Annotated in this window: 106 protein-coding genes (1 of these 106 running past the window's edge); 49 read left to right on the forward strand and 57 right to left on the reverse strand. The window is 63.2% G+C overall.

Features of this window, described 5'->3' with window-relative positions:
- Positions 1 to 174: 174 nt before the first annotated feature.
- The 6 genes from G522_RS0114045 to ettA form a co-directional block, all read right to left on the reverse strand.
- On the reverse strand, positions 175 to 1650 hold the full coding sequence (locus G522_RS0114045) for a methyl-accepting chemotaxis protein (RefSeq protein ID WP_026791594.1): 1476 nt from the start codon (positions 1648 to 1650) through the stop codon (positions 175 to 177).
- A gap of 339 nt (positions 1651 to 1989) precedes the next feature.
- The gene (locus G522_RS0114050; RefSeq protein WP_036839383.1) at positions 1990 to 3072 is read right to left on the reverse strand and encodes a DUF2336 domain-containing protein; all 1083 of its coding nucleotides are present in this window, start codon (positions 3070 to 3072) and stop codon (positions 1990 to 1992) included.
- Positions 3073 to 3198: 126 nt separating this feature from the next.
- The gene (locus G522_RS0114055) at positions 3199 to 3888 is read right to left on the reverse strand and encodes an SDR family NAD(P)-dependent oxidoreductase (RefSeq protein ID WP_026791596.1); all 690 of its coding nucleotides are present in this window, start codon (positions 3886 to 3888) and stop codon (positions 3199 to 3201) included.
- 207 nt (positions 3889 to 4095) lie between these two features.
- Positions 4096 to 4380 carry a hypothetical protein gene (locus tag G522_RS26865; RefSeq protein WP_051228628.1) on the reverse strand — a complete coding sequence of 95 codons (285 nt, stop codon included), beginning with the start codon at positions 4378 to 4380 and terminating at the stop codon, positions 4096 to 4098.
- A 3-nt stretch (positions 4381 to 4383) separates the two neighbouring features.
- Entirely contained in the window at positions 4384 to 5148 is a 765-nt protein-coding gene (tam, locus tag G522_RS0114065; protein WP_026791597.1) for a trans-aconitate 2-methyltransferase, read from the reverse strand.
- Positions 5149 to 5204: 56 nt separating this feature from the next.
- Positions 5205 to 6860: an energy-dependent translational throttle protein EttA gene (ettA, locus tag G522_RS0114070; RefSeq protein ID WP_026791598.1), complete on the reverse strand. Its 1656-nt coding sequence runs from the start codon at positions 6858 to 6860 to the stop codon at positions 5205 to 5207.
- A gap of 309 nt (positions 6861 to 7169) precedes the next feature.
- On the opposite strand from ettA, the gene G522_RS0114075 reads away from it, so the two are divergent.
- From G522_RS0114075 to G522_RS0114090, 4 genes are all read left to right on the forward strand, one after another.
- Positions 7170 to 8171 (forward strand): sensor histidine kinase, encoded by a 1002-nt coding sequence (locus G522_RS0114075; RefSeq protein ID WP_026791599.1) that lies wholly within the window; start codon positions 7170 to 7172, stop codon positions 8169 to 8171.
- Positions 8172 to 8547: 376 nt separating this feature from the next.
- Positions 8548 to 8757 (forward strand): cold-shock protein, encoded by a 210-nt coding sequence (locus G522_RS0114080; protein ID WP_026791600.1) that lies wholly within the window; start codon positions 8548 to 8550, stop codon positions 8755 to 8757.
- Positions 8758 to 8870: 113 nt separating this feature from the next.
- Positions 8871 to 9095, forward strand: coding sequence for a hypothetical protein (locus G522_RS0114085; RefSeq protein ID WP_026791601.1), 225 nt, complete (start codon positions 8871 to 8873; stop codon positions 9093 to 9095).
- A 30-nt stretch (positions 9096 to 9125) separates the two neighbouring features.
- Complete coding sequence (locus G522_RS0114090; RefSeq protein ID WP_026791602.1) at positions 9126 to 9509, forward strand: DUF6481 family protein; 384 nt, start codon at positions 9126 to 9128, stop codon at positions 9507 to 9509.
- Positions 9510 to 9737: 228 nt separating this feature from the next.
- Here the strand turns inward: G522_RS0114090 and G522_RS26870 are convergent, their stop codons facing one another.
- The 7 genes from G522_RS26870 to G522_RS0114125 form a co-directional block, all read right to left on the reverse strand.
- Positions 9738 to 10370, reverse strand: coding sequence for an acyloxyacyl hydrolase (locus G522_RS26870; RefSeq protein WP_051228629.1), 633 nt, complete (start codon positions 10368 to 10370; stop codon positions 9738 to 9740).
- Positions 10371 to 10472: 102 nt separating this feature from the next.
- Positions 10473 to 11291 carry a DUF3313 domain-containing protein gene (locus G522_RS0114100; RefSeq protein ID WP_036839385.1) on the reverse strand — a complete coding sequence of 273 codons (819 nt, stop codon included), beginning with the start codon at positions 11289 to 11291 and terminating at the stop codon, positions 10473 to 10475.
- Between the two features lie 119 nt (positions 11292 to 11410).
- Entirely contained in the window at positions 11411 to 11698 is a 288-nt protein-coding gene (locus G522_RS0114105; protein ID WP_026791604.1) for a hypothetical protein, read from the reverse strand.
- The gene (locus G522_RS0114110; protein WP_051228630.1) at positions 11695 to 14814 is read right to left on the reverse strand and encodes an efflux RND transporter permease subunit; all 3120 of its coding nucleotides are present in this window, start codon (positions 14812 to 14814) and stop codon (positions 11695 to 11697) included. Before G522_RS0114110 ends, G522_RS0114105 begins: the two co-directional genes overlap by 4 nt.
- The gene (locus G522_RS0114115; RefSeq protein ID WP_026791606.1) at positions 14811 to 15893 is read right to left on the reverse strand and encodes an efflux RND transporter periplasmic adaptor subunit; all 1083 of its coding nucleotides are present in this window, start codon (positions 15891 to 15893) and stop codon (positions 14811 to 14813) included. The genes G522_RS0114110 and G522_RS0114115 overlap by 4 nt, the downstream gene beginning before the upstream one ends.
- Positions 15894 to 15907: 14 nt before the next feature.
- Complete coding sequence (locus G522_RS29005) at positions 15908 to 16507, reverse strand: TetR/AcrR family transcriptional regulator (RefSeq protein ID WP_084633183.1); 600 nt, start codon at positions 16505 to 16507, stop codon at positions 15908 to 15910.
- A gap of 103 nt (positions 16508 to 16610) precedes the next feature.
- The gene (locus tag G522_RS0114125; protein ID WP_026791607.1) at positions 16611 to 17306 is read right to left on the reverse strand and encodes a GntR family transcriptional regulator; all 696 of its coding nucleotides are present in this window, start codon (positions 17304 to 17306) and stop codon (positions 16611 to 16613) included.
- Between the two features lie 296 nt (positions 17307 to 17602).
- On the opposite strand from G522_RS0114125, the gene G522_RS0114130 reads away from it, so the two are divergent.
- The 5 genes from G522_RS0114130 to G522_RS0114150 all read left to right on the forward strand — a co-directional run bounded on the left by G522_RS0114130 (position 17603) and on the right by G522_RS0114150 (position 22790).
- Positions 17603 to 18586: an ABC transporter ATP-binding protein gene (locus G522_RS0114130; RefSeq protein WP_026791608.1), complete on the forward strand. Its 984-nt coding sequence runs from the start codon at positions 17603 to 17605 to the stop codon at positions 18584 to 18586.
- A 161-nt stretch (positions 18587 to 18747) separates the two neighbouring features.
- Positions 18748 to 20043: an ABC transporter substrate-binding protein gene (locus tag G522_RS0114135; protein WP_026791609.1), complete on the forward strand. Its 1296-nt coding sequence runs from the start codon at positions 18748 to 18750 to the stop codon at positions 20041 to 20043.
- Positions 20044 to 20246: 203 nt separating this feature from the next.
- Entirely contained in the window at positions 20247 to 21149 is a 903-nt protein-coding gene (locus G522_RS0114140; RefSeq protein ID WP_051228632.1) for an ABC transporter permease, read from the forward strand.
- A 2-nt stretch (positions 21150 to 21151) separates the two neighbouring features.
- Entirely contained in the window at positions 21152 to 22054 is a 903-nt protein-coding gene (locus G522_RS0114145) for an ABC transporter permease (RefSeq protein ID WP_026791611.1), read from the forward strand.
- A 4-nt stretch (positions 22055 to 22058) separates the two neighbouring features.
- On the forward strand, positions 22059 to 22790 hold the full coding sequence (locus G522_RS0114150) for an aspartate/glutamate racemase family protein (RefSeq protein ID WP_026791612.1): 732 nt from the start codon (positions 22059 to 22061) through the stop codon (positions 22788 to 22790).
- Here G522_RS0114150 and G522_RS0114155 read toward each other — a convergent pair.
- Positions 22757 to 23932 (reverse strand): adenosylhomocysteinase, encoded by a 1176-nt coding sequence (locus G522_RS0114155; RefSeq protein WP_026791613.1) that lies wholly within the window; start codon positions 23930 to 23932, stop codon positions 22757 to 22759. The two genes, G522_RS0114150 and G522_RS0114155, sit on opposite strands and share 34 nt — an antisense overlap.
- Positions 23933 to 24088: 156 nt before the next feature.
- Between G522_RS0114155 and G522_RS26880 the strand changes: the two genes are divergently transcribed.
- Both G522_RS26880 and G522_RS0114165 read left to right on the forward strand, forming a co-directional pair.
- Positions 24089 to 25111 carry a LacI family DNA-binding transcriptional regulator gene (locus G522_RS26880; RefSeq protein WP_036839388.1) on the forward strand — a complete coding sequence of 341 codons (1023 nt, stop codon included), beginning with the start codon at positions 24089 to 24091 and terminating at the stop codon, positions 25109 to 25111.
- Positions 25112 to 25690: 579 nt separating this feature from the next.
- Entirely contained in the window at positions 25691 to 26482 is a 792-nt protein-coding gene (locus tag G522_RS0114165) for a phosphatase PAP2 family protein (protein WP_169453525.1), read from the forward strand.
- 50 nt (positions 26483 to 26532) lie between these two features.
- Here the strand turns inward: G522_RS0114165 and G522_RS0114170 are convergent, their stop codons facing one another.
- Positions 26533 to 27867 carry a globin-coupled sensor protein gene (locus G522_RS0114170; RefSeq protein ID WP_026791615.1) on the reverse strand — a complete coding sequence of 445 codons (1335 nt, stop codon included), beginning with the start codon at positions 27865 to 27867 and terminating at the stop codon, positions 26533 to 26535.
- Between the two features lie 407 nt (positions 27868 to 28274).
- On the opposite strand from G522_RS0114170, the gene G522_RS26885 reads away from it, so the two are divergent.
- Positions 28275 to 28796: a DUF2478 domain-containing protein gene (locus G522_RS26885; RefSeq protein WP_051228634.1), complete on the forward strand. Its 522-nt coding sequence runs from the start codon at positions 28275 to 28277 to the stop codon at positions 28794 to 28796.
- 32 nt (positions 28797 to 28828) lie between these two features.
- On the opposite strand, the gene G522_RS0114185 is transcribed toward G522_RS26885, so the two are convergent.
- Positions 28829 to 29731, reverse strand: coding sequence for an SDR family oxidoreductase (locus G522_RS0114185; protein ID WP_026791617.1), 903 nt, complete (start codon positions 29729 to 29731; stop codon positions 28829 to 28831).
- Positions 29732 to 30188: 457 nt separating this feature from the next.
- On the opposite strand from G522_RS0114185, the gene G522_RS29010 reads away from it, so the two are divergent.
- Positions 30189 to 30734 (forward strand): hypothetical protein, encoded by a 546-nt coding sequence (locus tag G522_RS29010; protein ID WP_156886938.1) that lies wholly within the window; start codon positions 30189 to 30191, stop codon positions 30732 to 30734.
- Between the two features lie 194 nt (positions 30735 to 30928).
- On the opposite strand, the gene G522_RS29015 is transcribed toward G522_RS29010, so the two are convergent.
- From G522_RS29015 to G522_RS0114210, 4 genes are all read right to left on the reverse strand, one after another.
- Positions 30929 to 34450: an efflux RND transporter permease subunit gene (locus tag G522_RS29015; protein WP_084633185.1), complete on the reverse strand. Its 3522-nt coding sequence runs from the start codon at positions 34448 to 34450 to the stop codon at positions 30929 to 30931.
- Positions 34447 to 35652, reverse strand: coding sequence for an efflux RND transporter periplasmic adaptor subunit (locus G522_RS0114200; protein WP_051228635.1), 1206 nt, complete (start codon positions 35650 to 35652; stop codon positions 34447 to 34449). Before G522_RS0114200 ends, G522_RS29015 begins: the two co-directional genes overlap by 4 nt.
- A gap of 75 nt (positions 35653 to 35727) precedes the next feature.
- Positions 35728 to 36372: a TetR/AcrR family transcriptional regulator gene (locus tag G522_RS26905; RefSeq protein ID WP_051228636.1), complete on the reverse strand. Its 645-nt coding sequence runs from the start codon at positions 36370 to 36372 to the stop codon at positions 35728 to 35730.
- An 872-nt stretch (positions 36373 to 37244) separates the two neighbouring features.
- Positions 37245 to 37646: an ester cyclase gene (locus tag G522_RS0114210; protein WP_026791620.1), complete on the reverse strand. Its 402-nt coding sequence runs from the start codon at positions 37644 to 37646 to the stop codon at positions 37245 to 37247.
- A gap of 83 nt (positions 37647 to 37729) precedes the next feature.
- Here G522_RS0114210 and G522_RS29020 point away from each other — a divergent pair, with 83 nt between their 5' ends.
- Complete coding sequence (locus G522_RS29020; protein WP_051228637.1) at positions 37730 to 38647, forward strand: LysR family transcriptional regulator; 918 nt, start codon at positions 37730 to 37732, stop codon at positions 38645 to 38647.
- A 97-nt stretch (positions 38648 to 38744) separates the two neighbouring features.
- Here the strand turns inward: G522_RS29020 and G522_RS0114220 are convergent, their stop codons facing one another.
- From G522_RS0114220 to G522_RS0114235, 4 genes are all read right to left on the reverse strand, one after another.
- Entirely contained in the window at positions 38745 to 40052 is a 1308-nt protein-coding gene (locus tag G522_RS0114220; protein WP_051228638.1) for a histidine-type phosphatase, read from the reverse strand.
- A gap of 60 nt (positions 40053 to 40112) precedes the next feature.
- Positions 40113 to 41519, reverse strand: coding sequence for an MFS transporter (locus tag G522_RS0114225; RefSeq protein ID WP_210162923.1), 1407 nt, complete (start codon positions 41517 to 41519; stop codon positions 40113 to 40115).
- A 124-nt stretch (positions 41520 to 41643) separates the two neighbouring features.
- A complete protein-coding gene (locus tag G522_RS0114230) occupies positions 41644 to 42468 on the reverse strand; it encodes an inositol monophosphatase family protein (protein WP_026791623.1) in 825 nt (274 codons plus the stop codon).
- Positions 42469 to 42711: 243 nt separating this feature from the next.
- Positions 42712 to 43764, reverse strand: a complete 1053-nt coding sequence (locus tag G522_RS0114235) for a LacI family DNA-binding transcriptional regulator (protein WP_026791624.1) — start codon at positions 43762 to 43764, stop codon at positions 42712 to 42714.
- A gap of 221 nt (positions 43765 to 43985) precedes the next feature.
- On the opposite strand from G522_RS0114235, the gene G522_RS0114245 reads away from it, so the two are divergent.
- The 3 genes from G522_RS0114245 (at position 43986) to G522_RS0114255 (ending at position 49002) form a co-directional block, all read left to right on the forward strand.
- Positions 43986 to 45293, forward strand: a complete 1308-nt coding sequence (locus tag G522_RS0114245) for a tetratricopeptide repeat protein (protein ID WP_169453526.1) — start codon at positions 43986 to 43988, stop codon at positions 45291 to 45293.
- A gap of 149 nt (positions 45294 to 45442) precedes the next feature.
- A complete protein-coding gene (locus G522_RS0114250) occupies positions 45443 to 47257 on the forward strand; it encodes an adenine deaminase C-terminal domain-containing protein (protein ID WP_026791627.1) in 1815 nt (604 codons plus the stop codon).
- Between the two features lie 104 nt (positions 47258 to 47361).
- The gene (locus G522_RS0114255; RefSeq protein ID WP_026791628.1) at positions 47362 to 49002 is read left to right on the forward strand and encodes a Na+/H+ antiporter; all 1641 of its coding nucleotides are present in this window, start codon (positions 47362 to 47364) and stop codon (positions 49000 to 49002) included.
- Between the two features lie 90 nt (positions 49003 to 49092).
- On the opposite strand, the gene groL is transcribed toward G522_RS0114255, so the two are convergent.
- On the reverse strand, positions 49093 to 50718 hold the full coding sequence (gene groL / locus G522_RS0114260) for a chaperonin GroEL (protein WP_026791629.1): 1626 nt from the start codon (positions 50716 to 50718) through the stop codon (positions 49093 to 49095).
- A 34-nt stretch (positions 50719 to 50752) separates the two neighbouring features.
- The gene (gene groES, locus G522_RS0114265; RefSeq protein ID WP_026791630.1) at positions 50753 to 51070 is read right to left on the reverse strand and encodes a co-chaperone GroES; all 318 of its coding nucleotides are present in this window, start codon (positions 51068 to 51070) and stop codon (positions 50753 to 50755) included.
- 233 nt (positions 51071 to 51303) lie between these two features.
- On the opposite strand from groES, the gene G522_RS0114275 reads away from it, so the two are divergent.
- Positions 51304 to 51576, forward strand: a complete 273-nt coding sequence (locus G522_RS0114275) for an usg protein (protein WP_026791631.1) — start codon at positions 51304 to 51306, stop codon at positions 51574 to 51576.
- Between the two features lie 86 nt (positions 51577 to 51662).
- Complete coding sequence (locus tag G522_RS0114280) at positions 51663 to 52724, forward strand: alginate lyase family protein (RefSeq protein ID WP_026791632.1); 1062 nt, start codon at positions 51663 to 51665, stop codon at positions 52722 to 52724.
- A gap of 4 nt (positions 52725 to 52728) precedes the next feature.
- Here G522_RS0114280 and ftrA read toward each other — a convergent pair whose 3' ends face one another.
- Positions 52729 to 53742 (reverse strand): transcriptional regulator FtrA, encoded by a 1014-nt coding sequence (gene ftrA / locus G522_RS0114285; RefSeq protein ID WP_210162924.1) that lies wholly within the window; start codon positions 53740 to 53742, stop codon positions 52729 to 52731.
- 68 nt (positions 53743 to 53810) lie between these two features.
- Between ftrA and G522_RS0114290 the strand changes: the two genes are divergently transcribed.
- On the forward strand, positions 53811 to 54209 hold the full coding sequence (locus tag G522_RS0114290) for a rhodanese-like domain-containing protein (protein WP_026791634.1): 399 nt from the start codon (positions 53811 to 53813) through the stop codon (positions 54207 to 54209).
- Here the strand turns inward: G522_RS0114290 and rtcR are convergent.
- The gene (rtcR, locus tag G522_RS0114295) at positions 54206 to 55804 is read right to left on the reverse strand and encodes an RNA repair transcriptional activator RtcR (protein ID WP_026791635.1); all 1599 of its coding nucleotides are present in this window, start codon (positions 55802 to 55804) and stop codon (positions 54206 to 54208) included. The genes G522_RS0114290 and rtcR overlap by 4 nt on opposite strands.
- Positions 55805 to 56026: 222 nt before the next feature.
- Here rtcR and G522_RS0114300 point away from each other — a divergent pair, with 222 nt between their 5' ends.
- Together G522_RS0114300 and G522_RS0114305 are read left to right on the forward strand one after the other, a co-directional pair.
- Complete coding sequence (locus G522_RS0114300) at positions 56027 to 57577, forward strand: vWA domain-containing protein (RefSeq protein WP_026791636.1); 1551 nt, start codon at positions 56027 to 56029, stop codon at positions 57575 to 57577.
- 732 nt (positions 57578 to 58309) lie between these two features.
- Positions 58310 to 59698, forward strand: coding sequence for an RtcB family protein (locus G522_RS0114305; RefSeq protein WP_245586665.1), 1389 nt, complete (start codon positions 58310 to 58312; stop codon positions 59696 to 59698).
- Positions 59699 to 59747: 49 nt separating this feature from the next.
- On the opposite strand, the gene G522_RS30640 is transcribed toward G522_RS0114305, so the two are convergent.
- The 5 genes from G522_RS30640 to G522_RS26920 all read right to left on the reverse strand — a co-directional run bounded on the left by G522_RS30640 (position 59748) and on the right by G522_RS26920 (position 62789).
- Entirely contained in the window at positions 59748 to 59870 is a 123-nt protein-coding gene (locus G522_RS30640; RefSeq protein ID WP_281168474.1) for a hypothetical protein, read from the reverse strand.
- Positions 59871 to 59892: 22 nt separating this feature from the next.
- Positions 59893 to 60933 (reverse strand): L,D-transpeptidase family protein, encoded by a 1041-nt coding sequence (locus G522_RS26915; RefSeq protein ID WP_245586666.1) that lies wholly within the window; start codon positions 60931 to 60933, stop codon positions 59893 to 59895.
- A 101-nt stretch (positions 60934 to 61034) separates the two neighbouring features.
- Positions 61035 to 61331, reverse strand: coding sequence for a HigA family addiction module antitoxin (locus tag G522_RS0114320; RefSeq protein ID WP_026791638.1), 297 nt, complete (start codon positions 61329 to 61331; stop codon positions 61035 to 61037).
- Positions 61332 to 61443: 112 nt separating this feature from the next.
- On the reverse strand, positions 61444 to 61833 hold the full coding sequence (locus G522_RS0114325) for a type II toxin-antitoxin system HicB family antitoxin (RefSeq protein WP_026791639.1): 390 nt from the start codon (positions 61831 to 61833) through the stop codon (positions 61444 to 61446).
- 317 nt (positions 61834 to 62150) lie between these two features.
- On the reverse strand, positions 62151 to 62789 hold the full coding sequence (locus G522_RS26920) for a TetR/AcrR family transcriptional regulator (protein ID WP_051228640.1): 639 nt from the start codon (positions 62787 to 62789) through the stop codon (positions 62151 to 62153).
- An 85-nt stretch (positions 62790 to 62874) separates the two neighbouring features.
- On the opposite strand from G522_RS26920, the gene gap reads away from it, so the two are divergent.
- Positions 62875 to 63876: a type I glyceraldehyde-3-phosphate dehydrogenase gene (gap, locus tag G522_RS0114335; RefSeq protein ID WP_026791640.1), complete on the forward strand. Its 1002-nt coding sequence runs from the start codon at positions 62875 to 62877 to the stop codon at positions 63874 to 63876.
- A 55-nt stretch (positions 63877 to 63931) separates the two neighbouring features.
- Here the strand turns inward: gap and G522_RS0114340 are convergent, their stop codons facing one another.
- Both G522_RS0114340 and G522_RS0114345 read right to left on the reverse strand, forming a co-directional pair.
- Complete coding sequence (locus tag G522_RS0114340) at positions 63932 to 64624, reverse strand: glyoxalase superfamily protein (RefSeq protein WP_036839398.1); 693 nt, start codon at positions 64622 to 64624, stop codon at positions 63932 to 63934.
- 328 nt (positions 64625 to 64952) lie between these two features.
- Positions 64953 to 65603 carry a TetR/AcrR family transcriptional regulator gene (locus tag G522_RS0114345; protein WP_026791642.1) on the reverse strand — a complete coding sequence of 217 codons (651 nt, stop codon included), beginning with the start codon at positions 65601 to 65603 and terminating at the stop codon, positions 64953 to 64955.
- Positions 65604 to 65905: 302 nt separating this feature from the next.
- Here G522_RS0114345 and G522_RS26925 point away from each other — a divergent pair, with 302 nt between their 5' ends.
- Positions 65906 to 67225 carry an HlyD family secretion protein gene (locus tag G522_RS26925; RefSeq protein WP_051228642.1) on the forward strand — a complete coding sequence of 440 codons (1320 nt, stop codon included), beginning with the start codon at positions 65906 to 65908 and terminating at the stop codon, positions 67223 to 67225.
- A 204-nt stretch (positions 67226 to 67429) separates the two neighbouring features.
- Complete coding sequence (locus G522_RS0114355; protein ID WP_026791643.1) at positions 67430 to 69001, forward strand: DHA2 family efflux MFS transporter permease subunit; 1572 nt, start codon at positions 67430 to 67432, stop codon at positions 68999 to 69001.
- Between the two features lie 67 nt (positions 69002 to 69068).
- Here the strand turns inward: G522_RS0114355 and G522_RS29025 are convergent, their stop codons facing one another.
- Positions 69069 to 69920 carry a helix-turn-helix transcriptional regulator gene (locus G522_RS29025; protein WP_026791644.1) on the reverse strand — a complete coding sequence of 284 codons (852 nt, stop codon included), beginning with the start codon at positions 69918 to 69920 and terminating at the stop codon, positions 69069 to 69071.
- 446 nt (positions 69921 to 70366) lie between these two features.
- Between G522_RS29025 and G522_RS26935 the strand changes: the two genes are divergently transcribed.
- A complete protein-coding gene (locus tag G522_RS26935; RefSeq protein WP_245586667.1) occupies positions 70367 to 71077 on the forward strand; it encodes a class I SAM-dependent methyltransferase in 711 nt (236 codons plus the stop codon).
- A gap of 289 nt (positions 71078 to 71366) precedes the next feature.
- On the opposite strand, the gene G522_RS0114370 is transcribed toward G522_RS26935, so the two are convergent.
- The 6 genes from G522_RS0114370 to G522_RS0114395 all read right to left on the reverse strand — a co-directional run bounded on the left by G522_RS0114370 (position 71367) and on the right by G522_RS0114395 (position 77410).
- Positions 71367 to 71936, reverse strand: a complete 570-nt coding sequence (locus G522_RS0114370; protein WP_026791645.1) for a dienelactone hydrolase family protein — start codon at positions 71934 to 71936, stop codon at positions 71367 to 71369.
- Between the two features lie 305 nt (positions 71937 to 72241).
- Positions 72242 to 73069 (reverse strand): phosphate ABC transporter ATP-binding protein PstB, encoded by an 828-nt coding sequence (pstB, locus tag G522_RS0114375; protein ID WP_026791646.1) that lies wholly within the window; start codon positions 73067 to 73069, stop codon positions 72242 to 72244.
- A gap of 12 nt (positions 73070 to 73081) precedes the next feature.
- Positions 73082 to 73915 (reverse strand): phosphate ABC transporter permease PstA, encoded by an 834-nt coding sequence (gene pstA, locus G522_RS0114380; RefSeq protein ID WP_036839402.1) that lies wholly within the window; start codon positions 73913 to 73915, stop codon positions 73082 to 73084.
- 112 nt (positions 73916 to 74027) lie between these two features.
- Positions 74028 to 74978 carry a phosphate ABC transporter permease subunit PstC gene (gene pstC / locus G522_RS26940; protein WP_425414065.1) on the reverse strand — a complete coding sequence of 317 codons (951 nt, stop codon included), beginning with the start codon at positions 74976 to 74978 and terminating at the stop codon, positions 74028 to 74030.
- Between the two features lie 166 nt (positions 74979 to 75144).
- Positions 75145 to 76200 carry a phosphate ABC transporter substrate-binding protein PstS gene (gene pstS / locus G522_RS26945; protein ID WP_425414064.1) on the reverse strand — a complete coding sequence of 352 codons (1056 nt, stop codon included), beginning with the start codon at positions 76198 to 76200 and terminating at the stop codon, positions 75145 to 75147.
- A 277-nt stretch (positions 76201 to 76477) separates the two neighbouring features.
- Complete coding sequence (locus G522_RS0114395; protein ID WP_026791648.1) at positions 76478 to 77410, reverse strand: NmrA family NAD(P)-binding protein; 933 nt, start codon at positions 77408 to 77410, stop codon at positions 76478 to 76480.
- Positions 77411 to 77484: 74 nt separating this feature from the next.
- On the opposite strand from G522_RS0114395, the gene G522_RS0114400 reads away from it, so the two are divergent.
- The 3 genes from G522_RS0114400 (at position 77485) to G522_RS26950 (ending at position 81758) form a co-directional block, all read left to right on the forward strand.
- Positions 77485 to 78288 (forward strand): AraC family transcriptional regulator, encoded by an 804-nt coding sequence (locus G522_RS0114400; RefSeq protein ID WP_026791649.1) that lies wholly within the window; start codon positions 77485 to 77487, stop codon positions 78286 to 78288.
- 255 nt (positions 78289 to 78543) lie between these two features.
- On the forward strand, positions 78544 to 80241 hold the full coding sequence (locus tag G522_RS0114405) for a methyl-accepting chemotaxis protein (RefSeq protein WP_026791650.1): 1698 nt from the start codon (positions 78544 to 78546) through the stop codon (positions 80239 to 80241).
- A 302-nt stretch (positions 80242 to 80543) separates the two neighbouring features.
- Positions 80544 to 81758, forward strand: coding sequence for a class I SAM-dependent methyltransferase (locus G522_RS26950; RefSeq protein WP_425414066.1), 1215 nt, complete (start codon positions 80544 to 80546; stop codon positions 81756 to 81758).
- Positions 81759 to 82309: 551 nt separating this feature from the next.
- Here the strand turns inward: G522_RS26950 and G522_RS0114415 are convergent.
- The 5 genes from G522_RS0114415 to G522_RS0114435 all read right to left on the reverse strand — a co-directional run bounded on the left by G522_RS0114415 (position 82310) and on the right by G522_RS0114435 (position 88993).
- Complete coding sequence (locus G522_RS0114415; RefSeq protein WP_026791651.1) at positions 82310 to 84682, reverse strand: glycoside hydrolase family 3 protein; 2373 nt, start codon at positions 84680 to 84682, stop codon at positions 82310 to 82312.
- 52 nt (positions 84683 to 84734) lie between these two features.
- Entirely contained in the window at positions 84735 to 85853 is a 1119-nt protein-coding gene (locus tag G522_RS0114420; RefSeq protein ID WP_026791652.1) for an ABC transporter ATP-binding protein, read from the reverse strand.
- Positions 85854 to 85872: 19 nt separating this feature from the next.
- On the reverse strand, positions 85873 to 86712 hold the full coding sequence (locus G522_RS0114425) for a carbohydrate ABC transporter permease (RefSeq protein ID WP_026791653.1): 840 nt from the start codon (positions 86710 to 86712) through the stop codon (positions 85873 to 85875).
- Between the two features lies 1 nt (position 86713).
- Positions 86714 to 87640 carry a carbohydrate ABC transporter permease gene (locus G522_RS0114430; RefSeq protein WP_210162926.1) on the reverse strand — a complete coding sequence of 309 codons (927 nt, stop codon included), beginning with the start codon at positions 87638 to 87640 and terminating at the stop codon, positions 86714 to 86716.
- 72 nt (positions 87641 to 87712) lie between these two features.
- Complete coding sequence (locus G522_RS0114435; protein WP_026791655.1) at positions 87713 to 88993, reverse strand: extracellular solute-binding protein; 1281 nt, start codon at positions 88991 to 88993, stop codon at positions 87713 to 87715.
- Between the two features lie 318 nt (positions 88994 to 89311).
- Here G522_RS0114435 and G522_RS0114440 point away from each other — a divergent pair, with 318 nt between their 5' ends.
- Positions 89312 to 90364 (forward strand): LacI family DNA-binding transcriptional regulator, encoded by a 1053-nt coding sequence (locus G522_RS0114440; protein WP_210162927.1) that lies wholly within the window; start codon positions 89312 to 89314, stop codon positions 90362 to 90364.
- Positions 90365 to 90490: 126 nt separating this feature from the next.
- Here the strand turns inward: G522_RS0114440 and pip are convergent, their stop codons facing one another.
- The gene (gene pip, locus G522_RS0114445) at positions 90491 to 91447 is read right to left on the reverse strand and encodes a prolyl aminopeptidase (RefSeq protein WP_036839404.1); all 957 of its coding nucleotides are present in this window, start codon (positions 91445 to 91447) and stop codon (positions 90491 to 90493) included.
- Positions 91448 to 91733: 286 nt separating this feature from the next.
- On the opposite strand from pip, the gene G522_RS0114455 reads away from it, so the two are divergent.
- The 3 genes from G522_RS0114455 (at position 91734) to G522_RS26955 (ending at position 93744) form a co-directional block, all read left to right on the forward strand.
- Positions 91734 to 92468, forward strand: coding sequence for a class I SAM-dependent methyltransferase (locus tag G522_RS0114455; protein WP_026791659.1), 735 nt, complete (start codon positions 91734 to 91736; stop codon positions 92466 to 92468).
- A gap of 119 nt (positions 92469 to 92587) precedes the next feature.
- Positions 92588 to 93058: a YccF domain-containing protein gene (locus G522_RS0114460; protein ID WP_026791660.1), complete on the forward strand. Its 471-nt coding sequence runs from the start codon at positions 92588 to 92590 to the stop codon at positions 93056 to 93058.
- Between the two features lie 155 nt (positions 93059 to 93213).
- A complete protein-coding gene (locus G522_RS26955) occupies positions 93214 to 93744 on the forward strand; it encodes a YccF domain-containing protein (RefSeq protein ID WP_084633203.1) in 531 nt (176 codons plus the stop codon).
- Between the two features lie 39 nt (positions 93745 to 93783).
- Here G522_RS26955 and catB read toward each other — a convergent pair whose 3' ends face one another.
- Positions 93784 to 94413 carry a type B chloramphenicol O-acetyltransferase gene (catB, locus tag G522_RS0114470; RefSeq protein WP_026791661.1) on the reverse strand — a complete coding sequence of 210 codons (630 nt, stop codon included), beginning with the start codon at positions 94411 to 94413 and terminating at the stop codon, positions 93784 to 93786.
- A 186-nt stretch (positions 94414 to 94599) separates the two neighbouring features.
- Positions 94600 to 95052: an Lrp/AsnC family transcriptional regulator gene (locus tag G522_RS0114475; RefSeq protein ID WP_026791662.1), complete on the reverse strand. Its 453-nt coding sequence runs from the start codon at positions 95050 to 95052 to the stop codon at positions 94600 to 94602.
- A 133-nt stretch (positions 95053 to 95185) separates the two neighbouring features.
- On the opposite strand from G522_RS0114475, the gene G522_RS0114480 reads away from it, so the two are divergent.
- On the forward strand, positions 95186 to 95797 hold the full coding sequence (locus G522_RS0114480; RefSeq protein WP_026791663.1) for a LysE family translocator: 612 nt from the start codon (positions 95186 to 95188) through the stop codon (positions 95795 to 95797).
- A 137-nt stretch (positions 95798 to 95934) separates the two neighbouring features.
- Complete coding sequence (locus G522_RS0114485; protein WP_026791664.1) at positions 95935 to 96672, forward strand: SDR family oxidoreductase; 738 nt, start codon at positions 95935 to 95937, stop codon at positions 96670 to 96672.
- A gap of 253 nt (positions 96673 to 96925) precedes the next feature.
- On the opposite strand, the gene G522_RS0114490 is transcribed toward G522_RS0114485, so the two are convergent.
- Complete coding sequence (locus G522_RS0114490; RefSeq protein ID WP_026791665.1) at positions 96926 to 97561, reverse strand: LysE family translocator; 636 nt, start codon at positions 97559 to 97561, stop codon at positions 96926 to 96928.
- A gap of 485 nt (positions 97562 to 98046) precedes the next feature.
- Between G522_RS0114490 and rpsU the strand changes: the two genes are divergently transcribed.
- The 4 genes from rpsU to G522_RS0114510 all read left to right on the forward strand — a co-directional run bounded on the left by rpsU (position 98047) and on the right by G522_RS0114510 (position 100537).
- Entirely contained in the window at positions 98047 to 98325 is a 279-nt protein-coding gene (gene rpsU, locus G522_RS0114495; RefSeq protein WP_026791666.1) for a 30S ribosomal protein S21, read from the forward strand.
- Between the two features lie 244 nt (positions 98326 to 98569).
- Entirely contained in the window at positions 98570 to 99157 is a 588-nt protein-coding gene (locus tag G522_RS0114500; RefSeq protein WP_026791667.1) for a TetR/AcrR family transcriptional regulator, read from the forward strand.
- 121 nt (positions 99158 to 99278) lie between these two features.
- Positions 99279 to 99914: a hypothetical protein gene (locus G522_RS0114505; RefSeq protein WP_026791668.1), complete on the forward strand. Its 636-nt coding sequence runs from the start codon at positions 99279 to 99281 to the stop codon at positions 99912 to 99914.
- A 110-nt stretch (positions 99915 to 100024) separates the two neighbouring features.
- Positions 100025 to 100537, forward strand: coding sequence for a hypothetical protein (locus tag G522_RS0114510; RefSeq protein WP_026791669.1), 513 nt, complete (start codon positions 100025 to 100027; stop codon positions 100535 to 100537).
- Between the two features lie 55 nt (positions 100538 to 100592).
- Here G522_RS0114510 and G522_RS0114515 read toward each other — a convergent pair whose 3' ends face one another.
- Both G522_RS0114515 and G522_RS0114520 read right to left on the reverse strand, forming a co-directional pair.
- Positions 100593 to 101078 (reverse strand): SRPBCC family protein, encoded by a 486-nt coding sequence (locus G522_RS0114515; protein WP_245586668.1) that lies wholly within the window; start codon positions 101076 to 101078, stop codon positions 100593 to 100595.
- A complete protein-coding gene (locus tag G522_RS0114520; protein ID WP_026791671.1) occupies positions 101075 to 101440 on the reverse strand; it encodes an ArsR/SmtB family transcription factor in 366 nt (121 codons plus the stop codon). Before G522_RS0114520 ends, G522_RS0114515 begins: the two co-directional genes overlap by 4 nt.
- Before the next feature lie 209 nt (positions 101441 to 101649).
- On the opposite strand from G522_RS0114520, the gene G522_RS0114525 reads away from it, so the two are divergent.
- From G522_RS0114525 to G522_RS0114535, 3 genes are all read left to right on the forward strand, one after another.
- Positions 101650 to 102165: a MarR family winged helix-turn-helix transcriptional regulator gene (locus G522_RS0114525; RefSeq protein WP_026791672.1), complete on the forward strand. Its 516-nt coding sequence runs from the start codon at positions 101650 to 101652 to the stop codon at positions 102163 to 102165.
- Positions 102162 to 102761, forward strand: a complete 600-nt coding sequence (locus G522_RS0114530) for a gamma carbonic anhydrase family protein (RefSeq protein ID WP_036839407.1) — start codon at positions 102162 to 102164, stop codon at positions 102759 to 102761. The genes G522_RS0114525 and G522_RS0114530 overlap by 4 nt, the downstream gene beginning before the upstream one ends.
- A gap of 144 nt (positions 102762 to 102905) precedes the next feature.
- The gene (locus tag G522_RS0114535; RefSeq protein WP_026791674.1) at positions 102906 to 103616 is read left to right on the forward strand and encodes a hypothetical protein; all 711 of its coding nucleotides are present in this window, start codon (positions 102906 to 102908) and stop codon (positions 103614 to 103616) included.
- Between the two features lie 5 nt (positions 103617 to 103621).
- Here the strand turns inward: G522_RS0114535 and G522_RS0114540 are convergent, their stop codons facing one another.
- Positions 103622 to 105715 carry a putative bifunctional diguanylate cyclase/phosphodiesterase gene (locus tag G522_RS0114540; RefSeq protein ID WP_026791675.1) on the reverse strand — a complete coding sequence of 698 codons (2094 nt, stop codon included), beginning with the start codon at positions 105713 to 105715 and terminating at the stop codon, positions 103622 to 103624.
- 558 nt (positions 105716 to 106273) lie between these two features.
- Here G522_RS0114540 and G522_RS0114545 point away from each other — a divergent pair.
- Both G522_RS0114545 and G522_RS0114550 read left to right on the forward strand, forming a co-directional pair.
- Positions 106274 to 107968, forward strand: coding sequence for a methyl-accepting chemotaxis protein (locus G522_RS0114545; RefSeq protein ID WP_026791676.1), 1695 nt, complete (start codon positions 106274 to 106276; stop codon positions 107966 to 107968).
- A 210-nt stretch (positions 107969 to 108178) separates the two neighbouring features.
- Positions 108179 to 108439, forward strand: coding sequence for a hypothetical protein (locus G522_RS0114550; protein ID WP_026791677.1), 261 nt, complete (start codon positions 108179 to 108181; stop codon positions 108437 to 108439).
- Positions 108440 to 108447: 8 nt separating this feature from the next.
- Here the strand turns inward: G522_RS0114550 and G522_RS0114555 are convergent, their stop codons facing one another.
- On the reverse strand, positions 108448 to 108837 hold the full coding sequence (locus G522_RS0114555) for a VOC family protein (RefSeq protein ID WP_026791678.1): 390 nt from the start codon (positions 108835 to 108837) through the stop codon (positions 108448 to 108450).
- A 41-nt stretch (positions 108838 to 108878) separates the two neighbouring features.
- On the reverse strand, positions 108879 to 109106 hold the full coding sequence (locus tag G522_RS0114560; RefSeq protein WP_245586669.1) for a YciI family protein: 228 nt from the start codon (positions 109104 to 109106) through the stop codon (positions 108879 to 108881).
- Positions 109107 to 109737: 631 nt separating this feature from the next.
- Here G522_RS0114560 and G522_RS0114565 point away from each other — a divergent pair.
- The 3 genes from G522_RS0114565 to G522_RS0114575 all read left to right on the forward strand — a co-directional run bounded on the left by G522_RS0114565 (position 109738) and on the right by G522_RS0114575 (position 111896).
- Complete coding sequence (locus G522_RS0114565) at positions 109738 to 110106, forward strand: hypothetical protein (RefSeq protein ID WP_026791680.1); 369 nt, start codon at positions 109738 to 109740, stop codon at positions 110104 to 110106.
- A gap of 600 nt (positions 110107 to 110706) precedes the next feature.
- On the forward strand, positions 110707 to 111078 hold the full coding sequence (locus G522_RS0114570) for a hypothetical protein (protein WP_156886940.1): 372 nt from the start codon (positions 110707 to 110709) through the stop codon (positions 111076 to 111078).
- Between the two features lie 449 nt (positions 111079 to 111527).
- A complete protein-coding gene (locus G522_RS0114575; protein WP_026791682.1) occupies positions 111528 to 111896 on the forward strand; it encodes a hypothetical protein in 369 nt (122 codons plus the stop codon).
- 82 nt (positions 111897 to 111978) lie between these two features.
- On the opposite strand, the gene G522_RS0114580 is transcribed toward G522_RS0114575, so the two are convergent.
- On the reverse strand, positions 111979 to 112425 hold the full coding sequence (locus G522_RS0114580) for a MarR family winged helix-turn-helix transcriptional regulator (RefSeq protein WP_036839413.1): 447 nt from the start codon (positions 112423 to 112425) through the stop codon (positions 111979 to 111981).
- A 289-nt stretch (positions 112426 to 112714) separates the two neighbouring features.
- Here G522_RS0114580 and G522_RS0114585 point away from each other — a divergent pair, with 289 nt between their 5' ends.
- Positions 112715 to 113536 carry an alpha/beta fold hydrolase gene (locus tag G522_RS0114585; protein WP_026791684.1) on the forward strand — a complete coding sequence of 274 codons (822 nt, stop codon included), beginning with the start codon at positions 112715 to 112717 and terminating at the stop codon, positions 113534 to 113536.
- Positions 113537 to 113638: 102 nt separating this feature from the next.
- A protein-coding gene (locus G522_RS0114590; protein ID WP_026791685.1) for an alpha/beta fold hydrolase crosses the window boundary here: on the forward strand, positions 113639 to 114263 show its 5' portion. It continues 140 nt past the right edge of the window; 625 of the gene's 765 nt are visible here — the first part of the coding sequence; the start codon lies at positions 113639 to 113641; its stop codon lies off the right edge, out of view.

Here is a 114263-nt window from a genome sequence, read left to right on the forward strand (position 1 = left end):
GGCTGTTCCCAAAGCCGAGCCGTCAGGATACTGCGCCGAGGCGGCTCCTACGATCCCGTAGCCGTCCAGAAAACCCGGTTAATCGAACCGTCCAATTGCCGAAACGGCAAGGGACAGGAGATGCCGGCTGGCGTCTCCCGTCCCTTGCTACGATACAGAAACTCTCGGTCCCCGTCAGGCGATGGCGGCCGCGGCCTGTTGCAGGTTTTCTGTGGCCATATGAATCGACTTCACCGAACGGCTGATCTCGCCAAGCGAATTGGCGATGCTCTCCACGCCGTGGGCTGCCGTCTGCATGTTGCCCGACATGTCCTGTGTCACAGCGGCCTGCTCCTCGACCGCGCTAGCGATCGATGAGGAAACGCCGTTGATGCGCGTGATGGTCGAAGAGATGCTGGCAATCGCCGACACGGCCTCGGTGGTGATGGTCTGTACACCGGCAATCTCGGCGGCAATCTCGTCAGTTGCCTTCGATGTCTGGGCGGCGAGCTGTTTGACCTCCGAGGCGACGACCGCAAAACCCTTGCCCATCTCGCCGGCACGCGCCGCTTCGATGGTGGCGTTGAGAGCGAGCAGGTTGGTCTGGCCGGCGATGGTGTTGATGAGTTCCACCACCTGGTCGATCTTCTGGGCTGCCGACGCAAGGCCCGACACCACTTTGGTGGCACCTTCGGCCTGCGCCACCGCTTCCTCGGATACCGACAAGGCGACACTCACCTGGCGACTGATTTCGGCCACGGAGGCGGCCAGCTCCTCGGCACCGGCGGCAACAGCCTGTACGTTGGAAGCGGTCGTTCCGGCAATCCCGTTGGCGCCCTCGGCTTCAAGATTCGAGCGTGCAACCATGCCGGCCACGTTCGTCAGATCGCGGGTGATCTCGGCCTGGGCCGCCTGGCGCGCCTTGCGCCGCATGACCGCCTGGGTAATGTCGGTGGCAAACTTGGTCACCTTGATGAGGCGGCCAGCCATGTCGAAGATCGGATTGTAGGTCGCCTGGATATAGACGTCCTTGCCGCCCTTGCCGATGCGGCGGAATTCGTCGGACTTGAACTGACCGTCCCGGAGGTCATCCCAGAAAGCCCGGTAGGCCGGCGTGTCGCGCTCTTCGGCGGAAACGAACATCGAATGGTGCCGGCCGACGATTTCATCGAGCCGATAGCCGAGCACTTTCAGGAAATTCTCATTGGCGTCGATCACTGTCCCGTTCGGATCAAAGGAGATCACTGCCTGGGCACGGTTGATGGCTGCGATCTGACCATGAACGTCGGCATCCCCAAGCTTACGGGCGGTCACATCCGTTGCAAACTTGACCACACGGACGACCTTGCCTGCCTTGTTGAGGACTGGATTGTAGGTCGCCTGAATCCAGACCTCGTGACCATCCTTCGCCAGGCGCTTGAATTCGGCCGACTGATATTGACCATTGACGAGGTTCCGCCAGAACGTCGCGTAGGCCTCCGTCTTCACTTCCGCCGGATCGACGAACATTGAGTGATGCTTGCCGACGACCTCGCCAAGCTCATATCCAAGAACTTTCAGAAAATTGGCATTGGCGGTGATGATCTTTCCGGTCGGCTCAAACTCAATCGCTGCTTGCGAGCGATGAAGCGCTTCGAGTACCGCGTCAGACTGCGTGAAGAATGGCCACATTTAGTTGCGCCCCTTAGGTTACACGTCATTTCTGGCGAGTGACTCGGCCGGATAACTTGACGTTCAGCTCCTTGTTGAGAGGACGCTACAGGATGTTCGTTAATAGGGAATCTACGCATTGACTACGTTGACATAAATTTCCTCGTCATTACTTGCCTCTACTTCCTTAGGCATTTCCCGCAATACGAGTAGGATAAAAGAAAGGACAAGTGGCATCGAGCGTTTCTCACAAGCAGATCTCAACGGCCGCCGGGGAAGATCGGCTGCGTTCAAAAAGAACGGCGGCCCACCCGGATATCCGGATAGGCCGCCGCGTTCGATCGGTCGTGGATCTGATGTTCAGCCGATGCTGCGCAAGCCACGCGAGGCGGTGACACGGGCGCGGGCGACGCGCGGGTCGATCTGCTGGAACTGGGTGAGCGCGTCGTTGCGCTGCCAGTTGTCGAGCCTGTGCTTCCACGGGCCACACTTCAGCATTTCCTGCACGGTACCGAACCGAAGGCCGAGCGCCCGCGCCATGACCACGAAGGGCTCGGTGTCGACCCGAACCAGCCAATGTTTGGCTTCCTCGATGTCGAGGTCGGTGAGCAGCGCAAAGGCGGCGACGACGTCGGCAAAGCGGTCCTCGACGGCGTATTGGCAAAGCAGTTCTTCGGATACGATGCGCCGCCCGCCCTGCTGGCAGATCCGCTCCCAGGCCGACTCGAAGTCATAAAGGCCGAGCCAGTAGGAGTTGGAAAGCCGCGCCTCGGCAAGACGCGCCGCTTCGGCGAGATTGGCCTCGAGGTCATCATTGGCCTCGCCCATCACCGTGTTGCGCACCTGATCGACGGCTTTGCCGATCACCTGGGAGATGATGGCATCCGGCGTGTCGGGACGGCGGCCGAGAATTTCGGCGGTGCGGGAATCGGACAGCGCTTGCTGCACGATGCAGGCGAGCGCGATTTCACTGAGCCGGGCACCGTAGTTACCGGCTACAAGGCGACGGACTTCCACATCGCCACGACTGACGACGATATCCACCACCCGCTCGCTCAGGACCGACCGCTGGGCAATCGCCTTGAGGTGGTCGGGGCCTTTTTCCTCGGCGATGGCGACGAGATCATGATCGTTGAGCACAGGCGACTGCTTCAGCACCGGCGAGGCGACGGCCGCCTCGTCATCCCTGGCGAAGGTGCGAACGGCGCGCTCGGGAGCGCGGCGCAGCGGAGCGATCTTCTCGGCGGCGAAAATACGCGCCTCGGTCTCGACCATCTCGGACAGGCGGGTGATGACGTCGTCGTAGATTTCGATCTGCTCGAGCGTGCAGCGTTCGGACGTGAAGGCGAACAGCGAGGACACACCCTTGAGCAATTCATTCTTGCGGTCAGGAGACGGATCGAGCGCAAGACTCTTGAAGTCGACTAAGTTGGTTTCGAGCATTCCGGCACCACCCACAGAAAGCGTAAAATCCAAGCTAGCGCCGAGAGATGGATATCGATTTCACGAAATACGTAGGATTTTATCAAATTCGACTTTAGGCGTTTTCCGCCCGATAGATGCCGGAATTCAACCCTCGGCTGAGTCGTCGACACTGAAGAACTGACCAGAGGTTTCAAGCGTCAGCTCGTCAATTACCTTGACGATACCGAGGGCGCTGTCGGCAAGACTGAGCGATGCCGCGCGACCGTCCAGTGTCGGGCCGACCGCGCCGGGGTGAATGAGTGCCACTGCCACGCCGGCCGGCTTGATGTCGAAAGCGAGCGACTGCATCACCTTGACCACGGCCGCCTTGGCCGCCTGTCGCGCGTCGCTGTCGAGTAGATCGAGACTGCGGACGTCGCCGATCGGCAGGATCGTGGCGATCTTGCCACCGCGCGTCATGTTGGACAGAGCTGCCTGCGCCACGAACAGCGGTCCGGTGGCGTTGACTTGCAAGGTGGAGCGCAGGCCGCCGCCAATCATGTTTCCGGATGGCGCATAGCCGGTTCCCATCAGCATGCCGGTGGTGTTGATCAGGATATCTATTCGCTCGGACAGCCGCGCTGCCAGATTGACCACCACGCTGGCCGCCCGGACATCGAGGGGGATCAGCCGCATACTTTCGGGATGGGCTTCCTGCAAGGCCACCAGGGCGTCCGGCACGACCAGTCCCGGACGGTGAACAGCCAGAACCCGAGCGCCACGCGCGTGATACAGGCGGACAAGTTCCAGGCCAATGCCGCGGCCGGCGCCTGTGATCAGAACCGTCGGTGTCATGGCTCCCCTCCACGCAACAAACTAAGCCCAAAGGCCAATGTTCCAGCCGGTGAAACGTTCACTGCAAGACAGCCAGCGGCACGACGAGCTGACATCATGGCGGCCCGTCAGCGCTCGCGCATGAGGGGAAAGACTTATGGGAACATTACGATAGCGGATGAAAGGTCAGCTGAGGATTTCCAGCAACGCTCCTTCGCTACCTGCGGTTTAGGGCGCTTGTTCCTCACCACCGGCGCCCCACGGCCAGGGGCCGTTGGCGTCCTTGAGGCGCTTGCGCGCACCCTTCAGGATCTTGTCGAAGTTCTCGCTGAGCGGTTCGTCGAGCGCCTGTTCCAGGAGGATCAGCACGGCATCGAGCGCCCATACCTCGGCGTCATCCTCAAGTGTCTCCTCGATGCCCTCGGCGTTCTCGTCATCGACGACTCGGGCCAGCCATTCGTGCAGCACGATGGCCTCGTCGCGGCTGATGGTGAGGGTAACGGTATCGGCCATGGTCTACCTCGTCGCCACGATGAACAGTCTCGGAAATCTCAGGAGCACACCGCCGCCGGCAAGCGACGGATAGGCGGCGGCGATCCTCTCGGTATAAGCGGCAAGGAAATCGGCCCGTTCGCTCTCGTCGAGCGGATCGAGAAACGGCTTGAGGCCGGTCGAGCGCACCCACTCCACCACCGCCGCCGCGTCGGCGAGCGGGTGATTGTAGATGGTATGCCAGATGTCGAGCCGGCGGCAGTGCGGCTTCATCGCCTCATAATAGTGCCTGATCGGCGGCAGTGGCGCGCGGCCAGCAGCCTTGAGCTTATAGGCCCAGCGCCCGGAGGCCCCCACCTCGGTCATCAGCCTGTGCGACGGCTCCGCGATGTTGTCCGGCATCTGCACCGCGAGCACGCCGCCCGGCTCCAGTTCATCAAGCAGGCGGACGAAGACGTCCATATGGCCGGGCAGCCACTGGAAGACCGCATTGGCGAACATCAGGTCCGGTGGCGTGTCCGGCTTGAAGCTTCCGGCATCGGCCAGCCGGAACTCCACGTCCGGCAGCCGCGCCCGCGCCTTGTCCAGCATGGCTGGCGAGGTATCGATGCCGAGATGCCTCGCCCTGGGGAACCGTTCTACCAGAAGCTCTGTGGAGTTTCCCGGCCCGCAGCCGATGTCGACCACGAAGGCCGGATAGGCAAGCGGCACCGCGTTGATGAGATCGCGCGCCGGCCGCGTTCGCTCATCCTCGAACTTCAGGTAGGTTTCGGGTGACCAGTCGGCCATGCTTCATCCTCCCCGGAAGCGACGGCCCGCCACAGGATTGCGACAGGCCGATCTTCTCACCGCGTCAGCGGCTTGTACTTCACCCGGTGCGGGTTGACGGCGTCGGCACCGAGCCGACGCTTCTTGTCTTCCTCGTAGGATTCGAAGTTGCCTTCGAACCATTCCACGTGGCTGTCGCCCTCGAAGGCCAGGATATGCGTGGCGAGACGATCGAGGAACATGCGATCATGGGAGATGATCACGGCGCAGCCGGCGAAATCCTCCAGCGCATCCTCAAGGGCAGCCAGGGTTTCGGTGTCGAGGTCGTTGGTCGGTTCGTCGAGCAGCAGCACGTTGGAGCCCGACTTGATCATCTTGGCCATGTGCACGCGGTTGCGCTGGCCTCCGGAGAGTGAGCCGACCTTCTGCTGCTGGTCGCCGCCCTTGAAGTTGAACGACGAGCAGTAGGCGCGCGAGTTCACTTCCTTCTTGCCGAGGTAGATGACGTCGGCACCGCCGGAGATCTCCTCCCAGACGGTCTTGTTCGGATCGAGCGCGTCGCGGCTCTGGTCGACATAGCCGAGCTTCACCGTCTCGCCGACGGTGATAGAGCCAACGTCGGGCGTCTCCTGGCCGGTGATCATACGGAACAGCGTCGTCTTGCCGGCGCCGTTGGGGCCGATGATGCCGACGATGCCGCCCGGCGGCAGGGAGAACGACAAGTCCTCAATCAACAGGCGATCGCCATAGCCCTTGGAAAGCCCCTCGACGCTGATGACGTTGTCGCCAAGGCGCGGGCCGGGCGGAATGACGATCTGCGCGTTGGTGACCGTCTGCCGTTCCTCGTTGCGCTTGAGCAATTCGTCATAGGACTTGATACGCGCCTTCGACTTGGCCTGACGGGCCTTGGGGCTGGCGCCGATCCATTCGCGCTCGCGTTCCAGGGCGCGCTGCTGGGCGGCGGCCTCACGGCCCTCCTGCTCGAGGCGCTTGGACTTGGCGGTCAGATAAGCCGAATAGTTGCCCTCGTAGGGGATGCCGCGACCGCGGTCGAGCTCGAGAATCCAGCCGGTGACGTTGTCGAGGAAGTAGCGATCGTGGGTGACGATCAGCACGGCGCCGGGGAACTCGCGCAGATGCTTTTCCAGCCAGGCGACCGACTCGGCGTCGAGGTGGTTGGTCGGTTCGTCGAGCAGCAGCAGGTCGTGGTTTTCGAGCAGCAGCTTGGCCAGCGCCACGCGGCGGCGCTCGCCGCCCGACAGCGTGGTGACATCGGCATCGCCCGGCGGGCAGCGCAGCGCATCCATCGCCATCTCGACCTTGCTGTCGAGATCCCAGAGGTTCTTGGCGTCGATGATGTCCTGGATCTTGGTGGCCTTCTCGGCGTTCTCGTCCGAGTAGTCCATCATCAGCGCGTTGTATTCGTCGATCAGCGCCTTGTCCTTGGCGACACCCAGCATGACGTTGCCGAACACGTCGAGGGTCGGGTCGAGCTGCGGCTCCTGCGACAGGTAACCGACGGTGGCACCCTTGGCGAGCCAGGCTTCGCCGGTGAATTCCTTGTCGAGCCCGGCCATGATCTTGAGGAGCGTCGACTTACCCGAGCCGTTCGGACCGAGCACACCGATCTTGGCATCCGGATAGAACTGCAAGTGGATGTTATCGAGGACTTTCTTGCCACCACCGTAAGACTTGGTGGTGCCGTGCATGTAATAGATGAACTCGCGCGCCATGGAGAAACCTTCGGGTGAGCGGGTGTGCGTTTGGCCGGAGTTCTAGCTCGCGAGGGGCGCAAGGGGAAGGAAAAAAGCCGCCTGGAGGGACAGGCGCAAAGCCGGGCGCCGACGGAGGCGCCTGGAGCCGGCAATCCGCCGGCGCCCCGCTTGGTGGACATCGGGGAGGTACCGATTGCAATAGTCGGAATAATCTTGTGCGCTTTGCGGAGAAAGCGACAGAAAGAAAAAGACATTGCACCAAACTGCCGCCGATGCCTTAAGATTAGCTAAGAAATTCTGACAACCGAAGCGATGAGGCGACGTTGCATGTCCACTGACGACCCTCTCGATTTCCTCTGGCAAGCCGACAATTTACGTCGCGCCATTCACGCAGCGGGCGTTGCCCTGTGGGCATGGAACGTGACCGACGATCGATTTACAATGGACGAGCAGGGTTTCAAACTGTGGGGCTTGGCAAAGAATGCCGGGGTCAGGTTCGAGGATCTCTCCGCCCATATTCATCCAGCCGATCGGGACCGAGTACGGGCGGCCTTTGTTGCCACCCGTGGAATAGTCGGTCCTTACGAGATCGATTTCCGAATCATGGTGGATGAGGAGATCAGGTGGATTTCGGCGCGCGGTCTGGGTGACGACGCCGCTGTTCACGACGAACAGGCTTTCGGGATTTTCCTCGACGTCACAGGACGCAAGCAGGCCGAGGAAGGCCACGAGTTGCTGGCCGGCGAAATGAGCCATCGGGTCAAGAACCTTCTGGCCATCGCGACAGGTCTCACCAACATAACCTCGCATTCGACAACGACAGCCAAGGAAATGGCGCAGGAGCTGACGGGGCGCCTGGCGGCCCTTGGCCGGGCGCATGACCTCGTCCGGCCGCTTCCCGGCAGTCAGGGGCGCTCAGCCCTCCTCGGCGATCTTCTGTCGGTCCTACTCTCTCCTTACGAAGATCTGGGTGCCTTCAGCGGTCGCATCCGCGTCGCGGTTCCTCGCATCGGCGTCGGCGATGCCGCCGCGACGACCCTGTCTCTGATCATTCACGAGTTGGCGACAAATTCCCTGAAGTACGGAGCCCTATCGGTCGACACAGGAACACTCGACCTTTCAGGCAACACTGTGGGATCAGACCTCGAACTTACCTGGACGGAACGCGGTGGCCCCCAGGTGGACGCTCCGACCGCTGCTGAAGGCTATGGAAGCAAGCTGGTTCAGCGCAGTGTCTTCGGCCAGTTGCGGGGAACGATCGCCTATGATTGGTCCGCGGACGGCCTGATCGTCATCCTCAAGCTGAATGGCGAAAGACTGGCGGTTTAGCAGCCACCCGGGATAATCCCTGAGCGCTGTGGTAACTGCGTCTCAATCACGTCCCACCAAGCTGAACGGCAGGCAATGATGTCTCCTTTCGGAGCGTTGTGAAAATCATTCCGCCGTTAACGATCAGCCGGAATTCAGCCAAGATTTCAGCGCAGATCTGGGTGCCTGCCCCTAAGAAAAACCGGGCTCTGGAAAACTAAAGGTTGACTATCCAACCGAAAACGCCTATCTGATAGTCCATCGATCTTTTGCTGCCGAGCTTTGGTTATCACGCGGCCTTCCGCGTTTTGAGCGAAACCTCCCTATAAAGCATCGTTATCATCATCCGCGGCGCTCTGCGCCGTGGTCGTCAATCATGCTAGATAAGGGGTTCATCATGACCACTGGCACAGTTAAATGGTTCAATTCCACCAAGGGTTTCGGTTTCATTCAGCCGGATAACGGCGGCCCGGACGCCTTCGTTCACATCTCGGCCGTCGAACGTGCCGGCATGCGCGATATCGTCGAAGGCCAGAAGCTCAGCTATGAGCTCGAGACCGACAAGCGCACGGGCAAGCAGTCGGCCGGCAATCTGCAGGCTGCCTGACGGGATCTGCTCTCCCTTGACCACGGATGTACTGGCATTGCCGAGAGCACGAGACCAAGCGAGGTCAGGCAAATTGCCTGACCTTTTTTATTGCCGCACCCCACGAGGATTTCATGGCCGAGCAATACAGCAAGCCGCGTCAGCAGGCCGAAATCGCTTTCGGCAAGGCGCAATCACAGTTTTTTGCGCGTGGACAAGCTTTCGAGGAACTCGACTCGATTACCACCGCCCGCAATGAAAAGACGCAGCGGCTGCGCGAGGCCCGCCTTGCCAAGGAAGCGCAGGACAGCATCGCCGCTCCGGCGAAGCCAGCTCCGAAGCGCGTCAGCCGATACTGACCACGCCCATCAGAAACCGGGACCAGATTTTTGAAAACCATCAAGAACAAAGACCTGAACGACCGTCGCAGCACTGCGAAGGACGCCAAAGCAGCCCAGCTCGAAGCCTATCGTGCCGCTATCGCGGCCGCCGCACCGGATCGTGAAGCCAAACAGGCCGAACGCCTGGCGATTGCCGAAGCTCGTGAAGCGCGCCGCGCCGAACGCGAGCGGGTGAAGCTCGAAGAACAGAATCGTATTGCAGCGGAAACGGCCGAACGCGAAGCCGCCATTGCAGCTGCTGCCCGGGCCGAAACCGAAGAGCGCGAAGCCGCCAATAAGGCACGCATCGCCCGCGTCTTCGAAGACGAAGCCGCCCGCAAGGCTGAGCGCGACCGCCGCTATGCCAACCGCAAGGCCCGCAAGACCGGATAATAGTCTTCGGATATTTCGTTCTCGGCGTTCCGCCTATCAGCCGATCAAGGCAGACCGTCCGCCGGGGTTCGGCGACAGAGCTCTTGTCGTAAATGAGATCAATGCCCGCGACTGGCGGCGGCACCTTCGGTTTGCCGTTGCCGGTTACCGCCTCATCGTCCGGCTTCCATCCGGCATGACGGCCAACTCAGGCCAGCCATCCTCCCTGTTTCATAAAGCGTGCCCGTTTCAGAAGGCGTGACTGAGTTCGATCCGGTAGTTGGTCAGTCCCGCATTGCCCCCGTCGCAGAGACCAGCCTGTGAAAGATGGTCGACGCCGCCGACGATGGCCCAGGTGCTGTCGAGCCGATAACCGAGAAACGCTCCTTCCCGGAAGCTCCAGTTGCAATTCCCAAGATTATCGTATCTTCGGTTCCCGAACTTGGCGTCGTGCAATGCCAGTCCGAACTGCCCTTCTATGAAGAAGGAATCGCTGAGCGGAATGGTCCACACCAGGCCCGAGTGAACATAGGACGTTCTTCCCCGCGTGTTCAAAGCCCCACCGACTCCCAGCCTTGGGACAAACCAGCGAAACCAATCGCTGCCCGTGGATTTGAAAATCGGCGTCGAGAGGATTTCGGCGGTGATGTCGGCGCCATGTTCCCTGCCCGTGGGATTGTGAGCGCTACCCCCCAGCCGAACCTCGCCGATGAGTTTGAAATCCTGATCAACTCGCGTCTGGTCCGAGGAGCTCGTCCCGCTGGCGCGGGCGGTCTGCGCGATAAGGTTGACGGACAGCAGAAAAACCAAACCCAACGTCAACGCGCCGAAGTTAACTCTCGGCTCCGCTCCCGCTTTTCCGCCGGTGAATTTCCATATCATCGCATCCTCCTCATTTAGCCCGGCCGCCCCTTATTTCCCCGTGTCGGCTCGCCTTTCTGGCGCAATAAGAAGACCTCCGCCCCAAACGTGCCGCTTACTCGGTCAAGTCCTGCCCGGTGACACCGCGCCACCGTCTGTCCAGCTCGGCGGTGCGCCGACCATGTTGCCGATGGTGCCGATGACGCCCGGGTTGCGCCCGAAAGCCTTGCAGGCGGCGTATTTGGGTTCTCTGCCGAAATAGTTGCCGACCGCCTGCATCGACGGAAGGCTCAGTCCGCCCTGAAACGGCGAAGTGCCGGTAACCAGCAGCGAACTGAAGTCGTCCCCAAAGGAGCCGGCAAGGGTGTAGGCGTCGCCGTTGTCGGCGATCGGTCCCGGATCGGTCAAAGCATTGGCGCCACGCGCCCAAACCATGGCCGCCCGCTGTTCGCCGGCAAGATCGGACGCCTCAGCCTCGATGGACAGGCTACCGAGGCCAAAGGGAACGCGCGGCACGGGAACAGGGACTTCCGGCAGCAGCACGACGGACGCTACCGACGCGCCCTTCGACAGACCAGCGGCAATCTTGCTGGTTGGGGTGGCGTGCGTGACGGTGGCGTGAACTGTGAGATCGGCAGGTTCCCACGGCGGCACCACCGTGAATCGCTCGCTCAAGCCTTCGCATAGGCTGCGGTCGATGGCGTTGGCCACCAGCCCGCGCTGGTCCGGCGTGAACGGCGCCTCAACAGAAGTTGCAAAGGCTGTCGGCACGATATTGACCGTCTTGGCCGCCAGGACGTGCGGCTTGTCGACGGAGACGAGCGATCTGGTCAGCAAACCGTCGTCTTTCCGAAGGTTGGCGTAGGACCGGAGATGGCCGGCTTCGTCGAGCGGTGCGCTGGCGCAGCCGGCAAGGATCAGGCCGGAAGCAAGCAGCAGCATTCGCCTGACGATCCGCCGGCCCGGCAAACCCCGTCCATACTCGCAGTCTCGACGATCGTCCGCTCTATTCGTCTTCATGATCCATGCCTTGTTAGCGATGCAGAACGGGGACAGCGATTTCACCGGCTGTTCCGATCGTCATCGGTCGCACTGGAGGATGGCGCGCCGTGTGCCCTTTCGCTGCGCCGGGCGCAGCGGATCAGGATCAAAGGAATCGCCGGCAGTAGCAGCAGCGCCACCACAACGCCCACCGTCAGGCCGCCAAGCAGGGCGAAGGGCATCGTCCCCCAGAAGATTTCCAGCGACATCGGCAGCAGACCGAGAATGCCGGCCAACGCGGTCAGCAAGATCGGCCAATGCGAATCCGATCGACCTTCCTCGTCGTTCTCCGTCTCATGCGCGCTCATGATCCAGCCGCCACTCCGTCGACGGGGGCCTGCGCTTGCTTCTTGCCCGTGCGTCGCAGCTCCCAACGCGTCAGGGCGAAAAGAACCGCCGGCAGCAGGGTCAGCGTCAGCACGGTGGCCGCCGTCAGGCCACCGATCACCGCAAAGGCCATCGGACCCCAGAAGGTTTCCATGGAGATCGGCAGCATGCCGAGGATGGCGGCCAGTGCAGTGAGCAGGATCGGCCTGGAACGGTGACGAGCGGCGTGGACTACTGCCTCGCGGGCATCGAGCCCCGACGCCCGGTTGGTCTCCACCTCCTGGATCAGGATCACCGCGTTGCGGATGATCATGCCGGCCAGAGCGATGACGCCGAGCTGGGCGACGAACCCCATGGCACTGCCCGAGGGCAGCATGGCCGCGACGACGCCGATCAGCCCGAACGGCGCCATCAATAATGCGATGGCAGTACGAGAGAAGCTGCGGAGCTGCAGCATCAGCAGGCTCACCATGACGCCGAGCATCATCGGCACCACGGCCAGCACCGACTGGTTGCCCTTTTCCGACTCTTCCACCGTGCCGCCGACCGCCACGTCATAGCCTTGCGGCAACCCTGCTCTGAACGTCTCGATCGCAGGCTTGAGCTGATTGACCACCGTCGCCGCCTCGGCGCCATCAACCGTATCGGCCTCGACGGTGATGATCGGCTCGCGCTGGCGCCGCCAGATGATCGGGTCTTCAACGCCATAGGAGAGCGTCGCCACCTGCCTGAGCGGAATGTTGTGACCGTTCGCGCTCTTGATCTGCAGGTTGGCAACCGTGCCGAGATCGTGCCGCGCCTCCGGCGTGCCCCGCGCCACGACGGGAACAAAGCGATTGCCGTCGCGGATCTGGGTGACCGGTGTGCCGGAGAAGATCACTGCCAGCGTACTGGCGATATCCTGCGACGACAGGCCGACGGCGCGCGCTTCCGTCTGGTTGACGGCAACCTCGACGGCCTTCTGCGGCTCGCCCGAGGTCAGCGTCACACCCCGACTGAGCGGGCTGCCAGCGACGATATTGGCAAGCTGCATGGCATAGTCGCGCACCTTGGTGACGTCCGGCCCGGTGACGCGATACTTCACCGGCCAGCCGACCGGCGGCCCCAGTTCCAGCTGACTGACGCGCGCCGTGATATCGCGGAAATCGGCCTTGAACGCCGTCTCGAGGCGCGCCTTCAGCGCGTCTCGCTGCTCGGCATCCTTGGCCACCACGACGATCTGGGAAATATTGTCATTATCGAGCAGCACGTCCATCGGCAGGTAGAAGCGGATGGCGCCCGAGCCGACATAGGTCGAGAAATGATCGACGTCGGGATCGGCGCGCAGCATCGCTTCGACGCGTCGCGTCGCCCGGTCGGTGGCATCCAGCGAGGCATTCTGCGGCAGGCTGAGATCGACCAGCAGCTCGGGCCGGTCGGACATTGGGAAGAACTGTTGCTGCAGCAGGCTCGCGCCATAGAGCGACACCCCAAGGAGTGCCAGAGCGGCAAGGCCCGTCGTCAGGCCATGGTCGAGCAGCCGCTCGACGAGGCCGTGATAGAAGCGGCCGAGACGTCCCTCGCCATGCCCTGCCCCGTCGATCCGATTCGGCAGAACCCAGGTGCCGATCAGCGGCGAAAACACCACGGCGACAATCCAGGATGCCGTCAGCGAGATCAGCACCACCATGAACAGCGAGTAGCAATATTCGCCGGCGCTGGAGGCGGCAAAACCCACCGGCAGGAAGCCGGCGATGGTGACCAGCGTGCCGGTCAGCATCGGAAAGGCGGTGGAGTCGTAGGCGTAGCTGGCGGCCCTTCTTGGCTCCCAGCCCAGTTCGAGACGGGAGACCATCGCCTCGACGGTGATCATCGCATCGTCCACCAGAAGGCCGAGCGCGATGATCAGCGCGCCGAGCGAGATGCGCTGCAGGCCGATGCCGAACAACTGCATGCCGACGAAGGTCAGGGCCAGCACAAGGGGAATGGACAGCGTCACGACAAGGCCGGCGCGCGTGCCGAGCGACAGGAAGGAGACGGCGAGCACGATGACGATCGCCTCCGCCAACACCTTCACGAAGCCACTGACCGCCCCCTCCACCACGGTCGACTGGTCAGCCACCAAGTGCACGTCGATGCCATAGGGCAGCTTGGCCTCGATACTGGCCATCCGCGCCTTCAGGGCGGCGCCGAATTGGGTGATGTTGCCGGTCGGCGCCATGGAAATGGCAAGCCCGAGCGCCTTCTCGCCGTTGCTGCGGAATAGCGGTGACGGGGGATCGGCCGGGCCGCGCGTGATGGTCGCAAGGTCGGACAGCGGCACGAACCGGTCGCCGATATGCAGCGTCACCGCTCTAAGGCTTTCCTCAGAGGCGAAGGCGCCGCTCACTCGCAACGATACCTTCTCGTCGGCATAGCGGAGCGTGCCGGCGGGCGTCACGGCGTTCTGGGCGCTGAGCGCCGCCATCACCTGTTCTGGATCGATCCCATAGGTGGCGAGCCTCGCCGGCAGGAAGCTGACATCGACCTGTTCCTCCTGAGCGCCGATCAGTTGCACCTTGCCGACATCCGGCGTCTCCAGCAGCGCCTTGCGGATTTCGTTCACCCGGTCGCGCAGCTCGCGATCGGTGAAGCCCTCGGCGGTGAAGGCGTAGATGGTGCCGAAGGTGTCGCCGAACTCGTCGTTGAAGAACGGCCCGTTGATGCCACTTGGCAGCGACGGAGAGAGATCGGCCACCTTTTTTCGCACCTGATACCAGAGGCCTTCCACCTCGGCCGGTGGCGTATCGTCGCGGAGGTTGACCATGACCACCGCCTCGCCGGCCCGCGTGTAGCTGTCGAGCCGATCGAGCCAGGGCGTCTCCTCCAGCTTCTCCTCGATCTTGTCGGTGAGAAGGTTGGCGGTGTCGGTCACCGTGGCGCCCGGCCACGCGGCCGAGACCACCATGGTCTTGATGGTGAATGGCGGGTCCTCGTTGCGGCCAAGGTGGAGATAGCTCCAAACACCGGCGGCCATGGTCATGAGCATCAGGAAGACGACCAAGGTCTGCTGCTGCAGCGCCCAGGCCGACAGATTGAAATGGCGATCGGCGCGCTCGTTGTGCGGCATGTCAGTCATTGCGCGCTCTCGTCCAGGGAAACAGTCTGACCGGGCCGAAGCTTGCTGACGCCGGCAACGACGACACGCTCGCCGGCATCGACACCGACGGAAATCAGAGCGTCCTTCTCGCTGTAGCGTTCGACGGTCACCGTCTTCAGCGACAGCTTGCCGGTGGCGGCATCGACGACGAAGACGGCCGGCTTACCGTCGGCGGCACTGATGGCGACAGCCGGAAGGGCGATCACTGGAATGCCGGGCGAGGCGATCGCTCCGGTCACCGTGGCGCCCAGCGCCATTGCATCCGGTGCATCGGCAAGACCCACCTTGACCCGATAGGAACGGGTGGCGTCGTCGGCTGAGGGGCTGATCTCTCGCACCCTGCCCGTGGTCGACACGGCAGGGTCAGAGAGCAGCGAAACGCGCACCTCGACATCCGATGAGATGCTGTTGATCACGCTTTCGGCCACATCGAAGGTGGCGTCCTTCTCCGTGTCGGAGGCGACGCGAACCACCATCTGCCCAGCGCCGACCACCTGCCCGGCATTGGCGCCGACGGCGGTGACGACACCGGATAGGCTCGCTCTCAGGTCGGCATAATCGAGCTTGTTACGGGCGCTCGCCAGCGTCGCCGTTGCCGCGTCGTGCTTGGCGACCGCCGCCTTCCAGTCGGACTCGGCCGATTCCACACTCACCTTGGCGACGATCTGCCGGTCGAACAGCCAGCGCTGGCGCTCGAGATTGCTTTGGGAAATGGTTTGCGCGGCGGCCGAACTGGCGACGTCCGCCTCGGCGGCCTTCAACTCGTTGGCGATGTCACTGGGGTCGATGGAGGCAATCAGGTCTCCCTTCGCAACCCGCGTGCCCACGTCAACAACGCGGCGCAGAAGCCGGCCGGATACCTGGAAGCCGATGTCCGTCTCAAGGCGCGGCGTCACCGCGCCGGTCTGCGTCATGGTCTGACGCGCGTCGACCCGCTCGGCGGCGATGGTACGTACCGGCCTCGGTGCTTCTGGAGCAACCGACTTTTTCTCGCAGGCAGCAAGAAGGCAAAGCAACAAGGCGAGAGAGACCCCCCGCACGAAGACAGATCGCATCATTCGGAACATCCGGGTTAGGCAAGACCGGCGAGCGTGGTTTGCGCCGCGAGATCGGCAAGGGCGGCGACATCTCCGAAATCCATCGGATCGATGTTTTCGGCGAGCGTCAGGACGCCGTGGACGCTGGCCCAGAGAATTTGCGCGGCAGTGTCCGGCGCCATTGGCTTCAGTAAACCGGCCTCGATGGCGACCGCGACCTGGTCGCGAAAGATGTGGAATGGCGCGAAGAGCGTGGCACTCCTGCCAAACTCACCGAGCTCGCCGTGGTCGTTCTCAAGGAACATGGTGCGAAAGCGTGGGCGATCCTCGAGGGCGAACGCGACGTAGGCACGAGCCATTTGCAGCAGGCAATTGCGCGGATCGGCAACGTCTCCGGCGATCCGCGACAGCTCCGAGTACAGCGCGCCAATCGACTCCGACCAATAAGCCACCATCAGCGCATGCTTCGTCGGGAAATAACGGTAGAGCGCACCGGCGGTCAGTCCGACCTCCTTGGCGAGCTGCCGCATGGAGAAAGCGGCATAGCCACTCTCCGCCACCAGTTTGGCCATCGCAGCCAGCAGGCGGACACGCGTCGCATCGAGATCTTCATCGGACAAAGGGGGACGTGGCATCGGCGCCTCTTTCGCTATACGCGTTCAATAAACGCGTTCACGAAAAGAGGCAAGAGGCTCCGGTGCCCATTTTTGCGATGGTTAAGAAGATGGAGAGAGCCACCTATCCTTGCAGGATATCCGCCAGCGAGGCGTTGCTTTCCTCGGTCTCCGACAGGTCGAGCTCGGCCTCGATTTCCTTGAGGTGGTCGATCATCAGCGCCTTGGCGCGCACGGCGTCGCCGCTGACGATGGCGTCGGTGATGAGGCGGTGATGATCGACGCCGCAGAAATGGACGCGGTGGCGGCGGTAGAGCAGGATGGTCAGCGAGGTGCGAGCCACCAGCTCGCGCAGCAGACTGTAGTAGAGCTCATGGTCGGCCATTTCGGCCACCAACAGGTGATATTCGCCCGACAGGCGGATGGCTGCCCTGTGATCGCCGCGCGCTTCGGCATCGGCCTCGGCGGTGAGCTGATCGTCAAGGCGCACCCTCCAGGTTTCCGACCGCGCCTTAACCGCCCGCTCAACGATCGCCCCCTCGATCAGGCAGCGCGCCTCGAAGGTCTCACGCGCTTCGCGCGGCGACGGACTGGCAACGAAGGCGCCCCGGTTCTTCTCGATGTCGACAATGCCCTCGTGGGCCAGTTGCTGCAGCGCCGCCCGCACCAGCGTGCGCGAGGCGTCGTAGACCTGGCCGATCTCGTCTTCGCCGAGCTTGGTGCCCGGTAGCAGCCGATGCTCCAGGATGGCCATCAGCAGGCCGTTGCGGATGCGGGAAACCCGGTCGGGTGTGCCGGTCGACGACGTATCTGTTGCCATGATTCCTGACACGTGGAGGGCCGCAGCGACGCGGCGAGAAGCCCCTATCGTAGCCAAGGAAATTGCATCCCTCAAAGGATAATTTTGTATACGATCAATTTTCTTATGTATTCAATATGCCAGAAAATCGGGCGGAATTTACGAATGTGACCAAATTCTAGTCAAACTACGTATGCACGCCCGGCGCCGACAAAACATTGATATGAAATGGTTTTTTAAGAAGCCCCTCACAAATCCCTCTGGCACGGCTCTTGCGAAATCGTAAACGCCGCTCCGCAGACCAGCCAGGGGGTCAGATGCCGAATCCAGCCGCGCTCGAATTGGTGGCGCTGTCCAAGCGCTACGGCGCGACCACCGCCGTGGACACCATCAACCTGCGCATCGCCGCCGGCACCTATTGCTGCCTTCTGGGACCTTCCGGCTGTGGCAAGTCGTCGACCCTGCGCATGATCGCCGGCCACGAGGCGGCCAGCGACGGCGACATCATCCTCGGCAATCAGAACGTCACCGACCTGCCGCCGGCCCGGCGCGGCACGGCCATGATGTTCCAGTCCTACGCGCTGTTTCCCCACCTCACCGCGCTCGATAATGTGGCCTTCGCGCTCAAAATGCGCGGCGTCGACAAGATAACGCGGCGCGGCAAGGCCGGCGAGCTGCTCGAACTCGTCGCCATGACGCCCTATGCCGGCCGCCTTCCGACCCAGCTGTCCGGCGGCCAGCAGCAGCGCGTGGCGCTCGCCCGTGCCCTGATCACCGAGCCGCAGATCCTGCTGCTCGACGAACCGCTGTCGGCGCTCGACCCCTTCCTGCGCATCAAGATGCGCGCCGAGCTGAAGCGCCTGCAGCGCGAACTCGGCATCACCTTCATCCACGTCACCCATGGCCAGGAAGAGGCCATGGCGCTGGCCGATCTCGTGGTGCTGATGAACGGCGGCCGGATCGAGCAGATGGGCAGCCCGCGCGAGGTGTTCAACCGGCCACGCACCGCCTTCGTCGCTCGCTTCATCGGCGGCCACAACGTGATCGAGGCCGGTAGCGGCGCCATCGCCGTGCGCGCCGACAAACTGGCGCTGTGCCCCGGCCAGACCGAGCCGGGCATCGCCGGCACCGTCACAGATGTCGAATACCAGGGCACCTTCGTACAGGTCGTCCTCAAGACCGAGGCCGGCGAAGAACTGATCGCCCACCTCGGCGAGGCGGCCTTCGACGCAGCGCCGGTCACTGTCGGCGACAGCGTCATCGCCACCTGGGACGACACCCAGGCGCATGTCCTTGAGTAACGAGTCAGGCGGCCGCTGCCGCCTGGCAGGAATTCCCTTTTCGTAAGAACAGCAACGGCTTGCGGATCAGGGATCGGGCTACCGCGGCTCAGGGATTAGCCGCTGGATGGACCGCCATCGCCGACCTCCGAGGAGGCGGCCCAAAGGGGAGAACACGAACTATGTCTGAGACCACGACCACGCTTTCCGCCGGCCTCAGCCGCCGGTCGCTGCTCAAGGGCGCCGCCGGCGTCGCCGGCCTTGCCGCCGGCTCGGGCGTCATCACCGGCTTTCCCTATATCAAGGCCTCGGAAGAGAAGGTGCTGCGCTACCTCGGTACCGCCGTCAACGAAGGCGATGCCATTTCCAAGAAGTGCTTTGAGGATACTGGCATCAAGATCCAGTACATCACCGCCACCACCGACGACGTGACCAAGCGCGTGATGACCCAGCCCAACAGCTTCGACGTGCTCGACACCGAGTATTTCAGCCTGAAGAAGCTGGTGCCCTCCAACAACATCCTGCCGCTCGACGCCAAGAAGATCAAAGAGTTCGACAACATCACGCCGGTGTTCACCAAGGGCGAGCTGCCCAACGGCAAGAAGATCGGCAACCAGGGCACGGCGCCGTGGAAGGTGCTCTACCTCGAAGGCCCCGATTCCGACGTCTTCGCCACGTCGCCGACCGAGTGGGTCACCCTCATCCCCACCGTCTACAACGCCGACACGCTGGGCATCCGCCCCGACCTGATCAAGCGGCCAATTTCGAGCTGGGCCGAGCTGCTCAACCCCGAATTCAAGGGCAAGGCGTCGATCCTCAACATCCCCTCGATCGGCATCATGGACGCCGCCATGGTGATCGAGGCGACCGGCCAGTACAAGTATCCCGACAAGGGCAACATGACCAAGGCCGAGATCGACCTGACCATGAAGATCATGACGGAAGCCAAGAAGGCCGGCCAGTTCCGCGCCTTCTGGAAGGACTTCAACGAAAGCGTCAACCTGATGAGCTCGGGCGAGACCGTCATCCAGTCCATGTGGTCGCCGGCCGTCACCAAGGTCCGCTCCATGGGCATTCCTTGCGTGTTCCAGCCGCTGAAGGAAGGCTATCGCTCCTGGGCCTCGGGCTTCTGCATGTCCAAGGGCGTCAAGGGCCAGAAGCAGGAATGGGCCTACGAGTTCATCAACTGGTTCCTGTCGGGCTTTGCCGGCGGCTACCTCAATCGCCAGGGCTACTATTCGGCTGTCCTCTCCACGGCCAAGGCCAACATGGAGCCCTACGAGTGGGCCTATTGGATGGAAGGCAAGCCGGCCGAAAAGGACATCAAGGGTCCCGACGGCACGCTGCTCGAAAAGGCCGGCGCCGTGCGCGATGGCGGCTCCTATGAAGACCGCATGGGCAACGTCGCCTGCTGGAACTCCATCATGGACGAGAACGACTACATGGTTCGCAAATGGAACGAGTTCATCGCCGCATAGCCTGACCCGAAACTCTACTGGGGCGGGCATCTAGCTTCGAGTTCTGCGCTTCCGGTGCTCACGGGCCTTAAGCCCGCTCCGCTCCGGTTCTCGAACTCATCGCCATCTGCCGCGCCCCAGCGAGTTTCAAGCCAGGCTCTGACGTCGCGATACCAGCTTGGTTCCTCCCCGCTTGGGAGGAACCACCCCGGCAAATCCTTTCAATGAAAGCCGCCGCCATGCAGGAAAACTCGGCCCGCTCCTCCTTCATAGCCTGGCTGCAGGCCGGCCCGCTGGCGCTGGTTTTCCTCGCCTTTTTCGTGCTGCCGCTGTTGTTCGTCGTTATCGTCAGCTTCTGGGATTACAACGACTACCAGATGCTGCCGATGCTGTCGGGGCGCGGCTATACCGACAGCTTCGAGGGCTGCCTTGCCGAGCTGCCCGGCCTCTGCACCATCGCCAAGACCTATCTGCAAACCCTGAAATTCTGCGCCATCGTCTGGGCGGCGACGCTGGTGATCGGCTTCACCGTCGCCTACTTCCTCGCCTTCGAGGTGAAGTCCAAGGAGTGGCAGATCATCCTCAGCCTGATCTGCACCATCCCCTTCTGGACCTCCAACGTCATCCGCATGATCGCCTGGATCCCGCTGCTCGGCCGCAACGGGCTGGTCAACTCGTTCCTTCAGGCGATCGGCGCCATCAACGAGCCGCTCGACTGGCTGCTCTATTCCCAGTTCTCGGTGATCCTGGCCCTCATCCACCTGTTCACCTTCTTCATGGTGGTGCCGATCTTCAACTCGATGATCCGCATCGACCGCTCGCTGATCGAGGCGGCCTATGACGCCGGTGCCAGCGGCTGGCAGACGCTGTGGAACGTCATCGTGCCGCTCTGCAAGCCCGGCATCGTCATCGGCTCGATCTTCGTCATCACCATCGTCATGGGCGATTTCGTCACCGTCGGCGTCATGGGCGGCCAGCAGATCGCCTCGGCCGGCAAGATCATCCAGACCCGGCTCGACGCCCTGCAATTCCCGGCCGCCGCCGCCAACGCAGTGATCCTGCTCGGCGTCACCTTCCTGATCATCGCCGCGCTGACCAAGCTCGTCGACATCCGCAAGGAGCTCTGACCATGATCGAAGGGCGCTCGAAAGCCTTCTGGTTCCTGGCCTTCTTCTTCGGCCTCTACGTGCTGTTTCTCTACGGGCCGATGATCGCCATCTACATCCTGTCCTTCCAGGGACCGCAGGGCGGCCTCACCTTCCCGATGAACGGCGTGTCGCTCACCTGGTTCGCCAAGCTCTGGCAGGGCAACGGCATCATCGACATCGGCGCCTCCTTCACTCGCTCGCTCGGCCTCGGCGTGACGGTGATGGTGCTGACGGTGGTGATCTCGGTCTCCGCCGGCATGGCCTTCCGCCGCCGCTTCGCCGGCCAGGCGCTGCTGTTCTACGTGGCGATCGCCAGCCTGATCGTGCCGTCGTTGATCACCTCGCTCGGCATCGCTTTGGAGTTCCGCCTGCTCGACGACTACATCATCAACCACTTCGGTGACTGGGGCCTGCAGGACATTGCCGACAACTGGCAGACGGCCATGGGGCTCTACACCTCCGGCCTCGGCGCCCATCTCACCTGGACGCTGCCCTTCGGCCTGCTGATCATGTTCGCCATCTTCAACCGCTTCGACCCGCGCCTCGAGGAAGCCGCCCGCGATCTCGGCGCCACGCCCTGGCAGACCTTCCGTCACGTGGTGCTGCCGATCATCGCCCCGTCCGTGGTCGGCATCGGTCTGTTCGGCTTCACGCTGAGCTGGGACGAACTCGCCCGCTCCAGCCAGGCGATCGGCCCGGTCAACACGCTGCCGCTCGACCTGCAGGGCCTGACCACCACCGTCACCCAGCCCGACATCTACGCCTTGGGCACGGTGATCTCGGTGGTGTCCTTCACGGTGATCCTCATCGCCGTGCTGACCATCCGTGTTCTGCAGCGCCGACAGGCCGCGCAAGGCTCAGACGCCGGAAAGGGCATGGTGTGAGCCGATGCGCATTCACGTGGTCAACCCCAACACCACCGAGGCAATGACGGACAAGATCGCCGCCGCCGCTCGCGCCGTGGCCGCCGTCGGCACCGACATCATCGCCGGACAGTCGCCCATGGGCCCTGCTTCCATCGAAGGCTATTACGACGAGGCGCTGGCCCTGCCCGGCCTTCTCCAGGCCATCCGCGCCGCCGATGCCGAGGGGGCCGACGGCCATGTCATCGCCTGCTTCGACGACACCGGCCTCGACGCCGCCCGCGCCGTCGCCACCGCGCCGGTCATCGGTATCGGCGAAGCCGCCTTCCATGTCGCAACATTGGTCGCCGATCGCTTTTCGGTGGTGACGACGCTGTCGCTGTCCATCCGGCCGATCGAGCACAACCTCTCTCGCTACGGCCTCAAGAGCCGCTGTGCCCGCGTCCGCGCCGCCGACGTGCCGGTGTTGTCGCTCGAAGAGCGGAACCCCGCCGCCTGTGCCAGAATTTCTCGCGAAATCGACGCGGCCATCGCCGAGGAAGGCGCGGAGACCATCGTGCTCGGCTGCGCCGGCATGGCCGATCTTGCCGCCGAGCTGTCGGCCCAGCACGGCCTGCCGGTCATCGACGGCGTCGCCGCCGCCGTCGGCCTCATGGAAACGCTGGTGCGGCTCGGCCACCGCACCTCGCGCCTCGGCGCCTGGCGCCCCTCGCCGCCCAAGCCCTACGCCGGGCTGCTGGCAGATTTCGCACTTTGATAACAAAGATCGAGATAGGCGTTGGCCACCCGTTCGTTGATGTCATCAGGCACGGGAACGACGCAGCTTGCCGCATCGACACGCCGCAGCGCCACCGCCTCCAGGCAACGGGCCTGCAAAGCGAAGCCGAGATCCATCGACTCGATGGAGTTGCCGAGCGGACGCGCGCCGGCCAGATTGACCATGTGCCCCTCGGCGATGATGTGGATCGTCCGGCCATCCCTGAGCTTCAGGCTGGCCATGCCGTCGGAAAACACGTCGGTCGCGACGACTTCAGAACTACCGGTAAGCGCGGCATTGTCGATCTCCGTCGGGAAGTGACCGGCGTTGGCGAGAATGACGTTGTCTTTGAACAGCGGCATGTCCTTGTCCCCGAGGATGCGTCCGCCGCCGGTGACGGTGACGATCAGGTCGGCGCTGACGATCGCCTCGTCCCGCGGCGGCGTGTCGTAGCCGTCGAGATGGGCCTGCAGGCGCTTCAGCGGATCGCGATCGACGACGCTGACCTTGGCATGCGCGCCCTTGAAGTTCAGCGCTACGCCGCGACCGCAGGCGCCATAGCCGAATACGGTCACCCGCTGGCCGTTGGTCACCCGGTTGGTGATGCGCATGTAGGATTCGAGGACACTCTGGCCGACGGCGTGTTCGTTTTCGGCGAACTGCTTGATCGGGCTGTCGTTGATGACGAGGATCGGCAGGTTGAGCGAGGACCGCAAGGGTTCGAGCCGCGCCCGGCCGGACGTCGTCTCTTCCGTGCCGCCAATGAGGTTGCCAGTCGGGGCCTGCCGCCAGAGATCGAACAGGTCGCCGCCATTGTCGAGCAGAATGTCCGGCTGGCTCGCCAGCACTTCCCTGAGGAATCCCTGGTGCTTGATGGAATCGCGCGTCGCCTCGCCGATGACCGTGATGCCGCGTTCCCTGAGGTAGGCAACGGCGTCGGCTTGGGTCGTGTTGAGATTGCCCGTTGCCACCAGCCTGGCACCACCGTCCTTCAGCGTGAGCAGAAGGGCGACGGTCTTGGGCTCAAGATGGATGCCGGTGCCGATGGTCATGCCGGCAAACGGTCGCGTTTCACGAAACTCCGCCGCGATCTGCCTTAGAAGGCGGGTGTTCGCCCCCACCCATTCGATCCTGTTGGCCATGGGACTTCCTCCGAAGTTGCGATGTCGTCGATCGACAGTCAAACGTATGACTAGACCAACTCCCTCCCTTGAGTCAAACGTATGACTTACCTGTTCACAAGGGATGCGTCCTTGGGATATGTCTCTGTGGAGGGCAGCGGGCGAAGAGGAACGAGCGTGGCCGGGAACGACAAGGCGAACCTGCCAGTGACGAGCCGCGACGTGGCACGCGAAACCAACGTTTCGCAGTCGACGGTCTCCCTCGTCCTGAACGGCAAGGCCGAGGGACGTGTATCCCAGGCAACCCGTGAGCTCATTCAGGCAACCGCCGCCCGCCTTGGCTACCAGCCGAACGTGTCGGCCCAGATGCTCAGGACCGGCGTCGGCAAAACGCTGGCTTTCGCCGTTCCGGATATCCAGCAGCCGTTCTTCGGTGAGGTGTTGGTAGCTGCCGAGGTCGCGGCCCGCGAGAAGGGCTACTCGGTTCTGCTGGTTGACACGGCCACCGATCCGCTGTGGAGCGAGCGGCTGGTCGGCATGATCCGCAGCCGCCTGATCGCCGGCTGCATCACCTACACGCCCGACGCCGAGGCGGAAGCGAAGTTCGCCGACGTCGCCGACCGCATCGTCATGGTCGAGAGCGAAACGCCCGGCCTTTCGGGCGTCGACCTCACCATCGACGCCGCCATGAAATCGGTGGTCGGCCATCTCGCAGGGCTTGGACACCGCAAGATCGGTCACTTCGCCGCGCTCTATCCCAAGCTCACCTTCCGCAGTCGCCACGCAGCCTTCCTGGCGGAGATCGAACGCATCGGCCTGACCACCGATCCCCTATGGCACGCCGCATCGACCTTCGAGATCGACGCCGCGACCGAAGCGGCACGGCAGTTGATCGCCACCGGCGTCACGGCAATTGCCTGTGACGACGATCTCCTGGCCGGGGCGGCCTATCGTGCCGCCCGGCAACTCGGCCTCTCCATTCCCGACGATCTGTCGGTGGTGGGCTTCAACGACGTCGAACTCGCCCGTTTGCTCCATCCCGAGCTGACCACCGTGAACATCCCCGCCGACCGGCTGGGACGCGAGGCGATCAGGCGCCTTCTGAGCAAGCTCGACGGCAAGAGCACGCGGACCAAGCCGACGATGGTGGAGCTCAGCCTCATCCTGCGCCAATCGACGGCGCGACATGGCAACGGCTAAGAGTTCCGGCTTCTGACCAGGGGCCATCTGGTGGGATGCCGGGTGATGAGCGGCTTCCAAGGCGCCCTAAACATCTCACCGCAAATATACTTCTATGAATTGCGAAAACTGCATACGGCCCGTTAGGGGAGTATCAATAAGCGCAATGCCAGAATATCCAAGCTAAACCGCTCACAACCAGCTTGGGGCATCCGGTTGCCACCCAAATATCCTGAACCATTTGCTGGCACAGATGCCGTTCGATCGGGTCGCGTCGTCCGACCCGGCGAGCACTTCATGCAGATATATGGCGTATGAGGGGCTTTTATGCATGAAGTCCTGGCCCTCACCCAAAAAGAGCTTCGCGGCGATCGCCATATCTACTTGATGATAAGCGCCTACGTTATTCTCGCCAATGCGATCCTGCTCCCAGCCGGCCATATATTTGCAAGTATTTACCGGGAGTACCTTCTCACCCTGGTGATACTCAACATACTGGTTTTCCCAGGCCTCATCATGGTCGGATTACTGGCGAGATCCCTGCTGGACGATCCGCGCCACCCGACAGCCTGGTTTCGAGCCCGCTGCGACAACCGCCGCATGGCACGCATCCTGGCGGGCTATGCGCTGCTTCTGGCCCTCGTTCCTTTCATGGCGACATTCACGGCCATGAAATCCTTCATTGGCCTCCACGGCTTCTATGCCGACATCCCGCTTGCCGATTTCGACCGCTGGCTGCACTTCGGCACCGACCCGGCGTTTCTCCTCCATCGCATCCTTGACTATGGCTCCGTCTGGCGCCTGTTCGCCTTCTTCTACGGCCCCGGCTGGCTGCTGTGGGTCGGCGGCTTCGTCTTTTGGATGGCGGTGGCAGCCCCCAGCCGTCAGATCCGCAAGCGGTTCTTCATTGGCTATATCTTTGCCTGGGTGATCCTCGGCAACGTCGTCGCATGGCTCGCCATCAGTGCCGGCCCGGCCTTCTTCGCGGAGGTGACCGGTAACAAGGATCGCTTCGCCTCGGTGCTTGCAACGGTCGGCGCACATACGCTTTCGGACGGCAGAGGCATTCGCGACCTGCAGACCTATCTCTGGGGTCTCTACGTGTCCCATTCGTCCGGCTTCGGCATGGGAATTTCAGCTTTTCCAAGCCTGCACGTGGCCATGATGACGCTCTGCGCCCTCGTCGCTGCCGAAATCGATCGGATCCTGGCCATCGCCGGCGTCACCATCGTGATCCTGGTGCAGATCGGCTCGGTGCTGTTCGTCTGGCACTATGCCATCGACGGCTATTTCTCGATCATCGTTATGGTCAGTTTCTGGCTGGTGTTGTGCCATCCCGCTCTACTGGGCCGGACGTCGACCGTTCAACCTCATGCCGCATCGCCCGGCTGAGGAAACTCAGCCGGATCGACATGGGCTTGCGCGACGCAAGCAAGAAGTCACTACCTCTGCGCCACCTTGGCCGTGAAGGTCGTGACGTTCTCTTTCAGCACGTCGGCCTGCTGGACCAACTCGTGGGAGATTGAAGATATGCGCTCGGCCGAGACGGTGGTCTTCTGGCCCGCGCCGATCAGATCGCCGATCGAAGCGGCGATATTTTCGGACGACTTCGAGACACCCATCGCCGAGCTGGCGATGTCGGCGGTCGCCGCCGACTGCTGCTCGACGGCGACAGAGATCGCCGTGCCGATGCGTGCCACTTCCTCGACCGTCTCGGTGATGCCGGAGATATCGCTGACCGATTGCTGCGTTGCCTGCTGGATGGCGGCGATCTGGCTGGTGATCTCCTCGGTCGCCAACGCCGTCTGAGAGGCAAGCGATTTCACCTCGGCGGCGACAACGGCGAAGCCCCTGCCTGCCTCGCCGGCCCGCGCCGCCTCGATGGTGGCGTTGAGCGCCAGAAGATTGGTCTGGGCAGCGATGGAGGAAATCAGCTCCACCACCGAACCGATCTTGTCGACCGCGTCTGAAAGCCCCTTCACCGACGCCGCAGTGCGACGGGCGCCGTCTACCGCCTTGGAGGACACGTTCAGCGACGCCTCGGCCTGGCGACCTATTTCGCCGATCGAGGCATGCAACTCCTCGGTGGCGGCGGCGGTTGTTGCAATACCGTTGCCGGCTGCCTGCTGCGACACCCGAATGCTGTCGCAGCGGGTGATCACCGACGCCGCCTGCGCCTCGAGTTCGCTGGAGTTGACGCCAAGGTCGGACGTCATTTTGGCCAGCTTGCCGAGCATGGCATTGATCGAGGCGTCGAAATCGCCGATCGCCGCCTGCACACGATCCTGCCGGTTGGAGATCTGCTCGATCAGCGTCTCGCCATAGACCGAGACCGCGATATCCATGTCGAGCAGTATGGCCTTGGTGACCGCGCCGATCATCCGCGCCGCCTTGGGGCCCGATAGGCGGGCGTTTCGGCCCAAAATGACGGCCACTTGCTGCAACACGTCGTTGTAACCGGCGATATACCAATGCGGCTCCAGCCCGATGCGGACGTGCGCGAGGCCGACGCGGTGCACGCTCTCGAAATAGTCCTTGTCGAAGCGGGCTGAAAACAGCCGCTTCCAGTGCTCGTATTGTGCTTTCTTCAGGTGGTCGATATGCCCCCGCATCAGGGCGGCCAGCTTGGGTTCCCGTTCCCAACGCCTGTAGAAGGCGGTCAGGATATCAGCCATCTGATTGTCGAGAATTGCCCAGACGGCACGAATATCGGAGCAGGCCGCGTCGTCGATGGCATAGGCCTTTGTGTGGCCCTCAAAAACGTCCAAAGCAGCCATGCAACCCTCCGCAAGTCCGATAAGGGATTTCACGAATCCATAACTTCATTCACTATCTATGCGCGTGATTTACAAATTCTGAATCTCCGTGGGCAGCCGATTCACTTTTAGGAGCATATCCAGCAGAGCTGCGCGTCGGGCAGGCGTCTCGAGGCACGTCTCGATAGCCACATCCTTCCAGCCAGCCAGATCGCCGGCGCGATCGAGGATGCGAGCCTGTTCCTCTATTTCCCGCGGTGCGCCAGCGAAGCTCTCAATTTGTGCGCCCTCATCGACGAGGCAAAACATGGCTCGCCGGAAACCGTGATTTTGCTCGCCCCGCCACCACGCTATGGAACAGCGGTAGCGAAGACGATAGGGTCGGACCGATCGAAACAAGCGGCTCCTCCGCCTGAAGGAACTCAATCATGACACCCGTCGCCGGCATACTCTATCCGCCCGGAACGGACATCGACACCCTGCTCGCCAGCATCGCGCGTACCCTTGCTGCTACTGGCGCGCGAGTCGGCGGCGTGGCGCAGGTGCGTGACCCGGAGAAGGGGCTCTCGCTCCTTGATCTTTCCAGCGGCGCCATCCGGCCAATCACCCAGAACCTCGGGCCGCTGTCCACCTCCTGCAAGCTTGACACCTCGATCATGGCCGACATTGCCGCGAATCTGGAACGGCAGATCGACGCCGGTCTCGACCTCTTGATCCTCAGCCGCTTCGGCATAAGGGAAATCGAGGGCGGCGGCTTCCGCTCGCTGTTCGGCCGAGCGCTGCTGGCGGGCGTTCCGCTTCTCGCGGGCGTCCGCGTCGAGCACACCGCCGCCTGGGCAGCCTTCCATGGTGGCCTCGGCACCGACCTGCCGCCGGACGAGGCCAGCGCGTTCGCCTGGGCAAGGGGCGCGACCGAAGGCGATCGCCAGCTCGCCCAAGCGGTGAAATAGCCGCAGAAGTCCCGAAACTTGTCGGCAGTGCTCTAGGCGGCAGCGTGTGCCGAATAGTCCATGCGCTCGAGATCCTCGACCAGGCCGGGGCCAACCGGCTTCCAGCCGAGCCGCTGGCGGGTCAGCTCGCTCGACGCCGGCAAGTCAAAGCCGGCAAACAGGGCGAACCAGCCGAAATGCGCCTGGGCCTCCTCTGGCGACAACGATTTCACTGGCAGGCCGAGACCGGCTCCCACGACCTCGGCAATCCGACGCATCGGTACGCCCTCCTCGGCCACCGCATTGTAGCGCTCGCCGCGCCGCCCCTTGTCGAGGGCGAGAGCGTAGAGCTTGGCAACATCCGTGACATGCGCCGCCGAGTAGCGATTGGCGCCATCGCCGACATAGGCAACGACACCCTTCTCGCGACTGATGGCGAGGTAGGGGCTGACAAGCCCTTGCTTGACGGTGTCGTGCACCTGCGGAAGACGCACCACGCGGACGTCTACCCCTGCCTCCAGCGCCGCGTTGCCGGCCTCCTCGGAGGCAATGCGCGGATTGCGATGCGCGGTGTTGAATACTGTCTCGATGGCCGGCGCGCCATGCCCCTGCTCGCCCATGCCGACGCCCGAGGTAATGATCAGCGGCCGGTCTGAGCCCTTGAGGACGTCTGCCAGCGCGCCGATCACCCGCCGGTCCTTCTCACAATTCTCGACGAACCGGCTGAAGTCGTGGTCGAAGGCGGTATGGATCACCGCGTCGGCCCCGGCAGCGCCGGCTCGGATGCTGTCGAGATCCTCAAGAGCGGCATGGTGGACGGCCGCATCGGCCGCCTTGAGGGCCTCGGCGCCCCGCTCGGAACGCGTCATGCCCAGAACGTCGTGCCCGGCCGCCAGAAGCTCCGGCACGATATGCGAACCGATGAATCCCGTCGCGCCCGTCAGAAATACACGCATCGCAGTACTCTCCGCTGTTGTGATGCGATGAGACTAGCGGATGGCTTTCACGGTAAAAGTAGTGACCTTATCGGGGTATAACGCCTAACAGGGTAGCGGCGGCCGGCTCGGTTCATCCGGCGAGCCTTGCGTGGCACTCCAGCGGGATCTTCCTGAAAGCACCAAGATCACAGGCATGTCGACGACCTGGGATCGCTGGCTATGCTCCAAACAGGCCGTTCGCCATCAAGGGCTTCCAAAGCCTCGCTCCAGCCTGGCGCAAGCCTCAATGTCAAAAATGACAGGAGGCGGAATTCCCGCCTCCAACCTTCGTCCCGTGGCATGAGGCTTCGGCTCAATCGGTTCGGCGCGAACATGACGATCGCGGCGGAACGCGATGCGAGGCTCGATCATGGCAACCGCTCGTTCCCCGAACAAGTTTCCCGAGGCCGGCTTGGGATTCCTGGGCGCAGACGCGATGCCCGTCATTACGAGCCCTGCCCGCTTGAGCTATGCCATCGCCGAAGCCAGCGCCTCCCTTCTCGAGGACATCGCAGAAATGCTTGCCCCCTCCGCCGAGCCGGTTGCATTCAGCTCCGGAGAAGCCGCCATCGCCGTCGGCTGGAGCTACATCGACGACCTCGAGAATTGCGTATCGTCGGTCAACACTGCCCTCCAGGCTGCCAATTCCAAGTCCGTCGAGATTGCCCGCGCCCATTTCGGCAACGGCATCGCCAATCGCGTTCGCCTCATCAATGAAACAGCGCTCGACGCGGCGCGATACATGCTGGAGTTCAGAATTTCCTCGATCGGCCGCGCCTTCGATATTTTCGGCAAACTCGTCGAGACGGACGACGCAGGCAACCTCTGTACGGGCCTGTTCACACTGACTTACGACCACGGAGACTTCCGCGCGACGGTCAGCAGCGACCAGCAGGCCTGGATCATCGAGAACGAGAAAGCCCGCCAGGTGTCGGTCCGCGAAGTCACCGCCGATCTGGCATGGGGCAAGCTGCGACCGTAGCGATCTTGACTTACCCTGACCACCGGTCAGGAAGGCCTATTTCCTTATCTCGCACATCACCTGCGCACCGAAGTCCATGGTCTCAGTGGTGACGTCAGGAACCTTCAGATCGTCTCCCGGTGGCCCACCCAAACGAAAACCGCGCCCTTCACTTCCGTGAAGAACGCGATTTTCCAACTTTCACAAATTCATCCTCACTCGGCGGCGATCGGCATGCCGTCGGGGCCGAGCAGCGTGGGCCTAGGGCCCGGTTGCACCGAGGACGTCACGAGATGCGGACGGGTCGGAACGGTCGGCTGCGGCTCGGCGTGCACGTCAGCCTGCTCGGACGGCTCGTCGGACTCATTCGGCGAGGCGAGCTTGCCGAACAGCCAAGCGACGAAGCGGTTGAGCCGGTTGATCATCAGGTAGAAGGACGGGATGAACACCAGCGACAGCACCGTCGACACCAGGAGGCCGCCGATCACCGCCACCGCCATCGGCGCCATGAACTCGGCGCCCTGACCGGTGCCGCGCGCCGCCGGATACATGCCGGCCACCATGGCGATGGTTGTCATGACGATCGGGCGGGCGCGCTTGCGGCCGGCGTCGATGATCGCTTCGGCTTCGCTGAGGCCGTGCTTCTGCCGCTCCACCGCAAAGTCCACCAGCATGATGGCGTTCTTGGTCACGATGCCCATCAGCATCAGAATACCGATGATCACCGGCATCGACACCGCGTAGCCGGTGATCAGCAGCGCCGCCACCACGCCACCGATCGACAGCGGAATGGAGCCCAGGATAGTGATCGGCTGGAACACGCTGTTGAACAACAGGATCAGCACGATGAACACGATGGTCAGGCCCGAGATCATCGCCACGGCGAACGCCTCGAAGATCTCGGCCTGAATTTCGGCGTCACCGGTGTTCTGGATGCTGACGCCAGCCGGGAAGGCTTTCACCGCCGGCAGGGCGTTGATCCGGTCCAGCCCCTGACCGGAGGTGTAGCCCGGCATCATGTCGGTCCCCACCTTGACGAGGCGCGACCGGTCATAGCGGTCGATGGTCGACGGTCCCTGGCCGAAGCCGATATCGGCCACCGCCGATAGCGGCACCGGCGTGCCCGAGGAAGTCGGGATCTTCAGCGCGGCCAGCGTCTCGATATTGCCGCGCGCGGCGGTGTCAAGCTCGACGCGCACCGGGATCTGCCGGTCGCCGTCGGTGAACTTGGCAAGGTTGCTGTCGACATCGCCGACGGTGGCGACGCGCAACGTCTGCGACAGCGCGTCCGTCGACACGCCGAGGTCGGAAGCGATGTCGGGACGCGGCGTCACGCGGATCTCCGGCCGGGCGAAGGACGACAGCGCCGACGGGTTGGAGAACATCGGGTCGCCCCGCATGTCGTTCTCCAGCGCCGCCGCCGCCTTGGCCACGGCGTCGCCGTTCTTGCCCAGCACGCCGACGGTCGCCTCGCGGTCACCGCGCTCGTTGACGAAGAAGAAGCGGATGTCGGGAATGGAACGCAGCACCTGCTGCACCTTGTATTCCATCTGCTTCTGCGTCTGCGTGCGCTCGTCGCGTGGCACCAGGTGAACGATGACGGCGGCGCGGCGTGTTTCCAGCGTGCCGGTCGGCGAGGTGCCGCCCATTACGAACACGCTCTTCACTTCCGGGAAAGCGTGCATGCGCTGGCTGATGCCGTCGGTCACGCCCTGCGTGTCGTCGAGCGTCGAGCCCGGCGGCAGTTCGATGGAGGTGACGATGCGGGCCTGATCGCCAGGGGCGAACAGCTCGGTCGGCAGCTTAGAGGCGAGCCACATGGCGACGAAGAAGGTGATAAGGCAGGCAATGATCGTGATCGCCGGCATCAGCGGCACGCGCAGCACGTGCCCGCGCACCCTGAGCCTGGGCGACCACAGCGTCACTCTCAGGAAGGCGGTATAAGCGCGCACGAAAGGACCGCCCTCGTGCTCTTCCGGGTGCGGCCGGGTGAGCCAGGCCGAGAACAGGGCGAAGAACACCACGCCGACCGCCACCCACAGCGCGGTCATCTCGCCACCGGAACGGGTCAGGAAATCGACGGTGGCGTCGACGCCCTCGAAGATGCCGGACTTGTCGCCCAGCGGGCCGTGGTCCTTCAGCCAGTTGATGCCGAAATAGGCGAGCACGCCGAGCGGCACGAACCAGATGAGGCGACGCAGCGCCGTGCACACGAAGCCGCGATAGACGGGCCGGCCGTCTTCGCCGTCGCCGGTGTAGGGCGTCTTCATGAAATAGGCGGCCAGCATCGGCGTGATCAGGCGGGCAGTGAGCAGCGAGAAGAACACCGCGATCGCCACGGTCAGGCCGAATTGCCGGAAATACTGGCCGGGAATGCCGGGCATGAAGCTGACCGGCGAGAAGATGGCGATGATGGTCGTCGAAATGGCGATCACCGCAAGGCCGATCTCGTCGGCCGCCTCCACCGCCGCCCGATAAGGCTTCTTGCCGGTGCGGATGTGGCGGACGATGTTCTCGATCTCGACGATGGCGTCGTCGACCAGGATACCGGTCACCAGCGTGATGCCGAGCAAGCTCACCATGTTCAGCGAGAAGCCCAGGATGTCGAGCGCAAAGAAGGTGGGAATGGCCGATAGCGGCAGCGCGATGGCCGAGATGATGGTGGCCCGGATGTCGCGCAGGAACAGCAAGACGACGATGACGGCGAGCAGCGCGCCCTCGATCAGCGTCTTCATCGAGTTTTCGAAGCTGTTGTAGGTCTGCACCGTGGAATCGTCGATGCGCTTCATCGACACGTTGGGATATTCTTTGCTGAGCTTGTCGACCACCTTGCCGACAGCCACCGACACGGAGGCGTCGCTCGCTCCCTTGGCGCGGTAGATGGCGAAAGCCACCGCCGGCCGGCCGTCCAGCCGGGCGAACGACTTGGGCTCGGCCCAGAGGTCGACCACCTTGCCGACGTCGGACAGGCGGACGTTGCGGCCGTCGGCGAGCGGCAGGCGCGTCGCCGCGAGATCGGCGATCGAATGGGCGCTGGCCAGCGTGCGCACGGCCTGCGTCTGGCCGCCCACCTCGCCTTTGCCGCCCGAGAGGTCGATATTGACCGCCTTCAGCGCCGAATTGACCTGCGCCGCGGTGATGCCGAGCGCCATCAGCCTGTCAGGATCGAGCTGCACCTGGATCTCGCGCTTGACGCCGCCCATGCGCTCGACTCGGCCGACGCCGCTCACCGACTGCAGGTCGCGGATCACCTTGTCATCGACGAACCAGGAGAGTTCCTCCGGCGTCATAGCAGGCGATGCCGCGGCATAGGTGATGATCGCTTGGCCCTCGACGTCGATGCGGCGGCTCACCGGCTCGTCGATCGTGCCGGGCAGTTCGCTACGGATCTCGGCCACTGCGTCCTTGACGTCATTGAGCGCCCGGTCGGTGGCAACTTCCAGATTGAACTCGACCACGGTGGTCGATACGCCGTCGGTGATGGTCGATGTGATGTGGCGCACGCCGGAGATGCCGGCGAGCGCATCCTCCACCGGCTTGGTCACCTGCGTTTCAAGCTCCGACGGTGCCGAGCCTGAATCGGTGATGGTCACCGAAATCAGCGGCAGGTCGATGTTCGGCATCATGGTGATCGGCAGCTTGGCGAAGGAGTAAAGCCCCAGCGCGATCAGGCAGACGAACAGCAGGATGGGCGGAACGGGATTACGGATCGCCCAGGCGGAAAAATTCCAGTTCATCCCTTCACTCCCGCGCCTTCGATAACTTGCGGCTTGACCTTGTCGCCGCCCCTCAGGAACGTCCCGGCCTTGGAAACCACCAGCTCGCCCTCGGCAACGCCGTCCTTCACTTCGATCAGGCCGGCATCCGTGAGGCCGGTCTTGACCTTGCGCGTGTCGACGACGCCGTCTTTCACCACCTGCACGGTCGGCACGCCGTCCTCGTCGGTCACCGCCGTCACCGGCAGCACCAAGCCTTCGCTATGGGCAACCTCGACGGTGCCGCGCGCAAAGGCGCCGACGCGCAGCTCCTCACTGGCCGGCAGCGCGATGCGTACCTTGCCGAGGCGGGTCGCGGCGTTGATCTCCGGCTGCACCAGGCGGACAACGCCCTTGACCACGGTGGCCGATCCAGAGGGTTGCACCGCCACTTTCTGGCCGACCTTGAGCTCGGGCAGCAGCGTCTCGGTGACATCGGCGTCGAGTTCGATGTCGCCATTCTCGGCAATGACGAACAGCGGATTGCCACTGGCCGCAGCGACCTGCCCGACCACGGCGTTACGGCTCAGGACGAGGCCGGCGCGCGGCGCCTTGATCTCGGTCTTGGAACGGCGAAGCTCGAGCTCGGCCCGCTGCGCCTCGATCAGCTTGCGTCCGGCCTCTGCGGAGGCCAGAGTCTGCCGGGCAACGGCGACCTGGGCGTTGGCCTGATCGGCCGCCAACTGCCGCTGCTCGAAGGCTTCCTTGGCGATGGCATTGGTCCCCACCAACGCCTGCCCGCGCTCCAGCGCTTTGCTGGACTGCGTCGCCGATGCCTCGGCGGACGTGATCTGGGCGCGCGCCTGAGCGATCTGCGCATCGGAAGAAGCGAGCTGCGAGGTGTTCTGGGCCAGTTGCACGTCGATCGTATCGACGGCGAGACGCGCCAGCACGGCGCCTGCCTCGATCCGATCTCCGGCGTCGACGGCAATGCTTTCGATCTTGAGGCCCTCGACGCCCGGCGTCACCAGAACCTGCTCGCGCGCCACCAGCGTTCCGGTGACGATCACCTTCTGGCTCAACGCCTGTCGGTCGGCTTTGACGACACTGACCGTCGGCACCACCTCCTGCGCGGCAGCGGCGGATGGTGTAGCGGCAGCCGCCGCTTCCTCAGCCAGCGCCGGAAACGTTACGATATTGCTGGCCAGCAACGCACCGGCCAAAGGCATACCCCAGAACTTCATGACGCAACGTCCCCGTGGCCGGTTCGTGCCGGCCCTAAAGCATGACCAAAAGTTAATCCGCGATGACATGTGGCTTCACCCCTGCGTTTCCAAGGGGCGAGGCGACGTCGACGCTTCATTTTCCAACACCGCGGTGACAACGCGCGACAGGATCGTCTCCGCCCGCTCGACGTCGTAGTCGGGATTGAGACCCATGCGCAGGATGACGCCGTCGGCGAAGGCAACCAGCGTCATCATGATGGTGTCGATGTCGGCATCGGCGGCGATCTCACCCGTCGCTTTGGCGCGTCTGAACACCTCGTGCATCAACTGGCGGTTCTCTTCTTCGCATTTGGCGAAAAAGGCACCGACCGCCGTGTTGCGCATGCTCTCGACGTAGACCTCCAGCATCATCTGCACCGCCCGGCGGTCGCGCATGGTCTCGATATAGGTAAGGCCGCAGCGCAGGAGACGGTCGTGCAGCGAGCCGGGTTCCAGCATCACTTCCAGGATGCGCCGGCCGGCACATTGTTCTTCCTCGGCGATCGCCTCGATGATCGCGTCCTTGGAAGCGAAATAACGGTAGAGTCCGCCAGGGCTCATCTTGGCCTCGGCGCAGATCTCCTGCATCGACGTGCGATGGAAGCCAGCCCGAGAGAAGCAGGTGCGCGCTGCATCGAGGATGCGGGCGCGCCGCTCGTCCTGATGCGCCGATAGCGTATGAGCCGCATTGAAGTTCATGAAGCCCCCCGAGCCCTCGCAACCGCGACAAAATCGACCGCCGCCTTGCGGCAGAACATAAAACGACAAAAAGCGAGAGGGCATTTCCAGCGAAGCCTCTATTTCCGCCGACCAAGCCCTCATCGTGCGAACGAACGTTCGTTCGCATAGAATTGTGTCTGGCCTGCGTCAATACAAGAGGGATAGCCGGCTGATCGTTCACCCCCGATCACCGATACCTGGCGATTTGGCAGAAATAGAGTGACTTGTTAGCTAACAGCTTGAGGCGACTTGGAATTGTTGCCGGCTCCCGGAGAATGCCAATCGCACACCGGCGCCTCTGATCGAATACGGATATCAACAGTCAGCTTTGTTTTTGACTTGCGATGCTGTGAAATCGGGTTCATGCTCCCTCCTGTCAACAACAAACGAAAGGAGGTGACCGGTGAACTTACGCAATCGATCCTCGATTGAGGCAAGAATTCGCTGGACAATAGCTTCCTTGAGTGACCTCCAGTTCTAGGAATTGCCTACCTGTCGGTGCGACAACCCATGAATGTCGCACGAAGACTGATGGTCCGGCCCCTTTACTGCTATGGGCGCGATGATCATCAGATCGAGGAAGCGCATGCCTCGTTTCATCCCAACCGGATGGAGCGGGGCATGTTGCCATGTAAGTCGCTACATTCAACTTCCTGTGAACTGGGCCGGCCTCGTCTCTCCCCGCCAGTCCTGACGCAGGGAAACCAAGGAGGCGGCGCTCCTCCGTAGCCCCACGCCGATCGGCGCCGCCCCGGACTTGTGGTTCAAGTGCAATGAAACGAAACGCCGGCCATCGCGACCGGCGTTTTTGTTTTGAAAAGATGCAGCCGGCTTTCTCACCGCCAGAGGTATCACGCCCAGCCGAGCTGCCTCGCCTGCGAGGCACTGTCGCGTACGCCATGGCGGCTGGCGATCCGATCGCCGTCCAGCGTGAACCATTCGATGGCCGTCAGCTCGAAGCTCTTGCCGGTAGCCGGAAAGCCGCGGAAGGGGGCGACAGATGTGCCCGTTTCCTTGAAGCGGACGGCGACCACGTCGCCCTCCTCGATCATTTCCTCGACGGTGAGGTGCATTTCAAGCGCTGCGTGCAGATCCTTCCACACGGGCATGGCAAAATCCACCGACCCCTTGCCGACCACGCCATGGATGGCGGCGTCCGGCGTGAACAGCGACGCAAGCCGCTCGAAATCCCCAGCATTCATGGCCTCGACATAGTTCCACACGACTTGTTTTCTGGCACTGATGTCCGACATGGTTCCTCCTGAGATGCCCGCCGACGGCAGGCTCCGACGCCGGTGCATCTAGACGAAACGCCCGCCCCCAACGAGCCGCACGCTTGCAGTTCGGTTCTGCGTTGATGCAGAATGTGGGCATGTTCGATTGGAACAACCTCCGCGCTTTCATCCTCACCGCCCGTCACGGCTCGACGCTGAAGGCGGCGCGGGCGCTCGGCGTCAATCAGACCACCGTCATGCGTCGCATCGGCGACCTTGAGGGCGAGCTGGGTCTCAAGCTGTTCCACCGGCATCAACAAGGCTATCGCCTCAGCGCCGACGGTGAGGCCTTGCTGCCTGAGGCCGAAGCTATGGAGCGTCAGGCCAATGCGCTCCTCGGCAAGGTGGAGGAACACCGCCGCCAGCTCTCCGGCACCGTCCGCATCACCGCAACGGAGCTGGCCGTCGCACGGCTCGTGGCGCCGGCCGTCGCCGCGCTGCGCGACAGACACCCGCACATACGGATCGAGATCGTCGCCACCGATGCCCGGCTGGATCTTGCCGCCGGCGAGGCCGACCTCGCCATCCGCGCCGGCGGCGCCGACGAACGGGATGGGGTGATCAGACGGCGGATCATGGACTCGGTCTGGGGCATCTACGCCGGCCGGTCCCTCATCGAAAGGCAAGGAGAGCCACGCTCGGAAGCCGACGTCGGAGCCTTCCCGATCATCGCCGGCGACGGCACCATGGCAGCCACGGCACCCAACGTCTGGCTGTTGTCGCAGGCCGGCAATGGCAAGGTGTCCTATCGGTCGAATTCGGTGTCAGGCCTCACCGCCGCGACCAAGGCCGGCATGGGCCTCTCAGCCCTGCCCGCGCTTGCCGCGTCGCCCGAGCCGGACCTCGTCCTCTGCCGCGCCCTGCCGAGCTTCGCCTCGCCCGTCTGGCTCTGCTACCACGAGTCCCGCAAGGACGATCCGCTTCTGCGCACTGTCGCCAGCTTTCTGGGGGATTGGATCGGCGAGATGGGCGGAAGGTGATCCTTCCGCCCTGATCTTCCCGTCGACGCCAGCGCTTGGAAACCGCAGGGGGCGATGACATTGGCATCGGGTGGATGCCAATGCCGAGGATGAGCGCTCAGCGGTAGTCGGGCTGAGCGACAGCGCTCGCATCGATCCGCTCGCCGATGAAGGCGGCAAACCGATCGAGAGGGCAGTCCCGTGCCTCTCCGCAAGTCGGGGCAGTCACCGGAGAGATCGAGGGACCGGCGTCTTTGGCGAGCACGGCGTCCCCACGGATCTGGTCGAGCGTCGGCGTCACGAAGCTGATGCGCACCGATCTGCTGCCGTCGGCTCGCCGCAACCGCTCGAAAATGAGGCCGCCGGTGGGAGGCGTCTCGTCGTCCAGAAATCCCTCCGCCTGCCAGTGCAGATCCAGAATGCCGCCGATCTCCGCGATCTGGGTGTCGCTGCCGACATAGAGCGTGTATTTCGCCGGCGGCGGCCCCGCGAGATCGAGACCGATGGATGTGCCGACATCGTGGGTCAGCGCGGTAGCAATCTGGGCCAGAATGTTGGACGCACCCCGCCGAGCGATATAGGGTACGCGCTCAAAATACTCGTATTTCACCTTTCTCAATTCCGACAGCCGGACGACATCGGCCCGGTTCGACGCCCGCCCCCACGCAACCTTGTCGGCCGGCAGCCCTTGCGCATACTCGAGAAGGAAGACCTGGGACATGGTGGCCGCGGTGGAAAGCGGGCCGGTGATCTTAAGGTTGCGCTTTTCGGAACTCGGCTCGATCGCCCAGGGAAGTTCGTCGAAGCGGCATTCGTTGCGGCCCAACACCTTCTGACAGACGCTCACCGCGCAACAGCCGGTTACCGTCTCCAGTTCCCCCATGAGGCCGGCGACGCGCAGCTTTGGCGCATCGAAGCTGCCTCCCATCCGCTCAAGGATGGCTTGCTTGCCTGCAGCGAGATCCAGGCGTCCGACGTCGGTCTCGCTGGCGGTGAACAGCGGGTCCGGCCCGCTTCCGGCGCTTCGGCCAACCGTCAGCGCACATCCTGGAAACATGCCCTCCAGGAAGGCTTTGCCGGTATCGGTCGTCCGTTGCAACTCACGACTTGACCAGGCGAACACATCCGCCGGCGCCGGGCAACCATTGGCGGTGAACAGACCACGCTCGCCGAGCCAGCCACGTTCCCAGGCGCCGAGTTGCTTGGCAGCCTCGGCACCGTGGGGTGTCAACATACCGTCGGCAACCCCGAAGTCCGGCCAGGGTTCGGCGGCAAAAGGCGTGATGTCGGCGGTGTTGGTGGGCGGGCGCACGCCATGACGCATCAGGACGACGACTTTCTCGATCTGATCGCCGTCGGCGGCCAGCGCGGCCGGAGCGATCGTCAACGCCACAACAAGACAAGCAGATGCAAAGGAGGCTTTCATCGTGCTCTCCATCATGAGGAACGGAAGGCGGGCGGAAGGTGATCCTTCCGCCCCGTTGTCTCAGTCGGCGATCTTGGTCCGCCACAGGCAGGTCGCCAGCACCAGCGACAACACCGCCGAGCTGATCCAGAAGATGATCGGGGCCGAGAAATCATAGTGGCGCACGCCATCCACCATGGTGGTGCCGTTCTGGATGAGACGGCCGGAGATGTTCTCCTGCAAGGCAGCGCCGAGGTAGGAGAAGACGCCGATCACGCCCATGGCGGCGCCGGCCACCCGCTTGGAGCAGATGTCGACCGCGAAGAGGCCGCCGAGCGAGGTGACGAGGCCGGTGAGCCCCGCCCCGAACAGCAGCATCGAGAAGACGATCATGGCGGTCGACTGCGGGCCGAAGAAGAACAGCAACAGGCCGGTGATCTCCAAGAGGCCGAAGATCAGGTTGGCCGGGGGACGGCGACCCTTGAAGGTATTGTCCGACAGGAAGCCAAAGGCGATGGCGCCGGCCATGCCGGCGAGCGTGCTGATCATCAGGATCGTGCCGGCGGCGGTGATGGAGTAGCCCTGCGTTTCCTGGAGATAGAGCACGCCCCAACCGTCGATGGCGTAACGCGTCACGTAGTTGAGGGCACTCGCCACACCCAGCACCCAGATGGCCGGCAGCTTCAGAACCGCCAGCTGGGCGCGCAACACCGAGCCCATTTCCTTCTTGGGCTTCACCTCGCCATGATCATTCTTCCAATCGGCAACGGCGGGTAGGCCCATCGTTCTGGGGCGATCCTGGACCAGGAAATAGGCTGCGATCGCCGAGAGAACGCCGACGACGCCCGGCATCCAGAAGCCGGCCCGCCAGCCGAACCAGGCGACGAAGAAGCCGGTCGCCAGGAAGGTCAGGCCCTCGCCGATAGAGTGTGCCGTGCTCCAGATGCCGTAGGTACGGCCACGTTCCTTATTGGAGAACCAGCCAGTCATGGCAACGACGGACGACGGCGCACCGAAGCTCTGGAACCAGCCATTCAGCCCCCAGGCGATCGTGGCGACCAGAAGCGTCGCCGAAAAGCCCATGGCGAAATTGGCGAGTGCCGACAGCAGAAAGCCGAGCGCCAGGAAACGCTTCTGGTTGGCGTGGTCGGCGAGGAAGCCGTTGAACAGCTTGCCGAAGGCATAGGTGTAGAATAGCGCCGAGCCAATGGTGCCCAGATCGGACGCCGTGAAGATGCCGGCGTCGATCAGCGGCTTCTTGACCATGCCGAGCGACAGCCGGCAGGTGTAAGCGAAGCCGTAGCAGAGCGTGATGCCGACCATCACCCGGATGCGGTGGGACCGGTAGAGCCGGTCGATCTCCCGCTGGTCGGCCATCACCGGAACATCCGGCCCGGACGCCAGGAAGCCGAGACGGCTGCGCCTCGGTGTTCCGCTCATGTCTTCCTCCACGCCGGTGAGTTCGGCGGGTCGTGCGGTATCGGTCATGATTGTCTCCTCCCAACCGGCCGATCGCCACGCCTCCAACGCGACGATGCCGGGGTCTTGTTGCGCACCCGTTAAGTGAACACGTGTGCAAATCGAAACACTTGAGATCCTTGCCTTGATCGGGTCAGCAGAGCTCCATTTCCGGGGCCGTCAGAGAAAGGCCGGAATGGCGCGCCACTCGGTCGGCGATCTTGCGATTTCCGGCGAGCATCGGATTGCCGCGGATTAGCCCGTTGCCGGCCATGAAATCGTTGGTGGCGCCCCCGGCCTCGCGGACGAGCACCAGCCCGGCAAGGGCATCCCAGGCATTCATGTGCGGCTCGAAATAACCGATCAGCCGACCGGCGGCGACATAGGAGATCATCAGCGCACCGGAACCGTTGCGGATGAACATGCCGCCATCAAGCAACACCCGCTCAAGGAAGGGGATGAAGTCCTCGGTGCCGACACGAAACGACGTGCCGACGCCGAGCACGCCGTCCTTCAGGGTCTGACCGGGATGGACGCGGATCGGCGCCTCATTGCAGAAGGCGCCGCCGCCGGCCCTCGCGTGGAACTCCTCGTCGGCATTGGGGTCGTAGACGACGCCGATCACCGGCTCGCCGCGCAGCACGACGCCAACGGACACGCACCAGGAAAACATGCCGTTGACGAAACAGGCCGTACCGTCGATCGGATCGACCACCCAGACGAAATCGGCCTTGCCTCTGTCGCCGCCATATTCCTCGCCGAGCACAGCATCGTCAGGGAAAGCGGCAAGGATCTGCGATCGGACGAAGGTCTCCACCGCCCGGTCGGCGACGCTGACCATATCCTGCACGCCCTTCAATTCGATGACCAGCTTGTCGCGCTGCCTGAAATACCCCATCGCGGTACGGCCGGCTTCGCGGGCGATGCGGCGCGCCAATTCGTAACGCACCACAATCGCCGGATTTTGCTCCTGGAACACGTGTTCACCTCCAATCGGCATCATATGTCGAGCTTGAGAACAAGCCGGATCGATCGGACAGGCCTCAAGCCATCCAATTATTCGGCTGCACACTGCGGAATACTCTCCACCCGCACCAGGGCTAGCGCGCCCCCATTCTAGATGGCTCGACACTCGCCGTTGATGCACACGAGTGCAATTCACCATGTGTTCCTGGATCTGTCAACGCCTTTCGGCGGGATACGAGAACAACCGGATAGAGGATCAGCCGGCCGACGCGAGGAGATGCGACCGGCGCTCAACCAGTGTCACCGGCAGCACATCGGCGCGAGACGGAAGGCTCGGCGCTTCCATCCGCTCGACCAGGCGAGCCACCGCCCGCTGCGCCAGCCCCGTCGTATCCTGGCGAATGGTGGTCATCGCATAGGCGCCAGCCCTGGCCATCGGAATGTCGTCGAAGCCGACGACGGCGAGGTCGCCCGGCACCGTCAGGCCAAACGCGCCGCGCGCGACGTCCATCAGCCCGAAGGCCAGCTCGTCGGTCGAACAGAACACGCCGTCCGGCCGCAGATTGGCCGGTCGGTCGAGAAGCCGTCGCGCCGCGGTCACGCCGCCCTCGTAATCGGGCCGGTCGGCCTCGATCAGTTCGAAGCTGACGCCGGCAGCCCCGACCAGCGCCATCGCCTCGCAGAAGCCGGCGCCGCGCTCGCGGCCGCTATGGGTGCCGGTCGGACGGTTGACATAGGCAAGGCGGCGGGCACCTGAGGCGAGCAGGCATTCGGCGGCCAGGGCGCCACCCCGGCGGTTGTCGCTGCCGACCGTGTCGACGCCCTCGAAATCGCCGATGCGATTGATCATCACCACCGGCACGTGCAGGCGGGAATATTCCTCTGCCAGCTCGATCGGCGGCGTCCCCGAGGTGAGGATCGCGCCGGCCACCCGATAGCTCAGGAGATCGCGCAAGGATTCTTCCACGTTGTCGGCGCGTCGGGCGTCCATCAAGAGCGGCGCCAGTCCGCGCCGATCGAGCTCGGACACCAGCGGCGCCAGGATCCCGGGCAGGAAGGGACTGGCGAAGCCGGACACCACGATGCCCACGAGGTTGCTCTGCCGCTGGATCATGCTGCGGGCGAGGATGTTCACCCGGTAGCCGAGCGCCTCGGCCGCCGCCATCACCTTCTCGCGCGTTTCCTGCGAGACGCTCGCCCCGGGCGTGAACGTCCGCGACACCGCCGAACGCGACACTCCGGCCCGCCGGGCGACATCGGCCGCGGTGACCCAGTGGGACGGCCCATTGGCTGTGTCGTCGACTGTCACGAAATGGCCCTCTCCCCGCTATGGCCCGACGATCCTTAGCCTTGCTCACCGCCCTCTTCAAGCACACCACCAGCAAAGCCGCTCGTGCGCTGGCGCCTAATCAGGGCCGGCATCCGGGAAGGCACCATCTCGATTGCGCTTGAAATACCACCTCCGGTAGATAAGCTGGTGTGACCCAATCGGATCGACCGATGGGCTTTCATCAGTCGAGCCCTATCCCAATGCCCATCACCGCTACGCCGATCCGCTTCTTCCTGAAGTCCTTACGTTGTCTGAGCGGGTCCACCGTTGTTATCGCCTTTGCCATGGCGCTGGGCGGCTCGCCCAACATCGCCGCGCCAGCCTCGGCGGCAAGCCCTACCCTCACCCTGTCCGGCGACAAAGACACTGCCGCGTATGACGAGATCATAGCCCGTTTGGGCACTGCGACCGATCTGCAGTCTCGTACGGTTGCCGCTACCGCTCTCTTGGGCCTCGCAGACACGCTGAGCAACCTCGGCCGTGGCGATTCAGCGATTGCCATCTACGATGACCTTCTTGCCCGCTTCGGGACTGCCACTGAATTGCCCCTGCGCGAACTTGTTGCAAGAGCATCTGTGAACAAGGGGATAAAGATCGCTGAGTCTGGACGTTACAATGATGCGATCGTCGTCTTCGATGAGGTCATTGGCCGCTTCGGCACGGCGACTGAACTCCACCTGCGCGAAGAAGTTTTCAACGCACTCAGGAACAAGGGGGTCACCCTCGAAGCGCTGGGCCGCAACGAGGACGCAATCGCCGTCTACGATGATCTTCTTGTCCGCTTCAGAACGGACGCCGACTTGCCTACTCGCAAGGCGATCGCCGGAGTGCTGGTCAACAAGGGCATGACGCTGGCAGCGCTGAAGCGCTACGAGGGGGCGATCGCAAGCTACGACGACGTCATTGCCCACTTTGGCGAAACAACCGAGTTATCGCAGCCTGAGAAGGTCGCCATGGCGCTCTTTGACAAGATGATAGCGCTCACTGCGCTGGGGCGTAGCGACGAAGCGTTCGCGGTCTGCGATGACCTTGTCGCCCGTTATGGCGGGGCGCCCGCACAGACCGCGCGCGAAGCAGTCTCCAACGCGCTCTATAGCAAAGGGACTTATCTCGGTGCACTTAATCGGCGCGAAGACGCGATCCTCGCCTATGACGAGGTCATTACCCGCTTCGGCACGGCAATCGAATCCTCCGTTCGCGAAAATGTTGCCAAGGCGTCATTTAACAAGGGAGTGACGCTCGGCATGCTCGGGCGTAACAACGAGGCCATGGTCGTCTTCGACGACATCATCGCCCACTTTGGCAAGTCACCCAAGTCTCCCCTGCGCCAAATCGTCGCCATGGCGATCATGCAAAAGGCGATCAAGTTTGGAGAGTTTGGACGCATCGATGATGCAACTGCCGCCTTCGACGACGTCATCACCCGGTATGGCGAGGCAGCTGAACCGTCCCTGCGCGAAACAGCAGCCAAGGCGAAAGAATTCAAGGAATACTTTCAGAACCACTAATTGCCCATCCGCAGACATCTCGCTCCCAGCCGCCGCCTCACACCCCCATCTCGACTTTCGGCTTTGAAACGCTCCCTCCGGCGTTTACCATGGCTTGGCCCCGATCGGCCCGGCCGGTGGGGCGCTTTTGAAACGAGCCCGAGGTCCGGATGTCCAGTACCGCCAAGCCGACCCGTTTTTCCGTCAAGCCTTTGCATCTCCTGACGCGCCACCTTGCCGATGTGGCTTCCAGTCGCGCCGAACCCGATCTTGTCATTACCGACGCCCGTATTCTCTCCACCTATTCCGACCGCATGCTAAACGACCGCGAGGTCTGGGTGGCCGGCGGCCGCATCGCCGCCGTCAAGGCGGCCGGCACCTATCGCGGTGGTTCGGCGACGATCTACAATGCCCGCGGCGGCATCATCGGCCCCGGCCTCGTCGATCCGCATATCCACATCGAAAGCTCGATGGTGACGGCCTGCGCCTATGCCGAGGCCGCGCTTCTGAACGGCACCACCACCATCTTCTGCGACAGCCACGAGATCGGCAACGTGATGGATGTCGCCGGCATCGAGGCGATGATGGAAGACGCCCGCGAGGCGCCTCTCTCCATCTTCCACACACTGGCCTCCACCGTGCCGGCAACCACGCCCGAGCTGGAGACAGCCGGTGGCGACCTGACGCCGGAAAAGATCGCCTATCTGTTCGACAAGTGGCCCGAGGCCGTGGCGCTGGGCGAGAAGATGGACTTCGTGCCGGTCACCATGGGCGACGAGCGCAGCCACGCCATCATCGCCGCCGCCCTGTCGCGCGGACGCCCCGTTTCCGGCCATGTCTACGGCCGCGAGTTCGTCGCCGCCTATGCCGCTTCCGGCGTCACCGACACCCATGAGGCCACCGACCGCGACATCGCTGATGATCTCCTCGAAGCCGGCGTCTGGATCTTCCTGCGCGGCGGCCCGCCGACCACGCCCTGGCATTCGCTGCCCGAGGCGATCAAGACCATGACCGAGCTCGGCGCCTCACCGCGCCGCATCGCCGTCTGCACCGACGACCGCGACGCCGAGGACCTCCTGGCCTTCGGTCTCGACTGGGTGGTGCGGCAGGCCTACCGCATCGGCGTGCCGCGTACCACCGCCTGGGCACTCGGCTCTATTTCCGGCGCCACCCGCTATGCCATGGATGGCGAGATTGGCGGCCTCGGCGGCGGTCGGCGCGCCGATCTGGTGCTGCTCGACGACGATCTGGTGCCGCAGAGCACCTGGTACGGCGGCGAACTGATGGTCGACCACCGCTCGATCACCCCGACGCTGGAGGCCGCCCTCGAAGCGCGCTACCGCTACCCGGACGCCGCCTACGCCACCATCCATCTGCCGAAAGAGCTGAAGCTGACGCCGGAGCTGCCAACCGCGCCGGTGACCGCCAACGTCATCCGCACCGAGCTGCCGGGCATCGTGCTGAAGCACGTCCAGCTCCTCCTTGAGCCGACTAACGACTGGCAGACCCTGTTCGACCGTCATGATCTCGCCTTCGTCACCGTCGTCGAGCGGCATGGCAAGTCGGACGGCAACGTGGCATGCGGCCTCCTGCAGAACTTCGGCCTGAAGCATGGCGCCGTCGCCTCCTCGGTCGGCCACGACAGCCACAACATCATCGTCGCCGGCACCAACGAGGCCGACATGCGCGTGGCGCTCGAGGCCATCGAGGCCGAGCGCGGCGGCATCTGCGTCGTCCGCAACGGCGTGGTGACGGCCATGGTGCCGCTGCCGGTCGCCGGCCTGATGTCCGACAAGCGCGTGCATGTCGTCGCCGGCGAGGTGCAGGCGCTGAAGGTGGAGTGGGAGAAGGCCGGCTGCACCCTACCCTACATGGGTTTCAACCTGATCCCGCTGTCAGTCATCCCGGAGATCCGCATCACCGACAAGGGCATGGTGCTGGTGCCGGAAATGACCCAGGTGCCGCTCTACGAAGCGGCCGAATAAGGCAAAAGCTTTCTGTAGTGACTGATCCCCCGCCACGGCGGGGGATCGCAAGACATCGGCGCCTGCGGTTCCGGGCGTCTCCGCCGGCGCACACGGGATAGCGGATGGAAACGGTCGCAATCGCACTCGTCCTTTTGCTGGCCGTCGTCGTCAGCGGCGTGCTGTCGCGCATATCCCCCATCGCCTTGCCGCTGCCGCTCTATCAGATCCTCCTTGGCGCCTGCATCGACTCGGTGGCCGACCTCGGCGTCCAGCTACAGCCGGACATCTTTTTCCTGCTGTTCCTGCCGCCGCTGCTGTTTCTCGATGGCTGGCGCATCCCGAAAGAGGGGCTACTCCGCGACAAGGGTACCATCCTTGAACTCGCGCTCGGCCTCGTGGTCTTCACGGTGGTCGGCGTCGGTTTCTTCGTCAACTGGCTGATTCCGTCGATGCCGCTGGCCGTCGCCTTCGCGCTGGCAGCCATCGTTTCGCCCACCGACCCGATCGCCGTATCCGCCATTGCCAAGCGCGTGCCGATCCCCAAGCGGCTGATGCACATCCTCGAAGGCGAGTCGCTGCTCAACGACGCCTCGGGCCTCGTCTGCATGCGCTTTGCCGTGGCGGCGGCGCTGACGGGCACCTTCTCGCTGTTCGACGCCTTCACCACCTTCCTGTGGCTGGCCACCGGCGGCATTCTGATCGGCGCCGGCGTCACCTGGATCACCACGGTCGTCAAGAATGGGCTGATCCGGCGGTTCGGCGAGGATAGCGGCTCGCAGATCCTGATCAGCCTGCTCATTCCCTTCGCAAGCTACCTGTTGGCCGAGCACCTGCACTGCTCCGGCATTCTCGCCGCCGTCGCCGCCGGCATCACGATGAGCTACGCCGAACAGACCGGCAAGGCGCTTGCCATCACCCGCGTCCGCCGCAATGCCGTATGGGACACCGTGCAGTTCGCAGCCAACGGCATCATCTTCGTGCTGCTCGGTGAGCAACTGCCGCAGATCGTGGCCGGCGCCGCGAAAGTCGTGCGCGAAACCGGCCATCACGACCCAGCCTGGCTCTTTGTCTACATCGTGGCGATCAACGTTGCGCTGATTGCCTTGCGCCTCATCTGGGGCTGGACATCCCTGCGTTTCATCCTGTTCAGGGCGTCGCGCCAAGGTAAAACCCTGCAAACTCCAAGCTGGCGCCTGGTGGTAGCAACGTCGCTGGCCGGTGTGCGCGGCACCATCACGCTGGCTGGCGTGATGACCCTGCCGCTCGTCATGAACGACGGCTCGCCGTTTCCGGCGCGCGACCTCGCCATATTGCTCGCCGCCGGGGTGATCATCGTCTCGCTGGTGATCGCCAGCGTCGGACTGCCGCACCTCCTCAAGAACCTCAAGCTACCGCCCGAACCGTCCGAGCAGGAAGCCGAGGATGTTGCCCGCACCAGGGCCGCCGAGGCGGCCATCCGGGCGGTCGAGCAGGCGCAGCACAAGATGAGTGAAGGCCGCGCCGACGCCGACATCTACATCGATGCCGGCGCACGCATCACCGACCTCTATCGTCAGCGCATCGAGGGGCGCACCAAGACCGGCGACGAGCGCGAACGCGCCCGCAAGATCGACGAGATCGAACGCAAGCTGCGCCTCGCCGCACTCCACGCCGAGCGCGACGAGATCTACCGCAATGCCCGCATCCGCAAGCTCTCCGACGAGGCTGCCCGCCGGCTGGTGAGGGAGATCGATCTTCTGGAAGCGCGCATCAGCGGGTCGTAGGGCGCGCGCGGCGGGACATTTACGCCGTCAGGGATTATGCCTCCCGGCGCCGTCGAGCGACGCCGGGAGACTCGTTTCAGGCCGAAGCGATCAGTAATCCATGCCGCCGGCCGGAAGAGCCGGGGCGGTTTCCTTCTTCGGCAGTTCGGCGACCATGGCACCGGTGGTGATCAACAGGCTCGCCACTGACGCCGCATCCAGCAGCGCCGAGCGTACGACCTTGGCCGGGTCTATGACGCCATTGGCAAACATGTCGCCCCACTCGCCGGTCTGGGCGTTCCAGCCTTGCGCATAATCCTGCGATTCCAGGATCTTGCCGACGATGACCGACCCATCCTCGCCGGCGTTTTGGGCGATCTGCCGCGCTGGCGTCTGGATCGCCCGGCGGACGATCTGGATGCCGGTCTTCTGATCATCATTGGCCGGCGTCAGGCTGTCGAGCGCCTTGAGAGCCCGAAGAAGGGCGACGCCACCACCGGGCAGGATACCCTCTTCCACCGCGGCACGGGTGGCATGAAGCGCATCGTCGACGCGGTCCTTGCGCTCCTTGACCTCCACCTCGGTTGAGCCACCGACGCGGATGACGGCAACGCCACCGGCCAGCTTGGCCAGACGCTCCTGCAGCTTCTCGCGGTCGTAGTCCGAGGTGGTCTCCTCGATCTGCGCCTTGATCTGGGCAACGCGGGCCTCGATGTCGGCCTTGGCGCCAGCGCCCTCGACGATCGTGGTGTTCTCCTTCGAGATCGACACCCGCCCAGCACGGCCGAGCATGGCGAGCGTGACGTTCTCGAGCTTGATGCCGAGATCTTCGGAGATCACCTGGCCACCGGTCAGGATGGCGATGTCCTCGAGCATGGCCTTGCGGCGATCGCCGAAGCCCGGCGCCTTGACGGCGGCGATCTTCAAGCCACCGCGCAGCTTGTTGACGACCAGCGTGGCAAGGGCTTCGCCTTCCACATCCTCGGCGACGATGAGAAGCGGTTTGCCGGACTGCACCACGGCCTCCAGCACCGGCAGCATGGCCTGCAGGTTGGAGAGCTTCTTCTCGTGGATGAGGATGTAGGGATCCTCGAGCTCGACCCGCATCTTGTCCGTATTCGTCACGAAATACGGGCTCAGATACCCACGGTCGAACTGCATGCCCTCGACCACTTCGAGCTCGGTCTCGGCGGTCTTGGCTTCCTCGACGGTGATGACACCCTCGTTGCCGACCTTCTGCATCGCCTCGGCGAGCATCTTGCCGATCTCGGTGTCGCCATTGGCCGAGATGGTGCCCACTTGGGCGATCTCATCCGACTTGGTCACCTTGCGGGCGTTGGCCTTGAGATCGGCGACCACGGCATTCACCGCAAGGTCGATACCACGCTTCAGGTCCATCGGATTGACGCCGGCGGCCACCGCCTTGGCGCCCTCGCGAACGATACCCTGGGCGAGCACCGTCGCGGTCGTCGTGCCGTCGCCGGCCTTGTCGTTGGTCTTCGACGCCACTTCCCGCAGCATCTGGGCGCCCATGTTCTCGAACTTGTCGGCAAGCTCGATTTCCTTGGCGACCGACACACCGTCCTTGGTGATGCGCGGCGCGCCGAAGGACTTCTCGATCACCACATTGCGACCCTTTGGACCCAGAGTGACCTTGACCGCCTCGGCGAGGATGTCCACGCCGCGCAGCATCTTCTCGCGGGCCGACTGGTCAAACAGCACCTCTTTGGCTGCCATTTTCTGTCTCCTTGCGAATGGAATGCGGATGGGATCAGGCGGCGTGCCTGCGGGCTTCCGACACGGGCTCCAGAATGCCCATCACGTCGGATTCCTTCATGATCAACAGCTCCTCGCCGTCGATCTTCACCTCGGTGCCGGACCACTTGCCAAAAAGCACGCGGTCGCCCACAGCGACGCCGGGAGCCACCAGTTCCCCCCTCTCGTTGCGGGCACCAGGACCAACGGCAACGACCTCGCCCTGCTGGGGCTTTTCCTTCGCCGTATCGGGGATGATGATACCACCGGCCGTTTTCTCTTCGGCCGAGATCCGCTTGACGACAACGCGGTCGTGCAAAGGACGGAACTTCATAAGCTTCCTCCGAATGCTCGATCAAACATCAATCGTGAAACGCCGAACCTCCTGGAAGCGTTCGGCGGCGAAAAATTTGGTGAGGCTTGCGGCCTTCGTCAAGAGGCTTCCAAGCCGTTGGCAGCAGCAAATTTTAACGAGTGCTAACTACATGAAAACGCAAGGTTTATTCTTGATTTTGAGGATCAGCGTTGTTAGCCTGCTCTTGTTTTGGTGAACATGCGAGGTGCCAGATGCTGGTTTCCGCCGAGTTCCGTAAACGCGTTGAAGGCTATGGTCTGACGACCGCCGAAATCCTCTACTACCGTCCCGATGCCCCGAGCCTGCTGCAGAGCTACATCTGGCAGGATCTCGATATCTTTCCGGAATTCCCGACGCTGCGCCGCTTCCTGGATTTCTGGACCCGGAAGCTCGACGGCCCGCTGCACTCCGTTCAGGTGGCCCACAACCGGCTGGTCAAACCGGCTGAGTTCGTGATGCGCGACGGCATCTACACGCTGAACTGAACGCAGGCCTCCCCATCTGCCTTGACGACCCACAACACCCCGGCCACAAGTCGGAGCGGGCGGCTGTCGGGCAGAAGGTGAGTGAGATGCGCAGTCTGTTGATCGTCCTTTTGCTCCTGCCGGCAATGGCCGGGCTTGTCTCCGGCGCGTCGGCGAAGATAGAGCCGCCGTTTTCGCCACGCGTGCCGAGCGATCTTTCGGCCGGGAAGAGCTGCGCCGGGCCACCGGTGCCGATCATCAGCCTGAAGGTGATCTCGAAATACGGCGATAACGGCCCAATGCGTGACACGGTCGATCCGGACGCCGACCGTGCCTTCGAAGCGCAAATGGCGCCGATCCGCAAGTTCGCCCAGACCGTCGTGAAGATGGCTAACCGTTATACCGAAGATGGCCGCGCCGCCGACGCGCGCTGCGCGCTCACTTGGCTCGATGCCTGGGCCGAGGGACGAGCGCTCGCGGAGATGAGCAATCCCAATGCGCAGTTCGAGCGCGCGCAGATCGTGGCTGGTCTCGGCATCGCTCTCATCCAGATCTCGCCGGCCGTCGAAGGGGATGCGCGCCTCGCCAACGTCACTCGATGGATGGTGGGGCTCGCCACCTCTACCGACGCCTTTTTCAGCGCCACCCACGACAAGCTCAGGGGGTCGCGCAACAACCACGCCTATTGGGCGGCGCTGGCCTCGGCGGCCGTCGCTGTCGTGGCAGACGACCGAAAACTGCTCGATTGGGCGGTCGAGACCTACAGGAACGGCGTCTGCGGCGCGACCGCGCAAGGCGGTTTGCCGCTGGAACTCGGGCGCGGCAAGAAGGCCTTGGAGTACCATCTCTTTGCCCTCAGCGCCCTGGTGCCCGTCGCCGCCTTCGCCGAGGCCAACGGCATCAAGGCCTACAACGTCTGCGACGGCGCTCTCTCGAGGATCGCACAGTTCACGCTGCAATCGGTTGCCGATCCCTCGGCCATCGCAGCCGCCGCCGGCAGGCCGCAGGAGCCTTTCCCGAAAGGCCTGCCGCCTGCCCAAAGCGTCGCCTTTCTGGAACTCTATCGCCGGGCCTTTCCCGAAGCGCCGATAGACGCGCGTCTCCTCGCTCTCCGCCCCTTCGTCTCCACGGCGCTCGGCGGCAATCAGACCCTGCTCTACGGGCGGTGAGCGCTCAAGCCCTCTTCTCCACCTTCAGGAACCGCGAGCGATAATCCGTCGGCGTCAGACCGACCTTCCTGCGGAAGTGGTGGCGCAAGGCGTGGGCGCTGCCGAAGCCGACGGCGGCCGCCACCGCCTCGATGGCGAGATCGTCGGACGACAACAGGCCCTTGGCGGCCTCGACGCGCTCGGAAATCAGCCAGTCGCCGGGGCTGCTGCCGGTGGATTCCTGAAAGCGGCGCAGGAAGGTGCGCAGGCTCATGCGGCACGCCACGGCCATCGCCTCGGTCGTCCAGTCGCGATCGAGCGTTTCCCGCATCCGGTCGAGCAGCGGCGCCACCTCGCCGGCCGGGCGCTGGGGTACAGGGCGCTCGAGGAACTGCGCCTGCCCGCCGGAGCGGTGCGCCGGCACCACCAACCGCCGCGCCACCGAGTTGGCGGCATCCGCCCCGAAATCCCGCCGCACGATCTCGATGAGGAGGTCGATGCCCGCCGCGCTGCCGGCCGAGGTGAAGACACGGTCATGCTCGCGATAGAGCGAGGCGGCATCGACCGTCACCGCCGGAAAACGCCGCTGCAGCGCCTCGGCGTGGCGCCAGTGGGTGGACACCGTGCCGCCGTCGAGAAGCCCCGTCGCGGTCAGCACGAAGGCCCCGGAACAGATAGAGATGAGCCGCGCGCCGCGAGCATGCGCCGCCCGAAGCCGTTCGCAGAGCGCTTCCGGCACAGGTACGTCGGCGCCCTTCCAGCCGGGAATAACGATGATATCGGCCTGATCGATCATCTCCGGCCCTTCGTCGGGCGTGATGGTGAAGCCGCCGTGCGCCCGGAGCGGGCCGGGTTCGATAGCTGAGCTCAGAAAGCGATACCAGCCCGGCCCCATCTCCGGCCGATAGAGACCGAACACCTCGGAGACGATGCCGAACTCGAAGGTACAAAGGCCGTCGTAGAGCAGCGCGACAGCGAGCGGACCATGGGGGACGATGCGGGCGTTCTCGTTTGGCATGATCTTTACGTACATTGTCATCCACGCCAATTGCAAGCGCGACGAACCGACCACAAGATCCCGTCACTGCTCAACCACGGGAGACGACAATGAAATCAGGCGTTACCGAGATCCCCGCCGCGCCCAGCCATATCGCCCGCGAGCATCTCGCAGCCGAGTTCACCTTCGAGACCGACTGCTGGGACGTGCATGACGCCCTCTCAAAGGGCGCCGACTTCGTGCTGCTCGATGTCCGCAGCCCAGCCCTTTACGCCAAGGGTCACGTCCCCGGCGCCATCAACCTGCCGCATGGCAAGATCATCCGCTCCAAGCTGACGGAGTGGCCGGAAGAGATGCTGTTCGTCACCTATTGCGCCGGCCCGCATTGCAACGGCGCCGCCCGCGGCGCCCTCCGCCTCGCCGACCTCGGCCGCCCCGTCAAGATCATGGCCGGCGGCCTCACCGGCTGGATCGACGAGGGCTTCGAGCTGGCAACGGGAGAGGCTTAAGCCCGGAGGTCTTCGAACGTCAGATCGAAGCGAGAGAGGTATTTTCTGAGGCGATCGGCATCGTTGCTGCTGGCCTTTTTCCCCCGGGAGACTGCAAAAAGCTCGCGACCGGCCGCGCTGAGTGAAGCGCAGCGGCGACAGACCTCGATGACAATGGCGAGCTGCTCGCGATCGAACAGATCGTAATCCCCGGCCCGATCGCCCAACACCGCATCGGAGAGCGACCGCCGGCCGGCGGGCTCGGCGTCGGCCTGCCATCGACGCCGCAGCCTGCCAACCTCGGCGGCAACGGCATCCTGGGTGATGCGGGCCTTGGGCGCGAGCGTTGCCATGCGTGTGACGGACGCCGAGAGATCGCGGAAGTTCGCTGCCCACGTCGCCTCTTCCGACAGCGCAAAGGCGAGAAACGACGCCCTTGCCTCGGCGTTGAAGGTCGCCTTGCTGCCTTCGCGCTCGCCGAACCGAGCCAGTTCGTAATCGATGTTGGGCTCGATGTCCTCGCGCCGGGCGCTGAGCGGCGGCAGCTCGAAGGTCCACAGATTGAGGCGGGCCAGCAGGTCTTCGCGGAACCGGCCCTTGCGCGCCTCGCGCTGGAGATCGCGATTGGTACCGGCGATCAACTGGAAATCCGATGTAGCGTCGCGATCCGAGCCGACGGGCAGGAAGCGCTTTTCCTCGATGGCCCGCAGGCACATAGCCTGCTCGTCGAGCCCGAGTTCGCCGATCTCGTCGAGAAACAACACGCCCTTGTCGGCGGCCTTCATCAGCCCGGCCCGGTCGGACTGCGCGCCGGTGAAGGCGCCGCGCACATGCCCGAACAGGGTCGACATGGCCTGATCGCCGCGCAGCGTGGCGCAGTTGACCTCGACGAAACTGCCGGACACCTGATGCTGGGCCTTCTTCAGCTCGAAGATCCGGCGCGCCAGCTGCGACTTGCCAGCCCCGGTCGGCCCGGTCAGCAGAACGGGCGCGGTGGAACGGATCGCAACCTGCTCGATCTCGTCGATCATGCTGTTGAAGGCGGCGTTGCGTGTGGCGATACCGGACTTCAGGAAAGACGTTGCCGAGATCTTTTCGGCCGCGAAGCGGGTGGCGATGGCATCGTAGCGCGAAAGATCGAGATCGATGATCGAGTGCGACCCGATGTACCCGTCTTCCCCGGCATGTCGCTTCGGCGGTGAAAGCTGCAAGAGCCGGCCTGGAACATAGTGCGCCTCGGTTAGCAGGAACCAGCAAATCTGGGCGACGTGAGTACCTGTCGTGATGTTGACGAGGTAGTCCTCGTGCTCAGGATCGAAGGCATAGGCATCGGCAAAATCTCGCAATGCCGAATAAACTTCCGCAAAATCCCAGGGGTCGCGAAGTTCTACGATGGTGTGACGAACCTCGGTTGCCGGCGCGACCTGACCAATATCGCCAGTGATCCGCTCGGCGAGGGATCGCGATCTCTGGTCATGGATGAGTTCAAGCCGATCGATGAACAGGTTGGGTTGCTGGCAAAGCGCAACCGTCGGCCGCCATCTCTGCCAGCGCTCTTCTCTCTTGCCCATATCGAGCGTTGTCCCAAGAAAGCCAATGGCGACGCGCCGACGCATGATTTATCCTAAAATATAAAATACTATCCCAAGCTATCACACCTGCCATTTGATCGTCGAGACCCCGCAAGCGTCACAGCGGCGCGGAAATCGGCGAACGAGATAATTTATCTTTTTGAATCATAAGCTTGAAAGTTTTTTCCAAGGTTGGGACCTTCTCCACGACAACTTGGCACGTCCCTTGAAACAAGGAGGACGTGATCCAAGAGAAGGATGAAACCCATGGCAAACAAATCCCTGTTTGCGACCATCGTCGGCAAGCTGATCCCCGCGACCAACACGCGAAACCACGAGGGCGTGCCGGCTTACGAGCTGACGCCCAAGGCAGCCTTGGCGCAACTGGCGGTGACGGGAACCTTCAACGGAACCTTCTACGCCGATGCCCGGACCCAGCTCGCCGACGTTCTGGCGCTCGCCGCCCAGGTCGAGCCGGAGTATCTGGCCAAGGTCGCGGTCTACGCCTCCGAGTCCGGCTACATGAAGGACATGCCGGCAACGTTCTTGGCGTTACTCTCCACCCTTCCGGGCGATGCGCTTTCCCGCGCATTCCCGCGCATCGTGAAGAATGGCAAGATGCTGCGCACCTTCGTGCAGGTGATGCGGTCGGGCGCCATCGGGCGCAAGTCGCTGGGCTCTCGCCCGAAGCGGCTCGTGGAAGCCTGGCTGGACACGGCCTCGGATATCGAGATCATGCATGCGAGCGTCGGTAACGATCCTTCGCTCGCCGACGTGATCAAGATGGTTCACCCGAAGCCGGCGACCGAGGCTCGCCGCGCGCTCTACGCCTACCTCATCGGCAAGCCCTACGACGTGGCGGCCTTGCCGGCGGTGGCGGCGGAGTTCGAGGCGTTCAAGCGCGATCCGTCCGGACCGGTGCCCAACGTGCCGTTCCAGATGCTGACTTCGCTCGACCTCTCGCCTCTCCAGCATATGGAGATCGCGCGGAAGTCGGGCTGGCAGATGCTGCGGCAGAACCTCAACACCTTCGAGAGGCAGAGCCTCTTCGCGGATGACGGGTTCACGTCGTGGCTGGCGGCCAGGTTGCGGGATGAAGATGCGATCCGCAAGGCGCGCGTCTTCCCCTACCAGATCATGGCGACCTACTCGGCGCTTGCCGACGAGGTGCCACACGCAATCCGCGAGGCGTTGCAGGATGCAATGGAAATCGCGCTACGCAACGTGCCGGCTTTCGCCGGTCGCGTGGTGGTCTGCCCGGATGTCTCGGGATCGATGTCGTCGCCCGTGACCGGCTACCGTCAGGGCGCGACCACCAAGGTTCGCTGCATCGATGTGGCGGCACTGGTGGCGGCGGCGGTTCTCAGAAGGAACCGGTACGCCCAGGTGCTGCCCTTCGAGCAGGCCGTCGTCAACGTGGCGCTCAACCCGCGCGACACGGTGCTGACCAACGCGGCGAAGCTGGCGGCGATTGGCGGCGGCGGAACCAACTGCTCGGCGCCGCTCGCCCGGCTGAATGCAAAGAAGGCGGCGGTCGATCTAGTGATCTTCGTCTCCGACAACCAGTCGTGGGTCGATCAGAGCGCGACGTCCGGCACGGCGATGATGACCGAATGGCGCAAGCTGAAGCAGCGCAATCCGTCTGCCAAGCTCGTTGCCATCGACATCCAGCCGTATCGCACGAGCCAGGTGACGGACACGGCGGACATCCTCAACATCGGCGGATTCTCCGACCGCGTGTTCGAGGTGATCGCCGAGTTCATTGACGGCGCGGGATCGGATCGGTTCGTCAAGCGGATCGAAGCGGTCGAACTGTGACAAGGCGTCCGGCGGGCAACTGCCGGGCGCTCCGGCCGGGCGCGGCCACGAGGCGAATGCCGACGAAACTACAGACTCATAATCTCCGTGTCGCGGGTTCGACTCCCGCCGGGTCCATCATTCTGCTGGCCCGTAGCTCAGTTGGTAGAGCAGGCGTTTTGTCAACCTTGGTCGCCTCGTGATCACGCCCGGCGGGTAACAATAAAATTCGGAACACGGCGAATGCCGGGTGAAACTACAGGTTCTTACTCCGATCCAAAGCGTTTCACCCCATTCTCGTCGCCGCGACCGGCGTATCGATACCCCGGCGAATGCCGGATGGAACTACAGTCTCGACCCCAAGGGGATCCCTGCATGGGTTCGACTCCCTGCCTCGACGGCGCTCTCTGGCACGAGCGGGGGATCCCGAGTTTCATCCACCTTTGTCGCCGGAGCCATATGTGACAACACCTCGGCGAATGCCGACGGGACTACAGGTAGAGCGTCCGGTCACAAGACCGGAAGGCCGGATGTTCAAATCATCCCCGAACCTTCGTGAAGGTCTCGGTAGCTCAGCAACGTCTCGTCACCTTCGTCGCCGAGACCGTTTGGGGAAATAACTCCGGCGAATGACGGCGGGACTACATGGGTCATCGAGGTTCGACTCCTCGCCGGCGAAAGCCGAGCGTCTCGCCACCATCGTCGCCGGAGCCACAAAAATGAACGGGGCAAGCACCCGAAATGAGGACGATCATGGTACGCGTTATGAGTGGCCAGGACTTGATCGACGCCGGCTTACCGCAGGGGAGCTGGTTCCGCCCGGCGTTGGACGAGGCGAACCGCGTGCTGGAGGCAGGCGGCACGGAAGCCGAGGCGCTCACCGCCGCGCTTCTCTACCGGCCTGCGCCGACCTTGGCAGTGCGTCCGGCCGGCGAACTGCCCTTCTTCAAGAACATCGAAGCCGACAGCGTCGATGAGGAAGCCAATATCGCGGCCGTCGAGTACACCATGACCGCCTTGATGCGCACTCCCGTGATCAAGGCCGGCGCCGTGATGCCGGACGCTTGTCCCGCCGGCCCGCCCGGCACCATCCCGGTCGGAGGCGTGGTGGCGTCGGAAGCCATTCACCCGGGAATGCACTCCGCGGATATCTGCTGCTCCATGGCGATCTCGCTCTTTGCAGGCATCGCGCCGAAGGACCTGCTCGATGCCGTCCATGCCGTAACCCACTTCGGCCCCGGTGGCCGGGCGCGCGGGAGCCAGATCCGGCCGCCGGCCGACCTGATGACCGCCTTCGACGCCCATCCGATGCTGAACGATCTGACGAGCGTGGCGATCGAGCATTTCGCCACCCAGGGCGACGGCAATCACTTCGCCTTCGTCGGCCAGATGAAATCGACCGGCGAGACGGCGCTCGTCACCCATCACGGTTCGCGTGCGCCGGGGGCGAAGCTCTATAGCAAGGGCATGAAGATCGCCGGGAAGATGCGCGAGAGCCTTTCGCCTGAAACCTTGCCGCAGAACGCCTGGATTCCGGCGGATACGACCGAAGGCGAAGCCTATTGGAGCGCCTTACAGCTCGTCCGCGCGTGGACGAAGGCCAACCACTTTGCCATCCACGATCTGGCGGCGGATCGGTTGGCGGCCAAGGTCACCGATCGCTTCTGGAACGAGCATAACTTCGTGTTCCGCAAGTCCGATGGCCTCTTCTACCACGCCAAGGGCGCCACGCCCGCCTTTTCGGGCTTCGCAGACGATGCAACCGACCTGACGCTGATCCCGCTCAACATGGCGGAACCGGTGTTGATCGTGCGCGGCAAGAATGCCGACCATGGGCTCGGCTTCTCGCCGCACGGAGCCGGGCGCAACTTCTCGCGCTCGCATCACAAGCGCATGAAGGCCGAAATGACCACGGAGGAGATCATGGCGGAAGAGACCGCCGGGCTCGACGCTCGCTTCTTCTGCGGCAATCCGGATATTTCCGAGTTGCCGAGCGCTTACAAGAATGCCGCGTCCGTTCGGGCTCAGATCAAGGGCTTTGGCTTGGCGGAGGTGGTCGACGAAGTGGTGCCCTATGGCTCGATCATGGCGGGAGACTGGGAGATCGACGCTCCCTGGCGCCGCAGGAAAGCCACGCGTTGATCAGGGCTTCGAGTTGGCCGTCAGCGATGCCTGACGGCCAGCCGGAGTATCACCCCATGCTGGACGCCAGCAGCCTCTGGGCGTTCATGGTCACCAGCACCGTGGCGCCGGTGTCTGCAAGGATGGCTGGCAAGAGGCCGGTGATGCCAAGGATCGTGGTGATGAGGAACACACTCTTGAGGCCGATGGAAAAATCACGTCCCCGGCCGGCTGGCGCCGCCGGCCGTCATTCTCGCCAACACGTCCGGCGTGTAGGGGTCGGCCAGTGCCGCGTCCGGCTGGCTGACCGGCGTCTTTTGCGAGGTCATCTTGGAAAGCCGCTCCGGCCCCTTGTCCTGCAGGATGGCGCGGAAAGCCGGGTGCATGCCGCCGTCGACATAAGACATTGCCGGCACCACCGGATTGGCGGCGACGATGGCGGCGGCGGCGGCATCGTCCTTGGCCGCCTTGGCGGCGACCGCGGCGGTGAGCTGGGCGTCGGCCTCTAACGCCGGACAGGGAGTAATTGGATCGATCGTGTCGTCGATATTATTCGCGTTGAACACATAGCGGCTGCCGCAATAGCCAACGCGCGGCTCTCTACGCGTCAGCTCGAAGGCGTCGCTGCCTTCCTTGAGGTTGCGCCAGAACGGCATGTTCGGGTCGTTGCGGTGCAGGACGAGATTGGCCGGCGTCATGCGGAAGGGTAGCGCCTCCACCTGGAAGGCCGGCTGGCCACCCCGGAAGGCCTCGCGTGCCAGCGCGTAGATTTCGAAGGCCGCATCGTCGGTCATCGCGTAGCAGCCGCGCGACGAGCAGGCGCCGTGGATCATCAGATAGGAGCCCTGATAACCAAGGGCCGCCTCCAGCCGATTGGGAAAACCGAGATTGAAGGAGAGGTAATAACGGCTGTCCGGGTTCATCTGGCGCTGCGCGATGGTATAGAAACCCTCCGGCGTCTGGCGATCGCCATCCACCTTCTTCGGCCCCAGCTTTCCCGACCAGCGGCAGATCGGATAGGTCTTGAACAGCACGTAGCGGCCGTCACGGCCCATCTTCCAGAGCTCGAGCTCGCTCTCCTGCTTGAAGACGCGGATCAGGATGGGCGAGGCAACGCTAAGGCCGCGGCTGTTCATCTCGGACAGCAGCTTTGGCGGCACCGGTCGCTCCGACCGTTTGAGATCGTCGCCAAACAGCGCGCAGCCGGAAAGCGCCATCAAGGCGCTGAGAAGGAACGCGGCTGAACGCAATTTCACGGGTTAAGCCTTTCATCGGGTCGAGTATGCCTGCGCGCCGACACGCGGGATGCGCTACTCCATTTGCCGGTGATTTGGCAACCGCCCGGCCCGGCAACGGATCAGGCCGTCTCACACGGCCGGATGCGATCAAGCACCTCCGCCATCTCCTCGGCTGCCGCCGACAGGTCGTATTTGGACTGCAGGTTCATGAACCACTGCGGATCGAAGGCCAGGAAGCGGCCGAGCCGCAAGGCGATGCTGGCGGAAATACCTTGCCGGCCGTGACAGATTTCATCGACGCGGCTACGGGGAACATCAATCGCATCGGCCAGCGCAGGAACGGAAATTCCCAGCGGTTCCAGGAATTCCTGCTTGAGGACGATGCCGGGATGCGGCAGCGAAACTTCGCGTGGCATGGTGGTGGCCTCCTCAATGACCGTCACAGAGCTAGAACAAGACCTGATGTTTAGCTGGCGTTCTCCGCGCCGGGGACTTCAGACAGAATATGGCCAGCGCTTACAGCGCGCCTCACACCTGAAGACTGGCGCGGATGGCCTCGGCGATCTTTTCCGAACGGGTAACGCCACTCGCCTTGGCAGCGCGATCGAGGGCGGCAAGCATGTGCTCGTTCAGCGAGATCTGCACGGGCACCGATCTTCCCGGCATGTCCACCGGCACCGCTGCGATGATCGCCTCGTGAATTTCCAGCGTCCGGCGAATGTCGTCGATGGTCCGTAATGCCGGGAGGGCCTGGCTCTTCTCGCCCAGGCTCTTCACGTGGGCTGCCAGCGCGACGGCGGCACGGGCGATCGCGTCATTGAGATTGGTCGCGGCCGAGACGCACCCCGGAAAATCCGGAAAGGACACGCCAAAACTGCTGTTTTCTTCTTCATGAATGAGGGCGACAGCGTAGGCCATGTGAGCCTCCTGGCTCCGATATCAAAATGAGAGGGGGGTTCCACGAGGGAAAGGCGCCCGGCACGAGGAGCCAAAGAACTCCCTCGCAACCCGAGGACCTCAGACCGGAAACGGCGCGCCCAATTTCGGCCCGAGACAGTCTACGGTCGCAAATGATGGTAAACAAAATCTTAATATGATGCAAAAGCTCATTTTATTCCGCGCACATTCTCAGGCCTTTTAACCGAAAAGTGATCGGACGAACTGGTGTCAAACCACGAGCCCAAGCGGGATGAGCTCGAGCGCCGCCCGTAAAGGTGAGCCATCACGCGGCGGCTTCAACCGTGCATTGTCACCCCGCCATAGCCGGCCGCCTTCAGCACCAGGGCGACATGCGCATGGGCGATGGCCGAGAGCTCAGGCCGACGCGCACCGGCTCGCGCGCGCAGCGCCAGGGAGTGCTGTAGCGCGGCAAGCATCGCCGCGAGCCCGCGAACATCGGCATCGGGCGATATCTCACCGGCCTCGGCCGCGATGGCCATCCGCCGCTGGAGCAGGCTATCGGATCTTTCGACCGCGGCGGCCAGCTCCGCTCCGATCACCGGGTCGGCGGCGGCCTCGCCGGAGATGACGCTGAGCACTGGGCAGCCGAGCGGCGAACCCTCCCGCGAAAAATAAGCGTCGATGATCGCGCTGAAATAATCCTCAAGGCCCTTTTGCAGCGACGGCTCCTCGAACAGGGCATGCAGCCGCTGTTCGGCCGACTGCTCCGAGTATTGGCGCACAGCTTTGCGGTAGATCTCGAACTTGTTGCCGAAGGCGGCATAGAGGCTCGGCCGCGCCATGTTGGTCGCTTCCGACAAGTGGTCGAGCGAGGTGGCGGTATAACCGCGCCGCCGGAATTCGCCGAGGGCGGCGGCCAGCGCTTCTTCCGGATCATATTCCCTGGGCCGGCCACGGGCGGGTTTACTTTTCATTTTGTACCGTTTCGCAAGAAATGAATTGCTGCTCTATTTTATGCGACCTAGTATGAAAATGTGAGAGGAAAAATGGAGATCTGAAATGGCTGATAAAATCCGCATCGGTATCAATGGCTTCGGCCGCATCGGCCGCATGGTTTTCCGCGCCGCCGAGGCGCGTGACAATCTGGAGGTGGTGGCGGTGAACGACCTGCTGCCCATCGATCATCTGGCCTATCTCCTCAAATACGACAGCGTACACGGCGCGTTTGCCGGCGAGGTGGCGACAGAGGCCGGCGCGCTCCGCGTTGACGGTCGCGAGGTTTCAGCCTTTGAGGAAAAGGAGCCGGCCGCCATCCGCTGGGCCGACCAGGGCGTCGATTTGGTGATCGACTCGACCGGGCGCTTTCTGACCACCGAAGCCGCCGAGGGGCACATCAGGGCCGGCGCCAGGAAAGTGGTGCTGTCGGCGCCGCCCAAGGACGACACGCCGGTGTTCGTGATGGGCGTCAACGCCGCCCACTATGACGGTCAGGCCATCGTCTCCAACGCCTCCTGCACTACCAACTGCGTGGCCCCGCTCGCCAAGCTGATGAACGATCTCTACGGCCTCGAAGAGGCGCTGATGCTGACCGTCCATGCCGTGACGGCGAGCCAGAACCCCGTCGATGGCGTGGCCCGCAAGGACTGGCGCTTCGGACGCGGCATTTTGGGCAACATCATTCCTGCCACCACCGGCGCGGCGCGCATGGTGGGCAAGGTCATCCCCGAGTTGAACGGACGGATCAACGGCATGGCGGTGCGCGTGCCTGTGGCCGACGTCTCGATGGTGGACCTCACCTGCCGGCTGCGCACCAGGGCGTCCTACGCCGAGATATCCGAGGCGATCCGCGATGCCGCGGCCGGCGCCTATCGCGGCATCCTGCAATGGTGCGACGAGCCGGTCGTCTCGACCGACCTCCAGGGCAATCCGCACAGCTCGATCTTCGACGTGAAGGCCGGCATGCAGACCTCGGAAGGCCTGACCAAGCTGATCGCCTGGTACGACAACGAATGGGGCTATGCCAACCGATGCCTGGATTTGGCCAAGCACGTGATGAGATAAGGCGTAGCGTCTCGGCGGCCGGAAGGACCGGTCGCCGAGGCCGTCGAAGAATGCACTAGGCGGCGAAGTCGAGGTTCATCGGTTTCGGCTTATGAGGTGCCGCATCTTGCGTTACCGGCACGGAGGCGTCGACTTCCTCCAGTTCAAGGCCACGCGTCCAGACGCTGCCGGTGCCGCGCAGATAGAAGCCAAAATTCACCGTAACGGCTTCCGACGGTACATCCAGTACGATCGAGCGCTTCAGCCAATCTGTCGTGCCGGAGAGAACGCCACCTGACGGGCGGGTCTCCATATTGTCGAAAGCGACAACACGTCCCTTTTCGGCATCGACACGCAACCAGAGCGTGGCGGCACCCCCGACATCCTCTGCCTTGAGGGAGGCAGAAAAACGAAGGCGCTTGCCGCGGAACGTGTCGGCCTGAACCGTCTGCATGAGGGTGCCGAAACCGCCCCCGGCACTGACGGCAAGCGGGTCAGTCATGGCATGGCGATAGCGAATGAGAGCGCAGCCGAGAGCTTCGTCCGCGCCCATGTCGTAATCCTGGGGATGCGAGCCCCCGATCGTCCAGTGTTTCGGCAGACGCAAGGGCTTGTAGTCGAGATGGGCGCTGAGCGTATTCCAATCTCGCCAACCGAGCTGGCGTGCGACGCACTCAAGACTGTCGCTATGGGAAATTTCTATTCCGCGCTCTGAAAGGGCCTGGCGCAGGCTTTTGGCGAGCGCCTTCGGTTCGCGTGACGTAGACATGTGTATCCGATCCTCGACGCGGGCAGTCGCGAGTGTCAGGGGCTCGCATTGCTGACGGAACTGCCCGAAAGGGTCAGACCTGTCTGTTATCGAGGTGCATTCACCCAACCTTGCGGCGCGAGCGGCAGGCCGCACTGGCCTCATTCAGGAGACCATACCTGCATCCGGGCGGCAAGGGAAAACTCAACCCTCGGATGCGCCAGCAAACTCATCGACGGCGCCTGACGTGAAATTCGCTGAGGGTCGGCAAGTGGCGACGCACCGGAAGCTCCGAGCGCCAAACAAGATGCCCACCCCAGTAGAATTTTCGGCCAGGCCAGCTAAGCCGTCACTTTTGGGCGCTGTAGTAGCTCATGAATACATCGAGCCCGTCGTCGACGATCTTCTCGACACCCTCCGGCGTCGGACGCAGCCGGCAACCGAACAGCGATTTCTTCATCACCTCGGAGGTGCAGAGCGCGATGAAGTGGTGGGCGGCAACCTGCGGATCGCAGGGCTTCAGCCGGCCGTCGGCAACGGCTTGGCCGAACACCTCGGTGAGCCGCGTGGTGCCGCGCTCGGCGCCGGCCTTGAAGAAGATGGCGCCGACGGCGGGGAACTTCTCCACCGCACCGACCACCATGCGGATGGTCGACATATGGTTCTCGCCGGTGAGCAACTCGTTGAAGCTGATGGCGAAGGCGCGCAGGTTTTCGCGGAAGCTCTCGGCGGTCGGCTGGAAGGCATCAAGCGCGGCGGCCAGTTCCTGCTTCTCGTCGGTGATCAGCTGTTCGAACAGCTCATCCTTGTTGGTGAAGTAGACGTAGAGGGTACCCTTGGAGACGCCCGCCGCCTTGGCGATACCGTCCATGGATGCGCCTTCGTAACCCTTGGCGCGGAACACTTCGCGCGCGCCCTCCAGGATCTGGCGTCGTTTCTCCTTGTCGTGCCCTTCCGGGCCGGCCGCCGCTTCTCCGGGCCGCGCCGATAACTTGCTCATCACCCCTGCCTTCGCGGCGTTCTGTCATCCGCGTTGTTTGATTTTCGGCATTCTGGCGCCCTGAGGCCATGCTGCCTTTGGCGATCAGCGTTCACAGAAGAGACCGCAGCCGATCACATTTTGCTGAGAGTGCCTTCTAAGAGACTGAATCGTCAACCAAGTCATATTAGCAGCTATTGACCGAACGGTTCGGTCATGAGATAACACTTTCGACCATTAGGAACAATACCTAAGTTTAGTGAAGCGTCGGCGACGGCGCAGTCCCTCCTCGGCCCGGCCGACAGTGGACAATGGAGATTACCATGGCCAAGCGCGAAGCCAACGCCGCTCACGAGAGCGACGGCTCGGAAGCCACCGTTACCCCGATCCGCCCCGCGGGCGACGCCGTGCATGGCGCGCCGCAGCACGGCCATGATACCCAGGGTGTGCCTCAGCACGTCAACGAGGCCCCGAGCACGCCGCAGCGCAACGAAGGCCCCGCGGCCCCGCAGCGCACCAATGAGGTCAAGCCGGCAGCCCCCGCCGAAGCGCAGCCAAAGAAGAAGCGCAGCATCGTCAGCCGCGTCATCTTCGTTGCCCTGCTCGGCGCCGCCGCCTGGTTCGGCGGCAACTACGGCTATGCCTGGTGGACCGATGGCCGCTTCCTGATCACCACCGACGATGCCTATGTCGCCGCAGACATCACCACGCTGGCCGCCAAGGCATCCGGCTATGTCACAGACGTCATGGTCGCCGACAATCAGATGGTCAAGAAGGGCGACGTCATTGCCCGCATCGACAGCGGCGACTACATGCTGGCTGTTGCCCAGGCGCAGAACGCGCTCGCCGGCAACGTCGCGACCATCGCCCGCATCGACAAGCAGATTGCTGCTGGCGAGGCGCAGGTGGCCCAGGCCAAGGCCGGTGTTGCCTCTGCCCAGGCGACTCTGGAATCCAAGGACATCAACTTCACCCGCCAGTCGACGCTGGTGTCCAGCAAGGTGTCGGCCCAGTCGCAACTCGATGACGCCCGCACCGATCGCGACGCTGCCCGTGCCACTGTCGCCTCTGCCGAGGCGGCCGTCGCAGTGGCCGAGGCCAACATCGAAGTGCTGAAAGCGCAGAAGGCCGAGGCGGAAGCCACCGGCAAGACGCTGCAGACCGCCCTCGACAAGGCCAACCGCGATCTGTCGTTCACAGAGATCCGCGCGCCCGTCGACGGTATCGTTGGCAACAAGGCGGTCGAGGTGGGTACCTATGTGACGCCGGGCCAGCAGCTCGCCTCGCTGGTTGCGACTGGCAGCGCCCACATCGAAGCCAACTACAAGGAAACCCAGCTCGCCAAGCTGGTTCCCGGCGAAACGGTGCGCATCACCGTCGACGCGATCGGCGACGAGACGACCATCCTCGGCAAGGTGGAAAGCCTGTCGCCGGCCACCGGCTCGGTGTTCAGCCTGCTGCCCGCCAATAACGCCACCGGCAACTTCACCAAGGTGGTGCAGCGCCTGCCGGTGCGCATCGCGGTGCCTGCCGAGGCGGCGGCGAGCGGCAAGCTCCGCCCCGGCCTCTCCGTGGTGGTCGCCGCCGATCCGCGCACGGCGCCGACCCGTACCGCGGCAGCCGGTGCCACACCGGCCGGCTAAATTCCTCAACGGCCGATCCTTGAGGGGTCGGCCGCGCTCATTCCTGATGCGACCGGCGTGCGCGGCCCCGCGCACCCTCGGCCGAAAGGGCATTCCCGGTGAACACATTCACCGGAAACGCTCCTTCCCATCCTTAAGACGCAATTCCGGACCCAAAACCGGACCCCACTTTTGCTGGAATTGCTCCGAGATCGGTCACCGCCCATGTCCGCCATTGCCTCGCCCGTCGCTGCCGGCCCGACCTTCACCACCCGCCGGCTGTTCACCTTCATCTGCATGGTGTTCGGCATGTTCATGGCGATCCTGGACATCCAGATCGTCTCGGCCTCGCTCAGCGAAATCCAGGCCGGCCTTGGCGCTGCCAATGACGAGATCTCCTGGGTTCAGACGTCCTATCTGATCGCCGAAGTGATCATGATCCCGCTGTCGGGCTACCTGTCGCGCATGATCTCGACGCGCTGGATGTTCGTCATCGCCGCCGGCGGCTTCACCTTCGCCTCGATGATGTGCGCCTTCGCCTCGTCCATCAACGACATGATCCTGTGGCGCGCCGTGCAGGGCTTCATCGGCGGCGGCATGATCCCCACGGTGTTCGCCTCGGCCTACACCATCTTTCCGAAAAACAAGATGGGCCTGGTGACACCGATCATCGGCCTTGTCGCCACGCTGGCGCCGACCATCGGCCCTACCGTCGGCGGCTATCTTACCGAGTTGTTCTCCTGGCACTGGCTGTTCCTGGTCAACATTCTGCCAGGCATCTTCGTGACGGTGACCAGCTATTTCCTGATCGACTTCGACGAGCCCGACTTCAGCCTGTTCAAGGTGTTCGACTGGTGGGGCCTCGCTGCTATGGCCACCTTCCTCGGCTCGATGGAATACGTGCTGGAAGAAGGTCCCAGCAAGGACTGGCTCCAGGACGATCGCATCGCCTTTCTCACCGCCGTGATGACGATTGGCGGCATCGTGTTCTTCTTCCGGGCGCTCACCCGCGCCAACCCGATCGTCGATCTCAAGGCTTTCACCAACCGCAATTTCACCTTCGGCAGCGCCTTCTCCTTCTGCCTCGGCATAGGTCTTTACGGCCTCACCTACCTCTATCCGCTCTATCTTGCCCGCATCCGTGGCTTCTCGGCCCTGCAGATCGGCGAGACCATGTTCGTCTCCGGTATTGGCATGCTGATCGCCGCCCCGATCGCCGGTCGCCTGGCGACCAAGCTAGACCCGCGGGTCATGATGGGCATCGGCTTCTTCGGCGTCGCCACCGCCACCTATCTCTCCACCGGCTTCACTGCCGACTGGGACTTCTGGGAACTGTTCTGGCCGCAGATCTTCCGTGGCGTGTTCATGATGATCTCCATGATCCCCATCAACAACATCGCCCTGGGCACGCTGCCGCCGGCCGAGATGAAGAATGCCTCGGGCCTGTTCAACCTCACCCGCAACCTCGGCGGCGCCGTCGGCTTGGCCCTGATCAACCAGATCATGACCAACCGCAGCGACCTGCATTTCGACCGGTTGCGCGAGGCGGTCAACATCACCAGCTCCACCGCCATGTCGACCATCACCGGCATGGAGCATAGCCTGTCGGAACTGGGCAGCAACGCCCACCTCGCCGCCATATCCAGGCTGACCGGCCTTGCTCAGCAGCAGTCGACCATCATGGCCTTTAACGACATCTTTCTGCTGCTGACGCTGATCTTCCTTGCCCTCGTCCTCGCCCTGCCCTTCGTCAAGAAGCCGGCGGCGCCTCCGGGTGGTGGCGGTGGCGGACACTGAGCTCATTCGGTACCGCGCCGCCGGACCTCCGTTAGTCGGCCGATGAGTGTCGGCCGGATGTTCAGTTTTATGAGAAGTTGGAACGATATTTGCCAGGTGGAACGCCGAATTCGCGGCGAAATGCCCGTACAAAGGCCGCTTCGCTTTGGTAGCCGAGGGTGAAAGCGATCTCGATCAGAGGTGCGTGACTGTTGCGCAGCATTTCCTGGCCTTGTTGAAGGCGAAGGCGCGTCAACGTCTGCAAAGGCGGTGTGCCAATGGCAGCCGTGAATCGTTGCGAGAAGGCCGTTCGACCTAGACCAGCCGCCTTTGCCAATGTCTTGACGGTCCATTTGTCCTTGGGCGCCGCGAAATAGGCCACCCACGCCCGCAGCAGATACTCATCATGCACGATCTGCTTGGGCGCTCCGGCGAGAATGAGAGAGTTTCTAACATGGCGGATAGTCTGGATAACCGCGATCTCCGCGCAGCGCCGGATGACATTGCCGTCGGCTTCGGCGTGACCAGACCTGATTTCCGCCACCATCATGTCGGCAACCAATGATAGGGCCGAGGAATAAGGCGCAGCGGATGGCGGCACGGCGATGAATTCACCCGGCAAATACTGAATAACCCCAAGTGTCCTTGGTGTAGTCCCGAGTAAAATCTCGCCGGACACATTGGCGCGCCATGTATGGAGCTGCCCACGTTCCACGACGATTGCCGATCCAGTGGGAAACGATATCGCCTCGTCAGGCTGGTCGGCGAAGGATAACTCCCAGTCTCCCGAGCGGATGAAGACAAAAACAACTCGATCGGGATGTTGGATATCGAGTTCCTCACCGGTTTTGAGGACGACGAGTTCGATTCTGACATCCGTGAACTTGATGTCCGGCGTCCGTAAAGCGATCGAGAAATTGCCAAGGACTCTCTCGGTCATGGGATCATATTTCTCCGTCATTGCAGACGAATAGGACAGAGGATTTTTCGCAATGCAGGCCGCTGGAGCACCCGCCGATCAGGGATCCCCAACCTGATCGAAAAGCGGCCGCTCCAGCAAATGAATCTGGAGCATTGTGCGGAAAAGTGGAAACCGGTTTTCCGCAAAAACAATGCGACAACAAAGAACTAGAGCATGTCCGGCAAACCAGAGCTCGCCGAACATGCTCTAGGTATCAAACGCGGCGACAGCTTGCTCGTCGATAATAATGACACTGAACGATCGGTCAATCAAAGCGGCTCCCTGCTCAATGACAGTCCTATCGGCATCGCATATCCACGACCCACAAACTTCAAGTCTGCGGCCAGACCGACAGAGGTTGGGAGAGTATGTCGATATCCGGCAAACCTCACTCCGGCCAGATGATGCTCTAGGAAGAAAGACACATGACAAAGCCATCTCCTGTTCGGACTTCGCCTTGTTCGGACTTCGTCCGCTTCTTCCGATCGTGGCTGACCGATCCACTTCGGGTTGCGGCAATAGCGCCGTCAGGACAGGCTTTGGCTCGAATGATGACCAGAGAGATCTTCCCAGGAGGGCCCATTCTTGAACTCGGCCCGGGCACCGGCGTGTTCACCAGGGCAATACTCGGCCGCGGCGTCCCGGAGAGCGATCTCACGCTGATCGAGTACGGCGCGGACTTCGTTCGAATGCTGGAAGACCGTTTTCCGGCGGCGCGCGTCCTGGAGATGGATGCTACGCATCTCGTTCATCACCAGATATATGCCGGCACTCCCGTAGAAGCGGTCGTGAGTGGTTTGCCGCTTCTGTCGATACCTGCCCGCAAGGTGATGTCCATCCTCGCCGGCGCCTTCACCTATCTTCGTCCGAACGGCGGCTTCTACCAATTCACTTACGGACCGAGGTGTCCGGTTCCCGCTGTCGTTCTCGATCGCCTCGGCCTGAGAGCCACACGCATCGGCCGCGCAGTTCTGAACATCCCACCGGCCGCGGTCTATCGCATCACGCGGCAACCGATCAAATTCCCGCTATGCCCGTTGCCTGACAGTTGGGTGACGTTACCCACCAGTGAATCTCAACATAAAGTGCTGGAACAAAATGGCGGATCGGCACGTCATTTATTGACTTTCCCTTAGCGGTTGTTTCTCGAGACGTTTCGGCGAGACAGCGCCAAGACGACGGTATCGCCGACCAAGCGGTCCATCGTCGGGACCGTCTAGCCCGGGAAGGTTTAAGTCCCTCGCGCTCCACATGTGGAACGTCTCAGGCATCTTTCCCTCGGCAACCCTCTTCGGATAAGGCGGCTTTCAGACGTTTCTGATGAACGCCTCCATCGTGGTCGGCAGCGGGTGGCGGCGCTAACTGCACCCCATCCGCTCTGCGCGAAATCGCCGCCGGCGCTCTACTTTGCGAGCTGAGCCTCGGCTAGGCCTCGTCCAGGAAGCGAAGCACCCGTTGCCACGTCTGGTCGGCCGCCAACACTTGATAGTCGGCAAGGCTGGGATCGGTGTAGAAATGACCGGCACCGGGATAGACGAAGAGCTCAGCCGCCATGCCGGCGAGTTCCGCAGCCATCTGCCAGCGCCGGAGGTCTTCCGGGGTCCAGAAGTCGTCGCGCTCGCCGACGTGCAACTGTGCCCTCAGCCCCTTGAGGTTCATACCGGCCGGAACGTCCGCCGGGGCGTGCAGCAGCAACACGCCCCTGGTTTCCGGCCGCTCCGGCCAGACGGACGCCACCACGCCGCAGCCCATCGAGAAACCGACGAGAACCGTCGAGGCGGGCAGACCCGACAGAGCAGCTCGCGCCCGCTGACAGATGCGGTCCCAGCCGATATCCTCCATCAGCTTCATGCCGTCGTCGATGGTGTCGGCAATTGCTCCATCATAAAGATCCGGCGCCGCCACGCTGTGCCCGGCCACGCGCAGTCTCTCGGCGGCGGCAAGCTCCACCGGCCGCAAACCGAGAACCGAGTGGAAGAGAACCACCGAAGCCATCGTCTACCCTCCCCGCTTGGGTCCGAGCGGAGTTGCCTCCTCAGGCGCCGCCCAGGCCGGTAGGCTTCCTGCCACTTTGCACGGCAGCCGGCGTGGTTGTCCATGCAGCGTTCGGTCAGGTTGGCTTCGGGATCGGCGCATCGGTTCCGTCACACTATGAAGCGGACGAACCACACCGGCATTTGGCCACCGGCATGGGGTCGAGTTCCGGCAGCAGATGACGCTTCTCTGCCGGACGCGACGCGGGCGGCCTAGCTCCTCATCTTCATCTAGCTCTTCGCTCGGGCTACGGGCTCCCCTCGCGCTCAACCAAATCGGCCAGTGACGTAGGCCTCGGTACGCGGGTTCTGCGGGTGGGTGAAGATATCGTCCGTCGCACCGAACTCGATGAGTTCGCCGAGGTACATGAAGGCGGTGTATTCGGAAACGCGCACCGCTTGCTGCATGTTGTGGGTGACGATGGCGATGCAGTAGTCGGCGCGCAGTTCGTCGATCAGTTCCTCGATCTTGGCGGTCGAGATCGGATCGAGAGCCGATGCCGGTTCGTCGAGCAGCAGCACGTCCGGCCGGATGGCGATGGCGCGGGCGATGCAGAGGCGCTGCTGCTGGCCGCCCGACAGGCTGAGGCCACTCTGGTGGAGCTTGTCCTTGACCTCTTCCCATAGCGCCGCCTTATGCAGCGCCGCCTCGACCCGATGGTCCTGCTCGGCCTTGCTGAGCTTTTCGTGCAAGCGGATGCCGAAGGCGATGTTCTCGTAGATCGACATCGGAAAGGGCGTCGGCTTCTGGAACACCATGCCGATGCGCGCCCGGAGCTCTTCGAGATCTTCCGACTTGGACAGGATGTTGCGGCCGTCGAACAGCACCTCCCCCGTCGCCGTCTGGCCGGGATAGAGATCGAACATGCGGTTGAAGATCCGGAGCAGCGTCGACTTGCCGCAGCCGGACGGGCCGATGAAGGCGGTCACCGTGCGGTCGCGCAGGACGACGTCGATACCCTTCAGGACCTCGCGGTCGCCGCCATAGGAAAAGCGCAGGTCTCGCGCCTCAATCTTGGTCGGCTTGTCGAGCGTTGGACGGGCGGCGCGCTGCCCGTTCGGAACCTTGGCTTTGAGCGGAGAGGTGTCGGTCATGGCGGCCGTCCTTCAGTGTTTGGAGGTGCCGAGCGCGCGGGCGCCGATGTTGATGACGAGAATGGTCAGCGTGATGATCAGGGCGCCCGCCCAGGCCAGCCGCTGCCAGTCGTCATAGGGGCTCATGGCGAACTGGAAGATGACCACCGGCAGGCTGGCCATCGGCGCGTCCAGGTTGGAATTCCAGTATTGGTTGCTGAGCGCGGTGAACAAGAGCGGCGCCGTCTCGCCGGCGACGCGGGCATAGGCGAGCAGGATGCCGGTGACGAGGCCGTTGCTCGCCGCACGCCAAATCACCGACACCACGATGCGCCAGCGCGGCGTGCCGAGCGCCACCGCCGCCTCGCGCAACGTGCCAGGCACCAGCTGCAGCATGTCCTGCGTGGTGCGGACGATCACTGGCAGGGCGATGATCACCAGCGAAGCAGCGCCCGCCCAGGCTGAGAAATGGCCCATCGGTACCACCATGGCCGTGTAGACGAAGAGGCCGATGACGATGGACGGCGCGCTTAAGAGCACGTCGTTGAGGAAGCCGGCGGCGTCGGCTATCCGCGAGGTGCCGGCGAATTCGGCCAGCGCCGTGCCGGCCATCACGCCGAGCGGCGCGGCGATCACCAGCGCCAGGAGCGTCATGACGGCGGAGCCGTAGAGCGCATTGGCGAGTCCACCCGCCACGCCGGGCGGCGGCGTGTCGAGGTAGAACAGCTCCGGGCTGATGGCGGTGATGCCCCGGCTCAGCAGCGTCCACAGGATGGCGGCGAGGATCAGGAGGCCGAAGGCCGTGGCGATCATCGACAGGAACATGACGATGCGGCTGGTCCAGCGGCGGCGGGAAAGCAGGGACATCGGCAACCTCTCGAGCAATTTCAGCAAAAGTGGGAACCGGTTTTGCGTCCGAAATTGCTGGAAAACAAAGAGTTAGAGCCTTTCCGGTGAACCGGAGTTCGCCGGAAGGGCTCTAGTGAACTCCCGAGCGCTGGATCATCCACTTGGCCAATCCCAGAACCAGGAAGGTGATGACCGACAGGATGAGGCCGAGGGCAATCAGGCTCGCGGTGTAGAGCGGCGTGGTGGCTTCGGTGAACTCGTTGGCGATCGACGCGGAGATGGTGGTGGCCGGAGCCATCAGCGAGGCGGCGATCCGGTGCGAGTTGCCGATGACGAAGGTCACCGCCATGGTTTCGCCGAGCGCCCGGCCGAGGCCGAGCATGATCCCGCCGACAAGGCCGGTGCGGCAATAGGGAATGACGATGTAGCGCACCACTTCCCAGGTGGTCATGCCGACGCCATAGGCCGACTCGCGCAGCATGGCCGGCACGGTGGCGAACACGTCGCGCGTCACCGCTGTGATGAAGGGTAGCGCCATGATCGCCAGCACCACGCCAGCCGTCAGCATGCCGACGCCATAGGGCGCACCCTTGAACAGCACACCGATGCCCGGCAGGTTGCCGAGCGTGCCGATGAGCACCGGCTGGATGGTGCTCTGCATGATCGGCGCCAGCACGAAGAAGCCCCAGAGGCCGTAGATGATGCTGGGAATACCGGCGAGCAGCTCGATGGCGATGCCGATCGGTCGCCTGAGCGACGCCGGACAAAGTTCGGTCAGGAAGATGGCAATGCCGAAGGACAGGGGAACGGCGATCACCATGGCGATCACTGAGGTGACCAGAGTGCCGTAGATCGGCGCGGCGGCACCGAATACATCCTTGGCCGGGCTCCAGCGATCCTCCCAGATAAAGCCGGGGCCGAATTCCCTGAAGGCCGGCAGGGCGCCGAGGGCAAGTGCCACCAGCACGCCGCCGAGCAGGACGACCACCAGCGAAGCGGCGCCGCGGCTCAGCAGGATGAACAGCCGATCGCCATACTTAGGTCCGGCCGGACGGCGACGAACCGGTCGGTCGGCCACCACCTCGCGTGGGGACACGAAGGGGCCATCGGCCGCGATGTCATCGGAGGAGTCGGACGTCTTCAATGGCGCCGCCTTTGACCCGGAGAGAACGATCCCAACAAGAAAAATCGGCGGGTGAAGCCCGTGCCTCCACCCGCCGAAGCAATGCTCTCCTCAAGCGAGGAGATCACTGCATTGCGGTGAACACGGGCTGGTCGCCCATCTTGATCGCCGACCACGACGCTTCCACGAGCTTGGAGACGTTGTCGGGAATTGCGACATAGTCGAGCGCGGCCGCGTCTTCCTTGCCGTTCTTGTAGATCCAGTCGAAGAAGGTCAGCGCGCCCTTGTAGGCGTCCGGATCCTTGCTGGCGTCGGTGTGGATGATCACCCAGGTCGAGGCGGCGATCGGCCAGCTGGCATCGCCCGGCTGGTTGGTGATGACCACGTGGAAGTTCTTGGCGCCGGCCCAATCGGCATTCGCTGCGGCCGAGGCGAAGGTGTCGAGCGACGGTGTCACCACCTTGCCGGCGGCGTTGACCATCTTGGCAAAGCCAAGCTTGTTCTGGACGATGTAGGCATACTCGTTGTAGCCGATGGCGCCGGCGGTCTGCTTGACCGTGTTGGCCACGCCCTCCGAGCCCTTGGCGCCGAGGCCGACTGGCCATTCGACCGCGGTGTCGGAGCCGACCTTGTCCTTCCACTCCGGCGATACCTTGGACAGGTAGTCGGTGAAGTTGAAGGTGGTGCCCGATCCGTCCGAACGGTGGACGACGACGATCGGCTGGCTCGGCAGCTTCAGGTCCTTGTTGAGGGCGACGATCGCCGGATCGTCCCAGCTGGTGATGGTGCCGTCGAAGATGTGCGCCAGCGTCGGACCATCGAGAACCAGCTCGCCGGGATTGACGCCGTCGACGTTGTACATCGGCACGATGCCGCCCATGACCATCGGGAACTGAATCATGCCGTTCTTGGCGAGTTCGTCATCGGAGAGAGGCTTGTCGGACGCGCCGAACGTCACCGTGCCGGCTTCCACCTGCTTGATGCCGCCGCCGGAGCCGATCGACTGATAGTTCAGGGCTACGCCGGTCTTTTCCTTGTAGGCAGCGCCCCACTTGGAGAACACCGGATAGATGAAGCTCGAGCCGGCGCCCGAGATGTCGGCGGCTTGAACGGCCGTTGCCAGCAGAAGGCCGGCAAGGCCCGTGGCGGTCGTCGCGATGAGTTTTGAAAAGTGCGTCACGTCGTCTCTCCCAAGTGCTTTTTGACTGACCGAAGGGCGGCCAGCTTGGTTCGACAAACGCCGGGCTATGCCCGTTGCGTGACAGTTGGGTGACGTTATCTGAAGGCGAATTTCAACAAAGTGTGATGGAACAAAAGCCGAAACCGGCATGTGGGCTACGCGATTTTGCTTAGCGATTGTTCCGAGGGAAGATTCCCGAAGACGACGGCATCGCCGGCCAGGCGACCCGTCGCCGTTGTCGCCAACTTTCTTGGCGGGCTGTTCCCAATCGAATGCCTCAGAGCCCGGCGCTCCACATGGGGAACGTCTCGGGTTCGTTTCCCTCTGCAACGGCCTTCAGGTAACGCGGCTTCCAGACAGTTCTGATGAACGCTTCCATCGTGGTCGGCAGCGGGTCACGCTTGCCATGAAAGCGCACGACGCCATTGTTGAGGGCGTCCGCTGTCAGGCTGTCGTCGAGCCAGAGTTCGGCCGTCCCGAACCTCTTGAGAAACACGGCTTCCACATCCTTCCGCGTCCGGTCGATGAACCGATACTCCACGGGACGGTCGATCTCCCGGCCGATGATCGCCGCAAGCTCCGGCATCGTCAGGTCTTCCGAGCCGACCTCCCGGATGAGGCGGTGCTCGCCCACGGGATGAAGCATATCGTTTGCCGCGATCTCGGCGATGTCGTCGGTGGCCACCCAGGACGTCCTAAGCTCGGGCTTCAACGACCAGGCGATGCGGTCGTATCTGGCGACCGGCCCGATCCAGGCCAGCGTGTTCTCCATGAACCAAGCCGCCCTCAAATGGACCAGATCGATATGGTCCAGCTGGTTCAGCGCCTGATCGAGGTGATGGAAGCATTCGAAATGGCCGGTCTGGCCGTTCACCTCCGATCCGATGGCCGACAAACTCACGGCCAGCCTGACCGGAGACTTGGACAGCGCGTCGACAAAGCGACGAGCGACCATAGGATAGTGGCCGTGAATGTTGTTCCAGTCGGTCTTGACCATCAGGAAGGCCGCGTCGGCATCCTGAAAGAATGTGCCGATGTCTCCGGCACCGGTGTCGAAGCTGCCGATCACCGGCTCGGCCCCGAGCTCGACCAGAGCGTCGAGGGCCGGGCCGCCGCGTGAAAGCGCCTTAACCTGACGCCCGGCGCCGAGCAGCGTCCGGGTGAGCTTGGCTCCGATCCTGCCGGTTGCGCCGACGACTGCAATTCGCATGTGAAACTCCTTGAAGCGAGGGTTTCCCCATGCATAGCGGATTGCGCAGCGTACGAATTTGGAGATAATGCCATATGATCTCCAAATCAGGCCAATCCGCCAAAGCGCTTCGTTCCTGCTTTCTCGACTTCGATCCTGACAGGTCGGATCGCCCGGCGGTCGCCCTGCGTCTCGATTTCAGCGACTATCAGGCCGAGGTGCGGCAGCATCAGCACCGGCAGGGTCAGCTCATTCTGGCCCTGCACGGCGCCGTCACCTGCACGGCTGCGAATGGTCTCTGGATCGTCCCGCCGGACTGCGGCGTGTGGATCCCCGGCGGTGTGCCGCATAACAACCAGGCCACGCCCAACGCCCTCCTTACCTACCTGTTCGTCGAACCGGAGGCGGCGTCACTGCCGGGCGAATGCTGCACGCTGTCCGTGTCGCCGATGCTGCGCGAGATGATCCTGCGCCTTGCCGACGCGCCGGACAGCTACGCGCCCGACGATCACGTCGGCCGCCTCGTCAGGGTGTTGCTGGACGAACTGGCGCTGATGCCGAGGGACGGCCTGAAACTTCCGGTGTCCAGCCATCCCAAGATCGCCGCGATCACCTCGGCGCTGTCGGGAAACCCCGGCGACCGGCGCACCGTCGGGGAATGGGCCGCCCACGTCGCCATGAGCGAGCGTTCCCTCAAGCGGTTGATGGTGCAGGAAACCGGGCTGAGTTTCGGCCGCTGGCGGCGGCAACTCCACCTCGTCATCGCCCTGCGCGAACTCGCCAGCGGCGCCACAGTCCAGAAGGTGTCGAGCGACCTCGGCTACGAGTCTCCCACTGCCTTCATCGTCATGTTCAAGAAGGCGCTCGGAGTGACGCCCACGCGCTATTTCGCCACCTGAACAGGCGCGGAACGCCCCCAATTGGCCATGTAAGCAAGCCACATCGCCTTCAGGCAAGGAAGGACAAGTATTACTGCCATGTATATTGATAAAAATACGAAGCGGCAGAGGCCTTACATACTAAAGTCGCGCATTAATATCTTATTATCTGAATTCTTCTTGCCTCTCGCGAGTAAATCGAAAAGTTTTCATTCTCTATAAAGAAACATAGGGAATTATTCACCCTGATCATCATCTCCACGTCAGGGGGATCAATTGTCGTATTCCAATCTTTCAATCATGGCCAAGATTGTCAGCTTGCTGATGCTGCTTGGTCTCGGAGCGTTGCTCGGTGCTGGCTATGCTGGCTACAACATGATCAGGATCGACACCCAATATAGCGACCTCATCACCGGCCCGGTGGACGCCTCGGTCAGCATGGTGCGTGCCTCACGAAGGGTTTCCGAGATCAAGGCCAGCATGTACTGGAACGCCGCTGCCACGACGGATGAGGACAATGCCGCTGCCGCCAAGGCACGGGACGACGCGGTGACCGGCTTCGGCAAGTATCTCGACGAAGCGTCAAGCAACGCCCCCGCCGAGTTCAAGAGTGGTATCGAGGACTACCGTGGTTCCGTTCTGTCGGCGATCAGTGGAGTCTGTGGCGACGTCGCCAAAATGTCGATGTCCACCGATCCCGCGGAGAATGCCAAGGCGCTCAGCAAGCTCAATACCGACTGCCGGCCACTTCTCGACACGATCCAGGACAAGGCCACCAAGCTCAACAACGCCATTCTGGCCGACATGAATGCGCGCAGTGACGCGAACACCGATGAGTCCTGGTCGTCGGTGTGGACGACCCTGATCGTCATCGCCGCCATCATCGCCGCCGTGTCCGGCCTGGCAGTGTGGCTGGTGCGCAGTGGCGTGACGGCGCCTGTCGCCAAGCTCATCGAGGCCATGAAGTCGATGCAATCGGGTCACTACGACCTGACCATTCTGGGTCTCGACCGCAAGGATGAGGTCGGCGCCATCGCTGGCGGCCTTGAATCCTTCCGTCTCAGCCTGATCGATGCCGAGGCCACCCGCAAGGCACAGGAGGCGACCAAGGCGGCCGAGGATGCGGCCATGCGCAAGCGGGCCACGCTGGCCGAGAGCTTCGTCGCGCGCATGGAGGCACTCGCCTCCAGCTTCGGCAAATCGTCGGGCGAAGTGGCCGATGCCGCAAAGAACCTGTCCGCCACCGCCGAGGAGACGGCACGCCAGGCACAAGCCGTGGCCGGCGCCGCCGAAGAAGCTGCCACCAACGTGCAGACCGTCGCCGCCGGTGCCGAGGAACTGTCGGCCTCCATCCACGAAATCGCCAAGCAGGTGAGCCAGTCCTCATCTATCGCCCGCGATGCGGCCGTCGAGGCCGAAGCCAGTTCGCAGAATGTCCAGACGCTGTCGCAAGCCGCTCAGCAAATCGGCGAGGTGGTTGTTCTGATCAACAACATCGCTGCCCAAACCAACCTTCTGGCCCTCAACGCCACCATCGAAGCAGCCCGCGCCGGCGACGCAGGCAAGGGCTTCGCGGTGGTGGCCGCCGAGGTGAAGCAGTTGGCCGATCAGACCGCCAAGGCCACCGACCAGATCGGCGGCAAGATCAATGAGATCCAAGCGGCCACCGGCAGCACCGTCGAGGCTATCTCACGCATTGTCAAAACGGTGACCAGCATTCAGGACTCATCGACCGCCATCGCCAGCGCCGTCGAGGAACAAGGCGCGGCAACCAGCGAGATCGCCCGCAACACCCAGCTTGCGGCGAGCGGCACGACCGATGTTACCAACAACATCAGTGGCGTCGGCACCGCCGCCGAGATGACCGGCGCCGCCTCGACCCAGTTGATGACGCTCTCGAATCGGCTCAACGAACAGTCCAACTCGTTGCAGAAAGAAGTCGCCGACTTCATCACCAGCCTGCGCGCGGCGTGAGGTCAGTGTAGCGCCCCAACAATGAGTCCCCTTCAGTCAAAACCAGCGGGCACCCACCTCGGGTGCCCGTCGTCGTCTCGAACGGAACCGATAACGATGGGCGCCATTTGGCGGACTGTGCCCGCAACAAAGGTTTGTGCCCCCACCCTTTCCCGCTGAAACACCACGTGCAACAGCGGGCATATTCCAGTTCGCGAGCGAGACGACGCAGCCTTTGGCACTGGCTGAAAAAATTCGCAATTGCGTGTCATGTGTCGCTGGACTGTGCGGGGGGCAAGTTCGTGGCGAACTTTCTGGACTTCATTCTGAAGCGCGTCTTCTCCAACATCGTCACGCGTGGCGATCTGACGGTGATCTCGCCAACAGGGACGCACCTGCGGTTTGGCGATGGCACCGATGATCCGGTTGTCGTGCGTCTTGCCGACTGGCGGGCGACGTTGGCCCTTCTCACCGATCCTGATATGCGCCTCGGCGAGCTCTATATGGACGAGCGGCTGACGGTCGAGCGCGGGCAAATGGCGGACTTCCTGTCCATGTGTCTGCGCGAGGGGCAAAACACCACCCACTCCGTCGCGACGCAACTCATCGATCGGCTTCGGGAGTTGCTGTTGCATGTGCGACTTCCAAACTGGGCCTCGCGTTCGCGTCGCAATGTCGCGCATCACTATGACTTAGACGGGCGGCTCTACGCTCTGTTCCTCGACGCGGATCGGCAATACTCCTGTGCCTATTTCGAAACGCCGGACAGTACGCTCGAAGAGGCCCAGCGGGCCAAGAAGCAGCATATTCTTGCAAAGCTGAACCTGCGGCCGGGCAATCGTGTTCTCGACATCGGCTGCGGCTGGGGAGGGCTTGGCGTGTCGCTCGCCGAGGCGGGGGCTGGAGCGGTCCTCGGGATCACGCTGTCGGAGGAACAGCTGGCCTTTGCGCGTGAACGCAGGACCGATGCGGCAGTTCCACCGGTCTTCGCGCTTCGGGACTATCGGGCGGTCGAAGGGCGGTTCGACCGCATCGTTTCCGTCGGCATGTTCGAGCATGTCGGGCGCGCATCGTTCGGAACCTATTTCCGGACCTGCAAACGCCTGCTCGAAGACGACGGCGTGATGCTCTTGCACACGATTGGCTGCGCGGCGGGAACAGGCTTCACCACGCCCTGGATCAACAAATACATCTTTCCCGGCGGCTACATCCCGGCGCTTTCGGAAATCACGACGGCGATCGAAAACGCCGGACTACTCGTTTCCGACGTCGAGATACTGCATACCCATTACGCCCTGACGCTTCGCGAATGGCGGAAGCGCTTCTTGGCGCGCCGAAGCGAGGCGGCAGCGCTCTATGACGAGCGATTCTGCCGCATGTGGGAATTTTACCTGAGCTCGGCAGAGACGGCATTCCTTTGGGAGGACCTGGTTGTCTTCCAGATCCAGATCGTTCACCGGTCGCGCTCGGTCCCCATGACACGCAAATACATCTACGGCGCTCCCGGCGGCGTCATCAAAACGGCAGACCGCAATTGATGAAACGGAACATTCGTCCGCTGATTTTGGCTCGGTCCCTTGCCGCCGCTACATTCACGCCAGGAACAAAAGCGGCGCGCCCCCTGCTCCTTGAACTCGTCCCGACCAGCGACGGCGAAGTGTTCCCCAAACTCACCGTCCAGAACGCCAGCGAGGCGGCCTCGGGAAGGAGGTCCGCCTCGCATTCGACGCCGGGGGGCGTTAGGCGCGGTTGGGAAGCGACCGCGCGTTCTCCGGCGGCGCGGGAGTAACACCACCGGAAACTGGGTAGAGGGGAACCAAGCAGCGCTCACCCCTCGAACTTTGAAATCCTCCGCCTCTTTTATCCTCTCGAAACGATTCATTCACAAGGTGGAACTCAAGCCGGGAAAATGGTTCCCCCCGGCCCGTGGCTTTTTTGTCGTACTATTACGCAGCATGACCGCCAGAAAATTCGCTCCGGCGAGTCAGCTGGCACGGCTTTCGAGAACCGGAGCGCAGCGGACGTTGAGGTCCGTGAGCACTAGAAGCGCAGAACGTCGCGCCAGATGGCCGCAGGAGTAGAATTTCTCTCAGGCCACGGCGAAGGTGCTCTCCATGCGCCACGCCTTCGGCAGCTTGCGCGTCTTGCCGGTCACCTCGACCTTGGCGCGCAGGCGGATGTCGGCGCTGGAGGCGCCAAGCTGCAGTTCGTGCTCGCCTGGCTCGACGATGCGGTAGCCCTCGGGGCCGGTGAAGCACAGCATGTCGACCGGCACGGTGAAGGTGACCGTCCTGGTCTCGCCCGGCTTGAGCTCGACGCGGCCGAAGGCCTTCAGCTCCTTGACCGGCCGCACCACCGAGGCCAGCACGTCGCGGATGTAGAGCTGCGGTATGGCGACGCCCTTGCGACCGCCGATGTTCTTCACCTTGAAGCTCACGGCGATCTCGCCCTTCTCCACGTCCACCTTGTCGGTTGCGAGCTTCAGATCCTCAAACTCGAACGTTGTGTAGGAAAGGCCGTGGCCGAACGGATACTGGCTGCCGAAGTGGCGGGCGATCGGCGTTCCTGAGCTCTTGAGCTTGTGGTTGTAGAAGTAGGGCGCAGCGCCGACGTTCTTGGGCACCGACAGCGTCAGGCGGCCCGACGGCTCCACCTTGCCCGAGAGCACGTCATGAAGCGCGTTGCCGCCTTCCTGGCCGGCGAAGAAGGTCCACACCTGGGCGGCCACCTTGTCTTCGAGGCCACCGAGATTGTACTGGCGGCCCGCCGAAACCACCACCACCACCGGCGTGCCGGTGGCAACGACAGCTTCCAAGAGCTTCTGCTGCACGCCCGGTAGCTCCAGCGTATCGGCATCCGAGCCCTCGCCCACCGTGCCGGTCTGGAAGATGCCCGAGAGATCGCCGACGCAGACGATGGCGACATCGGCCGCCTTCGCCGCCTCGACGGCGTCGGCGATCATGTCGGTGCGCGTCGAGACCGAAGACACTTGCGTCACCACCGAGCTATCATCGACATCGCCGGGGAACACCGGCGCGCCGGACTTGCGCTCGTCGAGGATGTTGCAGCCGCGGGCATAGATCAGGTTGGCGTTGCCGGCGGCTGCCTGGAAGGCGGCACGCGGCGTCACCACCGTGGCGGCGCTCTCGTTGGCGTCCGACAGGATGAGGTGCACCGGGAAGGAATAGTCGCCGAGGAGCGCCAGCGGGTCGTCGGCCGACGGGCCGATCATCGCCACCTTCTTCTTGGGGTCGAGCGGCAGGATGCCGTTGTTGGAGAGGATGGTCACCGACTGTTCGGCCACCTTGCGGGCGATGGCGATGGCTTCCGGGCTCTGCAGGCGGATGGCCTTGTCGTCGGCATAGGGCTTCTCGAACAGCCCCAAGCGGAACTTCTCGGTCAGCACGCGACGGACGATCTCGTCGATCTTCTCAAGGGTAATGAGGCCACGGTCGAGCGCCTCCTTGAGATGGGTGGCGCAATCCTCGCCCGGCAGCTCGACGTCGAGGCCGGCGTTGAAGCTGAGCGCTGCCGCTTCGGCCTGGTTGGAGGCGAGGCCGTGGTGCTGGTACAGGAGGCTGACGCCGATATAGTCGGCGACGACGAGACCATCGAAACCCCACTCCTCACGCAGGACCTTTGTCAGAAGGTGCTTCGACGCATGGCTCGGCTCGTTGTCGATGTCATGATAGGCCGGCATCACCGACCCCGCGTTGGCCTGCTTCACCGCCATTTCGAACGGCAGCAGGAAGATGTCGTTGAGCTCGCGCCAGCCGAGGTGGATCGGCGCGTGGTTGCGGCCGCCTTCGGAGAAGGAATGGCCGGCGTAATGCTTCAGCGTGGCGAGGAAATCGCGCTTCGGTCCCTGCATGCCGCGCACATAGCGGGTGGCCATGACGCCGACCAGATAGGGATCCTCGCCGAAGGTTTCCTCGGTGCGGCCCCAACGGGCGTCACGGGCGACGTCGAGCACCGGCGCGAGGCCCTGATGGCCGCCGAGCGAACGCACTTCCTGGCCAATGATCTTGCCGACTTCCTCGATCAACTCGGGATTGAAGGTGGCGCCATAGGCGAGCGACGACGGGAACAGCGTGGCGCCGCGCGCCATCATGCCGGAAAGACATTCCTCGTGGCTGAGCGCCGGGATGCCGAGGCGGGTTTCCTCGACCAGGAATTTCTGCAGGCTGTTGAGGGCGCGCACGCCCTCGGCCGGATCGATCGAACGAGTGCCGAGCGGCCGGGTGATCTGCCCCAGGCCCTTCTTCAGCATGTCGGTCAGCGTCGTCTCGTCGGACTGGCCGATGAAGGCGTCTTCAGTGCGCGGGCGATGCTTGCCATGCTCGTCGAGCACCAGCCACATCGCGTGCATCTGGGCGATCTTCTCCTCAAGGGTCATGCGTCCGAGGAGATCGGCGACGCGGTCGGCGACCGGCTTGCTGGGGTCTTTGTAAACGAAGGTCATGATGAGCTCTTTGCGGCCGTGCGGCCGTCCTCAAGGAAGTCCGCGAAAAGGATCAGATCTGGGTGAGCGCGATGCCGTCGGCGTCGAACAGGTGGCAGCAGTCGGCAGGCGCCTGGTAGCTGGCCGTATCGCCCGCCTTGACGCCGCCATCGCCGGGCACCTTGGCAATCAGCGGCGCCGGGGTGCCGCCATCGAGATAGACGAAGCTGTATTCGCCGAAATGCTCCACCGCCGACACCTTGCGCGTCAGCGTCTGGCCGGCCGGCCCCGGCACCGGGGCGAGATGTTCCGGCCGTACACCGAGCGTCACAGGCGCACCGGCCGCAAGCTTGCTGCCATCGACCGGCACCAGGAGCTCCTCACCACCCTTCAGTGCCACATGCGCACCGGCCGTTTCCTGGCCGATGAAGGTGGCGGCGATGAAGTTCATGGTCGGCGATCCCAGGAAGCCGGCGACGAACAGGTTGCGCGGCCGATGATAGAGGTCGAGCGGCTTGCCGACCTGAGCGATCGAGCCGTGCTTGAGCATGTCTTTTCCAGCATGCAGCAACACGATCTTGTCGGCCAGCGCCATCGCCTCGGTCTGGTCGTGCGTCACGTAGATCATCGACGCCGCCGGGAAGTTCCGGTGCAGCGTGGCGATCTCCGAGCGCATGTGGACGCGCAAGGCGGCGTCGAGGTTGGAGAGCGGCTCGTCGAACAGGAACACCTTCGGCTGGCGCACGATGGCGCGACCGATGGCGACGCGCTGCCGCTGACCGCCGCTGAGCGCCTTGGGCATGCGGTCGAGCAGCGGCTCGATCTGCAGGATGCGCGCGGCTTCCTTCACCCGACGGTCGATCTCGTCCTTCGGCGTCTTCGCCTGCCTGAGGCCGAAGGCCATGTTCTCGTAGACGCTCATGTGCGGATAGAGCGCGTAGTTCTGGAACACCATGGCGACCTGGCGGTCGGCAGGTTCCACCTTGTCGACCACCCGGTCGCCGATGCGGATCTGGCCCGAATAGGCCATTTCGAGACCGGCGACCATGCGCAGGAGCGTCGACTTGCCGCAGCCCGAGGGGCCGAGGAACACGCAGAACTCACCGTCGGCGATCTCAAGATCGACGTCGCGGATGACGGGGAAATTGGCGCCGAAGGACTTGTTGACGCCGGAGAGAGTGATGCTGGTCATGGAAAGTGTCTCCGAAGCCTCAGCCCTTGACGGAGCCGGCCATCATGCCCTTGACGATCTTCTCCTGCCCGAAGGCATAGGCGACGACGAGTGGCAGAGATGTGAGGGTAACGACGGCGAGGATCGCCGGAATGTTGGAGGTGTACTGGCCCTGGTAGTCCCAGATGGCGAGCGGCAGCGTGCGGGTGCTGGTCGAGGACGTCAGCACATAGGCGAAGATGAACTCGTTCCACAGCATGATCGCGTTGTAGATGGCGATCGTCGACAACCCCGGTCCCGACAACGGGAAGAAGATTTTGAAGAAGATGGTGAAGGGACCGCAGCCATCGAGCCGCGCCGCCTCCTCCAGCTCTTTGGGGATCTGCCGCATGAATTCGGTGAGGATGAACACCGAGATCGGCAGCGAGGTGGCCACATAGGGGCCGATCAGCGCGAACGGGCTATCGTAGAGCCCGATCTCCCGCGTCATCAGGTAGATCGGCACCAGCGTGATGTGGATCGGCACGATCATGCCGGCGACGATCAGCCCGAACAGCGCCTCGTTGAAGCGGAAGCGGATGCGGGCGAAGGCATAGGCGGCCATGGCCGAGATCAGCACGATCAGGACGACCGAGATCGCCACCACCATCACCGAATTCTTGAGATAGGTGAGGAAGGGACCGGAGAGCACGTCGGCGTAGTTGACGAAGTTGAGGCTCTCGGGCAGCGCCCAGACGGAGCTCGAATAGGACTCTTCCTGCGTCTTGAAGGTGGTCATCACCATGAACAGGAAGGGCACGGTGGTGACGGCCAGCCAGAACAGGCCGAGGACGGGGACTGCGATGCGGCCGGCAACGCGCGTGGCGGGGGACGATGCCATGTCAGACCTCCGTCTCGTAGCGCTTGGAGAAGCGCAGCAGCACCGACGCGATCAGGATGACCACGATGAACATGCCGGAGGCCACCGTGCTGCCGTAGCCGAGCTGGAACGAGGAAAAGACGTTGCGATACATGTAGGTGGCCATCAGCTCCGACGAGCCCTCCGGCCCGCCGCCGGTCATCACGTAGATAAGGTCGAAGTAACGCAGCGCACCGATGACGCTGAGCACCGCCGCGGTGCGGATGGTGCCCTTGAGGTGCGGCAGCTTCATCTTCCAGAAGATGGTCGCCTCCGACGCACCGTCGAGTTTGGCGGCTTCCGAGATCTCGGCCGGGAAGGAGGCGAGACCGGCCATGAACAGCACCATGTAGAAGGGGATGTACTGCCAGCAGATGACGGCGATCACTGCGCCGAGCGCAAAGCGCGTGTCGCCGAGCCAGTCCTGGGCGAGATAGCCGAGGCCGACGTAATCGAGCAGCGCGTTGAGGGGGCCGAAGTTGACGTCGTAGAAGTATTTAAAGAGCACGCCGAGGGCGACCGACGACATCAGAAGCGGCAGGAAGTAGAGGATCTTGAGGATGCGCGAGCCCTTGCCGGCGTTGTCGAGCACCACCGCCAGGATCACCGCGATCGGCATCTGGATCAGCACCGAGAAGACGGCGAGCAGTATGTTATTCCAGGCCGCTTCCCAAAACAGCGTGTCCGACAGGAGCTTCTTCCAGTTGTCGAGCCCGACGAACTGGGCATTGGAACCGAGCCCGTTCCAGTCGAGTAGCGACAGGCGGAAGCTGTCGACCAGTGGATAGAGAAGATAGACGGCCAGCATCAGAATGGCCGGAGCCAGGAAGACGACGGGCGCCAGTTTTCTGAGAGACAAAGCCGCTCCTCCCGCTCCACCGTCGGCGGAACGCGTCGATATGTCGGTCACGGGGAAAATCCTCCCATCCTCAGCTCGAATGCCCCGCCGGCGAACGTCGGCGGGGCTTGTCGTGGGAGGAGGTTACTTCAGCTCCGCCTTGGCGGCAGCCTCGAACTCGGTGGCCACCTGTTCCGGCGTCTTGGAGAGGCCGAACAGCGCCTGCGAGGTATCCTTATGCAGCTCGCCCAGCTTCGGCGTCAGCTCCTGGTCCCACCAGAGCTGCACGCTCGGCGCCTTGGCGACCAGCGAGTAGACTTCGGTGAGGAAGGGGTTGTCCGTCTTGATGGCCTTGAGCGGCATGATGCGGTTGTCGGCGAGGCGGCCGGCAGCGGCCGTGTCGTCGGTCAGCGTCTTCAGGAGTTCGACGGCCTTGTCCGGCTCCAGGCAGGCCTTGGACACGGAGATGTAGTTGTCGCCGAGCGTGCCGAGCAGCGCGTTCGGATCACCCTTGCCGCCAGGCACCGACGGGAACTGGAAGAAGCCGAGCTTCTTGGCAAAATCCGGGTTCTCGTTGCCGATGGTCGAGGCTTCCCAGGTGCCCATCAGCTCCATGGCTGCCTTTTCCGTGTAGAGCAGGCGGCGCGAACCGCCGACGTCATAGTCGAGGCCGTTGTAGCCCTTCTGGAAGGCACCGGCCTTGACCAGCTCCTGCAGGCGCTTGCCGGCTTCCACGAACACCGGATCGGCGAACGAGCCGCCGTTCTTGCGCTGGGCGGCATTGGCAAAGGCCTCGGGACCGCCGATACGGTCGACGAGGTAGCCGTAGAACATCGAGCCCGTCCACTTGTTCTTGTTGGCGAGCGCGAAGGGGGCGATGCCGTTCTTCTTGAACACCTCGATGACGTTCAGGAGCTCGTCCCAGGTCTTCGGCGGCGTCACCTTGTACTTGGCGAACAGGTCCTTGTTGTAGAACACCACGGCGATGGCGGTATTCTCGGCAGGCAGGGCGTAGATCTTGCCGTCGATGGTGGAGGCGCCGAAGCTCGCCGGCAGGAAGCGATCCTTGAAGGCCGGGTCTTTGTCGAGATACGGGGTGAGGTCGACCACCTGATCGGCCTTCACATACTCGCGGAGCGGACCGCCGCCCCAGGAGCTGAACACACAGGGCGGCTCGTTGGCGCCGAAGGCGATCTTGATCTTGGTCTTGTAGGCATCATTGAGGATATGGGTATCCTCGACCTTGTAGCCGGGGTTCGCTTTCTCGAAACGATCAGCCGCGTCGCGGATGACCTTGACGGCGCCGGCCGTCGTCTGAAGATCCCACTCGGTGATGGTCTTGTCGGCCGCATGCGCCGCAAACGGCACGGCAGCGACCATGGCGACGCCACAGGCAAGCGCCGAAAGTTTGGAAACGAAATTCATAGACACCTTCTCCTCCCAAGGATCACGTTGAGCCAGATGGTCGCATCGGATCCCCCGAAAACCGGAATCCACTTTTCAGCCGATGCTCTCAACGGGTGACAGCCGAACGTTAGCGCTAACGTTCTGACGCGTCAACTCTACCAGTTGGGCGTTGACTGGGGGCCTGGGGAAGATCTTGCTAGGGCTGTGCATCGTGTCGCGTACCACCTGTAGCCGGCGGTTTTCCGCGTCTTTTCAAGGGGTGGAAGCCATCGACGCTGTTGACAGCCCGCGGGGCATCGGACAAACAGTTTGTAGCCCCGGAAACCATTCGACCAAATGATGAAGCGACAATACCCAACGTTAGCCGAGGTCGCCAAGGTCGCCGGTGTCTCCCTGATGACGGCTTCGCGGGCGATCAACAACCGCCCCGGCGTCTCGCCCGAAAAGCGCGAGGACATCCTGCGCATCGCCGACGAGATGGGTTACGTCGCCAACCGCGCCGCCCAGAAGCTGACGGGTGCCCGCACGCGCATCATCGGCGTGGTGGCCGAACTGCATACGCCCTTCACCTCCGACCTGTTGCTCGGCATGGGCGCGGTGGCGCGCGCCGCCGATTACGAGATGCTGGTCTACTCACTGCCGGTCTGCGACCGCCGGCCGCCGCACTCCATCATCGACATGCTCAGGCAGATCGCCGACGGCGTCATCGTCATCCTGCCCTACGAGTCCGACTATCTGGAATCGATGACCACCGCCCACATTCCCGTGGTGACCATCGAACAGGGCGTCGAGTCGGCCTTCCCGTCGGTCACCGCCGACAACTACCAGGGCGGTTGTGCGGCGCTCAGGCACCTGATCGAACTCGGCCACCGCCGCATCGCCTTCATCTCCGGCAACGACCGCCTGACCTCGGCGCGCGACCGCCGCCGCGCCTACCGCGACGTTCTCGCCCAGGCCCGCCTGCCCTACGATCCGAACCTCGAAGTCGATGGCGACTTCCTGCGCAAGAGCGGCTTCGAGGCGGCGCAGAAGCTGCTCGCCCTCTCCGACCGGCCCACCGCCATCTTCGCCGCCAACGACGCCTCCGCCTACGGCGCCATCGCCGCGATCCGCGAGGCCGGCCTGCGGGTGCCCGACGACATCTCCGTCATCGGCTTCGACGACATCCCCATCGCCTCGCAGCTCCACCCCCAGCTCACCACCATCCGCCAGCCGCTGCAGCAGATGGCCCGCGCCTCGGTAAACCTCCTCCTCGCCCTCATCGCCGGCCTCGACGCCCCGTCGGAACAGATCGTGCTACCGACGCAGCTGATCGTGCGCGAGTCGACGACGATGCTGAAGGCCAGGAAGCGGAAGGAAGAGGGGGAGAAGGTGAGCGTGGCGAGGTAGGGTCGATTCATGGCCGGCTGGATCTTGCCACCCACTCCAGCGCTTCCGGGCCAGCGGCAACGCGTTGCGGAGCCGCGTTAGCGAAATTCCGAAACGCGCCAGAGGCGCCGGCGTTATTCCGCTGGGTTATCTTGCAAATTCATCCAAAGCCTCACGCATCTCCCTGAAGGAAAGCGGGCCGCCGTGCCCTTCGGATTCCACGATCACCAGCCGACTGGCCGGCCAACGATCATGAAGCATCCATGGCGTTATAGCTGGCCCGCTGATGTCGCGGCGGCCATGGATCAGAACGGCCGGGATATGGGCTATCGACGACAGGCGGTTCGATATCTCCTTACCGTCTCGGAGAAATCCATCGTTGGCCCAATAGTGGGTCACGAGGGTCGCAAAGATCAATCCTCGCTCTTCATCAAACCGTTGGTCAGTCGGTACCCAGTTCGGATCGAGGGAAATGTGGGTCATTTCCCAGTCGTTCCAGGCACGAGCCACCCGCGGTCTGTCCTCGATATCGGAGGTCGCTAACCGGCGTGCATAAGCTTCGACAACGCGTTCTCCGGGGAGTCGGCCAGAGGCGCGCTCGAACCGCTGCCATGCCTCGGGGAATATCCGCCCGACGCCCTCGGTGATCCAATCTACCTCGGCGCGGCTGGTGGTCGTGACCGCCACGAGCACCAGCTCTGAAACCTTGTCCGCATGCTCCTGGGCGTAGGCGAGCGCCAGCGTCGCTCCCCAAGATACACCGGATACCAGCCAACTCCCGATGCCGAGATGCGTCCTGACCGCCTCGATATCCTCGATCAGCGCTTGCGTCGTGTTGGCGGCGAGATCCTTGATGGCCTCGGTGGCAAGTGGGCGACTTCGTCCGCATCCCCGTTGGTCGATCCCGACGATGCGGTACCTCCGTGGATCGAAGCGCTGCCGGTAACTGCCGGAGCCAAGGCCGCTTCCCGGACCGCCGTGCAGGTACAGCGCCGGCTTGCCATTGGGATTTCCCGACACCTCCCAATAGATCCTTTGTCCATTGGCGACTTGAAGCAGCCCGGACTGAAAGGGGGCGATCGGAGGATAGAGGTCTGCGCTCATGGACGAACTCCGGGCAGCATGGGAGCCGCCATCAATCTGGCTGACATTGGACCCTATTGTCCTCCCCTCCGCGCTTGACTTTGCCCTCGGTCTCGCTGAAAAACTGAACATGGTCGAACAGGACACCCACATTGTCTCCCGGTTGGCCGGCATCTCCATGGCGGGGTGCCGGGCTGTCGACCACGCAAGCTGAAACCAGCGGATCGCCAACCCTGGCCTCGCCCTCACGGACGAGGTTTTTGGCGTTGGACGTGTGCCTCGTCCCACCTTTTATAAGGAGATGAACATGGCACAGAACATCTACGACAACCCGGAGTTCTTTTCCGGCTACACCCAGTATCCCCGGCAGGTCATCGGCCTCGACGGCGCCACCGAATGGCCTGCCGTGCGCGCCATGCTGCCGCCGCTTGCCGGCAAGCGGGTCGCCGATCTCGGCTGCGGCTTCGGCTGGGCCTCGCGCTGGATGCGCGCTCAGGGCGCGGTCTCGGTGCTCAGCTTCGACCTGTCGGAGAAGATGATCGCCCGGGCCCGCCAGGATACCGCCGATCCGGCCATCGAGTATCGCATCGCTGATCTCGAAACGCTGGAGCTGCCCAAGGCAAGCTTCGACCTAGTCTACAGTTCGCTGGCCTTCCACTACGTCAGGGATTTGCGGCGCCTGGTGCGCACCATCCATGACGGCCTGGCGGCGGGCGGCAACCTGGTGTTCACCACCGAACACCCGATCTACATGGCACCAGCGCATCCGCGCTGGATGACCGACGAGGACGGCCGCAGGACCTGGCCCGTCAACAGCTATTCGATCGAGGGTGAGCGCCGCACCGAGTGGTTCGTGAAGGATGTGCTCAAGTACCACCGGACCATGGCCACCACCCTCAACACCCTGATCGAAGAGGGCTTTACCCTCCGCCGGGTCGAGGAGTTCGGTCCGACGGTCGAACAGGTCAAGGCGTCGCCGGATTTGTCCGAGGAGGAACTCGAGAGACCGATGATGCTGCTGATCTCGGTCCACAAGGCATAGCCGCGCAACAGGGAGCCGCCTGCCACCAAAGGTCGGGCGGCTCCCGATTGTCCTTCCCTTTTCCAATCCCCACCTGATGCCCCAGCGGGATCGTCCCGCCCTACCCCAAGGGGTCCATCATGCGCTTGGCCGGCAATGTCATCTGGTTCATCTTCGGGGGTGCCTATACCGCCCTGCTCTGGCTGCTCGGCGCGGCGATCTTTGCGCTGTCCATCGTCGGGCTGCCGTTGACGCGGGCGGCGATCGAGATGGCCAAGCTCAGCGCCTTTCCGTTCGGCAAAGATGTGGTGCATGTGCGCGAGCTCGACGGCAAGGGGCTGACGCCGACCACGGCCGTCACCGGCACCATTGGCTTCGTCTTCAATGTGCTGTGGCTCTTGACCTTCGGCCTGGCGCTCTGCCTGTCCTATCTGGCGCTCGGCATCATCTACTGCCTGACGATCATCGGCATTCCCTTCGGTCTGCAATGCTTCAAGCTGGCCGGCATTTCGCTGTGGCCGGTCGGCCGGCGCGTCGTCAGCGTCGAGCTGGCCGAGACGGCCCGGCGGCATGCGGCGGAGGAAACCTTCGCCCGTCGTCGCACTGGCTGAGGTGGCGCCGCTCCGACGCTGGTGATGCGAACTGGAATACTTCCAGTGTTAAGCTTTTCCACACAATCCGCCACCTCGACCTTTCCAGCCTATTGCTAGATACCTTCAGAAACGTATCTTGCGCCGCGATGCGTTTGGTTGTGTTGGGGGCTCGGGTGCATTTTGCTGGTAGCATCATCTGGTTTGCATTGGGTGGTGGCTGGACTGCGCTGGTCTGGCTGATCGGCGCGGCAGTCTTCGGCCGGATTGCCGGCGGACAGCCGCTGGCCCGAGCCGCCATCGAACTGGCCGGGTTCAGCATCTCTCCCTCGGGCAGAACGGCCGTGCATATCCGCGAACTTGGCGGACAGGACCCGACGCCGTCAACGGCCGCTGCCGGCGTCGTCGGCTTTGCCTTCAATCTCCTGTGGATGCTGACCTTCGGCCTGCTGCTTTCCTTCACCTATCTCGTTCTCGGTTTTCTCTGCGGCCTGACGGTTCGCGGGCTTTCCCTGGGCCGCCAGTGCTTCAGGCTGGCCCGTATTTCGCTCTGGCCTGTCGGGCAGCGCATCATCAGCACTGATCTCACCACCATTTCTTGCCAACAGGCGGCGGTGGAGCGCTTCGCCCGCGCCCACCTGCGCCAATCGATACACGGCGCCCCGGTCGCTCATTCGGGAAGCGTGCCTCCCGCCGCGGCACGATAGGCCTGCCCCGCCAGTGGCGGGACAGGCGTAGCCATCGGGCTATCTGCCGAGAGTGAGCCAATAGCGGTGAAGGCCGTCGATGTCGTCGCTGGTCAGCAGCGGCATGGCGCCGGCGAGCGCTTCGTCGCCCCATTCCCACCACTTCATGTCGAGCAACAGGGCGATCTCAGCCTCGCTGAAGCGCCGGCGGATCGGCTTGGCCGGGTTGCCGCCGACGATCGTGTAGGGCTCGACGTCGCGCGTGACGAGGGCACGGGTGCCGATCACTGCTCCGTCGCCGACGGTGATGCCCGGCATGATGATCGCCTCCGAGCCGATCCACACATCGTTGCCGATCACCGTGTCGCCCGCCGGACGATAGCCGTTGGCCGAACCGGCAAAGGCCGGCACCTCGGGCATCCAGAAGAAGGGAAAGCTGCTGATCCAGTCGTGCTTGTGCCCCTGGTTGCCGGCCATGATGAAGGCGGCGCCGGAGCCGATGGAACAGAAGCTGCCGATGATCAGCCGGTCGACGCCCTCGTCCGGCATCAGGTAGCGGGCGCAGTCGTCGAAGCTGTGGCCATGGTAATAGCCGGAATAATAGCTATAGCGGCCGACGACGATGTTGGGATTAGTGACCTGCTGGTCAAGCGTGATGCCCCGGAAGGGGCTTTCGAAATAGTTGTCCATGTGACGATCTCTGAATGAGTTGGGCAAACGACAGCGGCGCGACAGCCTGCCGGCTTCGCGTCAATGCCCCGATGCTTGGCTCGGGGCGTCATTCAGAGGGTTCGTCGTGTGGCTTTCACAAAGGCCTCGGTCTTCGGATGGCAAGCATCCTAGGGGAACGACGGCCGTGCGGCAATCGGTCGGCGCCTAGAGTGGCAGCAGCCGGTCCTCCACCACGCTCTTCATCACCATTGTCGAGGTCAGCCGCTGCAAGTTCGGCAGGGCGGACAAGCGGTCGTCATAGAGCTCCTGATAGGCCTCGAGGTCGGTGCAGACGACGTGCAGCATGTAGTCGGGATCGCCGAACAGCCGCTGCGCCAGCGTCACCTCCGGCACCGCCGCGACGGCCGTCTCGAAAGCCTGCACGGCGGGGCGGCTGCCCTCGCGCAGCGTGACGAAGACGATGGCGCGGAAGTTGAGGCCCAGCGCCGCCGGATCGAGGCGGGCGCGATAGTCGCGGATGACGCCCGCCTCCTCCAGCGCCCGCACGCGCCGATGGCATGGCGACAGGCTGAGCCCCACCCGATCGGCCAGCTCGGTGACGGTGAGCCGGCCATCGGTTTGCAGTTCGGCAAGAATCTTCCGATCAATGGCATCCATGCGCGAGATACTGCCTCATTCAGACCTGTTGGCGCAAGACTATGGGAGAACATTCGTCTCAGCGAGTGATAGCTTCCACCCCATTTCCGAGGCGGGGCGGTTCCGCCTCGAACGGACGGTTGGAGGCTGAGGCATGAATATCGACCTGATGGCGGCCTTCTGGCTGGTGTCGGCGCTGCTGGTGATCACGCCGGGCGCCGATTGGGCCTATGCCATCACCGCCGGCATGCAGGAACGGGCCATCGCGCCGGCCATCGGCGGTCTCTTGTCGGGGCACCTGATGGCGACGCTCCTGGTGGCGGCCGGCATCGGCTCGCTGGTCGCCGGCTTGCCGCTGGCGCTCAGCCTGCTGACGATCGGTGGCGCCGCCTATCTCGTCTGGCTCGGCATCGGCATGCTGGCCAATCCGCCGATACCTGCCGCGGCGGAAGCCGGCGGCCGCACGCCATGGCCGCACTGGCTGGCGCGCGGCTTCGGGGTGAGCGGCCTCAATCCCAAGGTCTTCCTGCTGTTCCTCGCCCTGCTGCCGCAGTTCGTCGACCCCAAGGCGATCTGGTCGCCGTCGCTGCAGATGGTGGTGCTCGGCCTGATCCACATCGCCACCTGCGGCGTCGTCTACACTGGCGTCGCCATCGGCTCGAAAACGCTGCTTACTGCCCGCCCTGCCGCCGCCCGCGTGGTCGGTCGCATCTCCGGCGTTGCCATGCTGGCCATCGCCCTGCTGCTGTTGGTCGAGCGCTTCTGAACACGGGCCTCAAGAAAAGCCCGTGCACCAAGGATTGATCGCAAGCCGCTCTCAGGCGCCGGCCAAATCGAACCAGGCTCCCTACATAGGGCCGGTGGCCGGCCGTGCCGGTCCGCCCCGCAACACGGAGTGAACCCATGCAGAATATTGAAAACAAGGTGGTCGTCATCACCGGCGCCAGCAGCGGTCTCGGCGAAGCGGCGGCGCGGGAACTCGCCCGCCATGGCGCCAAGCTGGTGCTCGGCGCCCGCCGGCTCGATCGCCTGGAAAAGCTGGCAGCCGAACTCAACCTCGACACCAAGGCCGTGGTCAGGACCGATGTCACCAAGGCCGACGAGGTCAAGGCGCTGGTCGACCGCGCCATCGCGCTCTACGGCCGCGTCGACGTCATCATCAACAACGCCGGCATCATGCCGCAGTCGCCGCTCGAGCGCCTACGCATCGACGAGTGGGACCAGATGATCGACGTCAACATCAAGGGCGTGCTCTACGGCATCGCCGCCGTGCTGCCGCACATGACCCGCCAGAAGAGCGGCCAGATCATCAACGTGTCGTCGGTAGCCGGCCACAAGGTCAGGGCCGGCGGCGCCGTCTACTCGGCCACCAAGCACGCCGTGCGGGTAATTTCCGAGGGCCTCCGCCAAGAAGTGAAACCCTACAACATTCGCACGACGATCATCTCCCCCGGCGCCGTCGACACCGAACTGCCGAACAGCACCAGCGAGAGCGATGTCGCCGCCGGCATCAAACAATTCTACGCCCAGGCGGCGATCCCCGCCGACTCCTTTGCCCGTTGCGTCGTCTTTGCCATGAGCCAGCCCGACGAGGTCGACATCAATGAGATTCTCTATCGGCCGACCGTCCAGGAGTATTGAAAGCCCATAGACTCAAAAGCCCGGGTTTGGCGGCAGGCAGACGTCGCATCGCGATAGTTTGTCCGCCATCCCTTGAATTTCCGAAATCGTCACCTATCTTTCATACTGTGCGTTTAAACACACGAACTGACGCTTCTGAGCTTTGACCACGGATGTACTGGCACTGATCATTGAGGCGTTGGAGAGAAGGTCGGGTTCGTCCCGGCCTTTTTGCTATCTGGGCGGGCGTTGCCGCCAATGACTTACACCGCGCCTATAACTCATGGTAGCCGCGCACCAGCGTGTAGCCGGCAATCACCACCAACAGCAGCCCGGCAGCCCGGCCGATCCAGATGGTCAGGGCGGGATTGGTGACCAGTGCGTCGCGGCCGCGCGCCGCCGCCACCGCCAGCCCGCCATAGACGACGAACTGCACGGATATGGTCATGGCACCCATCACCAGCGCCTGCGGCCACAGCGGCCCGTAGGCCGGCGACATGAACTGCGGGTAGACGGCAAGGATGAACAGCCAGGCCTTGGGGTTGAGAAGACAGATGACGATGCCCTGTGCCAACACCGCCCGCGATGACCTGATGGCCTCTCCATCCACAGAATCGATGACGATCGAACTCCGCATCAGGCTCACACCAATCCACACCATGTAGGCTGAGCCTATCATCAGCATCGGCCCATAGACCGATGGCATCAGCTTGCTGAGACCTGCCACCGCGAAAGTGCCGAACAGCGTGTGGCAGATGCCGCCGACCATCAGACCCAGCGTTGCCGCGAGGCCGGCACGTCGCCCACGTGTCAGTGCGTTGGCGAGCACGAACATCATGTCCATGCCGGGGACCAGGATGATTCCCACCAGCAGAATGAAGAAAAGCCAGAGATTTGCGGCGTAGACCATGTGCGTTTCCTGCCCCTCGCAGTTGCCCGGCGGATCGGTGTCCCCGGTTCTTGTCGTCGCTCTGGCAGGCGCTATAGCGGATCGGCTGACAGGGATATGGCAGTTACGTGGATGACCGCACCCGCAGATGCCGCCGCCAATCTCCTTCCGTCTGCAAATCCGGACCGATAGCGTCATCGGGAGGCCCGAGAGGGCACCATCGGACCCTAGCCAAGGTCACCACTTACCTGTAGGATGGCTTTACCAGTTGGTGCCCAGCCCGAACCGGAACCCGAAAGAAGCGGGTTTGCGGTCGAGGGGTGGCGTTTTGGCGTAAAATATCCTAAGGTCATTCTGTGACGCTGCGCAGGGGGCGCGAATTGGGAGCCCTTTGCCTGTTCCTGACATGCACTTCTGCTTGCCTCGCAGGTGGTGCTTGCCAAGGGGACCAGCCGATCGCCACCTCGGCGGGTGGCGCCTTGCTCTCCCAATAGATCGGAAATTCAGTGCAGGTTCTCGTTCGCGACAACAATATCGACCAGGCTCTTCGCGTTCTTAAGAAAAAGATGCAGCGGGAAGGCATTCTCCGGGAGCTGAAGCAGCATAGCGCTTATGAAAAGCCGTCGGAAAAGCGTAAGCGCGAAGCAGCAGACGCTGTTCGTCGCGCCCGTAAGCTCGCCCGCAAGAAGGCTCAGCGCGAGGGTCTCATTCCCATGCCCAAGCCGAAGGAGCGTCCGGCACGTCCGCGGCCGGCCCCGGCTCTGGTGGCCACCACGTCCGAGTGACGGTTGGCCTTTTGAAAGCCGCTGGCGCTTCTGGTCTTTGACCGATACGGACACCGATCATCGAGGCGCTGGAGAAGAGGCCGGGGAACCCCGGCCTTTTTGCTGCCTGGCCTCTTGCCCTTCCTCCACACCCCGAATCGCAAGGCGGCAATAGGGCCGCCCTCCGGGCCCGTCGCACCGGCGCGTTCCAGCAGCTGTGTCAGTTAGGTTGACAGCCATCCTACTAGAAGGTAGGCATGGCGACATGGGCAACCTTGCGACCACCGCCGACGAAATCCTCCGCTGCGCCCGTTCGCTGATCATCGCCGGCGGCTATAACGGTTTCAGCTATGCCGACATTTCCGAAGTCGTCGGCATCCGCAAGGCCAGCATCCATCACCATTTCCCGAGCAAGGTCGATCTCGTCCGTACCCTTTTGCAGCGCTACCGCACCGAGGCCCAGGCGGGAATCGCCGAGTTGGAACGCCACCACCCTGCCCCGGCGGACCAGCTCCGTGCCTACACCAGCTACTGGGCAGCGTGCATTGGCGACCCGACCAGCGCCTTCTGCGTCTGCGCCCTGCTCGCCACTCAGATCCCCGTGCTGCCGCCGGAGATCGTCGCCGAGGTGCAAGCGCATTTCCGCTCGCTGTCGGCGTGGCTGACCTCTGTTCTGGAAAGGGGCGCCAGCGAAGGCAGCCTCGCCTTTGCCGGCACCGCCCGCTCGGAAGCGGAAGGGTTCATGGCCGCCGTGCATGGCGCCATGCTGTCGGCCCGGGCTTATGGCGATCCCCAAACGTTCAGAGGCATCACCGAGCCGCTGATCGAAAGGCTCGTCGCCGGTCGGCCGTAACCGCCATCATCGATCTGCCCAATACGTGAAAACCGCTTTTTGATTGGCTTTTGTGGAGCTCGGCGCTCAGGCTATCTCTGCCGCACCTAAGGCTACCTACTAGTAGGTACAAGGAGGAACCATGCTTCCAAGACATTTGCCCGGCTTTCTCGCCACCGCCGCCGTCAGCCTGTCGCTTGTTGTCGGCCTTGGCGCATCCGCTTTTGCCGAGGGCGGCAAGACCGACCCGGTCCGCGTGCGCGGCACCATCATCAGCTTCGCCGACAAGGCACTGACGGTGAAGACGCGCGAGGGCGACACCGCCAATGTCACCCTCGCCCCCAACTGGAAACTGTCGGGCGTCGCCAGCGCCGATGTGGCCAGTATCAAGCCCGGCGATTTCGTCGGCATCGCCTCGCTGCCCACCGAGAGCGGCGGCGACGGCGCACTGGAAGTGGTGATCTTTCCGCCGGCCATGAAAGGCACCGGCGAAGGCAGCCGCCCCTGGGATCTCAAGCCGAACAGCACCATGACCAATGCCACGGTTGCCGACGCGGTGACCGGCGTCGATGGCCGAACGGTCACCGTTTCCTATCGTGGTGGCGAGAAGAAGATCGCCATACCCGAGGGCACGCCGGTCGTCACGTTCGCCCCGGCCACTGAGGCCGACCTCAAACCAGGTACGGCGGTGTTCATCATCGCCGAGAAGGCGCTCGACGGGCGCATCACCGCCGACCGCATCGTCGTTGGCACCAACGGCGTCGTCCCGCCCATGTAAGTCGCAAGCCGACCCGGGCCGGAGGAGTTCCTAAGCATGGCGCCCGTCAGCCGCAGATACGGGCGTCATGCAATGCAAGTCTGCTGACATTGGACAGAAAGGAGCTTGAAATGTTTGGAATTTCACCGATCGGCTGGGTGCATACGCTCGGCAGCCTGCCGGCCATTCCGCTGGCCGTCTATATGTTCGCCCGTCGTGGGCGGATCGTTCCTCAATCAACCGCCGGCGTTGCCTATCTCGTGTTCATGCTGATCGGCGCCGCCACGGTGTTCCTCGTCGCCCATGAGCCGGTGAGCTATGTCATTGGCGCGGCGACCATCGCGCTGTTGCTGGCCGGATATGCCATCGGCCGCATTTCATTCTTCGGGCACGCCGGCAGATACCTCGAAACTATCTTCCTCAGCCTGACGGCCTTCCTGCTGATGCTGCCGACCGTCACCGAAATCCTGCGCCGCGTTCCCGATGGCCATCCTTTGGTCACCGACCTGAAGTCGCCGCTTCTCCTCGGTTTCCAGGCCAGCCTGCTGGTCATCCTTGTCGTTGGCCTGACGGCCCAGCTCATCTATCTGCGCCGGCAAGGCAAGCCTGCGGCCGTCGCTGCGCCAGCCAGAAGCGCCGCATGACGAGGGGGACGGGGACAATCGGCGCCCAAGATTGGACGCCGATCCGCCGATACGCTCAGCCTGCCAACTCTTTGGCGAGCTTCTCGAGGATGAAACGGGTTCCCTCTTCCCTATTCTTTGCCGAATCCGGCCCCTCGAAATAGACGCCCTGCTCGGTGAAGATCAGGTCCGTGCCACGCCCGCTGCGCTTGATCTCGATCGTCGAGAGCGAGACCGATAGAAGCATGGAGCCCGCCAGCATGCGATAGGAGAAGATGATGCGCTCGTTGGGGACGATATCCTGAAACTGGGCATCGAGCCGGATCTCCGGACCACCGGGGAACACGAAGCGTGACACCTCCGTGCCGCCAACGCGGAAATCGTAGGTAAATTCGAGCACCTTGCAGTTTTCGTCCTCGACCCTCCAGCGGCGCACCAGATCCGTGTCTTCAAATGCCTTGAACACGCGTTCCGGCGCCTGCGGATAAGTCCGTGAAACGCGGAAGGTCGAATGGATGGCGCCGGGTGCTTCCGGTGCAGGTTTCATCATCGCATCGGTCATGGGTCCGTCCTTTCAGTGTTGGGTTGGTCCGCGTCGTCCGCGGGCTGCTCTGCGAGCAGTGCCCCCAGGCGATCGAGTTGCCGCTCAACCATCGATCGACGAAGCCCTACCCAATCGGACACCACGTCCAGGCCGGTCGGGTTGACGCGGCACACACGACTACGGCCGATCTTCTCGCTGCGAACGAGCCCGCATTTTTCCAGCACCTGGATGTGCTGCACGACAGCGGCGAGCGTCATGTCAAACGGTGCCGCCAGCGTACTGACGCTCGCGGGACCTTCCGATAGCCGCTCCAGGATGGCGCGACGGGCCGGCTCGGCCAGGGCGCGGAAGCATTCGTCGATGGCTTGATAGTTAAGCATGAACTTTAGTGCCCTGACCCGCGGCGATTGTCAAGTGGCGGCTTAAGTGTTGTGCGCCGCCTCATTTTGTACACTACGGACAACGGGGGCAAACGAAGGTCAATGGGCGTATCTCCTCCCCTCGGTGACCGGAGAACGCAAGACCCCGGCGCTTACCTCGCGCCAACGGCCCCGTTGACCTCAGGACGAACCTAATATATGCATAGGCTATGCATTTATTAGATGCCAACAAGCTCGGCGCACTGGGTACCGTGATACGCGAGCGGACGGAGGCGGCGCTGGCCGGCCTGTCGCCGAGCGCGGCGGCCGTGCTGTCGATGCTGCATTTCAAGCCGGACCTGACCACCAGCGAGCTGGCCGACATCGCCGGCGTCAGCCAACCGACCGCCGTCCGGCTGATCGATGGGCTGGTGGCGCGGAAGCTCATCGAGCGCGGCAAGCCAGAGGGACGCGTCACGCCCCTCCGCCTGACCGATGCCGGCCATGCCGAGGTCACGGCGCTTCAGGCCCATCGCCTTGCCGCGCTCGACAATTTGCTGGGTGCGCTGCGACCGGACGAACGGTCGCAGTTCGTCTCCATGCTCGACCGGATCCTGGCCGGCGCGACGACCTCCCGCGCCTTTGCCAGAACCACGTGCCGCCTGTGCGAGCACGACCTGTGCGGCTCGGACGTTTGCCCGATCGGCTGCCGCGCCAGTGAGCTCGAAGCGGAGCAGAACAGATGACCATTCTCTCCTATGACGACCGTTTCCCTGAGATCGATGCCGAAGCCTGGGTAGCGCCCGATGCCACCGTGAGCGGCGATGTGACCATCGGTGCCGGCAGCCGCGTCATGCATGGCGCCCGTCTCATCGCAGAGGCTGGCGGCTCCATCCGTATCGGCCGCAACTGCATCATCCTGGAAAACGCCGTCATCCGAGCCACGGGGCGGCATCCCTGCCGCCTCGGCGACCATTGCCTCGTCGGTCCCAACAGCCACGTCGTCGGCGCCAACATCGAAGACGAAGTGTTCATCGCCACCGGCGCCTCGATTTTCCACGGCGCCCACATCGGCAGGGGAGCGGAAGTCCGCATCCACGGCGTGGTCCACCTGCGCACCCGGCTCGAAGCCGGGGCGACCGTGCCGATCGGCTGGGTGGCCGTCGGCGATCCGGCCGAGATCCTGCCGCCGGACCAGCACGAGGCGATCTGGGCGTTGCAAAAGCCGCTCGACTTTCCCGGCTTCGTCTACGGCGTCGACCGAAGCGCTCCCGACGTCATGCGGGAGATAACAACCGGCCTTTCGGCGGCTCTCGGCGCCCACCGTGCCGAAACCGTTTGAACAGGCACGGAACGAACGCAACGATCCGGCCGGTGCCAGACATCTGGTGTTAAACAATGCCGCACTTTCGCCAATCTCGCCGAATGAAAAAGCCATGAAGCTATGGGACTTCTCGATCCTCCGAGGTTTTCTAAGGAAAACAAAATGGTCGACGCGGATCAGGTGCGGCTTTCCGCCGCCAAAACGATCTTCTGGAAATGGGCGCTCGGCATCGGCGTCAGCGCCGTCTGCGCGGGCGCGGTGGTTGCGGTCGAACGCAGCCGCATGGTTCCGCCTCTGATGGTCGCGTCGTCGCCCCTTGTCGCCGATGTTTCGCCACCGCTCGAAGCGACGGGAACGGCGACGGTGGGCGGAACGCCACTGACCACCGCTTCGCTCGACCTGCCGATCACCGAAACGCCGCCGCCGGTCACCATGCTGCCGCCTGACAAGCCTCCGGCACCGCCCAAGAGCGCGATCAGCAAGGTCTTCCGGGTGCGCGAGCCGGCAACGACCGGGGTCGCTCACTTCAACAGCTGCCTTCCCTCCTGCGAAACCCGCGACCCGCAGATCGTCGGCCTCGAGCAGGCAAACCTTGCGCCGCCGATGCCGGCCGCCCCCATCCCAGCCAGTCCGGCCGTTGCGCCCATCCCGCCGGATGTGCCGATCCCCCCTGCCCTGGTTGGCGAGCCCGCTGCCCCGGCGATGCCACCGCTGGAAGCGGCCGAACCTATTCCGGAGCCGCCGCAAAAAGACGTGCTCGATATGGCCGTCGATGGCGGCAAACATGTCATCCGCCGGGTGGAGGGCGCGTCCAACGCGGTTGTTCATGGCACGAAGCGGGCACTGGACGCGGCGGTCGGTCTCGTCTGGTGACGCCGCTATTCCGCCGAGGCCTTCCACCGGTTGTCCGCCTCGCCCGATCTCGCGGCCTGCTCCCGCAGTAGCGCTTCAAGGGCTTCGCCCGGCAGTGCCGGGGCATAGAGAAAGCCTTGTGCGTGGTCGCAGCCGATCGATGCCAGTACGTCCCGCTGCTGCTCGGTTTCCACGCCCTCGGCCACCACCTCCAGGCCGAGACGATGGGCCATGACGATGATCGCCTCGCAGATATCGAGCCCGACACCGTCGAGGTCGGCGACGAAGGAGCGGTCGATTTTCAACGTGTCGATCTCGAACTTTCTGAGATAGGCGAGCGAGGAATAGCCCGTGCCGAAGTCGTCGACGGCCATCTCGATGCCGGCGTCACGGAAGGCGATCAGATTGGCCATCACCTGTGGTTCGGCGTTGAGCAGCAGTCCCTCGGTGATTTCGAGAACGATGGCCTTGCCGGTCAATCCGTGCCGCGCCAGCTCGGCCACCCAACCGAGGCCGGAAAAGGCTGCGGTGCGGAACTGCGTCGGTGACTGGTTGATGGCGATTTGGAAATCCGGGGCATACATGTTGCGGCAGCGGGCGACCTCGACGATCGCCTGCCGGGCGATCCAGTCACCCAGCGGCACGATCAGCCCGGTTTCCTCGGCGAGCGGGATGAACGTTGCCGGGCTTACCAGGCCGCGCGTCGGATGCTGCCAGCGGACGAGCGCCTCCGCCTTGACGATCTGCCCGGTCCTGAGATCGACAACGGGCTGGTAGTGGACGACGAACTGTCGCTCGGCAATGGCCTGCCTGAGGTCATTGGCCAGCCGCATCCGCACATTCGCCGCCCGCTGCAGCGCCGGTGTGAAGAAATAGAGGCAGTTGCGACCGGACGCCTTGGCGGCATAAAGTGCCTGATCGGCGTTCTGGATAAGCTCTTCCAAGGACTGCGTATCCCGCGGGCAGAGCGAAATGCCGATGCTGGCGGAGCTGAACACCCTCTCATAGCCGATCTCCACCGGCGCCTCGAAGCGCGCCAGCACTTCCCTGGCGATGGTCTCCACTTCGTCGATATCCAAAATGCCGGTGAGAATGAGCGCGAACTCGTCGCCGCCAATGCGGGCGACGGTGTCGCCTGGCCGTTCACACTCCTTGAGGCGGGTCGACACTTCGGCGAGAAGCCGGTCACCGGCCGAATGGCCAAGCGTGTCGTTGATCTCCTTGAAGCGATCGAGGTCGATCATCAGTAGCGCGGTGATCGTATGGTCGGCCGTCGCCTGCTGCACGCCCTGCGCCAGCCGCTTGCCGAACATATGCCGGTTGGGCAAGCCGGTGACCGAGTCGTAATTGGCCTGCCAGCGGATCAGGTCCTCGGCCGCCTTGCGTTCGGTGATGTCGGAAAACACCACCACATAGTTCTTGACGTGATCGAGAACATCCCGGACGACGGTAATGCTGGTTTCTCTCAGATAGTGTTCACCGTCCTTGCGGCGGTCCCACAGCTCGCCTTTCCAGAAGCCATCCTCTTCCAGCGTGCGCCGGATTTCGCCGTAGAAGGCATCGTCGTGCCGGTCGGAGCGAAACATCTGGGCATCGCGTCCTTCCATCTCGTCGAACGACCAGCCGGTGAGCCGCGTGAAAGCCGGATTGATGGCGACGATCCGTCGGTCGGCGTCGGTGACCATGATGGCTTCCGACGTCGTCTGGTAGACGGTGTTGGCGATGCGCTCCTGTTCCTGCGCCTTCTTGTGATTGGTGATGTCGAGGACATAGACCAGCCGGTCCGACAGGCCGGGTCGCGATGGAAACGACACCGAATTCGACCACACCGTCAAGCGGCTTCCATCGCGCCGGATGGCGGGCCATTCGCTGCCGAGCTGATCGCCGTTGTCGAGGAAGCCCTGATGGCGCGCCAAGACAGAGGGGCGTGCCTCCTCCGGGAAAAGCACCAGGAAGCTCTCGCCCAGCATGTCGGAAATGGTATAGCCGTAAATGTCCGCGTAGGCTGGGTTGACCGAGATGTGCCGGCCTTCATAATCGATCACGGCGATGCCAACTGGTGCGCGTCTCAAGATCGCCCGCATCAGGCGGTCCGGATCGCGATCTGGTCTCTGCTTCATGTTTCAGACCGCTCCCAGAGTGCCCGAAATTCCGCCCTAGTGACCCCAAAACCTTTTTTCTTGAAAACCAAATTACGGTTTTGATTTCCACTGAAGGAAAGCCTATTTGGTTGATTCTTCAAGTATTGTAAGTTTTTACTATGGCTCTTCGCCTAAAGACGCAGTGATGTCTTTATTGGCCCAAAATAGAAGAAACGCTCACCTGTGCGCCGGCGAGCACGGGGCGATCGTCGTCCAAATTCAAGATATCGGAATCGCGCAAAACCTGACGTGACGCGGCCTGGAAGCGACCCCACTGGCGAGCGACGGGGAGCGCTCATTTATCGGTAAGCCTCAAAGGCATAGCGACCACAGCGAAGCCGAGCGAACAATACATTTGATTGTTTATTTCAATACTGCTCATTGATTAGTTTTATTAGTCAAAACCCGGTTATTGGTAAATATTACAATAAAAATACTTTAAGTCTTAGGGTTTTGTTAACCATAATTTCCCAGAATTTGTTGTCTAGAGCAGGATGCTACCAGGAAGTGCATCTTGGACTGTAGGGGGACAGTATTTTGTCTTACGCAAATTTCTCGGTTCTGGTAAAAGTATCACTTCTCCTCGTACTTCTTGGGATAGGTGCTCTGGCAGGCGGTGGCTATGCCGCCTATCAAATGGTCGCCATTGACGATAGTTACAGTGAACTTATCACGGGGCCATCGACAGCCAGTCTCAACTTCTCTCGCGCCAACCGAGCCGTATCCGATCTGACAAGCAGTCTCTACTGGAACGCCGCCGCCACGTCGGAGGAGGACAATCGTGCCGCCACCGCCGCCCGCGAGACGGCCCTCGCCGATTTCAGCAAGAACATCAATCTCGCCAAGCAGGCTGCACCTCAGAAGAAGGACGTCCTGGAAGAACTGGAGGCCACCCTCGGTCAGCTTATGACCGGAGTCTGCGGGGAGGCAGCCAAGCTTTCGCAGTCCACCGACCCCAGTACCAATGCCAAGGCACTTTCGATTCTGACCACCGAATGCCGGCCGCAAATCGCCGCTCTTCAGAAGAAATCGACAGCCTTGAACAACACACTGATCGGCGAAACCCAGGCGGCGAGCGATGCCAACACCGCGGCGTCCTGGAGTTCTGTCTACATGACCCTCGGCCTCATCGCCCTGACGGTGGTGGTGGTGCTCGCACTCGCCTTCCTGGCGCTCACCCGTGGCGTGACCCGCCCGATCGGCCGCATCGTCAACGCGATGCACATCATGCAGGGCGGCAAATACGACATCACCGTCGATGGCCTCGGTCGCAAGGATGAGGTTGGCGAGATCGCCGGCAGTCTGGAGGCCTTCCGCCTCAGCCTGATCGAGGCCGAAACGGCCCGCAAGGCGCAGGAAGCGGCCAAGGCCGCCGAAGACGCCGCCATGCGCAAGCGGTCCGCCATGGCCGAGACGTTCGTCAAGCGCATGCAGGAGCTGGCCACCAGCTTCGGTGCCTCATCGACAGAGGTCGCCGACGCCGCCCGCAACCTCTCGGCCACCGCCGAGGAAACCGCCCGCCAGGCTCAGGCGGTGTCGGGCGCCGCCGAAGAGGCAGCTTCCAACGTTCAGACTGTCGCCGCTGGCGCGGAGGAACTGTCGGCCTCCATCCAGGAGATCTCCGGCCAGGTCAACCACTCCTCCACCATCGCCCGCGATGCGGCCAAGGAAGCGGAGACCAGCGCCCAGAACGTTCAGACGCTGTCGCAGGCCGCCCAACAGATCGGTGAAGTCGTGGTGCTGATCAGCAACATCGCAGCCCAGACGAATCTTCTCGCCCTCAACGCCACGATCGAAGCGGCACGGGCCGGTGAAGCGGGCAAAGGGTTTGCCGTCGTCGCCGCCGAAGTGAAGCAACTCGCCGACCAGACGGCCAAGGCCACCGACCAGATCGGTCGCAAGATCACCGAGATCCAGGCTGCCACCGGTGGCACGGTCGAGGCGATCTCCCGCATCGTCAAGACGGTAGGCAGCATCCAGGATTCCTCCGCGGCCATCGCTAGTGCCGTCGAGGAACAGGGCGCCGCCTCGGCCGAGATCGCCCGCAATACCCAGCGGGCGGCGGCCGGCACCACCGACGTCACGTCCAACATCACCGGCGTCAGCACCGCCGCCGAGATGACCGGCGCCGCCTCGACGCAGTTGATGACGTTGTCGTCCAAGCTGAACGAGCACTCAGCTTCGCTGCAAAAGGAAGTGGGCGACTTCGTCCAAAGCCTGAACGCGGCCTAAGCCATCACAGGCAGGCGGCCCCCCCCCACCCGCCCGCCTTTGAGGAACCCCGCCATTGGCGGGGTTTTTCTTTAGGGGTTCGACACGCACTCGTCAGCTGTGCCTGATTTGAACGTGATCGATAAAGGCGCATATAAAACGAGATACTCCGCCGCCAAAAAGACAAGAGCCAGAACCAGAATGCCGGCAAGGTTGGAGTTCGGAGTTTTGATGATGAATAGCAAGCTTCTCGCCGCCGCGGCTCTCGCCGTCGCCCTCGTTCCCTCTGTCGCCAACGCGCAGCGTGGAACCCGCGACGTTGCTCCTCAGCCGACCGCCGAGCGTAACCCCTGCGTGACCGATCATGTGTCGACCTTCCTGACCAACCTGATCATTCCCCAGGATAACGGCCAGCCGTCCGTCGCCTACGCCGACAATCCCGATCTGATCGGCAATCGCTATGGTGCCACCGACCCCGCATGGCACAAATAGCGGAGCTGTCAGCCGAGATCCTGAGCGATTTCCCAGACATGGCCGGACGGATCCGCGAAGGCGACCGTCCGGCGTCCCCATGGTCGGTTAATGGGGCCATTCAACAGCTTGACGCCGCGATCGCGCAGAACCGCGCAGATGGCATCCACGTCGGACACCTTGATCGTCAGCAGGACACGAGCGCCCGACGCCGATGCGGCCACCGGCACAGGCTCGGTGAGCGGGGCCGCCTCGGAGGCCTGAAGAAGGTTGACGGCCACGCCCTCAAAACGCAGCACGCAGGAGACGGCGTCCTGAAAGATCACTTCAGGCTCGAAGAGCTCCTGGTAAAAGATCTTTGCCCTTTCGATGTCGTCGACGAGCAATGTCACGACCTCCAAGGCATTCGGGACTGGCATTCACTTCTCCCTTGATGCTTTTCTGTCCCGGGATCGCGCGACTATTCCAGGGGCCATACCTCGACCACGCCATGAGCGACGGCGCATGGAACGGTCGAGACCTTTTCCACTGCCTCGGCCAGACTGGCGGCCTCGATCACCGCGAAGCCGGCGACCGGCAAGGCGGACGACATGAAGGCGCCGGCTCGCGTTTCCACCCCGGTCGCGTCGGGATTGCGCACCTGCACCGGAGAGCCGGCAACGCCGATCAGGGCACCCTCCGACCGCAACGTCTCGTCCTGGGCATGCGCGGCATCTCTGACCGATCGAGGCGTACGGTCATAGCCGGCCCGGTCGCCATATCCGATGGTGATGAATTTCGGCAGCTTGGACCTCCGTTCCCGCGTTGGCAGTAGGGTACAGGTCGTGGCGTCGATTGCGACACGTTGCGGGCAAATGGCTACGCGCCCTATCTGATTGCATTTCGCAATCAGTTTTGGATAACAAAACCGTCCTCACATTGCAAGCGGTTTATGGGTATCCCAGCGAACCAATCACCCCAGGACGTGCCCATCCAGGTCGGCCAACGCGCGCTTTTCCGGTATTTTTCAGAAAATTACGTCCTGCGAACAACAGCGCTTCGTGAACACAAGACCGATGTCGTTCACACCGAAGCGGCTTTCCCATGAGCGGGAAAAGGCCGGTTTACCGGGAATTATCGGAGTTTCCCTGCGTTCTGCCTCATCCGTTCAACTTAACGCACACGATTCCGCGACCGAGGTTCAACTCTTCAGCGCGCATACGTCAGCGTCCCCTGGTTTGAACGTGATCGGCCGGAACCCAAATGGCAGTCATCGGCAGCGAAACTGACATTCTCGCTGTCAACGGAACCAACTAACCTTTGAAGACCGGAGATATATCATGAACCGCAAGTTTCTTGCCGCCGCCGCTTTCGCCGCCGCCCTCGTCCCGGCGATCGCCAGTGCCAACACCTTCTACGACCCGTCGGTCGACAGCGGCTCCTCGCCTTTCGTCGCCCTGCCGACCCAGGTGAACCCGGCCAATGCCGCCGCCGCCGCTGCTGACGCCCAGCGCTATCAGGGCGTTTCCGGCAACGCGCTGATCGGTACGCACGGCTCGTCGGCTCAGGTCGTTACCGAATATGATCCTGGTGCCGCTTCCGGCCAGTCGGCCTTCACCACCAAGGTGATCGTCCCCGGTGCCGCGGCCCCGATCGCCCAGCCGCATTACATCCCCTACGCTGACAATAGCGCCGTGATTGGCAACTGATCACCCATCGACGATCACCAGGAATGGCCGCCCTTCACCGGGCGGCCTTTTTGTTTGCAAGCGTTGATGCCCAGAGCATTCGCAGACTAGATTGAAATATCGGGTCATCAAGCGAATGCTCCAGATTCATGTGCTGGAGCAGCCGCTTTTCGATCAGGTTGATTCAACCTGATCGGCGGGTACTCTAGGCCGCCTGACCGTTCGCGCCGGTCTCCGATGGCGGCACACGCCCCTTCCCCACTTCCTGAGAAAATTGCGGCTTAAGATCTAGCCACTTCGTGATCGGAAGCCGGATTACGTGCCATTTGCCCGTGAACGATCGACGGCCGGTTTTCCTCGGCACACTGCGCTTTTCCTGAGCTCAACCGCCCCCCTTCAACTCACTGCACACGCTTTTGCGATCCGGCAGTCAACTCCGAGGCGCGCACTCGTCAGCAACACCCCGTTTCGCCGTGATCGAGCAAGGTGCAAATGACAGTCATCGGCAGCGAACAAGACCTCCCCGCTGCCCCCAAGACAAAACGAAGACAAGACCAAGACCGGACAATCGAAGTCAAACCGAACAAAACCACCCCAATGAACGATCTCAGGAGTTTCATCATGAACAGCAAGTTCTTCGCCGCCGCCATCTTCGCCGCCGCTCTCGTTCCCGCCGTCGCCAATGCCGGCCAGGTCTTCTATGACCCGTCGGTCGAAAGCGGTTCCTCGCCCTTCGTTGCCCTGCCGAGCCAGGTGAACCCGGCCAATGCCGCCGCCGCGGCCGCCGATGCCCAGCGCTATGCCAGCGTTGCCGGTGACGCGGTGATCGGTACCCACGGCGCGTCGGCCCAGACCGTAACCGAATATGATCCGGGTGCCGCCGATGGCGACTCGGCCTTCACCACCACGCGGATCCTGCCGGGCGCTTCCGCCCCGATCGCCAAGCCGCACTACATTCCCTACGCGGACAACAGCGCCGTCATCGGTTGGTAAACTGACCGCCCGAACATCGATCGTCACCTGAGTGGCGATCATCAGAAAGGCCGCCCCAAGCCGGGCGGCCTTTTTGCTTTCGGAGCCCCTGTTGGTTTCGCCCCGACCATCAACAGGCACAATGCCAATTTCGCCGGCTTTGGCAGAAAATATAAGACCAAAGTCGAAATCGGTTCGTGATCGAAACCGCGTCTCGTTCACGAGAATCCGGCAAGGAAAAGCAGCCGAAGTGGTCCGGTTTGCCGCGCCATACCGGGATTTTTCTGGAGACCGTCCGAACGGATCAACTTCCGCAACACGAACCCGCGATCCAGCGTTCAACTTTCTGACGCGCACTCGTCAGAAACAGCCCGTTTCGCCGTGATCGAGCAAGGTCCAAATACCGGTCATCGGCAGCGAACAAACCTCCCCGCTGCCCCTCAACAGACATGAAGACCGGAGTTTTGATCATGAACAAGTTCCTCACCGCCGCCGCTTTCGCCCTCGCTCTCGTTCCCGCCGTCGCCAACGCCGGCCAAGTCTATTTCGACCCGTCGGTCGATAGCGGCTCCTCGCCCTTTATCGCTCTGCCCACCCAGGTGAACCCGGCCAACGCCGCCGCCGCTGCTGCTGATGCCCAGCGCTATGCCAGCGTTGCTGGCGACGCAGTGATCGGTACCCACGGAGCTTCCGCCCAGGCGGTCACCGAGTATGATCCGGGTGCTGCCGATGGCCAGTCGGCCTTCTCGACCAAGCTGGTGCTGTCCGGCGCCAGTGCCCCGGTCGCCCAGCCGCACTACGTGCCCTACGCTGACAACAGCGCCGTGATCGGCTGGTAACCAGACCGAAGCCATCGATCGTCACAGACTGACGATCACAGGAAAGGCCGCCCAACTGGGCGGCCTTTTTGCTGTTGGATCTTTACTCGGCGTGATCGTGGATCTTGTCGCGGATATCATCGAGCGACGTCCGGAGAGCTCGGGCTGCCTCGGCACTGATACCGACAGCGCCGGCAATGGCGCAGGACACCTGAGCCGCCTTCCCCTTGAGGCCATTGCCCTTTCCCGTGACGCGCAACAGTACCTGGCGTTCGTCCCTGGGATTGCGCAGCCGTGTGATTAGCCCCGCCGCCTCCAGTCGCTTCAAGAGCGGCGTCAGCGTGCTGGAATCGAGGAATAACGCCTCGCCCAGTTCCTTCACCGAACATCCCTCATGGTTCCACAGCGCCACCATCACCAGAAACTGCGGATAGGTAAGGCCGATGTCGTCAAGCAGGGGGCGATAGAGCTGATTGAAGGCGAGACCGGCCGAATAAACCGAAAAGCACAGGAGATCCTCGATTTGAGGCAAAGCTGGGTCGGCGGTCATGGGCGTTTTCTCCAGCGAGGAAAGAGCGACCAGCCCCTATCCCAGCCTTATCTTTGGCTTTTCGAGCGGTTCCGGCGGACGCATTCTCCCGAGGTTTTGCGCCGAGAAGAGCCCCCAAACAAGAGTGCTATTCCTGACAAGAGCTGGGATCATTTTTGCCGGTACGTCCTGTACCAGGAATAATTAGTGCACGATTAATTCGCAAGCGATTGACATCGCTCCTTCGCTTCGGCATATAAATCGCGTGCAAATTAATCGCACACAACATATAAATCCAAAGGACGATATCATGAGCCATTTCACCACCACCGACGGCACCACCCTCTTCTACAAGGACTGGGGTGCCGGCCAGCCCATCGTCTTCTCGCATGGTTGGCCGCTGTCTTCCGACGCCTGGGACCAGCAGATGCTGTTCTTCGGCCAGAACGGCTTCCGTGTGATCGCCCATGACCGCCGTGGCCACGGCCGCTCCGACCAGACCTGGGACGGCAACAACATGGACCGCTACGCCGACGATCTCGCCGAGCTGATCGAGGCGCTCGACCTCAAGGATGTCGTGCTGGTCGGCCACTCCACCGGCGGCGGCGAAGTCGCCCATTACGTCGGCCGCCACGGCACCGCCCGCGTTGCCAAGGTGGTGCTGGTCGGCGCCGTGCCGCCGCTGATGCTGAAGACCGCCGCCAACCCCGACGGCACGCCGCTCGCGGTGTTCAATGGCATTCGCGAGGGCACGGCCAAAAATCGCTCGCAGTTCTATTTCGATCTGACTATCCCCTTCTACGGCTTCAACCGCGACGGCGTGACGGTCAACGAAGGCCTGCGCGAGAACTTCCGCCGCATCGGTCTGCAAGGCAGCGTCAAGGGCCAGGTCGACTGCATCCACGAGTTCTCGGAAGTCGACTACACCGACGACCTCAAGGCCATCGACAAACCCGCCCTGTTCATTCACGGCGATGACGACCAGATCGTGCCGATCAAGGCGTCGGCCGAACGCGCCGCCAAGATCGTCGCCGGTTCGACCCTGAAGGTCTACGCAGGCGCTCCGCATGGCCTGGCCGAGACCGAGGCCGACCGCTTCAACGCCGACGTGCTCGCCTTCATCCGCGGCTGACGGCAAATTCAGCCGGCCGGGCTCTGAAGTCCGGCCGGACAACTCCAAGCAACTCCCTCGACTCCGAGCTCAACCAATTCCATTTTCTGGAAGGGAATCATCATGCCCAAGATCGCCGCCACCGCCCTTGTCCTCAGCGCCCTCGTCTCTGGCGCCGCCGCCGCGCCGACCAAGCCAACCGTCGTCCTGGTCCACGGCGCGTTTGCCGACTCCTCCAGTTGGAACGGCGTCATCGCTGCCCTGCAGGCCAAGGGCTATCCGGTGGTTGCCACTGCCAATCCGCTGCGTAGCGTTGCTTCGGATGCTACCTACGTGTCTGATGTGGTGAGCAGCATCGACGGCCCCGTCGTTCTGGTCGGCCATTCCTATGGGGGCCAGGTGATCACCACCGCCGCCAACGGCCACGACAACGTCAAATCTCTGGTCTACGTCGCCGCTTTCGCGCCGGATGCGGGCGAAGCGGCGGCCGATCTCGCGGGCAAGTTCCCCGGCAGTACGTTGGGCGAAGCACTGGCCGCGCCGGTCAAACTCGCTTCTGGCGGCGTCGATCTCTACATCGACCAAGCCAAGTTCCGGAACCAGTTCGCCCACGACGTGCCCGAAGCGCAGGCGGCGCTGATGGCAGTTGGCCAGCGGCCGATCACCGAGGCGGCCCTGACCGAAAAATCGGGAACGCCAGCCTGGAAGCATCTGCCGTCGTGGTTCGTCTATGGCGATGGCGACAAGA

Origin of the sequence: Pleomorphomonas oryzae DSM 16300 (assembly GCF_000422965.1) — a bacterium.
Lineage (GTDB): Bacteria > Pseudomonadota > Alphaproteobacteria > Rhizobiales > Pleomorphomonadaceae > Pleomorphomonas > Pleomorphomonas oryzae.

Bases quoted from the DNA above. Each gene is read 5' to 3' on its own strand.
- G522_RS0114490 (WP_026791665.1), bottom strand. From the start codon at position 97,561: ATGGTCTACGCCGCAAATCTCTGGCTTTTCTTCATTCTGCTGGTGGGA.
- groES (WP_026791630.1), bottom strand. From the start codon at position 51,070: ATGAAGTTCCGTCCTTTGCACGACCGCGTTGTCGTCAAGCGGATCTCG.
- G522_RS0114055 (WP_026791596.1), bottom strand. From the start codon at position 3,888: ATGACACCGACGGTTCTGATCACAGGCGCCGGCCGCGGCATTGGCCTG.
- G522_RS29015 (WP_084633185.1), bottom strand. From the start codon at position 34,450: ATGAACTGGAATTTTTCCGCCTGGGCGATCCGTAATCCCGTTCCGCCC.
- G522_RS0114345 (WP_026791642.1), bottom strand. From the start codon at position 65,603: ATGAGCAAGTTATCGGCGCGGCCCGGAGAAGCGGCGGCCGGCCCGGAA.
- G522_RS0114080 (WP_026791600.1), top strand. From the start codon at position 8,548: ATGACCACTGGCACAGTTAAATGGTTCAATTCCACCAAGGGTTTCGGT.
- G522_RS0114290 (WP_026791634.1), top strand. From the start codon at position 53,811: ATGAAATCAGGCGTTACCGAGATCCCCGCCGCGCCCAGCCATATCGCC.
- G522_RS0114050 (WP_036839383.1), bottom strand. From the start codon at position 3,072: ATGCTCGAAACCAACTTAGTCGACTTCAAGAGTCTTGCGCTCGATCCG.
- G522_RS0114165 (WP_169453525.1), top strand. From the start codon at position 25,691: ATGGCACGCATCCTGGCGGGCTATGCGCTGCTTCTGGCCCTCGTTCCT.
- G522_RS0114305 (WP_245586665.1), top strand. From the start codon at position 58,310: ATGGTACGCGTTATGAGTGGCCAGGACTTGATCGACGCCGGCTTACCG.
- ettA (WP_026791598.1), bottom strand. From the start codon at position 6,860: ATGGCGCGCGAGTTCATCTATTACATGCACGGCACCACCAAGTCTTAC.
- G522_RS0114105 (WP_026791604.1), bottom strand. From the start codon at position 11,698: ATGAGCGCGCATGAGACGGAGAACGACGAGGAAGGTCGATCGGATTCG.
- G522_RS26905 (WP_051228636.1), bottom strand. From the start codon at position 36,372: ATGAACTTCAATGCGGCTCATACGCTATCGGCGCATCAGGACGAGCGG.
- G522_RS29005 (WP_084633183.1), bottom strand. From the start codon at position 16,507: ATGCCACGTCCCCCTTTGTCCGATGAAGATCTCGATGCGACGCGTGTC.
- G522_RS0114250 (WP_026791627.1), top strand. From the start codon at position 45,443: ATGTCCAGTACCGCCAAGCCGACCCGTTTTTCCGTCAAGCCTTTGCAT.
- G522_RS0114185 (WP_026791617.1), bottom strand. From the start codon at position 29,731: ATGCGTGTATTTCTGACGGGCGCGACGGGATTCATCGGTTCGCATATC.
- G522_RS0114170 (WP_026791615.1), bottom strand. From the start codon at position 27,867: ATGGCTGCTTTGGACGTTTTTGAGGGCCACACAAAGGCCTATGCCATC.
- G522_RS0114300 (WP_026791636.1), top strand. From the start codon at position 56,027: ATGGCAAACAAATCCCTGTTTGCGACCATCGTCGGCAAGCTGATCCCC.
- G522_RS0114415 (WP_026791651.1), bottom strand. From the start codon at position 84,682: ATGACCTTCGTTTACAAAGACCCCAGCAAGCCGGTCGCCGACCGCGTC.
- G522_RS0114110 (WP_051228630.1), bottom strand. From the start codon at position 14,814: ATGACTGACATGCCGCACAACGAGCGCGCCGATCGCCATTTCAATCTG.
- G522_RS0114485 (WP_026791664.1), top strand. From the start codon at position 95,935: ATGCAGAATATTGAAAACAAGGTGGTCGTCATCACCGGCGCCAGCAGC.
- G522_RS0114515 (WP_245586668.1), bottom strand. From the start codon at position 101,078: ATGACCGATGCGATGATGAAACCTGCACCGGAAGCACCCGGCGCCATC.
- G522_RS0114565 (WP_026791680.1), top strand. From the start codon at position 109,738: ATGAACCGCAAGTTTCTTGCCGCCGCCGCTTTCGCCGCCGCCCTCGTC.
- G522_RS0114540 (WP_026791675.1), bottom strand. From the start codon at position 105,715: ATGAAGCAGAGACCAGATCGCGATCCGGACCGCCTGATGCGGGCGATC.
- G522_RS0114585 (WP_026791684.1), top strand. From the start codon at position 112,715: ATGAGCCATTTCACCACCACCGACGGCACCACCCTCTTCTACAAGGAC.
- G522_RS0114570 (WP_156886940.1), top strand. From the start codon at position 110,707: ATGAACAGCAAGTTCTTCGCCGCCGCCATCTTCGCCGCCGCTCTCGTT.
- G522_RS0114475 (WP_026791662.1), bottom strand. From the start codon at position 95,052: ATGGATGCCATTGATCGGAAGATTCTTGCCGAACTGCAAACCGATGGC.
- G522_RS29010 (WP_156886938.1), top strand. From the start codon at position 30,189: ATGCCCGTCATTACGAGCCCTGCCCGCTTGAGCTATGCCATCGCCGAA.
- G522_RS26925 (WP_051228642.1), top strand. From the start codon at position 65,906: ATGGCCAAGCGCGAAGCCAACGCCGCTCACGAGAGCGACGGCTCGGAA.
- G522_RS0114220 (WP_051228638.1), bottom strand. From the start codon at position 40,052: ATGAAAGCCTCCTTTGCATCTGCTTGTCTTGTTGTGGCGTTGACGATC.
- G522_RS0114525 (WP_026791672.1), top strand. From the start codon at position 101,650: ATGCATTTATTAGATGCCAACAAGCTCGGCGCACTGGGTACCGTGATA.
- G522_RS0114325 (WP_026791639.1), bottom strand. From the start codon at position 61,833: ATGGCCTACGCTGTCGCCCTCATTCATGAAGAAGAAAACAGCAGTTTT.
- ftrA (WP_210162924.1), bottom strand. From the start codon at position 53,742: ATGACAATGTACGTAAAGATCATGCCAAACGAGAACGCCCGCATCGTC.
- G522_RS0114425 (WP_026791653.1), bottom strand. From the start codon at position 86,712: ATGGCATCGTCCCCCGCCACGCGCGTTGCCGGCCGCATCGCAGTCCCC.
- G522_RS0114225 (WP_210162923.1), bottom strand. From the start codon at position 41,519: ATGACCGATACCGCACGACCCGCCGAACTCACCGGCGTGGAGGAAGAC.
- G522_RS0114575 (WP_026791682.1), top strand. From the start codon at position 111,528: ATGAACAAGTTCCTCACCGCCGCCGCTTTCGCCCTCGCTCTCGTTCCC.
- G522_RS0114480 (WP_026791663.1), top strand. From the start codon at position 95,186: ATGAATATCGACCTGATGGCGGCCTTCTGGCTGGTGTCGGCGCTGCTG.
- G522_RS29025 (WP_026791644.1), bottom strand. From the start codon at position 69,920: ATGACCGAGAGAGTCCTTGGCAATTTCTCGATCGCTTTACGGACGCCG.
- G522_RS0114275 (WP_026791631.1), top strand. From the start codon at position 51,304: ATGCTGGTTTCCGCCGAGTTCCGTAAACGCGTTGAAGGCTATGGTCTG.
- G522_RS0114435 (WP_026791655.1), bottom strand. From the start codon at position 88,993: ATGAATTTCGTTTCCAAACTTTCGGCGCTTGCCTGTGGCGTCGCCATG.
- tam (WP_026791597.1), bottom strand. From the start codon at position 5,148: ATGGCCGACTGGTCACCCGAAACCTACCTGAAGTTCGAGGATGAGCGA.
- G522_RS26865 (WP_051228628.1), bottom strand. From the start codon at position 4,380: ATGGCCGATACCGTTACCCTCACCATCAGCCGCGACGAGGCCATCGTG.
- G522_RS0114075 (WP_026791599.1), top strand. From the start codon at position 7,170: ATGTCCACTGACGACCCTCTCGATTTCCTCTGGCAAGCCGACAATTTA.
- gap (WP_026791640.1), top strand. From the start codon at position 62,875: ATGGCTGATAAAATCCGCATCGGTATCAATGGCTTCGGCCGCATCGGC.
- G522_RS0114115 (WP_026791606.1), bottom strand. From the start codon at position 15,893: ATGATGCGATCTGTCTTCGTGCGGGGGGTCTCTCTCGCCTTGTTGCTT.
- G522_RS0114535 (WP_026791674.1), top strand. From the start codon at position 102,906: ATGGTCGACGCGGATCAGGTGCGGCTTTCCGCCGCCAAAACGATCTTC.
- G522_RS0114210 (WP_026791620.1), bottom strand. From the start codon at position 37,646: ATGTCGGACATCAGTGCCAGAAAACAAGTCGTGTGGAACTATGTCGAG.
- G522_RS26920 (WP_051228640.1), bottom strand. From the start codon at position 62,789: ATGAAAAGTAAACCCGCCCGTGGCCGGCCCAGGGAATATGATCCGGAA.
- G522_RS0114125 (WP_026791607.1), bottom strand. From the start codon at position 17,306: ATGGCAACAGATACGTCGTCGACCGGCACACCCGACCGGGTTTCCCGC.
- G522_RS0114155 (WP_026791613.1), bottom strand. From the start codon at position 23,932: ATGGCCAACAGGATCGAATGGGTGGGGGCGAACACCCGCCTTCTAAGG.
- G522_RS0114500 (WP_026791667.1), top strand. From the start codon at position 98,570: ATGGGCAACCTTGCGACCACCGCCGACGAAATCCTCCGCTGCGCCCGT.
- G522_RS0114140 (WP_051228632.1), top strand. From the start codon at position 20,247: ATGAAAGCCGCCGCCATGCAGGAAAACTCGGCCCGCTCCTCCTTCATA.
- G522_RS0114395 (WP_026791648.1), bottom strand. From the start codon at position 77,410: ATGCGAATTGCAGTCGTCGGCGCAACCGGCAGGATCGGAGCCAAGCTC.
- G522_RS0114550 (WP_026791677.1), top strand. From the start codon at position 108,179: ATGATGAATAGCAAGCTTCTCGCCGCCGCGGCTCTCGCCGTCGCCCTC.
- G522_RS0114200 (WP_051228635.1), bottom strand. From the start codon at position 35,652: ATGAAGTTCTGGGGTATGCCTTTGGCCGGTGCGTTGCTGGCCAGCAAT.
- G522_RS0114580 (WP_036839413.1), bottom strand. From the start codon at position 112,425: ATGACCGCCGACCCAGCTTTGCCTCAAATCGAGGATCTCCTGTGCTTT.
- G522_RS0114145 (WP_026791611.1), top strand. From the start codon at position 21,152: ATGATCGAAGGGCGCTCGAAAGCCTTCTGGTTCCTGGCCTTCTTCTTC.
- G522_RS0114280 (WP_026791632.1), top strand. From the start codon at position 51,663: ATGCGCAGTCTGTTGATCGTCCTTTTGCTCCTGCCGGCAATGGCCGGG.
- G522_RS0114455 (WP_026791659.1), top strand. From the start codon at position 91,734: ATGGCACAGAACATCTACGACAACCCGGAGTTCTTTTCCGGCTACACC.
- G522_RS0114340 (WP_036839398.1), bottom strand. From the start codon at position 64,624: ATGTCTACGTCACGCGAACCGAAGGCGCTCGCCAAAAGCCTGCGCCAG.
- G522_RS0114460 (WP_026791660.1), top strand. From the start codon at position 92,588: ATGCGCTTGGCCGGCAATGTCATCTGGTTCATCTTCGGGGGTGCCTAT.
- G522_RS0114320 (WP_026791638.1), bottom strand. From the start codon at position 61,331: ATGCCACGCGAAGTTTCGCTGCCGCATCCCGGCATCGTCCTCAAGCAG.
- G522_RS0114555 (WP_026791678.1), bottom strand. From the start codon at position 108,837: ATGCCAGTCCCGAATGCCTTGGAGGTCGTGACATTGCTCGTCGACGAC.
- G522_RS0114400 (WP_026791649.1), top strand. From the start codon at position 77,485: ATGATCTCCAAATCAGGCCAATCCGCCAAAGCGCTTCGTTCCTGCTTT.
- G522_RS26935 (WP_245586667.1), top strand. From the start codon at position 70,367: ATGACAAAGCCATCTCCTGTTCGGACTTCGCCTTGTTCGGACTTCGTC.
- G522_RS26870 (WP_051228629.1), bottom strand. From the start codon at position 10,370: ATGATATGGAAATTCACCGGCGGAAAAGCGGGAGCGGAGCCGAGAGTT.
- G522_RS0114085 (WP_026791601.1), top strand. From the start codon at position 8,871: ATGGCCGAGCAATACAGCAAGCCGCGTCAGCAGGCCGAAATCGCTTTC.
- G522_RS0114505 (WP_026791668.1), top strand. From the start codon at position 99,279: ATGCTTCCAAGACATTTGCCCGGCTTTCTCGCCACCGCCGCCGTCAGC.
- catB (WP_026791661.1), bottom strand. From the start codon at position 94,413: ATGGACAACTATTTCGAAAGCCCCTTCCGGGGCATCACGCTTGACCAG.
- pstA (WP_036839402.1), bottom strand. From the start codon at position 73,915: ATGTCCCTGCTTTCCCGCCGCCGCTGGACCAGCCGCATCGTCATGTTC.
- G522_RS0114440 (WP_210162927.1), top strand. From the start codon at position 89,312: ATGATGAAGCGACAATACCCAACGTTAGCCGAGGTCGCCAAGGTCGCC.
- G522_RS0114520 (WP_026791671.1), bottom strand. From the start codon at position 101,440: ATGCTTAACTATCAAGCCATCGACGAATGCTTCCGCGCCCTGGCCGAG.
- G522_RS0114255 (WP_026791628.1), top strand. From the start codon at position 47,362: ATGGAAACGGTCGCAATCGCACTCGTCCTTTTGCTGGCCGTCGTCGTC.
- groL (WP_026791629.1), bottom strand. From the start codon at position 50,718: ATGGCAGCCAAAGAGGTGCTGTTTGACCAGTCGGCCCGCGAGAAGATG.
- G522_RS0114245 (WP_169453526.1), top strand. From the start codon at position 43,986: ATGCCCATCACCGCTACGCCGATCCGCTTCTTCCTGAAGTCCTTACGT.
- G522_RS0114045 (WP_026791594.1), bottom strand. From the start codon at position 1,650: ATGTGGCCATTCTTCACGCAGTCTGACGCGGTACTCGAAGCGCTTCAT.
- G522_RS0114510 (WP_026791669.1), top strand. From the start codon at position 100,025: ATGTTTGGAATTTCACCGATCGGCTGGGTGCATACGCTCGGCAGCCTG.
- G522_RS0114130 (WP_026791608.1), top strand. From the start codon at position 17,603: ATGCCGAATCCAGCCGCGCTCGAATTGGTGGCGCTGTCCAAGCGCTAC.
- G522_RS0114150 (WP_026791612.1), top strand. From the start codon at position 22,059: ATGCGCATTCACGTGGTCAACCCCAACACCACCGAGGCAATGACGGAC.
- rtcR (WP_026791635.1), bottom strand. From the start codon at position 55,804: ATGCGTCGGCGCGTCGCCATTGGCTTTCTTGGGACAACGCTCGATATG.
- pip (WP_036839404.1), bottom strand. From the start codon at position 91,447: ATGAGCGCAGACCTCTATCCTCCGATCGCCCCCTTTCAGTCCGGGCTG.
- G522_RS0114370 (WP_026791645.1), bottom strand. From the start codon at position 71,936: ATGGCTTCGGTGGTTCTCTTCCACTCGGTTCTCGGTTTGCGGCCGGTG.
- G522_RS0114135 (WP_026791609.1), top strand. From the start codon at position 18,748: ATGTCTGAGACCACGACCACGCTTTCCGCCGGCCTCAGCCGCCGGTCG.
- G522_RS0114100 (WP_036839385.1), bottom strand. From the start codon at position 11,291: ATGCTGCTGCTTGCTTCCGGCCTGATCCTTGCCGGCTGCGCCAGCGCA.
- G522_RS0114355 (WP_026791643.1), top strand. From the start codon at position 67,430: ATGTCCGCCATTGCCTCGCCCGTCGCTGCCGGCCCGACCTTCACCACC.
- G522_RS0114530 (WP_036839407.1), top strand. From the start codon at position 102,162: ATGACCATTCTCTCCTATGACGACCGTTTCCCTGAGATCGATGCCGAA.
- G522_RS0114420 (WP_026791652.1), bottom strand. From the start codon at position 85,853: ATGACCAGCATCACTCTCTCCGGCGTCAACAAGTCCTTCGGCGCCAAT.
- G522_RS26885 (WP_051228634.1), top strand. From the start codon at position 28,275: ATGACACCCGTCGCCGGCATACTCTATCCGCCCGGAACGGACATCGAC.
- pstB (WP_026791646.1), bottom strand. From the start codon at position 73,069: ATGACCGACACCTCTCCGCTCAAAGCCAAGGTTCCGAACGGGCAGCGC.